This is a genomic window from Mycolicibacterium hodleri, assembly GCF_025822245.1.
Classification (GTDB): Bacteria; Actinomycetota; Actinomycetes; order Mycobacteriales; family Mycobacteriaceae; genus Mycobacterium; species Mycobacterium hodleri.
The window spans coordinates 1-109796 of the sequence record NZ_JACKTL010000070.1 but is presented as its reverse complement, the minus strand read 5'-3'; the positions used below and the strand labels follow the sequence as shown (position 1 = coordinate 109796).

108 protein-coding genes, 2 tRNA genes and 2 pseudogenes are annotated in these 109796 nt (G+C 68.0%); 55 read left to right on the top strand and 57 right to left on the bottom strand.

Annotated features, from left to right (window positions below):
* On the top strand, positions 1–550 hold a 550-nt coding region (gene dnaG / locus H7J06_RS29530), incomplete at its 5' end, for a DNA primase (RefSeq protein ID WP_504928670.1).
* A 54-nt stretch (positions 551–604) separates the two neighbouring features.
* Positions 605–892, top strand: coding sequence for a DUF7155 family protein (locus tag H7J06_RS29525; protein ID WP_264043126.1), 288 nt, complete (start codon positions 605–607; stop codon positions 890–892).
* Here H7J06_RS29525 and H7J06_RS29520 read toward each other — a convergent pair.
* A complete protein-coding gene (locus tag H7J06_RS29520) occupies positions 889–1128 on the bottom strand; it encodes a hypothetical protein (RefSeq protein ID WP_264043124.1) in 240 nt (79 codons plus the stop codon). The two genes, H7J06_RS29525 and H7J06_RS29520, sit on opposite strands and share 4 nt — an antisense overlap.
* A 169-nt stretch (positions 1129–1297) precedes the next feature.
* Between H7J06_RS29520 and H7J06_RS29515 the strand changes: the two genes are divergently transcribed.
* A tRNA-Asn gene (locus tag H7J06_RS29515) sits at positions 1298–1370 on the top strand.
* A gap of 13 nt (positions 1371–1383) precedes the next feature.
* Here H7J06_RS29515 and H7J06_RS29510 read toward each other — a convergent pair.
* Positions 1384–3330 (bottom strand): acyl-CoA dehydrogenase family protein, encoded by a 1947-nt coding sequence (locus H7J06_RS29510; RefSeq protein ID WP_264043122.1) that lies wholly within the window; start codon positions 3328–3330, stop codon positions 1384–1386.
* Positions 3331–3433: 103 nt separating this feature from the next.
* Here H7J06_RS29510 and H7J06_RS29505 point away from each other — a divergent pair, with 103 nt between their 5' ends.
* Positions 3434–4165: a VIT1/CCC1 transporter family protein gene (locus tag H7J06_RS29505; protein WP_264043120.1), complete on the top strand. Its 732-nt coding sequence runs from the start codon at positions 3434–3436 to the stop codon at positions 4163–4165.
* A gap of 6 nt (positions 4166–4171) precedes the next feature.
* On the opposite strand, the gene H7J06_RS29500 is transcribed toward H7J06_RS29505, so the two are convergent.
* Together H7J06_RS29500 and H7J06_RS29495 are read right to left on the bottom strand one after the other, a co-directional pair.
* The gene (locus H7J06_RS29500; RefSeq protein WP_264043118.1) at positions 4172–4801 is read right to left on the bottom strand and encodes a hypothetical protein; all 630 of its coding nucleotides are present in this window, start codon (positions 4799–4801) and stop codon (positions 4172–4174) included.
* 382 nt (positions 4802–5183) lie between these two features.
* Positions 5184–5663 (bottom strand): MarR family winged helix-turn-helix transcriptional regulator, encoded by a 480-nt coding sequence (locus tag H7J06_RS29495; protein ID WP_372515432.1) that lies wholly within the window; start codon positions 5661–5663, stop codon positions 5184–5186.
* A 108-nt stretch (positions 5664–5771) separates the two neighbouring features.
* Here H7J06_RS29495 and H7J06_RS29490 point away from each other — a divergent pair, with 108 nt between their 5' ends.
* Together H7J06_RS29490 and H7J06_RS29485 are read left to right on the top strand one after the other, a co-directional pair.
* The gene (locus H7J06_RS29490; protein ID WP_372515431.1) at positions 5772–7934 is read left to right on the top strand and encodes an ATP-binding cassette domain-containing protein; all 2163 of its coding nucleotides are present in this window, start codon (positions 5772–5774) and stop codon (positions 7932–7934) included.
* On the top strand, positions 7931–8761 hold the full coding sequence (locus H7J06_RS29485) for a CbiQ family ECF transporter T component (protein WP_264043114.1): 831 nt from the start codon (positions 7931–7933) through the stop codon (positions 8759–8761). The genes H7J06_RS29490 and H7J06_RS29485 overlap by 4 nt, the downstream gene beginning before the upstream one ends.
* On the opposite strand, the gene H7J06_RS29480 is transcribed toward H7J06_RS29485, so the two are convergent.
* From H7J06_RS29480 to H7J06_RS29470, 3 genes are all read right to left on the bottom strand, one after another.
* Positions 8758–10095 (bottom strand): ABC transporter substrate-binding protein, encoded by a 1338-nt coding sequence (locus H7J06_RS29480; RefSeq protein ID WP_264043113.1) that lies wholly within the window; start codon positions 10093–10095, stop codon positions 8758–8760. The two genes, H7J06_RS29485 and H7J06_RS29480, sit on opposite strands and share 4 nt — an antisense overlap.
* Before the next feature lie 91 nt (positions 10096–10186).
* On the bottom strand, positions 10187–11002 hold the full coding sequence (locus H7J06_RS29475) for a carbohydrate ABC transporter permease (RefSeq protein ID WP_264043112.1): 816 nt from the start codon (positions 11000–11002) through the stop codon (positions 10187–10189).
* Positions 10989–11861, bottom strand: coding sequence for a carbohydrate ABC transporter permease (locus H7J06_RS29470; RefSeq protein WP_264043110.1), 873 nt, complete (start codon positions 11859–11861; stop codon positions 10989–10991). Before H7J06_RS29470 ends, H7J06_RS29475 begins: the two co-directional genes overlap by 14 nt.
* Before the next feature lie 30 nt (positions 11862–11891).
* Here H7J06_RS29470 and H7J06_RS29465 point away from each other — a divergent pair, with 30 nt between their 5' ends.
* The 5 genes from H7J06_RS29465 (at position 11892) to H7J06_RS29445 (ending at position 16523) form a co-directional block, all read left to right on the top strand.
* Positions 11892–13415, top strand: coding sequence for a TldD/PmbA family protein (locus H7J06_RS29465; RefSeq protein ID WP_264043109.1), 1524 nt, complete (start codon positions 11892–11894; stop codon positions 13413–13415).
* On the top strand, positions 13412–14782 hold the full coding sequence (locus H7J06_RS29460) for a TldD/PmbA family protein (protein WP_264043108.1): 1371 nt from the start codon (positions 13412–13414) through the stop codon (positions 14780–14782). The genes H7J06_RS29465 and H7J06_RS29460 overlap by 4 nt, the downstream gene beginning before the upstream one ends.
* A gap of 8 nt (positions 14783–14790) precedes the next feature.
* Positions 14791–15615, top strand: a complete 825-nt coding sequence (locus H7J06_RS29455) for a carboxymuconolactone decarboxylase family protein (RefSeq protein ID WP_264043107.1) — start codon at positions 14791–14793, stop codon at positions 15613–15615.
* Positions 15616–15658: 43 nt separating this feature from the next.
* The gene (locus H7J06_RS29450; protein ID WP_264043106.1) at positions 15659–16384 is read left to right on the top strand and encodes a class I SAM-dependent methyltransferase; all 726 of its coding nucleotides are present in this window, start codon (positions 15659–15661) and stop codon (positions 16382–16384) included.
* Between the two features lie 65 nt (positions 16385–16449).
* Positions 16450–16523: transfer RNA gene (locus H7J06_RS29445), tRNA-Ile, on the top strand.
* Between the two features lie 95 nt (positions 16524–16618).
* Here H7J06_RS29445 and H7J06_RS29440 read toward each other — a convergent pair.
* From H7J06_RS29440 to H7J06_RS29425, 4 genes are all read right to left on the bottom strand, one after another.
* On the bottom strand, positions 16619–17845 hold the full coding sequence (locus tag H7J06_RS29440) for an SNIPE associated domain-containing protein (protein ID WP_264043105.1): 1227 nt from the start codon (positions 17843–17845) through the stop codon (positions 16619–16621).
* Positions 17842–19059, bottom strand: a complete 1218-nt coding sequence (locus H7J06_RS29435; RefSeq protein WP_264043103.1) for a hypothetical protein — start codon at positions 19057–19059, stop codon at positions 17842–17844. Before H7J06_RS29435 ends, H7J06_RS29440 begins: the two co-directional genes overlap by 4 nt.
* Before the next feature lie 342 nt (positions 19060–19401).
* Positions 19402–19797 (bottom strand): hypothetical protein, encoded by a 396-nt coding sequence (locus H7J06_RS29430; protein WP_264043101.1) that lies wholly within the window; start codon positions 19795–19797, stop codon positions 19402–19404.
* Positions 19797–20465, bottom strand: coding sequence for a nucleotidyltransferase domain-containing protein (locus H7J06_RS29425; protein ID WP_264043098.1), 669 nt, complete (start codon positions 20463–20465; stop codon positions 19797–19799). Before H7J06_RS29425 ends, H7J06_RS29430 begins: the two co-directional genes overlap by 1 nt.
* Positions 20466–21079: 614 nt before the next feature.
* On the opposite strand from H7J06_RS29425, the gene H7J06_RS29420 reads away from it, so the two are divergent.
* The gene (locus H7J06_RS29420) at positions 21080–21955 is read left to right on the top strand and encodes a hypothetical protein (RefSeq protein WP_264043096.1); all 876 of its coding nucleotides are present in this window, start codon (positions 21080–21082) and stop codon (positions 21953–21955) included.
* Between the two features lie 347 nt (positions 21956–22302).
* On the opposite strand, the gene H7J06_RS32510 is transcribed toward H7J06_RS29420, so the two are convergent.
* From H7J06_RS32510 to H7J06_RS29405, 3 genes and pseudogenes are all read right to left on the bottom strand, one after another.
* A complete protein-coding gene (locus H7J06_RS32510; protein ID WP_264043142.1) occupies positions 22303–22530 on the bottom strand; it encodes a hypothetical protein in 228 nt (75 codons plus the stop codon).
* Positions 22531–22826: 296 nt separating this feature from the next.
* A pseudogene (locus H7J06_RS32505) lies at positions 22827–22898 on the bottom strand (hypothetical protein); the annotation flags it as partial.
* Positions 22898–23287: a hypothetical protein gene (locus H7J06_RS29405; protein ID WP_264043094.1), complete on the bottom strand. Its 390-nt coding sequence runs from the start codon at positions 23285–23287 to the stop codon at positions 22898–22900. The pseudogene H7J06_RS32505 and the gene H7J06_RS29405, both read right to left, overlap by 1 nt.
* 185 nt (positions 23288–23472) lie before the next feature.
* Here H7J06_RS29405 and H7J06_RS29400 point away from each other — a divergent pair, with 185 nt between their 5' ends.
* Entirely contained in the window at positions 23473–24600 is a 1128-nt protein-coding gene (locus tag H7J06_RS29400) for an alpha/beta hydrolase family protein (RefSeq protein ID WP_264043140.1), read from the top strand.
* 16 nt (positions 24601–24616) lie between these two features.
* On the opposite strand, the gene lysA is transcribed toward H7J06_RS29400, so the two are convergent.
* Entirely contained in the window at positions 24617–26020 is a 1404-nt protein-coding gene (gene lysA / locus H7J06_RS29395; RefSeq protein WP_443678425.1) for a diaminopimelate decarboxylase, read from the bottom strand.
* Positions 26021–26276: 256 nt separating this feature from the next.
* Between lysA and H7J06_RS29390 the strand changes: the two genes are divergently transcribed.
* Both H7J06_RS29390 and H7J06_RS29385 read left to right on the top strand, forming a co-directional pair.
* The gene (locus H7J06_RS29390; RefSeq protein ID WP_264043092.1) at positions 26277–27035 is read left to right on the top strand and encodes a type III PLP-dependent enzyme domain-containing protein; all 759 of its coding nucleotides are present in this window, start codon (positions 26277–26279) and stop codon (positions 27033–27035) included.
* Positions 27036–27325: 290 nt separating this feature from the next.
* Positions 27326–28063, top strand: coding sequence for a type III PLP-dependent enzyme domain-containing protein (locus H7J06_RS29385; RefSeq protein ID WP_264043090.1), 738 nt, complete (start codon positions 27326–27328; stop codon positions 28061–28063).
* 51 nt (positions 28064–28114) lie between these two features.
* On the opposite strand, the gene H7J06_RS29380 is transcribed toward H7J06_RS29385, so the two are convergent.
* From H7J06_RS29380 to H7J06_RS29350, 7 genes are read right to left on the bottom strand one after another with little or no spacing between them, the layout of a single operon-like run.
* Entirely contained in the window at positions 28115–28822 is a 708-nt protein-coding gene (locus H7J06_RS29380) for a response regulator (RefSeq protein WP_264043088.1), read from the bottom strand.
* The gene (locus H7J06_RS29375) at positions 28819–31350 is read right to left on the bottom strand and encodes a DUF4118 domain-containing protein (protein WP_264043086.1); all 2532 of its coding nucleotides are present in this window, start codon (positions 31348–31350) and stop codon (positions 28819–28821) included. Before H7J06_RS29375 ends, H7J06_RS29380 begins: the two co-directional genes overlap by 4 nt.
* Before the next feature lie 11 nt (positions 31351–31361).
* Positions 31362–32270 carry a potassium-transporting ATPase subunit C gene (locus H7J06_RS29370; protein WP_264043084.1) on the bottom strand — a complete coding sequence of 303 codons (909 nt, stop codon included), beginning with the start codon at positions 32268–32270 and terminating at the stop codon, positions 31362–31364.
* Positions 32271–32273: 3 nt separating this feature from the next.
* Positions 32274–34427 carry a potassium-transporting ATPase subunit KdpB gene (gene kdpB / locus H7J06_RS29365; protein ID WP_264043082.1) on the bottom strand — a complete coding sequence of 718 codons (2154 nt, stop codon included), beginning with the start codon at positions 34425–34427 and terminating at the stop codon, positions 32274–32276.
* Between the two features lies 1 nt (position 34428).
* Positions 34429–36099 carry a potassium-transporting ATPase subunit KdpA gene (gene kdpA / locus H7J06_RS29360; RefSeq protein ID WP_264043080.1) on the bottom strand — a complete coding sequence of 557 codons (1671 nt, stop codon included), beginning with the start codon at positions 36097–36099 and terminating at the stop codon, positions 34429–34431.
* Positions 36099–36188: a K(+)-transporting ATPase subunit F gene (kdpF, locus tag H7J06_RS29355; RefSeq protein ID WP_264043078.1), complete on the bottom strand. Its 90-nt coding sequence runs from the start codon at positions 36186–36188 to the stop codon at positions 36099–36101. Before kdpF ends, kdpA begins: the two co-directional genes overlap by 1 nt.
* Positions 36185–36283 carry a potassium-transporting ATPase gene (locus H7J06_RS29350; protein ID WP_264043076.1) on the bottom strand — a complete coding sequence of 33 codons (99 nt, stop codon included), beginning with the start codon at positions 36281–36283 and terminating at the stop codon, positions 36185–36187. The genes kdpF and H7J06_RS29350 overlap by 4 nt, the downstream gene beginning before the upstream one ends.
* A gap of 565 nt (positions 36284–36848) precedes the next feature.
* Between H7J06_RS29350 and H7J06_RS29345 the strand changes: the two genes are divergently transcribed.
* The gene (locus tag H7J06_RS29345) at positions 36849–37259 is read left to right on the top strand and encodes a cupin domain-containing protein (RefSeq protein WP_264043074.1); all 411 of its coding nucleotides are present in this window, start codon (positions 36849–36851) and stop codon (positions 37257–37259) included.
* Between the two features lie 3 nt (positions 37260–37262).
* On the opposite strand, the gene H7J06_RS29340 is transcribed toward H7J06_RS29345, so the two are convergent.
* The gene (locus H7J06_RS29340; RefSeq protein ID WP_264043072.1) at positions 37263–38060 is read right to left on the bottom strand and encodes an RsiV family protein; all 798 of its coding nucleotides are present in this window, start codon (positions 38058–38060) and stop codon (positions 37263–37265) included.
* Positions 38061–38202: 142 nt separating this feature from the next.
* Here H7J06_RS29340 and H7J06_RS29335 point away from each other — a divergent pair, with 142 nt between their 5' ends.
* Complete coding sequence (locus H7J06_RS29335) at positions 38203–39060, top strand: NAD(P)-dependent oxidoreductase (RefSeq protein WP_264043070.1); 858 nt, start codon at positions 38203–38205, stop codon at positions 39058–39060.
* Here the strand turns inward: H7J06_RS29335 and H7J06_RS29330 are convergent.
* Both H7J06_RS29330 and H7J06_RS29325 read right to left on the bottom strand, forming a co-directional pair.
* A complete protein-coding gene (locus H7J06_RS29330; protein ID WP_264043068.1) occupies positions 39054–40043 on the bottom strand; it encodes an NAD-dependent epimerase/dehydratase family protein in 990 nt (329 codons plus the stop codon). The genes H7J06_RS29335 and H7J06_RS29330 overlap by 7 nt on opposite strands.
* 73 nt (positions 40044–40116) lie before the next feature.
* Entirely contained in the window at positions 40117–40581 is a 465-nt protein-coding gene (locus H7J06_RS29325; RefSeq protein WP_264043066.1) for a nuclear transport factor 2 family protein, read from the bottom strand.
* Positions 40582–40723: 142 nt separating this feature from the next.
* Between H7J06_RS29325 and H7J06_RS29320 the strand changes: the two genes are divergently transcribed.
* Positions 40724–41107, top strand: coding sequence for a DUF2511 domain-containing protein (locus tag H7J06_RS29320; protein WP_264043064.1), 384 nt, complete (start codon positions 40724–40726; stop codon positions 41105–41107).
* Positions 41108–41124: 17 nt separating this feature from the next.
* On the opposite strand, the pseudogene H7J06_RS29315 reads toward H7J06_RS29320, so the two are convergent.
* A pseudogene (locus H7J06_RS29315) lies at positions 41125–41235 on the bottom strand (30S ribosomal protein S14); the annotation flags it as partial.
* Positions 41235–41399, bottom strand: coding sequence for a 50S ribosomal protein L33 (gene rpmG, locus H7J06_RS29310; RefSeq protein WP_264043063.1), 165 nt, complete (start codon positions 41397–41399; stop codon positions 41235–41237). The pseudogene H7J06_RS29315 and the gene rpmG, both read right to left, overlap by 1 nt.
* A 170-nt stretch (positions 41400–41569) precedes the next feature.
* Between rpmG and H7J06_RS29305 the strand changes: the two genes are divergently transcribed.
* From H7J06_RS29305 to H7J06_RS29295, 3 genes are read left to right on the top strand one after another with little or no spacing between them, the layout of a single operon-like run.
* Positions 41570–42538 carry a metal ABC transporter solute-binding protein, Zn/Mn family gene (locus H7J06_RS29305; protein ID WP_264043061.1) on the top strand — a complete coding sequence of 323 codons (969 nt, stop codon included), beginning with the start codon at positions 41570–41572 and terminating at the stop codon, positions 42536–42538.
* Complete coding sequence (locus H7J06_RS29300) at positions 42525–43313, top strand: metal ABC transporter ATP-binding protein (protein WP_264043059.1); 789 nt, start codon at positions 42525–42527, stop codon at positions 43311–43313. Before H7J06_RS29305 ends, H7J06_RS29300 begins: the two co-directional genes overlap by 14 nt.
* Positions 43310–44179 (top strand): metal ABC transporter permease, encoded by an 870-nt coding sequence (locus tag H7J06_RS29295; RefSeq protein WP_264043057.1) that lies wholly within the window; start codon positions 43310–43312, stop codon positions 44177–44179. Before H7J06_RS29300 ends, H7J06_RS29295 begins: the two co-directional genes overlap by 4 nt.
* Positions 44180–44186: 7 nt before the next feature.
* On the opposite strand, the gene H7J06_RS29290 is transcribed toward H7J06_RS29295, so the two are convergent.
* From H7J06_RS29290 to dosR, 6 genes are all read right to left on the bottom strand, one after another.
* Positions 44187–45188 carry an Acg family FMN-binding oxidoreductase gene (locus H7J06_RS29290; RefSeq protein WP_372515430.1) on the bottom strand — a complete coding sequence of 334 codons (1002 nt, stop codon included), beginning with the start codon at positions 45186–45188 and terminating at the stop codon, positions 44187–44189.
* Positions 45189–45236: 48 nt separating this feature from the next.
* Positions 45237–45593: a ferredoxin gene (fdxA, locus tag H7J06_RS29285; protein ID WP_264043055.1), complete on the bottom strand. Its 357-nt coding sequence runs from the start codon at positions 45591–45593 to the stop codon at positions 45237–45239.
* An 83-nt stretch (positions 45594–45676) separates the two neighbouring features.
* Positions 45677–46390, bottom strand: a complete 714-nt coding sequence (locus tag H7J06_RS29280) for a VIT1/CCC1 transporter family protein (RefSeq protein ID WP_264043053.1) — start codon at positions 46388–46390, stop codon at positions 45677–45679.
* A 131-nt stretch (positions 46391–46521) separates the two neighbouring features.
* Positions 46522–47385 (bottom strand): universal stress protein, encoded by an 864-nt coding sequence (locus H7J06_RS29275; protein WP_264043051.1) that lies wholly within the window; start codon positions 47383–47385, stop codon positions 46522–46524.
* 34 nt (positions 47386–47419) lie between these two features.
* Positions 47420–48226: an adenine nucleotide alpha hydrolase family protein gene (locus tag H7J06_RS29270; protein ID WP_264043050.1), complete on the bottom strand. Its 807-nt coding sequence runs from the start codon at positions 48224–48226 to the stop codon at positions 47420–47422.
* A gap of 131 nt (positions 48227–48357) precedes the next feature.
* Positions 48358–49005: a hypoxia response regulator transcription factor DosR/DevR gene (gene dosR, locus H7J06_RS29265; protein ID WP_264043136.1), complete on the bottom strand. Its 648-nt coding sequence runs from the start codon at positions 49003–49005 to the stop codon at positions 48358–48360.
* 341 nt (positions 49006–49346) lie between these two features.
* On the opposite strand from dosR, the gene H7J06_RS29260 reads away from it, so the two are divergent.
* Positions 49347–49622 (top strand): dsRBD fold-containing protein, encoded by a 276-nt coding sequence (locus H7J06_RS29260; protein WP_264043048.1) that lies wholly within the window; start codon positions 49347–49349, stop codon positions 49620–49622.
* A gap of 25 nt (positions 49623–49647) precedes the next feature.
* Here the strand turns inward: H7J06_RS29260 and H7J06_RS29255 are convergent, their stop codons facing one another.
* Entirely contained in the window at positions 49648–50652 is a 1005-nt protein-coding gene (locus tag H7J06_RS29255) for a zinc-binding alcohol dehydrogenase family protein (RefSeq protein WP_264043134.1), read from the bottom strand.
* A gap of 247 nt (positions 50653–50899) precedes the next feature.
* Here H7J06_RS29255 and H7J06_RS29250 point away from each other — a divergent pair, with 247 nt between their 5' ends.
* Positions 50900–51331, top strand: a complete 432-nt coding sequence (locus H7J06_RS29250) for a pyridoxamine 5'-phosphate oxidase family protein (RefSeq protein ID WP_264043046.1) — start codon at positions 50900–50902, stop codon at positions 51329–51331.
* Here H7J06_RS29250 and H7J06_RS29245 read toward each other — a convergent pair.
* Positions 51328–52977 carry a GAF domain-containing sensor histidine kinase gene (locus H7J06_RS29245; RefSeq protein WP_264043132.1) on the bottom strand — a complete coding sequence of 550 codons (1650 nt, stop codon included), beginning with the start codon at positions 52975–52977 and terminating at the stop codon, positions 51328–51330. The genes H7J06_RS29250 and H7J06_RS29245 overlap by 4 nt on opposite strands.
* A gap of 248 nt (positions 52978–53225) precedes the next feature.
* On the opposite strand from H7J06_RS29245, the gene H7J06_RS29240 reads away from it, so the two are divergent.
* The 7 genes from H7J06_RS29240 to H7J06_RS29210 all read left to right on the top strand — a co-directional run bounded on the left by H7J06_RS29240 (position 53226) and on the right by H7J06_RS29210 (position 65885).
* Complete coding sequence (locus H7J06_RS29240; RefSeq protein WP_264043045.1) at positions 53226–54155, top strand: universal stress protein; 930 nt, start codon at positions 53226–53228, stop codon at positions 54153–54155.
* The gene (locus H7J06_RS29235; protein ID WP_264043043.1) at positions 54152–55144 is read left to right on the top strand and encodes an Acg family FMN-binding oxidoreductase; all 993 of its coding nucleotides are present in this window, start codon (positions 54152–54154) and stop codon (positions 55142–55144) included. The genes H7J06_RS29240 and H7J06_RS29235 overlap by 4 nt, the downstream gene beginning before the upstream one ends.
* A 145-nt stretch (positions 55145–55289) precedes the next feature.
* Positions 55290–56549 carry a cation:proton antiporter gene (locus H7J06_RS29230; RefSeq protein ID WP_264043041.1) on the top strand — a complete coding sequence of 420 codons (1260 nt, stop codon included), beginning with the start codon at positions 55290–55292 and terminating at the stop codon, positions 56547–56549.
* A 225-nt stretch (positions 56550–56774) separates the two neighbouring features.
* The gene (locus tag H7J06_RS29225) at positions 56775–58538 is read left to right on the top strand and encodes an NAD(P)/FAD-dependent oxidoreductase (protein ID WP_264043039.1); all 1764 of its coding nucleotides are present in this window, start codon (positions 56775–56777) and stop codon (positions 58536–58538) included.
* 122 nt (positions 58539–58660) lie between these two features.
* On the top strand, positions 58661–64177 hold the full coding sequence (locus tag H7J06_RS29220; RefSeq protein WP_264043038.1) for a type I polyketide synthase: 5517 nt from the start codon (positions 58661–58663) through the stop codon (positions 64175–64177).
* A complete protein-coding gene (locus H7J06_RS29215) occupies positions 64177–65028 on the top strand; it encodes an ABC transporter ATP-binding protein (protein ID WP_264043036.1) in 852 nt (283 codons plus the stop codon). Before H7J06_RS29220 ends, H7J06_RS29215 begins: the two co-directional genes overlap by 1 nt.
* Positions 65028–65885: an ABC transporter permease gene (locus H7J06_RS29210; RefSeq protein WP_264043034.1), complete on the top strand. Its 858-nt coding sequence runs from the start codon at positions 65028–65030 to the stop codon at positions 65883–65885. Before H7J06_RS29215 ends, H7J06_RS29210 begins: the two co-directional genes overlap by 1 nt.
* Positions 65886–65967: 82 nt before the next feature.
* Here the strand turns inward: H7J06_RS29210 and H7J06_RS29205 are convergent, their stop codons facing one another.
* The 3 genes from H7J06_RS29205 to H7J06_RS29195 all read right to left on the bottom strand — a co-directional run bounded on the left by H7J06_RS29205 (position 65968) and on the right by H7J06_RS29195 (position 67923).
* The gene (locus H7J06_RS29205) at positions 65968–66474 is read right to left on the bottom strand and encodes a hypothetical protein (RefSeq protein WP_264043033.1); all 507 of its coding nucleotides are present in this window, start codon (positions 66472–66474) and stop codon (positions 65968–65970) included.
* A gap of 188 nt (positions 66475–66662) precedes the next feature.
* Positions 66663–67502: a L,D-transpeptidase gene (locus H7J06_RS29200; protein ID WP_264043031.1), complete on the bottom strand. Its 840-nt coding sequence runs from the start codon at positions 67500–67502 to the stop codon at positions 66663–66665.
* A gap of 160 nt (positions 67503–67662) precedes the next feature.
* Positions 67663–67923 (bottom strand): hypothetical protein, encoded by a 261-nt coding sequence (locus H7J06_RS29195; protein WP_264043029.1) that lies wholly within the window; start codon positions 67921–67923, stop codon positions 67663–67665.
* Between the two features lie 155 nt (positions 67924–68078).
* On the opposite strand from H7J06_RS29195, the gene H7J06_RS29190 reads away from it, so the two are divergent.
* The 6 genes from H7J06_RS29190 to H7J06_RS29165 all read left to right on the top strand — a co-directional run bounded on the left by H7J06_RS29190 (position 68079) and on the right by H7J06_RS29165 (position 73545).
* Entirely contained in the window at positions 68079–69092 is a 1014-nt protein-coding gene (locus H7J06_RS29190) for an iron-containing redox enzyme family protein (protein WP_264043027.1), read from the top strand.
* On the top strand, positions 69089–69364 hold the full coding sequence (locus H7J06_RS29185) for a hypothetical protein (protein WP_264043025.1): 276 nt from the start codon (positions 69089–69091) through the stop codon (positions 69362–69364). Before H7J06_RS29190 ends, H7J06_RS29185 begins: the two co-directional genes overlap by 4 nt.
* 90 nt (positions 69365–69454) lie before the next feature.
* Positions 69455–70636: a YihY/virulence factor BrkB family protein gene (locus H7J06_RS29180; protein WP_264043023.1), complete on the top strand. Its 1182-nt coding sequence runs from the start codon at positions 69455–69457 to the stop codon at positions 70634–70636.
* A gap of 160 nt (positions 70637–70796) precedes the next feature.
* Positions 70797–71687: an SDR family oxidoreductase gene (locus H7J06_RS29175; RefSeq protein ID WP_264043021.1), complete on the top strand. Its 891-nt coding sequence runs from the start codon at positions 70797–70799 to the stop codon at positions 71685–71687.
* Positions 71684–72649, top strand: coding sequence for a tripartite tricarboxylate transporter substrate binding protein (locus H7J06_RS29170; protein ID WP_264043019.1), 966 nt, complete (start codon positions 71684–71686; stop codon positions 72647–72649). The genes H7J06_RS29175 and H7J06_RS29170 overlap by 4 nt, the downstream gene beginning before the upstream one ends.
* Complete coding sequence (locus tag H7J06_RS29165) at positions 72646–73545, top strand: DMT family transporter (RefSeq protein WP_264043017.1); 900 nt, start codon at positions 72646–72648, stop codon at positions 73543–73545. The genes H7J06_RS29170 and H7J06_RS29165 overlap by 4 nt, the downstream gene beginning before the upstream one ends.
* 12 nt (positions 73546–73557) lie before the next feature.
* Here the strand turns inward: H7J06_RS29165 and H7J06_RS29160 are convergent, their stop codons facing one another.
* Positions 73558–73857: a thiamine-binding protein gene (locus H7J06_RS29160; protein WP_264043015.1), complete on the bottom strand. Its 300-nt coding sequence runs from the start codon at positions 73855–73857 to the stop codon at positions 73558–73560.
* A gap of 29 nt (positions 73858–73886) precedes the next feature.
* Complete coding sequence (locus H7J06_RS29155) at positions 73887–74582, bottom strand: SDR family oxidoreductase (protein ID WP_264043013.1); 696 nt, start codon at positions 74580–74582, stop codon at positions 73887–73889.
* A 124-nt stretch (positions 74583–74706) separates the two neighbouring features.
* On the opposite strand from H7J06_RS29155, the gene H7J06_RS29150 reads away from it, so the two are divergent.
* Positions 74707–75303, top strand: a complete 597-nt coding sequence (locus H7J06_RS29150) for a TetR/AcrR family transcriptional regulator (protein WP_264043011.1) — start codon at positions 74707–74709, stop codon at positions 75301–75303.
* A gap of 6 nt (positions 75304–75309) precedes the next feature.
* Here H7J06_RS29150 and H7J06_RS29145 read toward each other — a convergent pair whose 3' ends face one another.
* The gene (locus H7J06_RS29145) at positions 75310–75624 is read right to left on the bottom strand and encodes a hypothetical protein (protein WP_264043009.1); all 315 of its coding nucleotides are present in this window, start codon (positions 75622–75624) and stop codon (positions 75310–75312) included.
* A gap of 244 nt (positions 75625–75868) precedes the next feature.
* On the opposite strand from H7J06_RS29145, the gene H7J06_RS29140 reads away from it, so the two are divergent.
* Entirely contained in the window at positions 75869–77002 is a 1134-nt protein-coding gene (locus H7J06_RS29140) for a cellulase family glycosylhydrolase (RefSeq protein ID WP_264043007.1), read from the top strand.
* A gap of 10 nt (positions 77003–77012) precedes the next feature.
* Here H7J06_RS29140 and H7J06_RS29135 read toward each other — a convergent pair whose 3' ends face one another.
* The 5 genes from H7J06_RS29135 to H7J06_RS29115 all read right to left on the bottom strand — a co-directional run bounded on the left by H7J06_RS29135 (position 77013) and on the right by H7J06_RS29115 (position 81378).
* Positions 77013–77774, bottom strand: a complete 762-nt coding sequence (locus tag H7J06_RS29135; RefSeq protein ID WP_264043005.1) for a TSUP family transporter — start codon at positions 77772–77774, stop codon at positions 77013–77015.
* Between the two features lie 154 nt (positions 77775–77928).
* Positions 77929–78618 (bottom strand): TVP38/TMEM64 family protein, encoded by a 690-nt coding sequence (locus H7J06_RS29130; protein WP_264043003.1) that lies wholly within the window; start codon positions 78616–78618, stop codon positions 77929–77931.
* 9 nt (positions 78619–78627) lie between these two features.
* Positions 78628–80061: an SDR family NAD(P)-dependent oxidoreductase gene (locus tag H7J06_RS29125; RefSeq protein ID WP_264043001.1), complete on the bottom strand. Its 1434-nt coding sequence runs from the start codon at positions 80059–80061 to the stop codon at positions 78628–78630.
* Positions 80062–80109: 48 nt separating this feature from the next.
* On the bottom strand, positions 80110–80478 hold the full coding sequence (locus H7J06_RS29120; protein WP_264042999.1) for a DUF1801 domain-containing protein: 369 nt from the start codon (positions 80476–80478) through the stop codon (positions 80110–80112).
* Positions 80479–81378, bottom strand: a complete 900-nt coding sequence (locus H7J06_RS29115; protein WP_264042997.1) for a fructose bisphosphate aldolase — start codon at positions 81376–81378, stop codon at positions 80479–80481.
* Positions 81379–81445: 67 nt separating this feature from the next.
* On the opposite strand from H7J06_RS29115, the gene H7J06_RS29110 reads away from it, so the two are divergent.
* The 11 genes from H7J06_RS29110 (at position 81446) to H7J06_RS29060 (ending at position 93082) form a co-directional block, all read left to right on the top strand.
* Positions 81446–82066 (top strand): FMN-binding negative transcriptional regulator, encoded by a 621-nt coding sequence (locus H7J06_RS29110; RefSeq protein WP_264042995.1) that lies wholly within the window; start codon positions 81446–81448, stop codon positions 82064–82066.
* 115 nt (positions 82067–82181) lie between these two features.
* Positions 82182–83354 carry an SIS domain-containing protein gene (locus H7J06_RS29105; RefSeq protein ID WP_264043130.1) on the top strand — a complete coding sequence of 391 codons (1173 nt, stop codon included), beginning with the start codon at positions 82182–82184 and terminating at the stop codon, positions 83352–83354.
* Complete coding sequence (locus tag H7J06_RS29100) at positions 83351–84241, top strand: carbohydrate kinase family protein (RefSeq protein WP_264042993.1); 891 nt, start codon at positions 83351–83353, stop codon at positions 84239–84241. Before H7J06_RS29105 ends, H7J06_RS29100 begins: the two co-directional genes overlap by 4 nt.
* A complete protein-coding gene (locus H7J06_RS29095; protein WP_264042991.1) occupies positions 84238–84933 on the top strand; it encodes an aspartate/glutamate racemase family protein in 696 nt (231 codons plus the stop codon). The genes H7J06_RS29100 and H7J06_RS29095 overlap by 4 nt, the downstream gene beginning before the upstream one ends.
* Positions 84930–86438 (top strand): amidohydrolase family protein, encoded by a 1509-nt coding sequence (locus H7J06_RS29090; RefSeq protein WP_264042989.1) that lies wholly within the window; start codon positions 84930–84932, stop codon positions 86436–86438. Before H7J06_RS29095 ends, H7J06_RS29090 begins: the two co-directional genes overlap by 4 nt.
* Positions 86435–87310 carry a polysaccharide deacetylase family protein gene (locus tag H7J06_RS29085; protein ID WP_264042987.1) on the top strand — a complete coding sequence of 292 codons (876 nt, stop codon included), beginning with the start codon at positions 86435–86437 and terminating at the stop codon, positions 87308–87310. The genes H7J06_RS29090 and H7J06_RS29085 overlap by 4 nt, the downstream gene beginning before the upstream one ends.
* A 16-nt stretch (positions 87311–87326) precedes the next feature.
* The gene (locus H7J06_RS29080; RefSeq protein WP_264042985.1) at positions 87327–88874 is read left to right on the top strand and encodes an ATP-binding cassette domain-containing protein; all 1548 of its coding nucleotides are present in this window, start codon (positions 87327–87329) and stop codon (positions 88872–88874) included.
* Positions 88871–89767, top strand: a complete 897-nt coding sequence (locus H7J06_RS29075; RefSeq protein WP_264042983.1) for an ABC transporter permease — start codon at positions 88871–88873, stop codon at positions 89765–89767. The genes H7J06_RS29080 and H7J06_RS29075 overlap by 4 nt, the downstream gene beginning before the upstream one ends.
* 5 nt (positions 89768–89772) lie before the next feature.
* Entirely contained in the window at positions 89773–90765 is a 993-nt protein-coding gene (locus H7J06_RS29070; protein ID WP_264042981.1) for an ABC transporter permease, read from the top strand.
* A 14-nt stretch (positions 90766–90779) separates the two neighbouring features.
* A complete protein-coding gene (locus H7J06_RS29065) occupies positions 90780–92390 on the top strand; it encodes an ABC transporter substrate-binding protein (protein WP_264042979.1) in 1611 nt (536 codons plus the stop codon).
* Between the two features lie 29 nt (positions 92391–92419).
* Complete coding sequence (locus H7J06_RS29060) at positions 92420–93082, top strand: GntR family transcriptional regulator (protein WP_264042977.1); 663 nt, start codon at positions 92420–92422, stop codon at positions 93080–93082.
* On the opposite strand, the gene H7J06_RS29055 is transcribed toward H7J06_RS29060, so the two are convergent.
* Complete coding sequence (locus H7J06_RS29055) at positions 93079–94089, bottom strand: NADP-dependent oxidoreductase (RefSeq protein WP_264042975.1); 1011 nt, start codon at positions 94087–94089, stop codon at positions 93079–93081. The two genes, H7J06_RS29060 and H7J06_RS29055, sit on opposite strands and share 4 nt — an antisense overlap.
* A complete protein-coding gene (locus tag H7J06_RS29050) occupies positions 94086–95279 on the bottom strand; it encodes an alpha/beta hydrolase family protein (protein ID WP_264042973.1) in 1194 nt (397 codons plus the stop codon). Before H7J06_RS29050 ends, H7J06_RS29055 begins: the two co-directional genes overlap by 4 nt.
* Before the next feature lie 89 nt (positions 95280–95368).
* Between H7J06_RS29050 and H7J06_RS29045 the strand changes: the two genes are divergently transcribed.
* On the top strand, positions 95369–95974 hold the full coding sequence (locus H7J06_RS29045) for a TetR/AcrR family transcriptional regulator (RefSeq protein WP_264042971.1): 606 nt from the start codon (positions 95369–95371) through the stop codon (positions 95972–95974).
* 18 nt (positions 95975–95992) lie between these two features.
* On the opposite strand, the gene H7J06_RS29040 is transcribed toward H7J06_RS29045, so the two are convergent.
* Genes H7J06_RS29040 through H7J06_RS29030 form a run of 3 tightly spaced genes read right to left on the bottom strand, consistent with a single transcriptional unit; the run spans position 95993 to position 98712 of the window.
* Positions 95993–97549 carry a radical SAM protein gene (locus tag H7J06_RS29040; RefSeq protein ID WP_264043128.1) on the bottom strand — a complete coding sequence of 519 codons (1557 nt, stop codon included), beginning with the start codon at positions 97547–97549 and terminating at the stop codon, positions 95993–95995.
* A 9-nt stretch (positions 97550–97558) separates the two neighbouring features.
* On the bottom strand, positions 97559–97930 hold the full coding sequence (locus H7J06_RS29035) for a hypothetical protein (protein WP_264042969.1): 372 nt from the start codon (positions 97928–97930) through the stop codon (positions 97559–97561).
* Positions 97927–98712, bottom strand: a complete 786-nt coding sequence (locus H7J06_RS29030) for a prolipoprotein diacylglyceryl transferase (RefSeq protein ID WP_264042967.1) — start codon at positions 98710–98712, stop codon at positions 97927–97929. Before H7J06_RS29030 ends, H7J06_RS29035 begins: the two co-directional genes overlap by 4 nt.
* An 85-nt stretch (positions 98713–98797) precedes the next feature.
* Between H7J06_RS29030 and H7J06_RS29025 the strand changes: the two genes are divergently transcribed.
* From H7J06_RS29025 to H7J06_RS29010, 4 genes are read left to right on the top strand one after another with little or no spacing between them, the layout of a single operon-like run.
* Positions 98798–100321 (top strand): ABC transporter substrate-binding protein, encoded by a 1524-nt coding sequence (locus tag H7J06_RS29025; protein ID WP_264042965.1) that lies wholly within the window; start codon positions 98798–98800, stop codon positions 100319–100321.
* Positions 100318–101274 (top strand): ABC transporter permease, encoded by a 957-nt coding sequence (locus H7J06_RS29020; protein ID WP_264042963.1) that lies wholly within the window; start codon positions 100318–100320, stop codon positions 101272–101274. The genes H7J06_RS29025 and H7J06_RS29020 overlap by 4 nt, the downstream gene beginning before the upstream one ends.
* Positions 101271–102161 (top strand): ABC transporter permease, encoded by an 891-nt coding sequence (locus H7J06_RS29015; protein WP_264042961.1) that lies wholly within the window; start codon positions 101271–101273, stop codon positions 102159–102161. The genes H7J06_RS29020 and H7J06_RS29015 overlap by 4 nt, the downstream gene beginning before the upstream one ends.
* Positions 102158–103768 carry an ABC transporter ATP-binding protein gene (locus H7J06_RS29010; protein ID WP_264042960.1) on the top strand — a complete coding sequence of 537 codons (1611 nt, stop codon included), beginning with the start codon at positions 102158–102160 and terminating at the stop codon, positions 103766–103768. Before H7J06_RS29015 ends, H7J06_RS29010 begins: the two co-directional genes overlap by 4 nt.
* A gap of 47 nt (positions 103769–103815) precedes the next feature.
* On the opposite strand, the gene H7J06_RS29005 is transcribed toward H7J06_RS29010, so the two are convergent.
* Together H7J06_RS29005 and H7J06_RS29000 are read right to left on the bottom strand one after the other, a co-directional pair.
* Positions 103816–104259, bottom strand: a complete 444-nt coding sequence (locus H7J06_RS29005) for a hypothetical protein (protein WP_264042959.1) — start codon at positions 104257–104259, stop codon at positions 103816–103818.
* A gap of 12 nt (positions 104260–104271) precedes the next feature.
* Positions 104272–104652 (bottom strand): hypothetical protein, encoded by a 381-nt coding sequence (locus H7J06_RS29000; RefSeq protein ID WP_264042958.1) that lies wholly within the window; start codon positions 104650–104652, stop codon positions 104272–104274.
* Positions 104653–104695: 43 nt separating this feature from the next.
* Here H7J06_RS29000 and H7J06_RS28995 point away from each other — a divergent pair, with 43 nt between their 5' ends.
* Positions 104696–105571, top strand: coding sequence for a hypothetical protein (locus H7J06_RS28995; RefSeq protein WP_264042957.1), 876 nt, complete (start codon positions 104696–104698; stop codon positions 105569–105571).
* A 115-nt stretch (positions 105572–105686) separates the two neighbouring features.
* Here H7J06_RS28995 and H7J06_RS28990 read toward each other — a convergent pair whose 3' ends face one another.
* The 4 genes from H7J06_RS28990 to H7J06_RS28975 form a co-directional block, all read right to left on the bottom strand.
* Positions 105687–106160, bottom strand: coding sequence for a DUF5078 domain-containing protein (locus H7J06_RS28990; RefSeq protein ID WP_264042955.1), 474 nt, complete (start codon positions 106158–106160; stop codon positions 105687–105689).
* Positions 106161–106171: 11 nt separating this feature from the next.
* A complete protein-coding gene (locus H7J06_RS28985; RefSeq protein ID WP_264042953.1) occupies positions 106172–109090 on the bottom strand; it encodes an MMPL/RND family transporter in 2919 nt (972 codons plus the stop codon).
* Complete coding sequence (locus tag H7J06_RS28980) at positions 109087–109515, bottom strand: MmpS family transport accessory protein (protein WP_264042951.1); 429 nt, start codon at positions 109513–109515, stop codon at positions 109087–109089. Before H7J06_RS28980 ends, H7J06_RS28985 begins: the two co-directional genes overlap by 4 nt.
* A gap of 39 nt (positions 109516–109554) precedes the next feature.
* A partial coding sequence (locus tag H7J06_RS28975; protein ID WP_264042949.1) for a hypothetical protein occupies positions 109555–109796 on the bottom strand: 242 nt, incomplete at its 5' end.

Below are 109796 nucleotides of genomic sequence, written 5' to 3'. Positions count from 1 at the left end.
CGTCCGCCGCAGCGCCGCCGCGGCCCCGGCCGACGCCGTCGTCGCCGTCGCCCGGCCCGATCCGAAGGATCCGACGCTGTGGCCGCAGCGCGAGGCGCTCAAGGCGGCACTGCAGTACCCGGCGATCGCCGGGCCGGTCTTCGACACCTTGACCGTGGAGAGCTTCACCCATCCCGGCTATGCGGCGGTGCGGGCCGCGGTAACGGCAGCCGGCGGCATGTCGGCCGGCGGCTCGGGTGGGCAGTGGATCGACTCGGTCCGCGAGCAGGCGGCCTCCCCGCACGTGGCGAACCTGATCAACGAATTGGGCGTCGAGGCGTTCCGGGTGGAGGACGACGACCGCCTGGCCCGCTACATCGGCGGCGTGCTGGCCCGGCTGCAGGAAGTGTGGGTCGGGCGGCAGATCGCCGAGATGAAGTCCAAGCTGCAGCGCATGTCGCCGGTCGACAACGACGAGGAGTACAACGCGTTGTTCGGCGACCTGGTCGCGATGGAGACCTACCGGCGCAGTCTGCTCGAGCGGGCCAGCGGCGACGACCTTACTGCGTGAACCGGCTAGCCGCGCTAAGGTGAGCTCGCCGTTAGTTCAATGGGAAGGCACGTCATGACCGTCAGCGCACGCCGAATCGTCTCCGCCGGAGCCCTGGCGGTCGCCGCCGTCGCCGCGCCGCTCGCGATCGCATTCACCAGCGGCGCAGGTCAGGCCGTCGCCGCGCCGTGTTTGGCCACCGTCACCACCAACGGCTCCGATCCGGTGTGCGTGGGCTACTCGAACGGAAACCCGACCAACATCGGCACGCCGAACTTCGGCACATTTGGTCCCAACGGCGGTCTGGGCGTCTCGACCGGCAACCTGGCCCCGGGCCAGACCTGGCGTCAGCCGATCGCCTAGCGGTCCTTCCCGGGCTGCCACACCGCCGTATCGGCGTCGATCGGCGTCAGCGTCCCGATCGACGCGTCCGGTGACACGCGGTCGGCGATCTTCCGCCGACCCGCATCCAGCACGGCCTTCGTCGCGGGACTACCGGTGACGGCGCGGAACGTGCCCGCGATCTGTTCGTAGCGGCGCCGGCCCGCCTTGGCGCCCAGAACGTATCCAACAGCCATGACGGCGGCGACGCGGATCACGGGGTCCCTCTCTCGCGGTAGTGCATTGGTTCCATCCTGCCTCGTGCGGCCGAGTCGTGACGGAACGAGGCCGGCCGCCCCCGCTCACCTGCCCGATATCGGACTTCCGGAGTCCATGCGCTAGAGTCAACGCTCGGTCAGCGTGCACGTCCCGCAGACCGAGTGCTATTCCCCTGTAGCTCAATTGGCAGAGCAGCCGACTGTTAATCGGCAGGTTCGTGGTTCGAGTCCACGCGGGGGAGCTTTACCTCTCGATTACTCCGCGTTCTGCTCCTCGTGCTCGTCGGCGTCGGGGATGTGCTCCGGGTGCAGCATCTCCGCGTAGCGCAGCTGCTCGGGGATCCCGAAACCCTCGACCAGCAGCGCCGCGTGGGGCCGCAGCTTGCGGCACCGGTCGTTGATGCCCCGGGTGACCGCCTTGGAACGCTCGGTGGACAGGAAGCGGTGCTCGATGAACCACGACTTGTCGTCCTCGATGACCGAGAGTGCGTAGAGGTCGCAGACGATCCCCAGGATCTCGCGAGCCGTCTCGTCCTCGCAGGTGTCGATGCCGGCGACGAACGCCTCCAGGATGATCCGGTCGACGTGAGCCTTGGCGGCGTGCAGCACGTGGTCCTGGACGGAGTTGAAGGCGTCGAACGGCGACATCTCCTTGGACTTGCCCTGCAGCCGCCGCGCCACGGACGCGAGCATGTACTCCTCGCGGTCCTCGAACATCTTCACCTGGGTGCCGCGGTTGAACAGCGAGCCCTCTTCCTCGTTGTCCTGGCGGGTGTCGACGATCGTCTGCATGATGGTCTGCGCCGCGGTGCGCTTGAGCACCCGCTCGCCGGCGAAGTTCGCCGCGAACCGCACCCACTGCGCCGGGCTCATGCTCTTGACGTCGTCGGCGTAGGCGGTCAGGAGTTCCTTGGCGACCAGCTGGGTCAGCACGTGGTTGTCACCCTCGAACGTGGTGAACACGTCGGTGTCGGCCTTCAGCGCGATCAGTCGGTTCTCGGCCAGATAGCCTGCGCCGCCGCATGCTTCGCGTGCCTCCTGGATGGCGCGGGTCGCGTGCCAGGTGTTGGCGGCCTTCAGGCCTGCGGCACGGGACTCCAGCTCGCGCTGCTCCTCGGCGTCGGGGTCGTCGGAGGTCTGCAGTTCGTGGCACTTGGCCACCAGTTCGTTCTGGGCGAACTGCAGGGCGTAGGACTTGGCGATCAGCGGGAACAGTCGGCGCTGATGCACCAGGTAATCCATGATCAGCACCTCCTCCTCGGCGCCGGGTGCCTCGAACTGCCTGCGCTCCAAGGCATATCGCGTTGCGATGTCCAGAGCCACCCGCGCCGCGGCACCCGCGCTGCCGCCGACGGTGACCCGGCCGCGGATCAGCGTGCCGAGCATCGTGAAGAAGCGTCGACCCGGGTTTTCGATCGGGGAGGTGTACGTGCCGTCCTCGGCGACGTCGGCGTACTTGTTGAGGAGGTTCTCCCGCGGGATCCGCACCTTGTCGAACTGGATGCGGCCGTTGTCGACGCCGGGCAGACCGCCCTTGTACTGACAGTCCGACGTCGTCACGCCCGGCAGGTCGTTGCCCTCGTCGTCGCGGATCGGCACGACGAAGCAGTGCACGCCGTGGCCTTCGCCCTTGGTGATCAGCTGCGCGAACACCGCGGCGACCCGAGCGGTGTTCGCGGCGCCGCCGATGTAGTCCTTGCGCGAGGACGGGGTGGGGGAGTCGATGACGAACTCCTGGGTTTCGGGATCGTAGGTTCCCGTGGTCTCGAGCGCCTGCACGTCGCTGCCGTGCCCGGTCTCGGTCATGGCGAAGCAGCCCAGCAGCTCCAGGTCGATGAGCTTGCGGACGTACGCGTCGTGGTGGCGTTTGGTGCCGAGGTTCTCGATCGCGCCGCCGAACAGGCCCCACTGCACGCCGGCCTTCACCATCAGGGACAGGTCGGACATCGCCAGCATCTCGATCTGCGTCACCGCGGCGCCGACGTCGCCGTTGCCGCCGTGCTCCTTCTTGAAGCCGTCCTCCGCGGCGCCGTTGGCGGCCATGATGCGCATCTGCTCGGTGACCTTGGTGCGGGCGATCACCGTGTTGGGTGTGTAGTGCGGCTTGAAGACCTCGGAGGACAGTTCGTGACGCATCCGGTTCTTCATGTCGCGCCAACGACCGTCAAGGGCATTACGAAGGTGATCCGCAGTGGTGGTCATGGTGGCCACGTTATCCTCCGAAACCCGCCGCGAAACTGTGATGTGGCAAACCCAGGGCATCCTCATTGAAACCCGCATCCGCGGCTGGCGTTGAATCGTCGTCATGACCGATCCGGACGCCGTGCCCTCACTCGCCGGGATGCCTCATCAGATCGACCACCGGCACCCCGACGTGACCGGCGGGTGGCTGCGGGCCGCCACGTTCGGGGCGATGGACGGCCTGGTCAGCAACACCGCTCTGATCGCGGGCGTCGCCGCGAGTGCGAGCACGAACGCCGTGGTGCTCGCCGGGGTGGCCGGCCTGCTCGCCGGTTCGTTCTCGATGGCGTTGGGCGAGTTCACCTCGGTGACGACGGCCAACGAGCAAGTCGAGTCCGAGGTCAAGGTGGAGCGCCGCAGCTTCCGCTTGTATCCGGATGAGGAACGGGCCGAGCTCGTCGGGACGCTGACCGAGATGGGCATGAGCGTCGAGACCGCGACCAAGGCCGCCGAGGAACTTCACCGGGACGAGACCCGGGCGTTGAACTTCCACCTCGTCCAAGAGCTGGGCGTCGACCCGAACGAGAAGCCGTCACCGTGGGTGGCGGCGGGTTCGTCCTTCGCCATGTTCGCGATCGGCGCCGTCGTCCCGCTCATCCCGTTCCTGCTGGGGTATTCGTCGCTGTGGCTCGGGTTGGCGTGCGGTGGGCTCGGACTGCTGGTCGTCGGTGGGGCCGCGGCACGCGTCACCAAGAAGGCGCCCTGGCGGGGATCGCTGCGGCAGCTGGCCTTCGGCGGCATCGCGATCGCGGTGACCTACGTGGTCGGCCATTTGATAGGTGCGGCGGTCGGGTAGCGACACTCAGTCCACGTCGACGCCGTAGCCGCCGCGAAGGTCCTTGCGGGCAGCCTCGATCGTGCGCTCGCACAGCGAAAGCAGGGCGTCGACGTCGAGGTCGGACTCCTCGCCGAGTCGCCTCAGCCATGTCGCTTCTTCGCCCTTGAGTTCGGTCCACCGCTGCTGGTCGTCGCACGTCACGAGCAGTTGCTGTTTGCACGTGTCCAGTTGCGCCAGTGAGTAACCGTTGTCGCGGAACTGCCGATCCCATTCGTCGAGCAGCAGTTCGGTGAGTTGGCGGACGGGCTCGGCGGCGTAGATGAGCACCTCGGACACCCCGTCGTCGAGACCCAGCCGGCCCCGGAACTCGTACAGTTCTTCGATTGCCTCCGACCGCCGTTGCTCGACGGTCTGGTCGGTGCCGGCAAGTGGCTCGGCTCCGCGCCTGACGCGCATCGTCGCCGCGAGAAGCGTCTTGAGGGCGACCTTCTTCTCTTGGCCCGCCCGCTGTTCGAAGTCAAGCCGCAGCGCGTGCTCCCTGTCGTCGCGCTTGCTTCTGACGTCGATGCGCTTGGTCCAGATGGCAACCGTTGCAGTGGAAACCACCGAGACGACGGGCACCAGGGCGGTCGCGACGAAAGTCAACCAGGTCATGGTGGCTTAGTCTGCCCCGAACGGCGCGGTGCTGACGCGGTTCCGGTGCAGCCGCCACTACATGCCCACCCAGCGACCTTCCCAATGTTGGGAAAGCACTAGAGCATGGGTCGCGGCAACGCTATCGTGGGCCTTACTTAGCTGGCCCAGACCCCGCCGGCGGCGTGATGCAGTTTGCGGGGTCTGCGTCATGGCTGAACGGAGTGAGCGTTGGCAAACAATGGCAAGGGGTCGCTCGGCGATCGCGGTCCGATGTGGCAGATCACGGCGGCGGCCGCCGCGCTCGATGCGGCGAAGCGGTTACACGTTCACGCCACGGTGTGGGGGGCCGAGGAGGACTTGAAGGATGCCGTCCACTCGGCCTGCGGCCTGTCGCTGAGGGTCAAGGCCTCGACGTGGTTGTCGGAGAACCGCTTTCAACGTTCCGGGTGGCGTCGGCGAGGATTGCACGCATTACCCGGACGGCGTCGGTGAGGGACTGGCGATCGGCGGGATCGAGACCCTCGAGGTAGGGGTCGACGACGGCGCTGCGGTCGGCGCGCACGCGGGACAAGACCTCCCGCCCCTTGGCGGTGATGCTGATCAGTACGGCGCGGGCGTCGGCCGGATCGGTGACGCGCGATACCAGGGACGCCTCCTCGAGCCGACGGACCTGTGTGGTCATCGTGGGCTGTGAGCAGTGGTCGAACGCGGCCAGGTCGGAGATGCGGGCGGCGCCTTGATCCTCGATCGTCGAGAGCAGCCGGGCCTGAGCGTAGGGAAGTTCCATCTTGACGCGCTGGGTCGCGAGCCTGTTGAGACGGGCGACCACCGACAGCAAATCCGTGGACAGCGTGGTGTCCGTAACGGAGCGCGATGCCATGGCGGCCATTTTACATAGAACTCCTATGTACACCACCGGAGTGCCGATCGTGTCGCGCCTCACACACCGCTGAGACGGCTCTTGGGCCACAGCTGGCAGAATCGTGAAATGGCCAAGACCGGCAGTGCGACCGGCGGCGGCGTACCTCGTAGAGCTGGCTCGATGAAGCCCGACGAGCTTGCGCACGCCGCGATCATGGCCGCCCTCTGCGCTGCCACCGCCATCATCGCCGTCGTCGTCCCGTTCGCCGCGGGCCTATCGGTGCTGGGCACGGTCCCCATGGGACTGCTCGCGTACCGGTATCGGTTCCGGGTGCTGGTGGCCGCAATGGTGGCCGGCGGCACCATCGCCTTCCTGATTGCGGGGTTCGGCGGCTTGATGACTGTGGTCAACTGCGCCTACGTCGGCGGCTTGGTCGGGATCGTCAAGCGTCGCGGACGCGGGCTGGCGACGATCACCACGGCGGCGCTGATTGCCGGCGCGGCGTTCGGTGTCCTTGGCGTCGGTTTCCTGATGGTCTTCTATCGCATCCGCGAGCTGATCTTCGCGTCGATCACCGCCAACGTGAACGGCACCGCGAACATCGTGGAATGGCTCTCCCAGTTCAGGATCCTGTCCTTCCTCGGACACGTCGCCGACCGTCTCGGCGACGCGAACGGGCTGTACGCCGTGCTCGTCTCGGCGTCGCGTTGGGAAGCCTTCGGCTTTCTCGACGGGGTCGCGCCGCACATGAGGGAGTACTTTCCCACGCTGCTGAGCTACTGGCCCCTCTTGATCGTCGGGTCCAGCATTCTCAGCATCGGGTCGGTCACCCTGATCGGCTGGTGGGCCCTGTCGCGGGTGCTGTCCCGGCTGTCCGGGGTCCCCGACGTGCACAAGCTCGACTACGTCGACTCCACGGAACCCGTCGGCCCGGTGCCCGCCCACTTCCGCGACGTCCGGTTCCGGTACCAGGGGGCGGCCCAGGACGCGCTCGGTCCGGTGACGCTGACGGTCGACCAGGGCGAGCACGTCGCCGTCACCGGGCCCAACGGATCGGGCAAGACGACGTTGATGCTGGTGCTCTCGGGCCGGGAGCCGACCGCCGGCAGCGTCGACCGGCCAGGAGCCGTCGGTCTCGGCAAGGCCGGTGGCACTGCCGTGGTGATGCAGCATCCCGAGAGCCAGGTCCTCGGCAGCCGGGTCGCCGACGACATCGTGTTCGGGCTCCCCCCGGGAACCGCGACCGACGTCGACCGGCTGCTCGCCGAGGTGGGCCTCGACGGACTGGCCGAACGCGACACGGGCAATCTCTCCGGCGGCGAACTGCAGCGGCTCGCGGTGGCCGCCGCCCTGGCCCGGCAGCCGTCGCTGCTGATCGCCGACGAGGTCACCAGCATGGTCGACCAGCAGGGCCGCGAAGGACTCATCGAGGTGCTGTCGGGACTGACCAAGAACCGTCGAATGTCGTTGGTGCACATCACGCACTACAACGACGAGGCCGCGTCGGCCGACCGGGTGATCGACCTCACCGGCAACGGCGGCAGCGCCGACAACGTCGAGATGGTCGACACCGCGCCGGCGCCCGCCGCCACCAATGCGCAGGCTCGCCGCGGCGGATCGCCGCTGCTCGAACTCAAGGGCGTCGGCCACGAATACGGGCTGGGCACGCCGTGGGCGTCGACCGCGCTGCAGAACGTCGACCTCGTGGTCAACGAGGGTGACGGCGTGCTGATCCACGGCCTGAACGGATCCGGCAAGTCGACCCTGGCCTGGATCATGGCGGGGCTGCTGACGCCCACCACCGGCTCCTGCCTGTTGGACGGCAAACCCGTCTCCGAACAGGTTGGGGCGGTGGCCATCTCATTCCAGGCGGCCAGGCTGCAACTGATGCGCGGACGCGTGGACATGGAGATCGCCTCGGCCGCCGGCCTGGACTACTTCGACCACTCGCAGATCGTCGCCGCGCTGGCGATGGTCGGTCTCGACCCGGCGATCGGACTGCGGCGCATCGACCAGCTCAGCGGCGGGCAGATGCGTCGGGTGGTGCTGGCCGGTCTGCTGGCCCGCAAGCCGCGCGTACTGATCCTCGACGAGCCGCTGGCCGGCCTCGACGCCGCCAGCCAGCGGGGGCTGCTGGGCCTGCTGTCGTCACTACGTCGCGACGCCGGGCTGACCGTCGTCGTCATCTCCCACGACTTCTCCGGGCTCGAGGAACTGTGCCCGCGGACGTTGCACCTGGCCGCCGGCGGCGTGATGGCGGCCCCCACCACGGCCGGGGGCGTCGGATGACCGCCCCGCAGCGTCAGCCACGGCCCGTCGTGCTTCTGCGACCTGTGCCTGGCCGCACCGCGATTCACGAATTGTGGGCCGGCACCAAGCTTCTCGTCGTCGCGCTCATCGGCGTGCTGCTCACCCTGTATCCGGGGTGGGTGCCGATCGTCCTGGTCGGAGTGTTCGTCCTGTTCACCGCGAGGATCGCCCACATTCCGCGGGGTGTGCTGCCGTCGGTGCCGCGGTGGCTGTGGTTCCTGCTGTTCCTCGGTGCTCTGACGGCGTCGTTCGCCGGCGGCAGTCCGCACCTCGCCGTCGCGTCGGTGGACGTCGGGCTCGGCGGACTGTTCAAGTTTCTTCAGGTCACGTTGCTCTCGATCGTGCTTCTGGGTCTCGGCGGGCTGGTGTCGTGGACCACCAACGTCGCCGAGATCGCCCCCGCGGTGTCCAAGATCGGGCGGCCGCTGCGCGTGCTACGCCTGCCGATCGACGACTACGCCGTGGCGCTCGCGCTGGCGCTGCGGGCCTTTCCGATGCTGATCGACGAATTCCGCGTGCTGTTCGCCGCCCGCAAGCTGAGGCCACGCGATCCCGCCACCACGGCCAAGGAACGCCATCGCCGGTTGAACCGGGAGATCGTCGACCTCTTGGCGGCGGCGGTCACCGTGGCGTTGCGCCGCGCCGACGAGATGGGCGACGCGATCACCGCGCGCGGCGGTGCCGGGCAGATCTCCGCGTTGCCGTCCCGACCGACGTGGGCCGACGCCGTGGCCGGTGCGGCCGTGCTGGTGCTGTGTGCCGTCTCGGTTGTCGTGGAGGTCTTCACGCCGTTGGCGACGAGCTAGCGGTCGGCGGCGGCGTTGGCGGCGGCCTGGGCGGCCGCGAGGCTTCCCGGCACGTCGCGACGGCCCAGGAACATCTCGTCGAAGTACGGCGTCAGCGACTGATAGCCGGCGGCGAATCCCGGGCCGCCGGGCGCCGGGATGCGCGGCCCGTCGAGCACCGTGAAGAACGGCGTCACGTCGACGCCGCGGGCGGCCCAGTGCTCGTCATACGCCGGCTGGGCCGCGGTGACGGCCGGGATCGCCGCGCCACCGCTACCGAGGAACTCGTTGCCGCGGGTGCTGCCCATCCACTCGAGGACCTGGCGCACCGCGTCCGGATGGGGAGTCGCGGCGTTGCCTGCGGCGGCGATGCCGTTGGTGACGCTGACGCGCCCCTTCGGACCCGTCGGCAGCATGGTCACGCCCCAGCGAAACGGGGCCTGGTCGGCGATCGCGGCCAGGTTGTAGGTGCCCGACTGGAACAGTGCCATTCGGCCCTGAAGGAACTGGTTGCGAGAGAAGTCCCCGTTGCCGTTGGTCTCCGACGCCGGGGGAGCGACGTGGTCCCGGTTGATCAGACCGACCAGGTACTCGAACGCCCCGATGGACGCCGGATCGTCGAAGGCGAAGCGGTCGCCGTCCTGGAACCTCCCGCCCGCGGAGCCGACGTAGTTCAGGTAGATGCCCTGCAGGTCGTTGGCGGCGTTGTATCCCCATTGCCGGATGCGGTCGGGATCGAATTCTGGAGTGCCGGCGCGATTTCCGTTGGCGTCGACGGTCAGCCGGGCCAGCAGCGGCCGCAGGGTGTCCTCGGCGGCGTCGGGCGACCACCGGAGGTCTCGTAGGTCGGCGGGGTCGACGCCGGCCCGGTCGAGCAGGTCGGCGTTGTAGTAGACGGCGATGCCGGCATCGGTGAGTTGGGGTACGCCCCACAGCACTCCGTTGCGGGTGAACTGCCGAACCACCGAGGGGTCCCACGCCCGGGCCGCGTCGGTGCCGAGGGTCGCCCCGACGGGGAGCAGCCTGCCGGTGTCGGCGTAGTTCGCGAAGTAGGCGTTGGAGAGCCAGAAGACGTCGTCGGCGCCGCCACCGGCCACGTCGGTGCGCAGCGTGTCGAAGTACGACGAGTACGCCACCACGTCGAGACGCACCTCGACGTCGGGATGTTGCCGGCTGAACTCGTCGAACGACTGACGGTAGGCCGCGGCGACCTGCTGGTCCCACAGCCGCACCGTCACCACGGTCTTGCCGGCCCGCTCGCCGGACCCGCCGAGGAGCACCGCGGCGCCAAGCAACACCGCAAGGACGAGGGCCAGCGCGCCGACGAACAGCGTCGAGAACTTGGGCTTCGTCATCGTGCCCCCGCGCCCCTCGTCGAGTGTGCTGTGGGATCGCGATATCCGGCCGCGGAGCGATCTGTACGCACTCTCGATGGCGGTTGTAGCGTCACTTGAGACCCGTCACCACGATGGAGCCGACGATCTGGCGGCCGAATGCCACGAACAACACGATCAGCGGGACGATGGCCACCGTCGTCGCGGCCATCACCAGCGTCCACTGGGCGTCGTAGCGGGATTGCAGGCCCGCGGTCGCCACGGTCAGCACCTGCCATGTCGGCCCGCTCGTGATGACCAGCGGCCACATGAAGTTGTTCCACTGCGACACCGCGGTGATCAGCGCGAGGGTCACCAGAATCGGCCGGCTCGCGGGCAGCACCACGTGCACGATGACGTCGAGGGTGGTGGCGCCGTCCATCCTGGCGGCGCGGATCAGGTCGGTGGGAATCGTCCGGAAGTACTCCCGCAACAGGAAGATCGCGTACGGCGAGCCGAACATGAACGGCAACACCAAGGCCCAGAACGTGTTTCGCAGGCCAATCTCGGCCATCATCAGGTACAGCGGCACCACGGTCACGGTGGCGGGCACCATCAGCGTCGCCACGTAGACCCAGAACAACGCGTCGCGGCCGGGGAACTCCATCCGCGCGAAGGCGTAGGCGGCGAACACGGAGAAGGTCAGTTGGCCGAGGAGGACGACGGCGGTCGTCAGCGCCGTCACCACGATCGCCCGGCCGAAGCCGGCGTCGGCCAGCCCGAGGTAGTTCGCCAACGTGGGGGGCGAGGGCACCGACAACGGCGACTGGGTGTTGAACTGGCGGGCCGAGGTGAACGACGTCAGCAGGCCGAGCCCGAACGGGAGCAGGGTGACCACCGCCAGGATGGCGAGCGCCGCGTAGATCGCCGCGTTCCTAGACCAGGTCATAGCTGATCCTGCGGCGGAAGTAGACGTGCTGCACGAGCGTCACGCCGAGCAGCAGCACGAACAGCACCACCGCCATCACCGCCGCCCGGCCGACGGCCGCCGCGCCGAACGCCTCGGCGTAGATGCGGTGTGCGACCAGATCGGTGCGGCCCTGCGGTCCGCCGCCGGTCAAGGCGTACACGGTGTCGAAAACCTGCGCCGCGCTGACGATTCCGGTGACGAGCACGAAGAACAGCGTCGGCCGCAACATCGGCAGGGTGACGTAGCGGAACCGCTGCCAGGAGGTGGCCCCGTCGGTGCGTGCGGCGTTGTGAATGTCGCGGGGAATGGCGAGAATGCCGGCGAGGAAGAACAGCGTCACGTACCCGACGTTGGTCCACACCGTGACGGCCGAGACGACGGGCAGCGCCAGCGTGGGATCGGTCAACCACTCGACGGGACGACCGAGGACGGTGCCGACCGCGCCGTCGGTGGGGGCGAGGATCCACTTCCACAGCACCGCGATCGCCAGCGGGGAGCAGATCCACGGCAGCACGTAGAGGGTGCGGAAGAAACCACTGCCCGGGAGGTTCCTGGCCAACAGGGTCGCCGCGAACAGCCCGAGCACCGTCTGCAGCGGAACCACCAGCAGGATGAAGGCCGCGGTGGCGAGCATCGAGGTGCCGAACGTCGCGTCGGTGAGCACCGACCGCCAATTGCCCAGGCCCACATAGCGGATGGGGCCCAGCAGGTCCCAGCTGTGCAGGCTCAACCACAGGACGACGAAGATCGGCAGCAGCAGGAAGGTCACCACGCCGAACAGGCTGGGTGCGAGCAGCGCGTAACCCGTGACGGCGTTGCGAAACCGCTGGCGACCCACGGCGTCATTATGTGCCACTACGGTGGAGACGTGACAGCGCGCAGACGTGTCGATGCCGACTTCCTCGAGCTGCCGCGTCGCCAGCTCGCCGACGCAGCACTGTCGGCGGCGACGGCGGCCGGCGCAAGCTACGCAGACCTGCGGATTCACCGCATCACCACCGAGATCGTGCAGCTGCGCGACGGGGAGCTGGAGACCTCGGTCATCAGTCGGCAGGTCGGGCTCGCGGTCCGGGTCATCGTCGACGGCACGTGGGGCTTCGCCTCGCACGCTGAGCTGGATCCGACCGTCGCGGCCGAGACCGCACGTCGGGCGGTCCGCGTCGCCGCCACCCTGGCCCCCCTGAACGCCGAACGCATCGAGCTGGCCCCGGAGCCGGTGTACTCCGACGTGACGTGGGTGTCGGACTACCTCGTCGACCCGTTCGACGTTCCGGCCGCCGACAAGATCGCGGTGCTCGACGAGTACTCGGGCCGCTTGCTCGCCGCCGACGGCGTCGACCACGTGTCCGCCACCCTGCACGCCGTCAAGGAGCAGACGTTCTACGCCGACACGTTCGGCTCGTCGACCACCCAGCAGCGGGTCCGGGTGCAGCCGACCTTCGACGCGGTGGCGGTCGACGCCGCGGCGGGCTCGTTCGAGACCATGCGCACGTTGGCGCCACCGACCGCGCGGGGCTGGGAGTACGTCGCGGGCGACGACGTCTGGGACTGGTCGGGTGAGCTCGCCGAGCTGCCGTCGCTGCTGGCCGAGAAGACCAAGGCGCCCTCGGTGGTGGCCGGGCCGACGGATCTGGTGATCGACCCGACCAACCTGTGGCTCACCATCCACGAGTCGATCGGCCACGCCACCGAGTACGACAGGGCCATCGGCTACGAGGCCGCGTACGCCGGCACGTCCTTTGCCACCCCCGACAAGCTGGGCGTCATGCGCTACGGCTCCCCGGTGATGAACGTGACGGCCGATCGGACCGTCGACTTCGGTTTGGCGACCACGGGTTTCGACGACGAGGGGGTGCGCGCCCAGAAGTGGGACCTGGTGCGCGACGGGGTGTTCGTCGGCTACCAACTCGACCGGGTGTTCGCACCTCGCCTTGGCGAAGCCAGGTCCAACGGCTGCTCGTACGCCGACTCGCCGCATCACGTGCCGATTCAGCGGATGGCCAACGTGTCGTTGCAACCGGCGCAGGAGGACACGACCACCGAGGACCTGATCGCCAAGGTCGAGGACGGCGTGTACGTCGTCGGTGACAAGTCGTGGTCGATCGACATGCAGCGCTACAACTTTCAGTTCACCGGCCAACGGTTCTTCCGAATCCGCGACGGACGCCTCGACGGCCAGCTCCGCGACGTCGCGTACCAGGCCGTCACCACGGACTTCTGGGGGGCCATGGAGGCGGTCGGCGGCCCGTCGACGTGGCGGCTCGGCGGGGCGTTCAACTGCGGCAAGGCCCAACCCGGCCAGGTGGCCGCCGTCAGCCACGGGTGCCCGTCGGCGCTGTTTCGGGGGATCAACGTGTTGAACACGCGAGAAGAATCAGGACGGCAGGAATGATCAGCGCATCCGACGTGGCCGGTCTCGTCCTCGCCGAGGCCAGCCGTCGTGGCGGAGCCGACGAGACGATCGTCGTCGTCACCGACCGGGCGACGGCCTCGCTGCGGTGGGCGGGCAACTCCATGACCACCAACGGTGAAACGCGCAGCCGCGACACCACGGTCATTTCCGTTGTGCGGCAAGGCAATGGCGCCCACGTGGGGTCGGTGAAGTCCAGTGAGGTCGACGCGTCGGCGATCCCCGGTCTGGTCGCCGCCTCGCAGGACGCCGCACGCTCGGCGCCGGAGGCCCGCGACGGTGCGCCAATCCTGTCCGGGGAGGACGTGCCCGACGACTGGGACGCACCGGTGCCCGAGACCGCCACCGACGTCTTCGCCGGCGTGGCCAAGAGTCTGGCCAAGGGGTTCCGCGGGGCCGACCAGCTGTACGGCTTCGCGCGCCACGAGCTGGACACGACGTTCGTCGCGACGTCGACGGGCTTGCGGCGACGCTTCACCCAGCCGACCGGCTCGGTGGAAGTCAACGCCAAGCGCAGCGGGTCCAGCGCGTGGGTCGGCGTGGGTACGCCCGACTTCGTCGATGTGCCAACGGATTCCATGCTCGAGGAGCTGTCGACCCGGCTGGGCTGGGCCAACCGCACCGTGGAGCTGCCCGCGGGTCGCTACGAGACCTTGATGCCGCCGTCGACGGTGGCGGACATGATGATCTACCTCTCCTGGACCATGGACGGTCGTGGTGCGCAGGAGGGTCGCACCGCCCTGTCGGCGCCGGGCGGGACCCGGGTGGGGGAGAAGCTGGGCGAGCTGGGGCTGACGCTGTACTCCGATCCGGCGGCGGCAGGTCTGGAGTGTGCGCCGTTCGTGGCGGCGACCAGTTCCTCTGAGCGGATGTCGGTCTTCGACAACGGGCTCGACGTGGAACGGGTCGACTGGATCAGGGACGGGACGATCAACGCGCTGGCCTACCCGCGGGCGGCGGCCGCGGAGTTCGGCGTCCCGGTGGCGATCCCCGCGGACAACCTACTGATGACGGGCGGGTGGGCAAGCCTGTCGGACATGATCCGCCGCACCGAGCGTGGACTCTTGCTGACCACGCTGTGGTACATCCGCGAGGTCGACCCCACGGTGCTGCTGCTGACGGGTCTGACCCGCGACGGCGTGTACCTCGTCGAAGACGGCCAGGTGACCGGCGCGGTGAACAACTTCCGCTTCAACGAGAGCCCGCTGGACTTGCTGCGCCGGGCCACCGAGGCCGGCGTCAGCGAAGTCACCCTGCCCCGCGAATGGGGGGACTGGGCGACCCGGGCGAAGATGCCGTCGCTGCGCATTCCCGACTTCCACATGTCCTCGGTGAGTCAGGCGCAATAATCACCGGCATGGACGACGACCGGCTGTACGGACTGCTGACCAGGCTGATGGCGCTCTCACCGGAGGCCGTGGCCGGCCGCAACGCGCTGGTGCGGGCGGTGTGTGCGGGCGCCACGTCGTTGCCGCCGCTCCCGGCGGAGCGTGAGGCCGACGACGAGCCACTGCTCGCCGCGTTCGCCGAGCAGTTTGCCGTCGACGTGTCGGTGATCAGTGCCGAGCAACGCTCGGCTTACCTGTCGTCGTTGGGCGACAAGGCCTTTCAGGTGGTCGCGCTGATCTTCGTCGCCGACTTCGTGCCGCGTGTGCGGGCAGGCCTGGCCGCGCTGGGCTTCGCGCCCGTAGTCGAGCCGGTGGTGTGGGACCGCGACTCCGATCCGCTGGACCTGCTGCTCAACCAGTTCGTCCCCACCGTGGGCGCCCTGCGCGCGCTGGACCCCGTCACCTCCGAGGTGGTGCGGCTACGCGGCGCCGTCGCGCACGACTGCCGGCTCTGCAAGTCGCTTCGTGAAGGCGCGGCGCTCGACGCGGGCGGGACGGAGTCGCTGTACTCCGACATCGAGCAGTACGAGTCGTCCAGTCTGCTGACCGCGCGGCACAAGGCTGCGCTTCGCTACATGGACGCGTTGATCTGGACGCCGTCGTCGATCGAGGCCGACGTGGCGGCCGGGGTGCGGGAACACTTCTCCGACGCCGAGGCCTTGGAGCTGACGCTCGACGTCATGCGCAACGCGGCCAACAAGATCGCCGTCGCGCTCGGGGCGGACGCGGCGCGCGTCGAGGAGGGCACCGAGCGGTACCTCCTCGGCATGGACGGTCAACCGGTCTACAGCTGACGGTTCGGGTTTGCTCGCGGCGCAATGGGACATACTGGCCGACATGAGCATGAACTCCTCCGGCCTGCCCAGGGCGGTCGTGCCGAGCACCTTCGACGTCGAGGCGCCCTCCTACGACCGACTGGTCGGCGCGAACCCGGGATATCACGAGCACCTGAGGATGTCCGCGCGTCGGATGCGAATTCCCAACGGGGGCAGGGGGCTTCGGCTGCTCGACGCCGGTTGTGGAACCGGTGCGTCGACCGCAGCGTTGCTCGACGCCGCCCCGGAGGCCGAGATCGTCGCCGTCGACGCGTCGGCGGGCATGCTGGCCCAGGCCGCGGCGAAGTCGTGGCCGGCGACGGTGACCTTCGTGCACACCCCCATCGAGGACTTGGCCGCCGCCGGCGTGGACGGGCCGTTCGACGGGATCCTCGCGGCCTACCTGCTGCGCAACCTGGCCGATTCGGACGCCCAACTGCGGCGATTCCGCACCCTGCTGCGGCCGGGGGCGACGCTGGCGCTGCACGAGTACTCGGTGGCCGACTCGAAGCTGGCGACCGCGGTCTGGAACGCGGTGTGCACGGGCATCATCATTCCGATGGGTTGGTATCGCACCAGGGACGCCACGCTGTATCGCCACCTGCGGCGCAGCGTCGCGACCTTCGACGGGGCGGCGGCGCTGCGGAAGCGCCTGATTGCCGCCGGTTTCGCCTCTGCCGTCAGCGAGACGGTGCCCGGATGGCAGCGCGACATCGTCCACACCTTCCTGGCCGACGCGCCCCGCTGAACCCCGCTCCCGCATTCTCGGCCGGAAAGGGCCGTGCAATCATGGGTGCCGCGCGCGAGCGCGAGGGGGCGATAGCTCAGTTGGTTAGAGCCGCGGACTCATAATCCGTTGGTCCTGGGTTCAAGTCCCAGTCGCCCTACGTCAGAGGCTGTTTTTCAAGATCGAAAATCTCGAGTCGACGTTTATTCGTCGTTTATGGCCCGGTCGAGCAGGTCGGCGACCTCGATATGGCTCCTACCTCGGGCCATGTACCTGTCCTGTGTCATGGACACGTTCGTGTGGAGCATTGCCCTGCATCAAACGCTCTAGAGAGTGTCTCGCGCCGGTCCCTGCCGTACCGCCCGCTTCTGACGCCCGCATCGCCTCGCTTGCGCGGTATTGTTCGGCTTCTGCTTCGTCGGCGAACTCGAGCAGGTTGCCGGCAATCTCGGCCAAGGCGATTTTGACCTCACCTGGCGTGGCATAGAAGTACTCGCGTCTCAGATTTATCCGGTTGACGCGCTGTGGTGCAAACGTATGGTGCAACCGAGTTTCGACGCCCACTGCGTCATCGGAGAAGAATAGGGCATGGACATCAAAGCCGAATGGGACGGAGGCGTCGCCCAATTCACGCACCCGGTCCATCGGCTCGAGTCGGCGTGTCATTCCGATCTTGACGATGCCAGGTCCAAAGGAACCGACGTTGCTGATGATGTAGACGTACCCGGCGCGAATGTTGGCGGTGCGGTAGTCGTTGTCTGCGATCCGACCGTCTATTTCGTCGATCTTGGCCTGCAACCCGTACCGTTCGTCGTCGCGTCCGGTTCCGGCCAGGGCCTCGAGGACGGCCGCGTAGTGGGCGCGTTCCTTCTCGAGGCGTTCCCTCTCGGCTCGCAGTTCCTTCTCTGCACGCTGTTCTTCGCGGAGTCGGGCGCGCTCCTCCCGGGCGGTCTCGCGTTCCTCTTGAACCTTCATTTGGTAATCGGCAGTCAAGGCGAGTTCTCGGAGACGCAGAGCGTGATACTTTTCGCTGATGTGCATCTCCATCATCGATGCGTAGCGTGCTATCGATGATGCGGCGCCCGTCAGGCGCTTTTCAGCCGCCGCCAGATTGCCCGCTTTCACGTACCTAACGCAGTTCTCAGCCTCTGCGTTGTAGGCGCGCAACATGAGCTTGGCGAGGTCCGCAGTCATCTTGCGGCCCTTGGCAAGTGAGTTGTCGAACGTGAACCTCGTAGACACCTCGATGGCTCGACCCTCGGCAATGTGCTGCCGGATGCTCGCCTTGATCGAATCGAGCGCTTCTTGATACGCCACGGCATTCTCGAGCGGGTGGCGGTAGGTGTATACACCTACGTCATGTAAAGCCTCGACGTCTCGCTCGAGCATCTCGATTCGTTCGAGTGCCTCGTCGTATTTGTCCCGAAGTTCGCGGTTTTCACGGACGAGATCGACGGGTTCGGGTCGTATCGGGTCAGTCATCGAATGCCACGCGCTGTGCTGATTGGCTTCAGTGCGAAGGCATTCTTTGAGACCGCGGCGTGCATTAGTTCCAGCGTTTGCGACGGGTCGACGTTGCGCAGGTCGTATCGGATGAATTCGTGACGGTCGGCAGCGGCGGCTACGAATGGGAAGGTGTCGGCGAGACCCGTTGCTGGGTTGCTGGTTTCAGCCTGTACCGTCAGCGAGATTGTCTTGATCCGACCCTCTCGGTCCCCTTCGAAGACCTCATGGAAGGTCCTTATCGCCACGGCGGCAACGGCGCCGTTGTAACGGTCTTTCTGTTCCTTCTGGGTGCACGCTGTTTCCCGAATCTCGTCAGACGCTGGCACATATTTGAAAGCCTTGATCTTCGGTACCGCCGACGGAGGCGGAACGATGACGGCCGCCGTGAGCTCCCCAAGCTCGGGATCAAACTCGTACTCGAAGTCCACCTGGAAGATCTCGGGATAGGCGGAGTTGCTGAGTATCAGCCCTACGTACTGAACGAGGGCGTCAGCGTCGCCGGACTGGAAGGCTTTTTTGAACGTGTCCAGGCCCGCGTTGGTCTGAGCTACCTGACGTTCGCGCTCATCGCATTCGCGCCGGTATTTGGCCAAGGCCGTAGTAAGCATTTCGCCACGATGCTTCTCTGCGGCAGCATGCTGCTTGAGCAGCTCTGCATTTTTCGCGGGCAGCACACGCTGGACATAGTGAGACCACGCTTGGTGTTCCGCTTGCCACGCGGCATGTGCGGCAGACGTTGCTTCCGCGTGTGCCTTCTTACCGAAGACTTTCGCCATGCCCGTTGGCGGAGGCGGCGGAACGAACGCTGGCTCGGCGGGGGGCTTCTCGAGCCGAGGCTGGGGAGTCGGCTTCTTCAGGTCCTCGCGGGGGAACGGTGGATGGCTCGCGGTCTGTTTCAATGCATCGATGTCCACGTAGTCATCGACGGCGAGAGTGGCAGCGAGAATGGAATCAACCTCTTCGAACGCTTCGAGGGCCTGTGCCGTCAGGGACTCAGCATATTCACGTTGCGCCCGTTGGTGGGCTTTCAAGGCCTCTGTTCGCGCCACGTTCTGCGCGTGAGTTGCTGCGCGGTCCGCGGCGGCGACGGCGCGCTCGTACTCCCGCTGAGCTCGGTCTGCCTCACGAACGGCGCGGTCGTGCGCTTGCAGAGCCGCGGCGTGCTCTCTCCGCTGACGCTGCTCCGCCATCCGTTGTTGGTGCTGCAATTCTGCAAAGAATCCCCGCCGTCTCCCCACGATTCCGGATGCTACCTACGGAGAATCTCGATCACGGCAAACTCAGAAAAGTGATTCGACCGTACTCGGCAGGCGATTCCCCCAACCGTGGTCTCAAGTGGCGAGCCGGCACGCTGACTTGTGTGCTCGCCGCGGGTCGCATTGCTCGTCAGCGGCGCGTAACCGGCTTCTGTGGCGAAGGCGTCCCAAGCTCTGTGGCCGCGCGGGTGAGTGGAAAGAGCAAGTTGGATCAATCATCGGCAGTCGGCCACCGCACGTTCCGAGTGGGCGGCAGGAGGGCCGGTGTTCCCCGTGTCAGGTTGCGGGGCCTGCTGCGGCGACGGCCCTTTTGGCGGCCTCGACGAGATGTGATGCTGCGCGGTTCATCTTCTTGCGTTCGGCCGCCGACAGCGACTGGTGCGTGTAGGCCGCCTTGTTCTTCAAGCCGAGCAACGCGATCAAATGCTTTTCGGATCCCTTGTCCGCCTTACTGAGAAGGCTGGCGGCTTCATTATGGCTCCCGCTGGACGAGTGGATCCCGAGCCGGACGCAACAGAGGACATCGGAGGCGGCAATGCCGGCGTCAACGAACAAATCGCCTGCCGCGTTGGGCTTGTCTTCTTCCAAAGACTCCGCTGCATCCAAGAACTCGATAGCCTTGGACAGCCGCCCCGCCGTGACAGCTGAATTGCACTCACGCGTGGCAGCCATCAAACAACCCTTTCTCTCGAACCCTTACTAATCGGCCGGAGCTGCGTGCTGAGCCACGCCCGTGTACCGGCCACCGTCAAGCCTTCTCGCGCCACGTCAGAGAGCAGTGGCTCTCCGGCCGCGGCTGCCTCGCCAATCTCATTCTCGGTGTACTCGACCACGCGGCCGTCGTTACCCGTCCACGCGGTGACCAAGCGTCCAAGTTCCGTTACCCGTTGATCCCACGTGTCCGGATCCTCGTTTTCACTTTGGTCTTCGGGGTCGGAGGCGCGTACCAAGAGAAGGTCGATGTCGCTGTCCAGGGTCATCCGGCCTGTCGCGGCTGATCCGAACACCGCCGCGTACTTCAGGGCATCGCCCCACCCCTCTAGATGCCGTTCGAGACGGTTCAAGAATGTCGTCGTGATCCGCGACAACGCAATGATTGGCTCGGCCGCGAGATGCTCGGTGTTGAGTTGATAGGTGTTGGTCCTTCCGACCTGATCGTGGAGGACGACACCCTGGGCGGTGAGTCGGGTGAGGACCTTGCGGATGCCTTCGCCTGATGCGGTGGTGAGGATGCGCTGGATCTGGGCGATCGTGAAGGCCACGTCGCTGTTTGCCAGCACGGCCAGGACGTCGCCGTCCAACGTCGGCGTCACGGTGGCGAACGGCCGGTTCAATTGCATCGCCGAAACCTCCCTCGGTTCCAACTAAAGTTGGAGTATCGCAACTATAGTTGCATTGGCTGTCAGCGCGCGCCAACCGGTCGTCGCGTCTCGCGCACCCTGTCGCAGGCGCGAGCCAGCACGACCCGCTACCAGTAGGAACGGCCCCCGGAGATCCTCTCCGGCGCCGTTTCATGCTGTTCGGGTACATGGCGGACTCATGGCAGTCGTCTTCTCTATCCCGTTGGGCCATGCACGATCGGCTGTCGGTCGTCAGATGCAGAATGTGTGCCATGACAGGGTGCATCGAGTTCCGCGACGACGACAGCGGCTACCTGGCGTGGCTCGCTGCAAATCAACAGGGCCACGTGATCAACATTGCGCGCAGTCACAACACGAGCCAAGCGCGCTTGCACGCGGCCAGCTGCCGGACTATCGGCAATCGCACTCCCATGGGGAGCAGTTGGACCGGACCTTACGTGAAGGTCTGCGCCGAGTTTCGAGCCGACGTCGAGCAGTGGGCGGTCGAGACGGTGGGACAGTCGATCGACCCGTGCGGTACATGCTGCCCCAGTGGCGTTGGGGCCCGGTCAGCTGCAACCAGACCCGCCGAGTCGCCGCTTAGGGCTCAGGTCATGACGGCACGCTACGAGATTCACGGACCGACCGAGAGCACTCCTGTGGTCGAGGCATGGGCTGACGACTACATCCGTTTCGAGCTGGGGCCGCAGTGGCAGAAGGACCTACGAAACGAGATTAGGGCCCGATGCAGTGAGCTCAACCCGTCATCTGAGCAGGTCCTGCACGCGACCTTCTTCGGGGCTAAGGCTTCCAATGCCGACGTCGAGAACCTCATGCTCTACAACATCGGCTCGTTCAAAGGCGCCGGGCGCAACGGAATCCGCTTCGAACACGGCCAGGGGGTGCCATCCGCTCGGTCTGGTGGCACCTATCCAATCTCCTACCGCTATGCGCTTGCTCAGTGCTCGGGCACTTTCGATCACTGGCGGTCGACCCGAACGCTCGCCTCGTTCGACTGGATCGATCTCGGCGAGTTCGCAGGCGAGAAGAAGCTGTCACAGGTCTGGCTCGCCCTGTCGCGCGGGCAAATTGATTTGGCCGATCGGGCATGTCCACAGGATGCTCCGTTCGCCGTCGAGATTGACTTGAGGCCGCCGGTCGGCCGCGAACCGATTATGGGAAACCTGGTGAAGGGTGTCTTCGACGGCGTGATTAGTGCGTTCCAGGCGCACACTGACACGTCGGTTTTGCCTGACGCGGCAGCACGAGTCGCTTCCCTGATTTCGGCGGAGCCAGCCGAGATCGAGAACCACTTGCTCGATCAACGCCGTGCCGTTCTCGGAGTCTCGCCCCGCCTCGTATCGCCCTACCGCGACGGCGTCAAGTGGGACCCCGCCGACCATCGATGTGTCGCCGGCGAATTGCTTGCCACAGAGCCTGTGGGTCCGCGTTGGGCGATAAGAGGCAGAGTCGTCGAAGTCGATCGCTAACAATGGGAATGTTCAGTTTTCGCGGCTTCGACGGCAACCCCTGATACGCCAGCCAGCACGACAGACGCTCTCAGGCGGTCGACGCTTATTCGGCGGATATGTCCAAGATTCGGCAGGAATCGCTCGGAATCGCTAGTGCTGAAATTGCGTCCAAATCTGTTGTGTAGCAATGGGTAACGAGGACCATCCGGACCATCCGGACCGTCCAAGGACCGCAGATCGTAAATCCGTTGGTCCTGGGTTCAAGTCCCAGTCGCCCTACCAGGACTCCGTGCCTAGCCGGTCGCAGTTGAGGAAGGATCACGGGGTCTCCGCCGAGCAGTAGACCGTGTCGCGGACTTCAACCGTCACCCCCGCCGGCCGGCTCTCTCGGCGAACACATCCAGCGCGGCGAGCACTTCGGGTGCGCGCCACGCACGGTTGCGTGCCCGGTCGGTGAACTCGACCAGGATCCCGGCTTCAGTCGGCCGACCGAGATAGCGGCGTGGGTGGTCCGTCGGAATACCCAGTTCTTCGCGGACGAGCACGGCGTTGACGACCGGGCGCCGGGTGAGCAGGTCGGCGACCTTCCACACCGACGAGTCGGCGCGCGCGGTGATCGTCTCGGTCCAGCTCGCCCGAAGCTCCCGCAGTTCGGCGACCAGTTGCCGGCCGTTGGCGGTCGCCCGAGCGCTCGCTTCGGCGAACCGCTCGACGATGGGCGTGGCGTCCCCTCGCGGTATGCGGTGAGCGCGACGACGTATCCGTCGGTGTCGGCGAGTAGCCCCGCGGAGACTGGCACCGTGACGTTTCGTGTGAGGCCCTTGTTGCGCAACATGGCCCGCACCAGGGCGCGGCCGGTGCGACCGTTGCCGTCGGTGAACGGGTGGATGGTCTCGAATTGTGCGTGGGCCACGGCAATCTGGGCGAGTAGGGGGACGTCGTCGCGCGCGACGAAGGTCATCAGGTCGTCGACGGCGGGGGGCACGCGAGTGTGACCGGGCGGACGAATTGTGCCGACAGTGGACTGTTGCCACCGCCGATCCAGACCTGCTCGGTTCGCCATTGACCCGGGGTGTGGCGCTGCTGACCTCCCATCAGGGCGGCGTGCATCGCCTCAATGGCTGCGGCGTCGACGGTGTCCGACGGCGCGATCGCCGCGGTAATGGCAGCGGTGTTGGCGACGACGAGTTCGGCGTTCGTCTTTCCCTTCGCGCCGGGTAGTTTCGCTTCGGCGATCGACTGGGGGATCGCCACCTGGTAGGGACCGCCTCGGCGGGATCGTGAGTACTGGCTCTCGGAACTCGGCGTCCAGCGCAACGTCTCGTAGGTGAGCGGGCCAACCGTCGCCATGGTGTCAGTGATGGCGACACTTAGCTGCGTAGTGTCGCCATCGAAGCGAACAGGCGGCGGTTGCGCGGGGTGAAGGGTTCGTGACCCTCCTGCGTGAGGGCGTCTGGTTGACTCTGGCCATGCGTTCGAGGCGATGTGTGACGGGGCTGTCGGTGCTGCTGGTGGTGGCGTTCTCGGTTCTGCCGATGGCCCCGGCTCGCGCCGACGTGCCGACCTGGTCGGGGCTCGACGCGCGCGCGTTCGCCGGCCCGATACCTCCGCAGGGGACAACCATCGAGTCGGTGCCCTTGGAGCCCGCGCTGTCACTCAGCGGCGCCGGCCCGGCCTACCGCGTCCTGTACTCCACGGTCGACCAGCACGGCCAACCCGCGGTCAGCACCGGCGCGGTGTTCCTGCCGCCCGGCCCGGCACCCGAGGGCGGGTTCCCGGTCGTCGCATGGGCGCACGGCACCGTCGGCCTCGGCGACGACTGCACCCCGTCGGCGCTGCCGCGTACCCCGCGCGACGACGAGTATCTCTCGCACTGGCTGGGCGAAGGCTACGCCGTCGTCGCCAGCGACTACGCCGGCTTGGGAACGCCGGGCCTGATGAGCTACCTCAACAGCGTGACCACCGCCCACGGCGTCGTGGACTCCGTGATCGCCGCCCACGACATGGGACTGCCGCTGTCGCCGCGATGGGCCATCGTCGGGCAGTCCCAAGGCGGCGGCGCCGCCGTCAGCAGCGCGCGCTGGGCCACCGAATTCAGCCGGGGCACCGGGCTGGACTACCGGGGCGTGGTGGCGACCGGCACCCCCGCCAACATCGACAAGCTCGTCTACCAGACCGGCCCGGACTTCCAGGTGCCCGAGTTGGGGCCGATCGCCAACGCCTACACCGCCTACATCCTTGCCGCGCTACGCGAGGCGCGGCCCGACCTCGGCGTCGACGGCGTGCTCAGTCCTGCCGGACGCGACGCTGCCGACCGTGCCGAAACCGTCTGCGCCCTACCACTTTCCGAGGAACTCTCCGATCTGACGCCGGCCGCCTTCTTCACCGCACCGCTGAACTCGATACCCGGTATGGCCGATGCGCTGGATGCGTTCATGGGGACGCCGTCCACCGGCTTCGACCGCCCCATCTTCCTCGGCGTAGGCCTCCTCGACCGTGACGTGCCACCAGAGTCGACCCTGGCGTTCTATCACCAGCTCGTCGCCAACAATCAGAACGTCACCCTGCACGTCTACCCCGACGAAGACCACAGCGGCACCGTCCTCGCATCGATGGTCGACTCGACGCCGTTCCTGCGCGACGTCTTCGCCTCCGGCGAATGAGTGCGCGCCGCGTCACCTATTCGCCGTGGAGCAACGCCGCGCATCCGCTGTAATCCCGCGAACGTGTCGGTGCACGACCGACGTCAGGTGCTCCACGGTCGCGGGACAACAGGTCGGCCACGGTCTCGCGTCGCACGAGTTCACGCACGTGACCATCGGCGACGGAGACGACAGGTGGCCGGCCTACGGAGTTGTAGGTCGAGGCCATGCTGTGGTTGTAGGCCCCGGTGCAGGCGAACGCCAAGAGGTCACCCGGACGCAGGTCGGCCGGCAACAGCACGTCGCGCGCCAACTCGTCGCCGGCCTCGCAATGGCGGCCCACGACCGTCACCGGCGCGACAGGACTGGTCGAATGCCGATTTGCCAGCGCGACAGTGTGATTCGCGCCGTACAGCGCCACCCGCGGGTTGTCGCTCATCCCACCGTCGACCGCGACGAACGTCCGGCCACCGGGCCGACTCTTCAGCGTCTGGACGCGGTACACGGTGACCCCGGCGCGGGCACTGATCGCCCGGCCCGGCTCGACCACGAGGTTCGGGCGCGGGAAGTCTTCGGCCGCACAGGCCTCGGCCAGCGCCCGGGCAACCGTCACCGACAGGGCCCGCAGGTCGAGCTCGGGCTCACCCGCCAGGTATGGCACCCCGTGGCCGCCGCCAATGTTCAGCTCGCCCAACGTCATACCGTGGCGGGCGCGGATCTCTGCCATCGCCGGCACCAGCCGGTGGATGGCTCGGCCGTAGAGCGTCGGGTCGGCGATCTGCGACCCCAGGTGACAGTGCAGACCCACCAAGGTCACCAGTCGGTGCTGCGAAATCCGGTCGACCGCGTCGCCGAACTCCCCGTCGTCCAAGGTGAAACCGAACTTTTGGTCGGCCACCCCGGTGTTGACCGCGCGGTGGCCGTGGACGTCGATGTCGGGTGTCACCCGCAACAGCACGCGTTGTGGCCGGCGCACGACGCCCGCGAGGTGGGAGATCTCGGTCAGGGAGTCGACGACGACCGTGCCCACCCCTGCGGTCACGGCGTCGCTCAGCTCGTCGACTGTCTTTGCGTTGCCGTGCATCACGATCCGTGCCGGGTCGGTCCCGGCGGCCAGCGCAATCGCCAATTCCCCGGCCGAACACACGTCGAGGCCCAAGCCTTCCTCGGCCGCCCACCGCGCCACCGTCGTGGTCAAGAGCGACTTTCCGGCATACACCACGCGAAATCCTCGCAATGCCGACTGGTAGTGCCGGATTCGGCCGCGGAAGTCGGCCTCGTCGATGACGTAGGACGGGGTGCCGAATTCGTCGGCGATGGACGTCAGCGGTATGCCGCCGACGCAGAGCCGTCCGGCGGAATCCACCGCACTGCTTGACGGCCACACCGCCCGATCAGGGTGGGCGAGACGCATCGGGGGCAGGTGATCGAGAAGTGTCATTGCTCGAGGATGCCTGCGACGCAACCCATTGGACCCGACCTTGACGATCCTCATATGGCCGCAGGTCGATTCCTAACGCCCGACCACCGAGACGCGCCGTCGACGGTTTGGCGCACCGCGAGGTGCGGCGCGTCAACACCTCGTCAAAGTTCATTACCCGTGCGTATGGAGATCGTCAGGGAATGGTTTTGCCGCGCTGGTCGGGCGTAGTAGTTGACTGACGCCGCAGAACGCGGCCCAGCCAGGAGCGTGTCCTGTGACCATCTTCGCGTTGTTTCATCCCGCACTCGACGACGTCGCGTCACCAGCAGGTGGCTTTCTGGCGGACCGAACCACGAAACCCGTCACCGCGCAGGACGTACTTCGCCGCTACCGACAGTATCGCGCTGTGTTTCCGCGAACGGGCATCACCGTTGCCGCGCAGGCACTTCGCCTACCGGCGGTTGCCGAGGCGGTGAAGAAGCGGGGACACTCGGTCGACGCACGCTCCTGTGAAGAACTGGTGCTCGCCCTGGCCACAGGAATCCCGGCACAGCGCATCGTGATGCACGACGACGGGATCACCGCCGCACCGATCCGGCGTGCGGTCAACGCCGGCGTCGGACGCCTCGTCCTGACGTGTTGCCGACAGGTGGGCGTTCTGGAGGCGTGCGTCGGTCGACCCCCGCGGGTGATGCTCGACGTCACCACCGATTGCGTCGACGACGCCGTCGATGCGGTACTAGCCCGGCCCCGAATCGATCTCATCGGCTTTCAGGCCCGGCTGAGGCGTGACGCGTGCCGCTCCGCGTATGCCGAGACGGCCGTCGAGATGATCTCCCGGATGGCGCACGTTCGCCGCGAGCGCGGAGTCATCCTCACCCGGATCAGTATGTCCGGCGGTGCGATCCTGTCCGACAGGACGACTGCGCCATGCGTTCTGCGTGAATTGGCTGCGGAGCTCGACGACGCGTTCGACGACGCCTGCGCCCGGTACCACTTTCCGCGCCCCGCGTTGACGCTCGCGCCGCGATAGCGCACCGCAACCAACCTTCGCCGATCTGAGGACCTCCATGTCAAACCTGTTCGAGCTCTTGCAGATGATGGCCCTGCCAGCCTCCGTCCTCCTGGTATGCCGCTACCTCAACCGTCGTGCCGATGGAGCAGCCCGGACACGTCGGCGTCCGTCCGCAGGACGACCGAACGTCGAGGTCGTGAATGCCGGCACACCGGGGCGGATCAACATCCCGTAAGGATTCGTGCGGGTGACGTCAGAGGTACGTATGGACTCGATACGACGGGCCACATTCGGCGTAGACCTGAATCATGACACTTGCGCTTGACACTGCGGACGACACACCCCGAATACACACCTCCATTCAGCTCGTGCGGCACGTCATCTCCGGCGCTGGTTACGGAGTTCCCACCGCCGCGTTGAGCGACCGCAGCCTGGCCGCATGGGTGCGCACCCATGGCGTCACGGTGACCGCGCAGGGTGACGACGAACTGGACCTGTTGCAGTACAGCGGCATTCGTCCCACACAGGTCGTCTTTCGATGCGGCCCGGACGTTGGCCCCATTCGCAGAGCAGTGAACCTCGGGGTCTTTCGGTTCATCGTGCGTACGCCCCCGCAGATCGCACGACTGGGCGAGTGTGCCCAGCGGACGAAGTACATCTACCTCGACGAACAGTCGCCCTTGGTGATCGCCGATCGCCGATTGAAGGTGATCGGCTTGCACGCTGACGTCGACGACTCCGCCGGCACGGTGGAGTGGGCGGCCGCAGCGGAACGACTGCTGTGCCGTTCGGCGCTCATGAAGACGTGCGGGTCGCCGATCAAGCGAATGATGCTCAGCGGCGGATCGACCGATGTCTGGTTGAACGACCAGGCGCCGCAACTGGAGTCGATCGTCCACGCCGTCGACGATGCCCTGCGCGAGGGGTGCCAGCGGTGGCAACTCGAGCGACCCGCCGTCACCTTGGCCCCGTTGATCGCGACGGTGAGCCCGGCCACGCGGGACGCGCGCCGCATGCGTCGGCACGGACTGATGGTGGCCGGCTGATCAGCACAGTCGGGGGGAGTAGGACCCAAATGGGTGGTTCTGCACACAATCTCACTGTTGGAAGCGGTAGCCCATTCCGGCTTCGGTGAGCAGGTGCTTGGGATGCGAGGGATCGTCTTCGAGTTTGCGTCTCAGCTGGGCGAGATAGACACGCAGATAGTGCGTTTGGTTGCCGTGACTCGGACCCCACACCTCGTTGAGGAGCTCCTCCTGGCCCACCAGCTTGCCCGGGTTTCGGACCAAGAACTCGAGCATGCCCCATTCGGTGGGCGTCAGGTGCACGTTGTTCCCCTGCTTGGTAACCCTCTTGGCAGTCAGATCCACGCTGAAGGCAGCGGTGTGGACGACCGGCTCTACGCCATCGGAGGCCGCCGCCGCGCCGCGGCGGACCGCAGCGCGCAACCGGGCCAGGAATTCGTCCATGCTGAACGGCTTGGTCACGTAGTCGTCGGCCCCGGCGTCGAGCGCCTCCACCTTCTGAGTGGGGTCCATACGCGCGGAAAGGACGATGACGGGCGCGGTCATCCAGCCTCGCAGGCCCGCCAGCACGTCGATACCGGACATGTCCGGCAGTCCGAGGTCGAGGATCACGACGTCGGGGCGCCGGTCGGCGGCCGCGCGCAGGGCAGCGGCACCGGTCGCGGCGGTCACGACGTCGTAGCCCCGGACGGAGAGGTTGATGCGCAGGGCGCGTAGGATTTGGGGCTCGTCGTCGATCACCAGGACCGTCGTCTTGGCCGTGGCTGCCGTCGGCGTCACCGCTCGTTCTCCGTCGGCGCGGCGAGGTCGATGATGACGGTCAGCCCACCACCGGGGGTGTCGGTGGCCTGCACCGTGCCACCCATCGCCTCGACGAAACCACGCGCCACCGAGAGCCCGAGACCGACACCGGTGGTGTTGTCGAAGTCGCCGAGCCGCTGAAACGGCTCGAACACCTGATCTTCGGTGCCGCGGGCAATTCCGGGTCCCTCGTCGGCGACGTTGAGCAGCACACGGTCACCGACACGTGCGGCATTGATCCGGACGACACTGTCGGGCGCGTACCGCAGGGCGTTGTCGATGAGATTGCCAAGCACCCGCTCGAGCAGTCCACTGTCGGCCATCACGACGGCGTCGCCCACCTCGACCTTCACCCGGGACATCGCGGAGCGGGCGAATCCGGTGGCACCCTTGTCGATCCCGACCAGCGCACGCTGCACCGCCTCCTCCAGGTAGACGCGGCTCAGCCGGGGCGACACGACCCCTGCGGCCAGTCGGGAAGAGTCCAGCAGGTTGCCAACCAGTGCGGTGAGTTGGTCGATCGACTCCTCCACGGTGGCCAGCAGTTCGGCCGTGTCCTCCGGGGAGAAGCCGACGTCCTCGGCACGCAGGCTCGACACGGCGGCCTTGGCACCGGCCAGCGGGGTCCGCAAGTCGTGGCTGACCGCCGACAGCAGTGAGCGGCGCAGTTCGTCGGCCTGGGCGATCGCGTGCACCTTTCCGGCTTCCTCCGTGAGCTCGCGTTGCTTGATGAGGCCCACGGCCTGTCTGGCGACGACGCCGAGCACGCGGCGGTCGCGCGCGGCCAATTGCCGTCCTGCCAGCAGCATCCAGAATTCGTCGTCGCCAACCTCGATCGCGGTGTCGGCGGAATCCACGGTTACGCAGGGACTCTCGCCAACACAGGCGACGATGCCGGATCCGCTGCGCAGGACGCTGACCGCGCGCTGCTGATAGGTCTCGCGGACCCGCTCGAGAAGCGTCTCCAGGTCGGCGCCCCGAAGCACCGCGCCGGCGAACAGGCTGAGCAGTTCGGCCTCCTGGGACGCGCTTCGGGCTTCGCGGGTGCGGTTGGCGGCCCGGTCGACCAAGACGGCGACGGCGATTGCCATGGCCAGCAGGACGACCTCGGTGACGGCGCTGTCCGGCTCGGCGATGGTGAAGCTGAAGCGGGGCGCGGTGAGGAAGTAGTTCAGCAGCAGTCCGGAGAGCAACGCGGACAACATCGCCGGGGCGACGCCGCCGAGGAGCGCGACGACCAGCACGCCGACGAAGAACAGGGCGGTCTCACCGGCGATGCCGAGGTAGGGGTCGATGAAGACGTAGGTGAGCGCGCAGATCACGGAGGGCACGACGATCGCCGCCAGCCAGGACAGCATCCGTCGTTGCCGCGGTGCCAGGGACTGCAGCGAGATGCCCTGGGCGGCTTGCGCATGGGTCACCATGTGCACGTCGATCTTGCCGGAGTGCTGGACCGTTCGCGCAGCGATGCCCTCGTCGAAGATGCGAGCCCAGCGGGATCGCCGTGAGGTGCCGAGGACCAGTTGGGTGGCGTTGTTCTCGCGGGCGAAGTCGAGCAGCGCGGCGGTGACGTCGGTTCCGGTCACCGCGTGCATGGTGGCGCCGAGGCTGGTGGCGAGCTCGCGCACCTTGCCCATTTGCGGAGCCGAGACACCTGCCAGACCGTCACCGCGGACGACGTGCACGACCATCAGTTCGGCGCTGGAGCGGGAGGCGATGCGGGAGGCGCGGCGCACCAGGGTCTCGGATTCGCTGTCTCCGGTGACGGCCACGACGACGCGTTCCCTGGCCTCCCAGGTATCGGTGATCTCGTTCTCGGCGCGGTACTTCGCCAGCGCCGCGTCGACCTGGTCTGCCAGCCACAGCAGTGCCAGCTCCCGGAGTGCGGTGAGGTTGCCTCGGCGGAAGTAGTTGGACAACGCCGCGTCGACCTTCTCCGGCGCGTAGACGTTGCCGTGAGACATCCTCCGCCGCAACGCCTCCGGTGAGATGTCCACCAGCTCGATCTGATCCGCGCCGCGCACGACGTCGTCCGGTACGGTCTCCTGCTGTTCGATTCCGGTGATCTGGGCGACCACGTCGTTGAGGCTCGCAAGGTGCTGGACGTTGACCGTGGTGACGACGCTGATGCCGGCGGCCAACAACTCCTCGATGTCCTGCCAGCGCTTGGCATTTCTGCTGCCGGGGGTGTTGGTGTGGGCGAGCTCGTCGACCAGAACCACCTCGGGTCGTCGTTCCAGGACCGCTTCCACGTCGAGCTCGGCGAACCTGCTACCGCGGTAGTCGACGAAGCGCGGCGGAATCAGGTCGATTCCAGCCATCATCTCCGCGGTCTTCTTGCGGCCATGGGTCTCCACGACCGCGGCCACGACGTCCGTGCCGCGGTCGAGGCGGCGGCGGGCTTCCCCGAGCATCGCGAAGGTCTTCCCGACGCCCGGGGCCGCCCCCAGATAGATCCGCAACTCGCCGCGCTTGGCCTTGTACCGAGGGTTCGCCACGCCGGTCATGTCCGGACGGCTCAGCTCTTCGCCGCGAACTTCTGATCCAGCTCCAGGTTGAGCTCCAGAACGTTCACCCGTGGCTCGCCCATGAATCCCAGATCGCGGCCATAGGTGTTGGCCGCCACCACGTTGCGCACGTAGTCCTCAGTGGTGCCGCGGGCCTTGGCGACCCTGCTGACTTGAAGGTCGGCATAGGCCGGGGAGATGTTCGGGTCGAGGCCGCTGCCGCTGGCCGTCACCGCGTCGGCGGGCACGGCGGGCTCGGCCGACGCCGCACCGCGAATCGGCACGATCTGGCCGATGGTGTAGTCCTCGCCGAACTTCGCGCATTCGACCTTGACGCCTTCGTAGGTGGCCAGGAACGGTGCCTTGGTGGCGTTGCACGGCTCGTTGACGCTGACCGCCCGGGTGGGGTTGACGACGTTGCCCTGGGCATCGCGGGGCCCGATCACCGACAGCACCGCCCCGACTCCGTCACCGGTGCAGAACGGGCGCGCGGCGCTGACTCCGTCCAACTCGGCCACCGCCTTGCTCCGCGAGCACACCAGGGTGAGCAGGCTCGCCTTGTAACCGTTGGCGTCCGCGGACAGCGACGGGTCCGCGGGGGTGTCGACGATGCTCTCGGGTCCCAGGTTGCTGGCGCTGGTGGCCATGGGGTCGTACCCGTCACCGGCCGCCGAGGGCCTGCTCTGGAAGTACTTGGGGATGGGATTGCCGTCGGCATCGGTGAACATCTGGCCGATCAGCGAGCTGCCAACCGGTTTCCCGGCTTCGGTGATGATCGAGCCCTGGGCCTTGTCGTTGAGGCCGGGCAGCATGGCCACGGCCCAGACGACGAGTGGGTAGGCGATGCCGGTGATCGCGGTGAGCACCAGAAGTGCGCGGATCGCGGCGAGGTGTTGGCGAAGAATGCTCTGAATTTTCATGTCTTAGGACATCCCGGGGAGGAATTGGATCAACAGGTCGATGAGCTTGATCCCGACGAAGGGGGCGACGATGCCACCAACGCCGTAAATCAAGAGGTTGCGGCTCAACAGCTTTGACGCGCTGCTCGGGGTGTAGCGCACCCCGCGCAGTGACAGCGGGATCAGCGCGATGATGACGATGGCGTTGAAGATGACCGCCGAGAGAATCGCCGATTGCGGGCTGTGCAGCCGCATCACGTTGAGCAGGTCCAGGCCGGGGAACAGCACCACGAACATGGCCGGGATGATCGCAAAGTACTTGGCGATGTCGTTGGCGATCGAGAACGTGGTCAGGGCCCCACGGGTAATCAGCAGCTGCTTGCCGATCTCGACGATCTCGATGAGCTTGGTCGGGTCGGAGTCGAGGTCGACCATGTTGCCGGCCTCCTTGGCAGCCGACGTGCCGGTGTTCATCGCGACGCCGACGTCGGCTTGCGCCAGGGCGGGGGCGTCGTTGGTGCCGTCGCCGGTCATCGCGACGAGCTTGCCGCCCTCCTGCTCGCGCTTGATCAGCGCCAGCTTGTCCTCGGGGGTGGCTTCGGCCAGGAAGTCGTCGACACCGGCCTCGTCGGCAATTGCCTTGGCGGTCAACGGGTTGTCACCGGTGATCATCACCGTGCGGATGCCCATCTTGCGCATCTCGTCGAACCGTTCCCGCATGCCTTGCTTGACGACGTCCTTGAGGTGGACGACGCCGAGAACGGTGGCCGTGCCGTTTCGGACCTCGCCGACCGCCAGCGGTGTGCCACCGGCGGCAGAGATCTCGTCCACGACGGCGCCGAGTGCATCTGGCACCGACCCGCCGTGACTGCGAATCCATTCGGCTACGGAATTGGTTGCGCCCTTGCGTAATTGGTGGCCGTCGGTGAGGTTGACGCCGGACATCCGCGTCATGGCGGTGAACTCGACCCATTCGGCGCCGTCGAGCTCACCGGGGGTACGGGCTCGCAGGCCGAACTCCTGTTTGGCGAACACGACGATCGAGCGCCCCTCCGGGGTCTCGTCGGCCAGGCTGGAGAGCTGCGCGGCGTCGGCGAGCTGCTCTGCGGTGACGTCGGGCAGTGGAACGAACTCCGACGCCTGCCGGTTGCCGAGGGTGATGGTGCCGGTCTTGTCCAGCAACAGCACGTTGACGTCGCCGGCGGCCTCGACGGCACGCCCGGACATGGCGAGCACGTTGCGCTGCACCAGACGGTCCATGCCGGCGATGCCGATGGCGGACAGCAGGGCGCCGATGGTGGTCGGGATGAGACACACCAGCAGGGCGACCATGACGATGCCGCTGATGCCGTCGCCGTTGAGTGCCAACGAGTCCGGGACACCAGGGTTGTTCGCCTTGGAGAAGATCGCGAGTGGCTGCAGGGTGGCGACGGCGAAGACGAAGATCAGCGTCAGCGCTGCAAGCAAGATGTTCAGCGCGATCTCGTTGGGCGTCTTCTGCCGGTTGGCGCCCTCGACGAGCGCGATCATCCGGTCGATGAAGCTCTCGCCGGGCTTCTGGGTGATCCTCACGACGATCCGGTCGGACAGCACCGTGGTACCGCCGGTCACGGCGGACCGGTCACCGCCGGATTCGCGGATGACGGGCGCGGATTCACCGGTGATGGCGGATTCGTCGACTGAGGCAATGCCTTCCACGACGTCACCGTCGCCCGGGATGGTCTGGCCGGCTTCCACCACCACGACGTCGCCCTGGGCGAGCTGGGGCGCGGCGACCTCCTCCTCGGTGCCCGCTACGCCCGGCGCCCATCCGTTCAGACGACGCGCCACCATGTCGGTCTTGGCCTTGCGAAGAGTGTCGGCCTGGGCCTTGCCGCGCCCTTCGGCGACGGCTTCGGCGAGGTTGGCGAAGATCACCGTCAGCCAGAGCCAGACGACGATCAGCCACGCGAACCACGACGGTTCGACGATCGCCAGGATCGTGCTCCAGACGGCGCCGACCTCGACGATGAACATCACCGGGTTGCGCCACAGGGTGCGCGGATCGAGCTTGCGCACTGCGTCGGGCAGTGACTTCAGCAGCATCTTGGGGTCGAGCAGCCCGCCCTTGACCTGGCCTTTGGCAGGCTGTGGTCCGGCGTGCTGGATCGGGGTGGAATCAATTGTTGGAGTGGACATGTCAGTGAATTCCTTCGGCGAGTGGCCCGAGCGCTAGAGCGGGTAGGAAGGTGAGTGCGACGAGGATGACGGTGACACCGACCACCATGCCGACGAACTGCGGTCGGTGGGTGGGCAGGGTGCCGACCGATTCGGGCGTGCTGCCCTGTTTGGCCAACGAACCGGCCAGGGCGAGCACCAGGATGATCGGCAGGAACCGGCCCAGCACCATCGCCAGCCCGAGCGCGGTGTTGTACCACGTGGTGTTGACACTGATGCCCGCGAAGGCGGAGCCGTTGTTGTTGGCCGCAGACGTGAACGCGTACAACACCTCTGACAAGCCGTGCGGTCCGGTGTTGAGCATCGAGGCCCGCTGATCGGGGCCCGCCATCGCGATCGCCGTGCCGGTCAGCACGATCAACGGAGTCACCAGGAAGTAGGCTGCCGCGAGCTTGATCTCGCGCGGCGTGATCTTCTTGCCGAGGTATTCCGGCGTCCGCCCGACCATGAGGCCCGCGACGAATACCGTGATGACGGCGAGGATCAGCATGCCGTAGAGACCGGAACCCGTACCGCCGGGGGCGACCTCGCCGAGTTGCATGTTGAACAGCGTCATCATGCCGCCGAGGCTGGTGTACGAGTCGTGAAAGGAGTCCACGGCGCCCGTCGAGGTGAGGGTGGTGGCGCTGCCGAAGATGGCCGAGTCGAACACCCCGAAGCGCTGCTCGACGCCTTCGGACGCCGCACCGACCGCGGTCGGGACGGTGCCGTGGTGCTGCATCTGGAAGACCAGCATCAGGCTGGTGCTGAGCAGGGCGATGACGCCCATGACGGCGACGATCGCGTAGCCCTGCTTCTTGCTGTCGACCATGCGGCCGAACATGCGTGGCATCGAGAACGAGATGACCAGCAGCAGGAAGATCTCGATCCAGTTGGTCCACGTCGTCGGGTTCTCGAAGGGGTGTGCCGAGTTGGCGTTGTAGAAGCCACCGCCATTGGTGCCGAGCTCCTTGATGGCCTCTTGGCTGGCGACCGGGCCACCGGGGATGGTCTGTCGAGCACCGTTCAGCGTCGTGACGATCTGGTCGTGTAGGTGGAAGTTTTGGATCACTCCGCCCACGATGAGGATCAGCGCGGCAACGAACGCGACGGGCAGCAGGATGCGGATGGTGCCACGCACCAGGTCGACCCAGAAGTTGCCGAGGTCGCCGGTGCGGGTGCGGGCGAATCCGCGCACCAGCGCCACGGCGACGGCCATGCCGACGGCGGCGGAGACGAAGTTCTGCACGGTGAGTCCGGCCATCTGGACGAGGTGGCCCTGGGTGCTCTCACCGGAGTAGGCCTGCCAGTTGGTGTTGGTGACGAAGCTGATGGCGGTGTTCCAGGCCAGCGCCGGGGTCATCTCGGTGGCGGGGTCGTTGGGGTGCAGAGGCAGCTTGCCCTGTACGAGCTGGAAGACGAACAGCGCCAAGACGCTGATCGCCGAGAAGGCCAGCACGCTGCGGGCGTAGGCTGCCCAGGTCTGTTCGGCCTTCGGATCGGCGCCGATGAGTCGATAGATCAGGCGCTCGGCACGAGAGTCCTTGTCCGAGTTGTACACCCGGTACATGTAGTCGCCGAGGGGGACGTGGACTGCGGCGAGGGCCAAGACCAGTAGAGCGAGGAATGTGAGCCCCGCGGTGGTGGTGCTCACTAGAACCTCTCCGGAAAGAGCAGGGCCGCGACCATGAATATCGCGAGACCCGCCACCAGCGCCAGGCCGATCAAGTTCTGGTAACTCACAGTCCCTCGACCACCTTCTGCACCAGGCCGAGCAGCGCGAAGATCGCCACCGTCAGCACGACGTACAGCAAGACCGACATTTCATCTCCATTCACTGAGCGAGCCGGCAGGCACCGGTGACTCGCGGTGGCCGTCGCGATGCTTCTCGCGACGCGGCACTGCTTCGAAAGCTAGACCTCGAAAATGCGTCGATCGCGGCCCTTTACGGTTCCTTTACGGGCCCGGAAGGGTCCTTGACGCAATCCATGCGCCGCCGACGAGGCGGCGCCGGGGTCGGCAGGTCAGCGCGGGGGCGGTCACGGTGACGTCCCGCGACACGGGCCTCAGACGTCCCGATCCGTCGCGTCGTGAGAGGCGCGATCGTCGTTCGTCAGGATTGCCGGCCACGTCGTATGGATCCCGTATGGACGCGACGACGGTGTGCGACCGGGGCGTAGACACGTGATCGTGTGCGGGAAGGTCACCGCCGTGTCGGGGAGAAGATCTTGGCAGCAGCGGGTTTCGCGAAGCCATGACGGTTCAACGGTGACGACGCCCGCGGGGTAGCGCATGCGGACATCGCCACGTAATCCATTGAAAACCATTCGGAAACAGTGGATTCCTAAGGTTCTGCTCGAAGTCCCGCGACCGACGCGGGACGATTCGGGAGGAGCCGGACAGTTGAAGGTACCGAGCAACCAGATAGAACTCACCGTCGCCGACTCGAGCCGCATGCCGTGGTCGACCTTCGTGGTCCCGCAGATCGGCGCCGAAATACCCTCGAAGGAACTGTTTTCCGATCCCGACACGGGAATGCAGGTGTTCATGCTGCGGTATGCCGCGGGCTTCACCAACGTGTGGCACACCCATCCGCATGCTCACGGCATGTACGTCCTCGACGGAGTGCTGAACACGCACGAGGGCGAGTACGGGCCCGGTAGCTTCGTGTGGTTTCCCGAGGGTGGCTGGATGGAGCACGGCGCCACCGCCGACAACGACGTCACGTTCCTCTTCATCACGAACAAACCGTTTGCGATCTGCTACGAATCCGACCCCGCGCATCCGTACCCGATCGAGTCCGCCGGCGACTAAGCGCTACGCGATCATCGGGTCGATCGCCGACCGGGGCACCAGCACCTGCAACGGCCCGGCCGAGTCGGGCAACAACACGCCCTGGTCGAAGAAGAAGATCACGCCGTCGTTGACCACCGCGAAGTTCTGGTAGTTGGCCGGGTTGTACAGCGCGGTCGACGAAATCGGCAGCGGTGCGGGCGCCGGTGGCGGTGTGGTGGTGGTCGTGGGGGTCACCGGCTGTCCCGCGGCCGGCGTCGGCGGCGCGACGGGCGGCGGCGGTGCCAGCTGCTTCTGCAGTTCGGACTGGACGATCGGGGCGACGGTCGGCAGCGGATCGTCGACCCGCCACAGCGGCGTGTTCAGCTTGTCGTCCGGTGCGGCGGTGTAGGTGATCGTCTTGCGATAGGTCTGGTCCCAGTTGAACGCCTTGAAGGTGGTCTTCGGATTCGCGTCACCGAGGCTTTGGCTCACCTTGAACACCACGGCCTGCGAGCCACGCGGAGGAACGGCCGAGGTGTACTCCGTCGGCGTGACCGTCAACTGATACGGCGCACTGCGGGGTGCCCCCGACTTCGCCGCGTTGAGGAACGCGTCGCGCGTCTGGGAGACCCAGTCGGCGACCGACTTCTGGTCGGGGTAGTCCTGCGGAATGCTGATGGTCACGCCGTACGCCGGGTCGGCGAGCTGGATGACGCACGAGGTGCCGGTGTTGGCACCCTTGAGGTCGGCGCAGTAGTCCTTGGGTGCAGCCGCCGCGACGCCGGCCGAGCCGAAGATGGTGGCGACCGTGGCGAGTGTGGCCACGCTGAGAGAGCGCATGGGTGATCCTCCTGGCAAACGCGGCACCGCGCCGCGAACGCCAGGTTAACGGGCGCCGTCCCCGTGAAGCGGACCGGGCGAAGGTAGCGCCGCATACCCGCAGCCCACGGTGAAATGTCGGCGCCGGGCGGTGGCGGGCAGAATGGCGGTCATGCGAGTGACGGTTCTGGGTACGGGCGCCATGGGCGCGGGGATGGCGCAGTCGATGCTGCGCGAGGACATCGAGGTGACGGTCTGGAATCGCACCGCCGAGCGGTCGGAACCGCTGGCCGACGACGGCGCCGTGGTGGCCTTGGATCCGACCGCGGCCGTCGCCGACGCCGACGTCGTGGTGGCGATGCTGTTCGACGCGGCGGCCACGCTCGAGTTGATGGCCACGGTGCTGCCGGCCATGAGGGAGGGCGCGGTCTTCGTGCAGTGCGCGACCGTCGGCCTCGACGGCGCCGCACGAACCGCAGAGGTTGCCGCCGAGCACGGCGTCGCGTTCCTGGACTGCCCGGTGCTCGGCACCAAGGCGCCCGCGGAACAGGGCAAACTGGTGATGTTGGCCTCCGGTGACCCCGCACTGCGGGAACGGGTGCAGCCGGCGTTCGAGGCGATGGCGGCCAAGACGATCTGGGTGGGGGACGAGCTCGGTCTCGGGTCGAAGCTCAAGCTGGTCTGCAACGCGTGGATCGGCGCATTGGCCGCGGCCGTCGGTCAGTCGCTCGCCCTCGCGAAGGGCCTCGGCGTGGATCAGCAGCTGATGCTGGAGGCGTTCGACGGATCCGCGGCGGGCTCGCCCTACCTGCAGATGAAGGGCAAGGCGATCATCGACTCGTCGTTCGCACCACAGTTCAGCGTCGACGGCGTCCGCAAGGACACCGGACTGATCAGGGACGCGATCGCGGCGACGGGACTGTCGACGGTGCTGGTCGACGGCGTCCTCGCCGCCTTCGACGCGGCCAGTGCGGCCGGGCACGGCGACGACGACATGGCGGCGGTCTACTTCGGTTACTGACCGTCGCGCCTGCGTGTCCGCGACAACAGCCCGTGCTCGGTGAGCCATGCCTGCGTGCGCGCCATTCCGACGGAGAGTGACACCCCTGGCTGGTAGCCGAGTTGGCTGTGCGCCTTGGCAATCGAATAGGTGCCGGTCCGGCAGAGGTACCGCACGGTGACGGCGTTGAGTTCGGTGTCCAGTCTCAAGAGCCGCGCCGAGGTGCTTGCCGCTCGGGCCGCGGCCAGCGCAGCGGCAGTGGGCACGACGATCGGCCCGCGCTTGCCCAGCATTCGGTAGTAGTGGCCGAAGAACTCCCGGCACGAGACGGCCGCCGCACCGCCGATGGTGTAGACCTGCCCGGCTGCCACGGGCGACTCGGCGGCCAGCAGCACGCCGTCGAGAAGGTCGTCGACGTACACCGGGCTGAACACGCCGCGACCCATCGCCGGTAGCAGGAACCGGTTCTTCTTGATCAACTCGACGGGCAGAACGGTCCACGGGCGAGAGCCCGGTCCGGAGACGTCACCGGGACGCACCACCGTCACCGCGATTTCGCCGGCGGCGTGGGCCTGGAGGGCGACCTGCTCACTTGCCACCCGGGTGTCGACGTAGGGATTGCCGTCCGGACGTACCGGGTGGGCCTCGGTCACGCCGTCGGGGAAGCCGAGGTCGGAGAACACCCGGACCGACGAAATGTGCACGAAGCGAGACACTCCCGCGAGCACGGCCGCGTCGAGAACGTGTCGGGTGCCCCGGACGTTGACCCGCCACGCCTCGGCGAGGGTCGGCACGTTCGAGACCAGGGCGGCGGTGTGCACGACCAGGTCGGCGCCGTCGAAGGACCGCTGCCACTCGCCGGGACTGCTCACGTCCCCGGCCACCACCTGGCGTTCGGCGGCCGCCTGCAGGTCGACGCCGGTGACGGTGTCACCGCGTTCCCGCAGCCGTGCCGCGATGCTCCGCCCGATGAATCCGTTGGCGCCGGTGACGACGACGTGCATCGACTGCTCCTAGGTGATCGCGGCCGTTCCGATGCCGAGGCTCAACGGTCTCACGACCGGTGCCGGACGGGGTTCACCACCACGGCGCTGGTGGCTCCGCGGGCCGGCGCTCGATCCAGGTCCACTCGAGTTCTCGACGGCTGAACTTCCATCCCTCGTCGGTCAGGCGGTAGTCGTCGTGGTACTGAATGGGCGCGAGGATCACCTCGAGGCTGTCGTCGGCCTTTCGAAGAAGGTGCCGCGCAGTGCAATACGTCAGTCCCGTGGCGTGATCGCCGTCGACGGCGATCACGTGATTGTGGACGGCGTGAAAGGTCCGCTCGAACATCTGGTTTCCGCTGGGCCCGTACTTCACCTGGTCACGGCCGCGGAGCGTCACCGTCTCGGCCGTCCCCGGCGTCGACAGGACGAACTCGGCATCGAGCGTGAAGAGTGATCCGAACCGTTCGAGGTCGGCCGTGTCCGAGGCGAGCGCGTACTCGTCGACCAGCGCGCGCAGCGCGACGCGCGCGGAGTCGACCGAATCCAGCTGGGGCATAAGGGTTCCTGTTCCTGTCGGCGGTGAAACGGGCAACCCTCGTTCGGGTGACGCCGTCATCTCACGACGCTACAGCTTGAGATGACAATGTCAACTCGCGCTGACGGGCCCACGCCGACTCGTCGCTCGCTACCATCGCGGGATGGGGACGCGGGCCGGCGTGGCCGCCGCCGGAATCGCTCTGATCGTGGCGGGATGCGCCGACGATCCGCCGCCGCCGCGGAGCGTCGAGGTGTCGCGGGCGCAATGGCAGAGCGGGGCCGGCAACGGGCGGTGGCCCTTCACCGTCGACCGGGGCGTGCTGACGTGCCACCCGCCGGATTGGGTGACGTTCACCGCGGACGGTACGGAGTACGCGCTCACCGACGACGCCAGGTGGCTCGGCCACTATCAGGACGTCAAGGCGGTCCTGCGTCCCGGCTACGTCCAGATAAACGACGACCGCCAGCCGGTCCCCGTCGACGTCACATCCACGATGGTCGACCGGGGACGCGACCTGTGTCCGCCACGGTCGTCCGCGCCCTGATCGAACCGCAGCGCGACAGCGGTTTCCGGGGATCGAATGATCCGCTTCAGCTCGGCGCGGCGTTCGGCAAACCGGGCCACCGTGGCTCGGCGCCGTTCGTTCTTGACGATCTTGGACCGCTTGGCCATCAGCGCTCCTCGCGGAAGTCGACGTGTCTGCGGATCACCGGGTCGTACTTCCGCATGACCAGACGATCTGGATCGTTGCGTCGGTTCTTTCGGGTGACGTACGTGTATCCCGTGCCGGCCGTCGAACGAAGTTTGACGACCGGTCGGATGTCGTTGCCGGACAACGGAAATGCCTCCTTCTCACGCGGTGCATCATGCCCGCTTATTGAAAATGATTGTCAATAGGGCGAACTGTAGCGCGGCTCGATTGCGCATGGCAACCGGCCACCCCCGGGTCGCCGTGGGGACGGGGGCGACTGACGTCCTGTTAATGGAAACGATTATCGTTCCCGTCATGACTCCCTCGTTGCCCCGTCCGATCCCGCTCTCGGCTGCCATCGCCCTGACCCTGAGCGGTGCCCTCGCCGCCTGCAGCTCCGGGCAGACTGCCCCTTCCGACTCGTCCAGCGCCGACGCGGCGGCCGCCAGCACCACCGCCAGCGCGGCCTGCCCGACCGCCCCCGTGGACGTGGTCGTCAGCGTCGACCAGTGGGGTGACATCGTGTCTGAACTCGGCGGCGCCTGCGCCAATGTCAAGACGATCCTGGCCAGCTCCTCGGTCGACCCGCACGACTACGAACCGTCACCCGCAGACGCGGCTTCCTTCGCCGGCGCCAAGATGGTCGTCGTCAACGGTGCGGACTACGACGCCTGGGCCTCGAAGTTGGCCGCGTCGTCGGCCGCGACGGCTCCGGTGGTCAGTGCCTCCGAGGTCACCAAGACGGCCGACGGCGGCAACCCGCACCTCTGGTACAGCCCGTCGGCGGTGACCGCCGTCGCCGACGCGGTGACCGCCGAGCTGAGCAAGCTCGACCCGCAGGCGGCGGATTACTTCGGCGATCGTCGTGCCGCGCTCACCACGACGCTGAAGCCGTACGACGACCTGATCGGCAAGATCAAGGTCGGCGCGTCGGGCAAGAGCTACGCCGCCACCGAGGGGATCTTCGACTATCAGGCCGAAGCCATGGGCTTGGTCGACAAGACCCCGGAGGGCTACCAGCGGGCGTCGGCCAACGAATCCGACCCGTCACCGGCCGACATCGCGGCGTTCACCTCCGTTCTGGCGGCCAAACAGGTCGACGTCCTGATCTACAACACGCAGACCGAGGGCTCGATCCCCGAGCAGATTCGCACCGCGGCCGAGCAGGCCGGTGTACCCGTCGTCGACGTCACCGAGACCGTGCCGCCCGGGCAGACCTCGTTCGAGTCGTGGCAGGACGGACAACTCACCGCCCTGGCAAAGGCCCTGGGTGTCTCGGTCTAGCCTCGAGGACGACTCCGTGGCGCTGGCGTTCACCGACGTGAGCGCGGTCCGGGGGCGGCGACTGATCTGGTCCGAGGCGACATTCGAGGTGCCCGCCGGCGGCATCGTGGCGTTGATCGGGGCCAACGGCGCGGGCAAGACCACCCTGCTGCACATGATCCTGGGTCTCGTCCCGGCTGCCTCCGGCGACGTGCGCGTCTTCGGTCGCAAGCCGGGTGCGGACAACGATGGCATCGGATTCGTTCCGCAGGACTATGCCGCCACCGTGGGGGAGGCGATCCGCGCCCGCGACGTGGTGATGCTCGGGTTGACCGGTCGCCGTTGGGCTTTCGGGCGGGCGACGTCCGCTCAGCGCCAGAGGGTTCGAGAGACGCTGGCCGCGGTGGACGCCACCGACTTCGCCGATCGGCGGCTCGCGCAGCTGTCGGGCGGGCAGCGCCAACGCATCGCCGTCGCCGAGGCGTTGGTCTCAAGACCGCGAATGTTGATCCTGGACGAACCGCTGGCGTCGCTGGACTTGCGCAGTCAGCGGGAGATCGTCGCGCTGCTGGCCCGCTTGCACGGCGAGTTGGGCGTCACCATTCTGGTTGTCGCACACGATCTCAACCCGCTGTTGCCGTTGCTCGACAGTGCGATCTACCTGCTCGACGGGCATCCGCACTTCGCCTCGATGACCGACGTCGTGGACGACGCCCTGCTGACCCACCTGTATGGCACCCCGGTCACGGTGGTCCACACCCCGCAAGGCGAGATGTACATGAGGAGCGTGCTGTGACGACCCGCGTGCTGGCCGTGGGCTACCAGCCGAACTGGTTGACGATCCTCGAATCGCCGTTCATGCACAACGCGCTGATCGGCGGAACGGTCGTCGCACTGGCCTCCGGGCTGATGGGATACTTCATCGTGGTGCGCCGCAACGCCTTTGCCTCCCATGCGCTTGCCCACATGGGACTGCCCGGCGCGACGGGCGCAGTTCTGCTCGGGGTTCCTCCGGTCCTCGGCCTCGGAGTGTTCTGCGTCGGCGGGGCACTCGTCATCGGTGCGCTGGGCAAGCGGGCCGCCGATCGCGACGTCGTGACCGGAACGACGTTGGCGTTCGCGACGGGTCTCGGCTTGTTCTTCAACTCCCTGGCCACAAAGAGTTCCAGCACGATGACCAACGTGCTGTTCGGCAACCTGTTGGCCATCACGCACGAACAACTCGTCGGCTTCTCGACGCTCTTCCTGGTGTTGACGCTCTGCGTCGCGGTGATCTATCGGCCGCTGATGTACAGCTCGGTCAACCCAGCCGTCGCCGAGGCGAAGGGCGTTCCCGTACGCGCTCTTTCGGTCGTGTTCATGGTGTTGCTCGCGCTGGCCGCGACGATGGCCGTGCAAGCGGTGGGGACGCTGCTGTTGTTCGCGCTGTTGGTCACACCCGCGGCCACGGGCATCATGCTGACCCCTCGTCCGTCCCTGGCCATGGCGATCTCGGCGGTGACGAGCGTGTTCTCGGTGTGGGTGGGCCTCGGTGCTTCGGCCATGTTCAACGTCCCGCCCAGCTTCCTCGTCGTCACCGTCGCCTGCGGGATCTGGTTCACGGTGTGGCTCGTCGACCGTCGCCGCGGTCGCGTCGCGGCCGTGCTCGACGACGGCCCGTGAGCCGCCTCTACCGCGAGATCTCGGCGACCGATGGCTGCCACGACAGCACGCTGCTCAACGGGCGCCGGGGGGTGGGCGGTGGCACGTCGTCCAGTGCCGGGACCAACCCGACCCGGATCAAGACTTGGGGCAGTGGGTGTCCGGTGAGCGCACCAACCATCTCGCGGGCGGCGGGGACCTCGGTCAGATGGGTCAGGGGGCACGTCGACAGACCGGCCATCGTGGCTTCCAGGAGGGTCGCGGACAGCGCTTCCCCGCACGCGAGGACGTCACGGCGGGTGTCGCCGAGCGCGGACAGGACGAGGATCTTCGAGCGGTCCTCGGTGACCTGCGCCCGGCGCTGGCCGTGATGGGTGACCGGAAAGGCACGGCCGACGTCGACGCGATCACTTTCGGCCGCCGACACCAGCGAGCTGTGGGGGATTCCGTCGTCGGTGGCGAATGGTCCTGTCCACCAATCCAGTTCGGCGTGGTAGGGAGAGTCGTAGAGGCGCAGCGCCTCGGTCAGCGCTGACGCTTCGGCGAGCCGGCCACGGGAATCCTCCGACAGGACGGCCAGGTGTGCGCGATCGCCGTCGACGGCCGCCTGCAGCAGCGGTTCGACGGCGCCCCAGTGTTCCGGCGCTGCGAAGGGTAGGCGATCGGTCCGCCTCGCGAGGATCGCGTCGGCGCGGCGGCGGTGACCGTCGGTGACGTACTCCATCGGAACGAAGTCCACCGTCGCCAGATGGGCGCTGTCGTTGGGGTTCGGGTAGTAGTCGACGTTGGCGACCCACCCGGCCGCCGCCATCGCGACCCCGAGATGGTCGAGCACCGCCCCGCAACTGATCAGTGCCTGCCGACCCGAGGAATCGGTGTCCACCAGGCGGTCACGGTCCAGGAAGAGGTGCAGAACCCCCGCTCCCCTCCCGACGAACCGCCAGGGCTGGCTGTTGTGAAATGACGGAGCGCGGCACGCGAGGTGCACGGCGTCGGCGATGACACCGCTGGGCGCCATGGGTTTCGACACGATGATCCCTTCAGTCGTGTGGGGAGACTGGCCAACTGACGTCGCCGATCACGCCGAAGGTGGGTTCGCCTTCCGCGGCATGTTCGCGACGAGCGGAGTGTCGACTCCGACCCGCCCGAGGGTCGCCGCACCGTCGGGGGAGCCCAACGGTGCGTCGCGGCCGGGCAGTACCTGACTGAAGAACGCGGCGTTGTCGGCGAGGTGCTGTTGCTGATCGTCAGGCAGGTCGGTCTCGTAGTAGATCGCATCGACGCGGCAAATCAGCTTGCAGGCACCACAATCCACGCACTCGTCCGGATTGACGTAGAGCGACCGGTCGCCTTCGTAGATGCAGTCCACGGGGCATTCCTGCACGCAGGACTTGTCCATGACGTCGACACAACCGCTTCCGATCACATAGGTCATGGTGGAAGAGCCTAGGAACCGCACTAGCCGCCGACGAGGGCCCAACGGCCAGTGGTCGTGGGACGAAAGTCCCTGCCGACGGATTACGCGACGGCCGCGCCGACGAGGTGTCCGATGACGAAGGTGATGCCCAAGGCCAGCCCTCCGCCGACGACGTTGCGGGTCACCGCACGCTGCCTGGGGGCCTTGCCGAGCGTGGCCGACGCCGCCCCGGTGACGACGAGTGCCACGAGCACCGCCACGACGGTGACGGGTATGCGCAACGAATGCGGTGGTAGCAGGATCGCGATCAACGGGAGGAGCGCGCCGACGGTGAAGGACACCGCCGAGGAGAGGGCGGCCTGCCAGGGATTGGTCAGGTCGGTGGGGTCGATGCCCAGTTCCACATCGACGTGAGCGGCGAAGGCGTCGTGGTCGGTGAGTTCTTCGGCGACGGTGCGGGCCGTCGCGCTCGACAAGCCCTTGGCCTCGTACAGCGCCGCGAGCTCGTCCAGTTCGGCAGCCGGGTCGTCGCGCAGCTCCCTGCGTTCTTGGCCGAGTAGGGCGCGCTCGGTGTCACGCTGGGTGCTCACGGACACGTACTCGCCCAACGCCATCGAGACGGCCCCGGCGACGAGTCCGGCGACCCCCGCGGTCAAGATCGGGCCGGGTGACGCCGACGCCGCGGCGACCCCGACCACGATGCCCGCGGTGGAGACGATGCCGTCGTTGGCGCCGAGGACGCCCGCGCGCAGCCAGTTCAGCTTCGAGGACACCGAACCCACATGAGGCTCGGCAGGATGCGGACTCGTCGACACGGGGCAACGCTAGCGGTCCAACCGCACATCCGCCAGCGAACCTAGGCTAGCCAAAGTGGACCCACGCATCGGCCGTAATCAGCTCGCGCACAGCCGCGTTCAGTCGTCACGCTGGTGACGGGCCGGACACGTCAGTGCGTGGCGTGCTGGTCGCAAACCAGGACTGCGCAGTCGCTGTCGCGCAATGCGGCGTAACTCGCGGTTCCGATCATCTCGGCGACACCGTGCGCTCGGCGGCGGCCGATGAGGAGGAGCTGGATCGAATCGTGGTGGTGGGAGAAGTAGTTCAGCAGGGTCCCGCGGACGGCGACGGGGACGACCTCGAGCTCCGGGTGCTGCCGTCGCGCACAGGCAAGGCGACGGTTCACCTGAGCCCGAATCCTCCGATTTTGTTCGGCGACGGCGCGAACGTCGTGCACGTCGGTCACGTCTGCCTGCCAGACGGAGATGACGACCAGGGGTGCGTGGCGCAACAGCGCTTCGTCGATGCCGAGGCGCAGCAACGCGTCTCCGTCGGACGAGCCGTCGAGCTCGACGACGACCGACTCGTGCAAACCCGACGACGGACGAGATTGGCGGACGATGGCCAAGGGACAGTGCGCGCCGTCGGCGAGTCCGAGCGCCGTCGAGCCGAGACGACCCGACGCCGCACCCGCGGCCCCCACGGAGCCGATGCAGAGCATGGTGGCGCCGCGGCCAGCCTCGAGCAACCGGTGGACCGGCCGCCCCCGCAGGACTTCGAGGTCGATCCGGACGCGTGTGGTCGGCGACCCCGCCGAGGCGAGGCCGAGCCGCACCGCAGCGTCGGCCGCCGCGAGTGCTCGCCCCGCCGCCGTACCGTCTCGTGCCGTCGTGTCGTCGACCACCGATACCAGGCGCAGCGGAACGCCTCTGGCGACTGCCTCGTCCGCCCCCCACGACGCGGTGGCAAGGGCCGAGCGAGATCCGTCGACGCCGACCACCACCGAGGGTGTCGGGATATTGAGCTCTCGCATGTGCGTACTCCCAGTTCGGTTGTGACGTAGTCGATTACGTCCGGGTAGCCCGCTCGACGTCGGACGCCACGAAGAGCATGGAGTGGTCGGGGCATCCCTGGATCGGGTGGTAGCTGCTGCTTGCCAAGCCGCTGAGGTGCGCGGTGTCGGCCTTGGGCAGGACGGCCAGTTGCGTTGGCCGCCGGTCGTCGGTGCAACCGGGGCGGCGTCCCATTCCGTCCGCGACGATCTCGACGGTAACGTCGGGAAAACGACGGACCCAGCTGTCGAGCCGATGGTCGACCTGACGCACGACGGCGTTGCGGAGCCGGCCCTCGCGCATGGCCTGCGCGACGACGGCGTCGTTGCCGGGGTCGTCGTCGAGGACCACCGAGACGACGCCGGAATGCCCTGCGCCGGTGAAGTCCTCCGGGCGGATGACGGCCACCGAGCAGCTCGCACGTTCGACGATCGCGACGACGTCGGCCTCCAGCGGACTGCCGGCGCGATGACTCGTGCCCAGACAGATCATCGCCGCGCCGCGTGATTCCTCCACCAGGACGTCGCGTGTTTCGCCGTAACGTATTACTTCGTCGACGCACGTTGCCGGCGCCTGGTTCTCGACCGAAGCCCTGGCGCAGCGCAAGGATTCCTCCGCCTGAGGCCGCTCGTGGTCGTCCCGGATCACGGCCACCAGCCGCACCGCAACGCCGCGGCCGGAGGCCTCGATCGCCGCCCACGATGCCGCGGCACGCGCGCCCATGGAGCGGTTGACGCCGACGACGACGTCTCCTTCTGGAAGATCCATGTGACGGGTGCCGAAGTCCATGTCCCACGGTCGCTCGGGCGGCGCGGCCGTCATAGAGTCGTTGGACTCCTCTTCACGGTCACCCTTGGCGCCGAGCCGTTCCGCTGGCGCCGTCGGTGCCTCGTCGCGGTGCTGACTTCCGCCCCGTTCGTCTTGGTGTCCTTCGGCCCTCGGCCGTCGGGGGATCAGTCCTCGGTACGGGCGGGGCGGCCGTGCTTGGAGGCGAAGACGGCTGCCTGGGTGCGTCGTTCCATGCCGAGCTTGGCCAGCAGACGCGAGACGTAGTTCTTGACCGTCTTCTCGGCGAGGAACATCCGGGCGGCAATCTGTCGGTTGGTCAGACCCTCGCCGAGCAAGTCCAGCAGGATGCGTTCCTGGGGGGTCAGCCCCTGCAGCGGGTCGGCGTGGTCGGTGGCCCCACGCAACTTGGCCATCAGGGCCGCCGCGGCCCGGTTGTCGAGCAAGGAGCGGCCCGCACCGACGTCCTTGATCGCCCTGGCGAGCTCCATCCCCTTGATGTCCTTGACGACGTACCCACTGGCCCCGGCCAGAATGGCGTCGAGCATCGCCTCGTCGGAGGTGAACGACGTCAGCATCAGGCATCGCAGCTCCGGCATCCGCGAGAGCAGATCGCGACACAGCTCGATGCCGTTGCCGTCGGGCAGCCGAACGTCGAGGACGGCAACGTCGGGGCGAAGGGCGGGAATGCGCGCCATGGCGTCGGCCACCGTGCCCGCCTCACCGATCACGTCGAGGTCGGGATCGGCACCGAGCAGATCCATCAGGCCGCGGCGGACGACCTCGTGATCGTCGACGAGGAACACCGTGACCATCGCTGCGCCCTGCCCGCTGGGGGTCACCGCACCGACCGCGGAATCGTCGACCTGCTGGCCATTGTGCCTGGAGTACGTCATGGTGTGGCGGACTCCGCACGGGGCGGTGTCGGGCAGTCGTGATCGCCGAACGGCGGCGAAGCCTCGGGCATCTGGACTCCAAGCGGTTGCGGGATGGTCATCCCACGATATTCATGCGCCGGGCGACCGGACAGAGGCGTAAGTCCTCTCCCGACGAACGTTGCACCGTGCTCGCCCATCCCGAGGACCTAGGGCCCTGGCGCCAACCGGGTGTCGGGAACGAGAGTCGACACCACGAGTCCCGAACCCAGGAGCGCCCCATGAGCCACCACGAGCACGACGAGACCACCTACCCCGTGACGATCACCGTTCGTCACCACGACGACCACACCAAGGCCAAGGCGCACCTGCACTGGCGCTACGTCGATCTGGTCGGGGTGGGAGACGCGGAGATCGATCCCGACGACGACTACCCCAAGCGGGTCGGCGAGGAACTCGCCGTCGCACGGGCATTGACGCACCTGACCCGACAGTTGTTCGTCACCTCCGCCGGCGACATCTCGTCGGTCACCGGTGAAGACGTGTCGGTGCGCTGAACGACCCTGCGAGCGGAGACGTGACTCAGATCGGGTTGCGCAACACCGCGGCACCGTCGAAGCGGCCCGCCTCCAGGTCGGCGAGAGCTCGTTGAGCACCTGCGAGGGGATACTCGTGGGTTCTCACCTGCAGGCGATGCTCGCCGGCGAATCGAAGGAAGGCTTCCCCGTCGGCGCGGGTATTCGCGGTGACGCTGCGGATCTCGCGTTCGTAGAACAGTTCTCGCTCGTAGTTGAGCACGGGAACGTCGCTGAGGTGGATGCCCGCGATGGCAAGAATGCCGCCGCGGTCCAGGGCGCGCAGGGCTGGCGGCACCAGATCCCCGACGGGCGCGAAGAGGATGGCACTGTCCAACGGCTCAGGCGGTGCGTCGCGGGCCCCGGTGACCGACGCCACGCCGAGTTCGAGCGCCAAGCCTCGTGCCTGCTCGCCGCGCGTCATCACGTGCACCGTGGCGCCCATGGTCAGCGCGATCTGCGCGGTCAGGTGAGCGCTTCCCCCGAAGCCGTAGATACCGAGCCGGCCGCCCTCGGGAAGGTCGGCGCGTTGCAGGGCGCGGTAGCCGATGATTCCCGCACACATCAGCGGTGCGAGTTCGACGTCGTCGTAGCCCGCAGGCAGGCGATAGGCGTAATCGGATGGCACCGTGCAATATTCGGCATACCCCCCGTCGTCGTCCCACCCGGTGTAACGCGAGTAGGGACAGAGGTTCTCCGCACCGCGCAGGCAGTAACGACACCTGCCGCACGTCGAACGAAGCCACGCGACGCCGACCCGGTCGCCGACTGCATGATCGGTGACACCGGCTCCCAGGTCGACGACCGTCGCCACGACCTCGTGCCCGGGAACCACCCGCTGGCGGTGGACCGGCAGGTCACCCTCCGAGACGTGAAGGTCCGTGCGGCACACACCGCACGCGTCGACGTGGACGAGGATCTCTCCATGCGCCGGCCGTGGGATTGGCTTGCGTTCGTAGCGAAGGGGATTCGACCGAATCGGGCCGGGCGTCGCGACCACCCAGGCGTTCATGGTGTCGTCGGGCGTCATGGTGACCTGCGATTCACGGTGGGATGGAGGGCGCCGTGGACTCAAGGATAGAACGCCGACACGCATCGTGGTCGCCGTTCACGACATGGTGCGATGACGCGGGTTTCGCGTGCTCGATCTGGGACGTTTGCCTCTATCGGACGGCGTCGGGTGCTGCCTAACCTCGCGACATGAACACGAGACGTGGGTGGCTCCCGACGGCCATGGTGGAAGTTGCGGAGGCGCAGTCATGACCAGCTTGGGGGCGGGACCGGTCGCGGCGATGAACGAACCCGAGAGCTGGGCGCGGTTGGCGGGCAGCACACTCGGGCGGCTCGCCATCAGCGTCGACGGTCAACCGGACGTCTTCCCGGTGAACTTCGTCGTGCAGCATCGGTCGATCTTCATTCGGACGGCGGAAGGCACCAAGCTGGCCGGCGCGGCGGTCAATCGACGAGTGGCCTTCGAAGTCGACGAGCACGACACGGTCCAAGGATGGAGCGTGGTGGTCAAGGGCCACGCGCGGATCATGACGTCGAGCGACGAGCTTGCCGCCGCCGAGCGTGCCCAGGTGCTGCCGTGGATCACCACTCCGAAGGAGCAGTTCATCCGAATCACGCCCTCCGACATCACCGGTCGCACCTTCCGCTTCGGCGGCGACTCGAACGGCGGTTCGGGCTAGATCCTGTCCAGCGGGACGAACCAGTGCACGCGAGTGCCACCATCGGGACCGGCGTCGATCTGACAACCGCCGCCCAGAAGTTCGGCTCGGCGCCGCATGTTGGTCAGCCCGCTCCGTCTTGGGTTGGCCGCATCGATGCCGCAGCCGTCGTCGGTGACGTCGACGGTGAGCTCGTCGGCGACCTCGACGGATACCGCGAGGTGCTGGGCGCCGGAATGTCGGACCGCATTGCTGACGGCCTCGTGGACGACCGACGTCGCATGCTCGGCGACCTCGCCGTCCACCACGCTCAGCGGGCCCGACATGCGCACGGTGGTCTCGATGTCACGATCCTCGGTGAGGGCTGCGACGGCGTCCTGAATTCTCTCGCGGAGGCCGGCCTCCGGCTCGGGCGACTGCAGGGCGAAGATCCTGCTCCGAATCTCGTCGATGGTGCCCTGCAGCTCGTCGACCGTCCGACTCAGCCGTCGCGTGATCTCCGGGGACCGGGAACGAGCGATCGTGCCCTGCAGGTCCATTCCGGCCGCGAACAGCCGCTGGATGACGTGGTCGTGCAGGTCGTGGGCGATGCGCTCGCGGTCGGAGATGACCGACAGCTGCCGCGCCTGTTCCCGGCTCTCGGCCAGGACCAGGGCGACGGCGGCATGGTCGGCGAAGTCGCTCACCAGGTCGAGAAGACTGTCGTCGAAGGGAGCGTCGCGCTGGTTGCGCGCCACCACCAGGACGCCGAGTGTCTGGTTGCGACGAGCACGCAGCGGCATCACGATCGCCGGCCGCTGGCCGACGTCGGTGAACGCCTGGATGGGATGCCGGAGCGACGCGGTGATCAGCGGAGTACCCGATCGGAAGACGCCGCCGGTGGTCGAGCCCTCCACGGGCACCTGCTGACCCATGACCTCGTCGGCCGACAATCCCACCGCGGCCGACACCACCAAGGTCTCGACCTCCTCGGCGGGCAGATCGGCGTCGCTGGGCACCAGCACGATCGCCTGCTCGGATCCGGTCAGTGCACACACCTGCTCGGCGATCATCGTCAGCGGCCGGGCCACCGGGCCGGCTTCGGAGACCAGCGCCGTCGTGATCGATCGACTGGCCTCCATCCACTCGCCGGTCATGCGTACCCGGTCGAACAGCCGGGCGTTGTCGACGGCGACCGCGGCGGCCGACGCCAGTGCCCGCGCGGCGACTTCGTCGGAATCGGTGAACACCGGGTTGGCAGTCGGTTCGGTCAGGTACAGGCTGCCGAAGTTCTTCTGGCGGATCGTTATTGGCACCCCGAGGAACGCGCCCATCGGCGGATGGTGCTCGGGAAAGCCCACCGCGGCGGGGTGTGTGCCCAGATCGTCGAGGCGCAGGGGCTCGGGGTAGTCGAGTAGCACACCGAGGACACCCTTGCCGACCGGTAGGTGGCCGATCCGCTCCGCGGTCGCCGGCTCGATCCCCGAGTGCACGAAGGACAACAACCGGCCGTCGTCGGCTCGAACGCCCAACGCGCCGTAGCGAGCTCCCGTCAGCTCCATCGCGGCGGTCACGATGCGGTGCAGGGTCGCGTCGAGCTCGAGATCGGAGGCCAGGCCGACGATCACCCGCAGCAGACGTTCCAGCTGGTCACGGGAGGCCACGATCTCGTCGAGTTGGGCGTGCATGCTGGCCACCCGCCCGGGCCGGCTTAGCTCGGAAAAAGTGAAATCGCCGTCGTCGTGGACCATGAGCCAACTCACCCGCCGAGTTCTAGGGACTCAGATCGTAACGTGCCTCTCGCCACCGCCGTTAGGGGAGCCCCGCGGGCCGGACGGAGCTTCGTCGGGGCAATCGCCCCCTGATTCAGGGCACTTCGACTCTGCCGACGCTCTCCGGTTGCTGGTCCAATGCACACCAACGGCAAAGGAGCAACATGGCAACGAGCGAGACCCGCGCCCCGGTCGTGGTCGGGGTGGACGGGTCCGTGGGCGCGACCGACGCCGCACGCTGGGCAGCGGCGCTCGCGGATGGACTGCACGCACCGCTACACATCGTCACCGCCACACCGTATGTGGGGCACGCGCCGTCCGAGGTCGCCATGGCGGCGCGGTCGGCAGCCATGGCCGACCACCACGACTGGGCCGACCGGTACCTCGAGGCCGCGCGGGCAGCCGTCCACGCCGATCGCCCCGATCTGACGGTGACGACCGCATCCTCCACCGAGTCGGCTGAAGATGCGCTCGCCACGGCGACTCGGTCCGCGCGGCTCCTGGTGCTGGGCTGCGACGACGTAAGCGCACTGGGGGCGCTGCTCGTCGGTTCCACCGCGTTGGCGACACTGGCCCGCGCGCACTGTCCGGTCGTGGCGTGGCGAGGTGGGTCCGTCGCACCGTCCCACCGGCCGATTCTGGTGGGCGTCGACGGGTCGGGACGCGACGGCGGTGCGTTGGGGCTGGCATTCGAACTCGCCGATCGGCTCGACGCTCCGCTGTGGGTCGTGCACTCCTGGGCACTCAAGGGATTCGCCCAAGTGCACCGACCGAGCGTGGTCGACTGGGACGCCAACACCAAGGGGCAGTGGGCGCGGCTCGACGAACTCGTCGAACCGTGGCACGAGCGACATCCCGCCGTACACGTCACGCGGATAGGGGAGTCCGCCAAGGCAAGTCACGCCCTGGCGCTGCACGCCGCCTGCGCCCAAATGGTCGTCGTGGGACGTCGCCGCCACGATTCCCTGGGACCCGGAGCTCTGGGGTCGACGGGGGCCAACCTGCTGCACCACTGTGCAGTCCCAGTCATCCTGTGTCCCTTCGACACTGGCGTTCGGGCCGACGGCCGTCCAACGGAGGTTGTGGTGGAATGAACACGCACTTTCCCGGGCGCGAGACGCTGGGCAGCGCGCTCGCGTTGGCCACCAGGGCACCGTCCGTGCACAACGTCCAGCCATGGCGGTGGAAGATCGGCCCGGCGAGCCTTCACCTGTACCTCGACGCCGACAGGCAGCTGGTTCACACCGACCCCGACGGACGGGACTCCATGGTGAGCTGCGGCGCCACTCTCAACCACTGCGTCGTCGCGCTCGCCGCCCTCGGCTGGCACAGCAAGGTCCGTCGCCTTCCCAATCCCGCAGAGCCGACGCACCTCGCGTCGATCGAGTTGCAGCCCTACGTCGCCGGAGACGTGGACATCGCTCTGGCGGCGGCCATCCCGAGGCGTCGCACCGACCGTCGGCATTTCAGCGGGTGGCCGGTGGCCCATGCCGACGTTGCGCTGATGGGCATGAGAGTGGCCCGAACGGGCATCGTGATGCGACGGATGAGTCCGTCGACGGAGCTGCGGGCCGCCCTCGCGCACGCCGTCTGGCACCACGCCACCGACGCCGAGTATCTCGGCGAACTGACGATGTGGAGCGGCCGCCACCGGTCCGTCGCCGGGGTGCCCGCACGCAACACTCCCGAGTCCGACCCGGATTCCCCGGTGCCCGGCCGTCTGTTCGCGGGCCCCGGGTTGGCCCAACCCCCCGACGCCGCCGCGGCCGACGACCACGGCGAGTTGTTGGCCTTCGGCACGGTCGACGACGACGACCTGGCTCGACTGCGGGCCGGCGAGGCCACCAGTTTGGCGATCCTCACCGCAACCTCACTGGGCATGGCGAGTTGCCCCGTCACCGAGGTGCTGGAGGTCGGCGAGACGCGTGACGCGATCCGGGCCGACGCATTCGACGGTGAGGAGTTTCCGCAAATGCTGGTGCGCGTGGGTTGGCCGCCGGTCAACGCCGACCCGTTGCCCGCCACGCCGCGGCGCCCCCTAAGCGAGGTGGTGTGCCGGCTCGACGGCACGTCGTGGTGGTGACGCCCGTGCCCCGCATGCCGGTCATCGTGGCCCGGTCGCGGTGACCCCGCGACCCATCCGAAGGGTGTCCGTCGTCGAATAGCAGGATGATCGGTGAGGCCCAGCACCGTCGACGTATCCGTGCCTTCGACACGTAGGACATGACATGCCCGCAGCCACCGCGATCCACTTCTTCCTCGAACTGGCGGTCATCCTCGCGACCTGCCGGGTGGTGGGGGTAATCGCCAAGCGGGTCGGGCAGCCGCAGGTCGTGGGGGAGATGATCGCGGGCGTCGTCCTCGGGCCGTCGCTGCTGGGCGAGCTCGCTCCCGGGGTGCAGCAGGCGTTGTTTCCGCCGGGGCCCGCCAACGTGGTGCTCTACACCGTGGCCCAAATCGGCCTGGTCCTCTACATGTTCCTCATCGGGCTCAACTTCGACGTCGACCTGATCAAGCACCGGGCCGGCACCGCGGTGGCGGTGTCGACGGCGGGCATCATGGCACCGCTGGTTCTCGGTGCGCTCGTCGCCGTGCCGTTGCTGGCGGACGGGGACTACTTCGAAGACGGCGTCACTCCGGTGATGGCCATGCTGTTCCTCGGCGCCGCGATCGCGATCACCGCCTTCCCCATGCTGGCCCGCATCATCTTCGAAAAGGGCTTGTCGGGAACGTCCCTGGGTACCTTGGCCCTGGCCTGCGGCGCCACCGACGACGCGGTGTCCTGGTGCATCCTCGCCGTCGTGCTCGCCATGAATCGGGACCATCCCGCGATGGCCGTGGTCGCGATCGGCGGCGGCGTGCTCTACACCGTGGTGGTCATGACGATCGGACGACGGGCACTGCGCGTGCTCGGTCCGATGGCCGAACGCCACGGCACCGTCACCCCGCCCATGCTGAGCGTCGTGCTGATCCTGCTGATGGCCTGCGCGTGGTTCACCGACGTCATCGGGATCTATGCCATCTTCGGTGCCTTCATCCTGGGCGTCGCGATGCCGTCGGGCTTCTTCGAACGTCATCTGACCTCGCGCCTCGAGCCGCTCGTCACCACGTTCCTGCTGCCCATGTTCTTCGTCTACTCCGGGCTCAACACCCACATCGGCCTGGTGAACACGCCGACGCTGTGGGCGGTGACGCTGGGGCTCGTGCTCGTCGCGATCGCCGGCAAGGGCATTGCCTGCACGCTGGCGGCACGCATGAAGAAGGTGCCGCTGCGCGAAGCCGTCGCGCTGGGATCGCTGATGAACGCGCGCGGCTTGATCGGGCTGATCCTGCTGAACATCGGGCTCGAGGCCGGCATCGTCACCCCCACGCTGTTCACCATCCTGGTGCTGGTCGCGATCGTCACCACGCTGATGGCCTCGCCGATCTTCGAATACGTCTACGGCCGCCACCGCGTCGTACCGCAGTCGGCAGCGGTGACGCCGTGACGGCCGTTGTGACGAAATGCTGACGGTGGCCGGGATCGGGCAAGGTTCCTCGCGACAGCCGGGGGCGGGCGGGGACGCCTCCACGCAGCAAGATCAACGTCCGGCCCGCCGATCCCCGACGGTCGGCCGCAAACGGAGCGGGCGTCCGTTCGGGCCAGCCGGGGCCCCACCGTCGGATAACGTCGGCCGCACTGGGAATCCTCGTCGACCGAGGAAGGGGAACGCATGGACGTGTCACAACTGAACGCCGAGACCCGGGCCGCCCTGGCGCGGCGCATCAGGACACAGTTGGCGGAGTCGGACACCGCCGCCGAGCGCGGCACGGCCGATCACGACGTCGCCGTCATCGGGGGTGGCATCGCGGCGCTGACTCTGGCCTTGGAGATCCGCCGCGCCCGCCCGGCGACGCGCATCGTGATCATCGAACCGACGTCGCGCCCGGTCCCCGAGATCACCCACACCGTCGGGGAGTCGACCGTCGAGGTGTCCGCGCTCTACCTCGGGGAGCGTCTTGGTCTCGCGGATCACTTGCAGAGCTCGCAGATCCGGAAGATGGGTCTGCGCATGTTCTTCTCCCACGACGGAAACACCGACATCACCCAGCGGATGGAACTCGGGAGTTCGAGCTTCGTGCCGCAACCCACCTATCAAATCGACCGTGGTCGGCTGGAGAACGAACTCACCGACCGGTGCGCCGCGGCGGGCGTCGAGTTCTGCCAGGGCCGGGTCCGCTCGGTCGAGTTTGGCACCGACGGTCGTCCGCACGAGATCGCGACGCAGAACGGCGACGCCGTCGCCGGCACCACGGCTCGCTGGGTGGTCGACGCGTCGGGACGGACCCGGAAGCTGCCCCGCCAGCTGGATCTGAAGCTCCCCAATGAGCACCACTGCAACGCCGTGTGGTTCCGGGTGGCGGCCGAGATCGACCTCGCGAACTGGAGCGACGACCCGCTGTGGCAGTCACGCCTAATCGAAGGCAACCGGTCGATGTCCACCAATCACCTGATGGGCGAAGGCTATTGGGTCTGGCTGATCAGACTTGCCTCGGGTGCCACCAGCGTCGGCATCGTCGCCGACCCCGCGTTCCACGCCTTCGAGGGCATCAACGGCCTGGACAAGGCCAAGTCGTGGCTGCGCGAGCACGAGCCCCAGTGCGCGTCGGAACTGGCCAAGTACGACGACCTCATCATGGACTTCCGAGTCATGAAGAAGTACAGCCACGGCGTGAGCAAGATCTTCGACGGCCGCGAGCGCTGGGCGGTCACCGGTGACGCCGGGATCTTCCTGGACCCGCTGTACTCGTCGGGACTGGACCTCGTCGCCATCGGCAACGGGCTCATCACCGACATGGTCACCCGCGACCTCGACGGCGAGGACGTCGCGGCCCGATCGGCGATCGACGACTCGCTGTTCCGGTCGCTGACCGAGATGTGGCTGGCCATCTACCGGGACCAGTACACGCTGATGGGGACGCCGAACGTGATGACCGCCAAGGTCATCTGGGACATCGCGTTCTACTGGGGGTTCGTGGGCTTCCTCTACGGCAACGGACGATTCGTCACCGTCGCCGACGACCCCGAGGTGGTGCCGTACCTGGAGGGCCTCATCGAACTGAGCAACCGCGTTCAGCGGTTCTTCCGGGAGTGGGCGTCGGTGGAGGGCAACGCGTCCTCGGCGCAGTTCGTGGATCTCTACGCGCCGCTGAACTTCATGGTCACCCTGCACACGGCGATGATGGGGACTGCCCCCAGGTTCGCCGAACGGTTCGACGCCAACGCCCGGCTGCTGCGCCAGGTGGCGGGGCAGTTGATCGAGACGGTGCTGGCGGAGAAGGCCAAGGTCTTCTCCGACGACGGCGTCATGCGGCAGGTGCAGGCGTGGCAGCGCGATCCGCTTCTTCGAGAGCTCCGGTCGGTCTACCGCAGCGAGCAGGCCGTCAACCCGATCAGTTCCGAATGGATTCTCACCAGCTCTCTCGAACTGACCTGACGCCGCCCCATCCGACGCAGCCGTCAATACGAAGAAATGACGAGCCCTGCACCGCGCGAGCGGCAGGGCGATTCGTAGTTCGACAGAGGTTCAACACAGAGGGTGGGGGGCAAGGACACGACATGCTGACGGAAAGAAGCGGTCACGAACCCTTGGCGATCGTCGGAATCGGATGCCGCCTGCCCGGTGACGTCACCTCCCCGGAGAGCTACTGGGAGTTGCTGTGCAGCGGAACCGACGCCACGCGCGTGGTGCCCGAGTCGCGCTGGGACGCCGCACGCTTCCACGACCCCCACCCGGGCAAGGTCGGCAAGATGGTCACCCGCCGAGGCGGATACCTCGACGACGTGGACCAGTTCGATCCGCAGTTCTTCGGCATCTCGCCGCGAGAGGCCCATCTGCTCGACCCGCAGCAACGCCTCCTGCTGCAGGCCACCTGGGAGGCGCTCGAAGACGGGGGGATCCCCGCAGACTCCTTGGCCGGCGCCCAGGTCGGTGTGTTCATCGGCGGCTTCACCCTGGACTACCAACTCCTGCAGAACCAGGGCCGCACCAGCCGCTACCGATTCAAGACCCACTCGTCCACCGGAATGATGATGACGATGTTGGCGAATCGAATTTCGTTCGCCTTCGACTTCCGCGGGCCGAGCATGACGGTCGACACCGCCTGTTCCAGTTCGCTGGTCGCGGTGCACCTGGCGGCGCAGAGCATCTGGAACGGCGAGTGCGACATCGCCCTCGCCGGCGGCGTGAACGTCATGCTGGGACCCAACACCGCGATCGCGGAATCCAAGAGCGGGTTCCTCAGCCCCGACGGGCGGAGCAAGGCCTTCGACGAATCCGCCGACGGCTACGCACGGGGTGAGGGTGGCGCGGTCGTCGTCGTCAAACCCCTTGCGCAGGCGGTGCGCGACGGCGACGAGATCTACGCCCAGATCCTCGGCACGGCGGTGTCGCAGGACGGCCACACCGACGGCATCACCGTGCCCCGCAAGGAGGCCCAGGAAGCCGCCATCGTCGACGCCCTCCGCAAGGCGGGCGTCGAACCCGCCGAGATCGGCTACGTCGAGGCGCACGGCACCGGCACGCCCGTCGGAGACCCCGTCGAGATGCGGGCCCTGGCCAGTGCGCTGGCCTCGGGGCGGCCGGCGGGCCAGCCCCTGCTCATCGGGTCGGTGAAGACCAACATCGGACACCTCGAGGCGGGTGCGGGCGTGGCCGGGCTGATCAAGACGGCGTTGGTGCTCAAGCACGGATTCGTGCCCGCAAACCTGCACTTCCATTCTCCCAGTGGGGGACTCGACCTCGCCGAACTGGGCATCGACGTTCCCACGACCGGTCGACCCTTCCCCGAGTGCGAGCGGCGCATCGCCGGGGTCAACTCGTTCGGATTCGGGGGCACCAACGCCCACGTCGTGCTCGCCGAGCCGCCGGTGGCCCCCGAGGCCGGCGACCAGCCGTGTGTGACCGCGCCGTCGACGATGCTTCCGATCTCCGCGCGCAGCGAGGAGGCCCTGGTGGCGACGGCCCGCCAGCTGGCCGACCACGTGGGCAGCCATCCCGAGGTCACGCTGGGCGATCTCGCGTACACCCTCGGGCAACGTCGGGCCCACCTGAACCATCGCCACACGCTGATCGCCGACGACATCGCCGACGCGCGGGCCCAGCTGCAGGCGCTCGCCGACGGCGGACAGATCTCCGCGGGACGGACGAACCAGGTCGCGCCGAAGCTCGCCTTCGTCTGTACCGGCATGGGCCCCCAGTGGTGGGGGATGTGCCGCGGGCTGCTCGACGTGTTCGACGTCTTCACCGAAAGCGTCGAGCGCACCGACCGCGAGTTGTCCCGGTACACCGACTGGTCACTGCTCGAGGAGCTCCGGCGCGACGAGGCGAGTACGCGGATGGGCGAGACGGAGTTCGCGCAACCCGCCAACTTCGCCATCCAGGTCGCACTGGCCGCGCAGCTCGAGCACTTCGGAATTCGTCCCGACGCGGTGATCGGGCACAGTGCCGGCGAGGTGGCCGCCCATCATCTGGCCGGTCTGCTGAGCTTCTCCGACGCCGTCCGGGTGATCTACCACCGCAGCCGACTTCAACAGCGAACCAGCGGAATGGGGCGCATGCTCGCCGTCGGCCTCGACGCCGAATCGCTCGTGGCCACGGTCGACCAGAAGACACTCGACGAGTTCACCCGACGGGTGTCGATCGCCGCGATCAACAGCCCGTCGGCGGTGACGATCGCCGGCGACGCCGACGTACTCGACGACGTCGCCCGCCAGCTGGATGCCGCCCAGGTGTTCAATCGCCAACTCGCCGTGAAGGTTCCGTACCACACCCACTACATGGACCTGGTGAAGGACGAACTCCTCGACGCCTTCGAGGGACTGTCCTCGAGCCAGTCCACGATTCCCCTCTACTCGACGGTCACCGGCGAACTGCTGGACGAATACACCGCCGGCGCCGCCTACTGGTGGCAGAACACCCGTGCCACGGTGCTCTTCGAACCCGCTTTGCGCAGGCTGCTCGACGACGGATACACCCACTTCGTGGAGCTGGGCCCGCACCCGGTGCTCGCGGCGTCGATCTTCGAGACCGCCGGAACCGAGAAGGCCCTCGTCCTCGCCACCCAGCGGCGCAACGACGACGACGGTCGGACGCTGCTGAATTGCGTTGGCGCCCTGCACTGCAACGGTCACGAGGTGGCATGGGACGCGGTGAATCCCCGGGGGGCCGCGCAACGGGTGAAGCTGCCCTCCTACCCGTGGCAGAACAAGCGCTACTGGAACGAGACGCCGGAGGCGTCGGAGGACCTGCACTTCGCCCCGGTCCATCCGCTGCTTGGACAACCGGTGAGCGGCGTACGCCCCTCGTGGGAAGCCGAGTTGAGCGCGTCCCACTTTCCGTTCCTCGCCGATCACCGCGTGCAGGGAAGCGTCGTCGTGCCGGGGGCGGTGTACGTCGAGATGGCGTTGGCCGTCGCGAGGGAGCACTACGGGACCGACCTCGCCGTCGACGATCTCGAGTTCCGTCGTGCGGTCATCCTCGACGAGACCTGCGATCCCATCATGCGGACCACGCTGAACGAGGACAACGGCACCCTGGAGTTCGCGGCGTTCACCGCAACGCCCGACGGCGACGTCAAGTGGACCATCACCGCCACCGCCGCACTGCGGGCCCTGCCCACTCGTCCGGCCCGCCGCGACGTCCCGGGTGACGACGAGGTGATCGCAACGTCCGGTGACGAGTTCTACGTCAGGACCGAGGGCCTCGGCTTCGGGTACGGCGAGGCGTTCCGCCCCGTCACCGAGATCGTGGGCGGTGCCGACTGGTCGGTGGCCCGACTCGCCGTGCCGGAGCCCATCGCCGACGAACTCGACGACTACCGCTTCCATCCCGCGCTCGTCGACGGTGCATTCCACACGCTGTTCGGCACCATGCTTCTGGGCCAAGACGGACCGTCCGACCCGTATCTTCCGGCTCGGATCCGGCGCAGTGCCGTCTACGCACCGCCCGAAGCGAAGATGACCGTGGACGTTCGGGTGGTCTCGGCGACCACCGAGCGCATCGAAGCCGACGTCACCGTCCGAAACCAGCTCGGCGAACCGCTCGCCGTGTTCGACGGGTTCACGGTGGAGTCGCTGAGTTCCTCGTCCCGGATGTCGCCCGAGCGCGTCGACAAGGGTCTCTACGAGATCCATTGGTGTGAGAAGACCGAGGAACCCCACGGGTCCGCGGTGGAGAATCAGTCCTGGCTCGTCCTCGTCGACGAACGCGGCGTCGGCGCCGCCGTCGCCGAGACCCTGCGCGGCCGTGGTCACCGGGTGCGGACGGTGGCCCACGGTCCCGTCACCGCCGTGGCCGAGACCGACGACGGGTACGTGGTGAATCCCGCACGCGCCGAACAACTGTCGCAGCTGCTCACCACGCACCTCGACCGCGACGCGGACCTCACCGGCGTGGTCGACTGCTGGCCAGTCGACGTCGTCGCAGACCCCGCCGACGCGGCGACCGCCGACGCGAATCTGCACGTGGGCCTGTTCACGGTGATGCGCCTGGTCACCTCACTCGCCACGCACGAGACCGTCGCACCCCGCCTCTACCTCGTCACCGCGAATGCGCAGGCGGCGCCGGGCACCGCCTCCTGCGTGGCCGACCAGGCCGCGGTGTGGGGGCTTGGACGCGTCATCGGTCACCACGAGTTCGCCGAGCGGTGGGGCGGTCTGATCGACGTGGACGACGCCGACGACGTGGGCGAAACCGCCACGCACGTCTGCGACTACGTCCTGTCGCAGGATCCGGAGGACCAGATCGCGATCCGCGGTCGCGACGTCTTCGTGCCCCGAATCCGCGTCGCCCAAGGCCTGACGAAGGCCTTTCCGACCACGCTGACCCCCGACGCGACCTACGTCGTCACCGGAGGTGTCGGTGCCCTGGGTCGCACCGTGGCGACCTACCTCGCCGAGCGCGGGGCCCGGCACATCGTGCTGTTGAGCCGAAGCGCGGTCCCCCCGCGGACCACGTGGTCGACGCTGACCGAGGACGACGGCCAGTTCGCGACGGTCGACGCGATCAGGGCCGTCGAGCGACTCGGCGCGCGGGTGAGCACCGCCAGCGTCGACGTGACCGACGTGGCGCAGGTGCAGGCGTGGTTGGCCGACCACGTTCGTGAGGGCGGCCGGCCCGTCCGCGGGATCATCCATGCCGCGGGGACGGTTCACGACCAACTGCTGATGAACATGAGCGAAGAGGACTTCGCGACGGTGTTGGCGCCCAAGATGATCGGCACCCGGGCGTTGCACGACACCTTCGCGGACCACGAACTGGAGTTCTTCGTCATGTTCGGTTCGGCGGGCTCGGCCATCGCGTCACCCGGCCAGGGCAACTACGCCGCCGCGAACGCGTACCTCGACGCGTTCGCCCACCGCCGGCAAGCTCGGGGTCTGCCCGCGCTCACCATCGGATGGGGCCCGTGGTCGGTGGGGATGGTCGAGGAATTGAAGCTGGAGAAGGTCTACGCGCACCGGGGCATCGAGCTGATCACCCCGTCGGCGGGAGCCCGGATCCTCGACCGTCTCCTCAACCAGAAGGCGCCACAGGTCATCGCGATCACCGCGGACTGGGGTCGAGCCCGCCAGGTGGGGTTCAGCGCCGGGTTGCCGAGGATGTTCGCCGAACTCGAGGCCACCGAAGTGCCGCTGCACCAGGGTGACTCGGACTCGTCCCTGCTGGAACTGCTCGCCGGCCTGACGGAATCCGAACGACTCGGCGTGGTCACCGATCAACTTCGCCGCACCGTTGCCGGCGTGTTCGACTGCGCCGTGGAGGACATCGAGCCCCACGACATCCTCGACGACGTCGGCCTGGATTCGATGATGGCGATGGACTTCCGGATCCGGATCAACACGACCTTCGCCATCGACCTCCCGGTCCTCGAGATCCTCCGCGGGGTGAGCGTGGACTCACTGGCCGTTCGCGTGCTCGCCGAGGTCGACTCACTTCACGGCGCGGACGCCGCGGTCGCCGCGGAGCCGGCCGACGACGACGTCGACGGGCTGATCGACGCGCTCTCCGAGGACGACCTCCGACGACTGCTCCTGGAGCTCGAGGGCGAGTCCGCCGAGCAGGAACCGGGCCGCTGATGATCCACGCGGACACGTCGTCAGCGGTGCGGGTGCGGGGTCTGTCCAAGTCCTACCGTCGGACATCGGCGGTTCGGGACCTCGATCTCGACGTCGACTACGGGGAGATCTTCGCGATCCTCGGTCCGAACGGCGCCGGGAAGTCGACCACGATCGAGATCCTCGAGGGCAACCGGAAGCGCGACGCCGGCGAGGTGTGGGTACTGGGGGAGGACCCTGGCACGGCGGGCCGCAGCTGGCGGGCCAAGGTCGGCATCGTCCTGCAGGAAGCCAGTGACGCCGGAATGCTCACCGTGAACGAAACCGTCCGGATGTTCACCAATTGCTATGGCACGTCCCGGGTTCCGAGTGATGTTCTCGAACTCGTCGGGCTCGACGCCGTCGCAGGCAAGAGGGTGCGAACGCTGTCCGGCGGGCAGCGCCGCCGCCTCGACGTGGCGCTGGGCATCGTCGGGATGCCCGATCTGCTGTTCCTCGACGAGCCGACGACCGGGTTCGACCCCGAGGCCAGACGTCAGTTCTGGGACCTGATCCGGCTGTTGGCGGCCGACGGCACCACCATCGTGCTGACCACCCACTATCTCGAGGAGGCGGCCGCGCTTGCCGACCGGGTCGCGGTGATCGTCGGCGGCCGGGTGGTGGCGGTGGACTCGCCCACGCGACTCACCGGGCACGTCAGCGCGGCGGCGACGGTTCGCTGGGTCGACGCCGACGGGGAGCACGTCGAGAAGACCGACCGCCCCACCGATCTCGTCAAGACCCGCAGTCAGGACGGCGCGGAACTGGACCAGCTGACGATCACCCGGCCTACGCTGGAAGACGCCTACCTGCACCTGATCGGGCAGGCCTGATGGCGGCGGTCGAACGCGACCACGTCGTGTCGCCGCGGCACCGCGCCCCGGCGGCGGAGGCGCCGTTGCCGTCGGCGCTGCGGATCGGGTTGTCCCGGGTGGTGCCCGAGCTGAAGATGTTCTACCGCAGACCCGAACAGGTGGCGTTGACGTTCTCGATGCCCGCGGTGATCTGCGTGCTGCTCGGCTCGATTTTCACGGCGAAGTTGCCCAACAGCGACACCAGCACGGGAGCGGTCATCGCGGCGAGCATGCTCGCCTACGGAATTCTGTCGACGTCGTTCATCAACTTGGGCATCAGCATTGCGGCCGACCGCGACACCGGCGGCCTGCGGCGGCTCCGGGGAACGCCGACGACCGCGACGTCGTACTTCGTCGGGAAGATCGTCTTGGTCGCGGTGGTCAGCTTCGCCGAGGCCGTCATCCTCCTGGCGGTGGGGGTGCTGGTCTTCCACCTGCACCTGCCGACGGACGCGGGCGAATGGTTCACGCTGGCATGGGTCTTCGTGCTGGGCACCACGAGTTGTTCCCTGCTGGGCATCTTCATCAGCAACTACGCCAGCAACGCGGTGTCGGCCGCGGTGATCACCAACGGGCCGTCGGTGGCCCTGCAATTCATTTCCGGTACCTACGTGCCACTCGTCGTGCTGCCGGCGTGGATGCTGACCATCGGGTCGATCTTTCCCATCAAGTGGATGGCCCAGGGATTTCGCTCGGTTCTCCTGCCGCCGGACATGGTCGTCTTCGAGCCGGCCGGCAGCTGGGAGCACTGGCGAATCTTCTTGGTGCTGACCGCATGGAGCGTCGGCGGCCTGATCGGCTGCCTTGCGGTCTTCCGGTGGTCTGACGAGGGGTGACTCGCAGGCTCACCGCGGCCCGCGCGACGGGTCGTGAACGCGTGGCCACTGGCCCACGCGTTCACGACCCGTCGACGACCGGTTAGCTTGCGCCCCTGGCGGCCGGACCGGGCAGGATCGGCTGGCCGGGAGCCGGTGCACCTGGCGCGGGCGGGAGGATCGGGTCGCCCTTGCCGCCGTAGCCGCCGGTGTCGAGTCCGCCCATGCCGCCGGCCGCCGGCACCAACGGTGCACCAGCAGCGGGCACGATGGGCGGAGCGATGGGCGGAACGATCGGCGGCGGCGCGATCGGCGGGACCACCGGCGGGGGCGCCACCGGCGGGACGACGGGCGGCGGTGCGACCGGCGGAGGTCCGGGCAAGCCCATCGGAATGCCGCCCATTCCGCCGGTCACCGGGGCGCAGGCCGCCGCTCCGCCCGCTGCGCCGGCCGCGCCGGGAGCAGCACCGCCGGCCGCCGGGGCGACGCACTCGTAGCCGCCCGTTGCGAACGGGGCGGCGATGGCTCCGGGGCTCGCAGCGATGGCGACCCCGCACAACCCAGCAACGGCACCCACCAACCCGATGTTGAATCGATCCAAGATCGTCATCGACGTCGACTCCTTCATTCTCGTACTCATTCCACATGTGATGTAAAGCGGCGAATCGCCGTGCGGCCGCCGATCGACGACTTTGTCAATTATCGGCAGCAAAGCTCGGCTGACAGCACGTCCACGCCGAGTCGTGTCCAAATGGTGACGTCTCGAGGAGGGCGGTCGAGGTCGTCCGCCACGGACCCTCACCGCGTCACCGGGCGGGGGACTTCGATGCTGTTCTCTTGGATGATCACCGGATCCCCGACGTTGACGGTGTTGAAGTACCACTCCGCGTCCTCGGGACTGAGGTTGATGCAGCCGTGGCTGACGTTCTCGTAGCCCAGTGAATTGACCGCCCAGGGAGCGGAATGCACGAAGAGGCCGCGGCTGGTGATCCGGACGGCGAAGTCGACGTCCATCTGATAACCGTCGGGAGCGTCGACGGGGATGCCGACGCTGCTCGAGTCCATGTACACCGAACGGTCCTTGCCCAGAACGGTATACGTGCCCACCGGGGTCGGGTAGTCGGGTCTGCCCATCGAGGCAGGCAACACCCCGGGTTCGCCCCAATGCGGGCGGTGGTGCGGGGTGGGAACCGCCGACGGCGGGCCCGCGTCGACGCCGTCGATGCGGACGGTGAACGTGTGCGCAGACAGGTCCGCGACGCCGATTACCGATGCCCCCGTGGCGAATTCGGTCTTGAATCGACCCATGGACAGGGCAATCGTGCTGTGCGCCGGCCAGAACCGATCGGGGACCCATTGCACGGAGCTGTCATCGAGCCACTCGTACTTTCCGGTCATCGCGGGCGAGGACGTCACGTGGACCGAGCGCTCGGCCGCGAGCCGGTCGGCGACCGGCGAGCTGAACGTCACCACCACCGGATGTGCAACGCCCACCACCTCGCCCCGGGCGGGAAGCACCGATGCGACGGCGGTCCCCTGGGCGGCGGTGGCCGCCGCCATGCTGGTGCCCGCGGGCCCTGCAGCAACGAGTGTGCTGGCTCCGATCATTGCCAGAACACACCGAATCCCCTGACGCATGGCTCCCGACTTTCTAAATTACATGGTTGTCAATTGATCGTACAGTCGCCATGTCACTTCGGGATATGCGTGTGCGTGAGCAATTCGATGAAGGAACCATCACGCTTCGGATACGGCCAGCAAATCCGAGAGGGAGTCGCCAGCAATCAAGATCGGAGGATCAGGGTGTTTCGAGCGGAACCTTGGTGATGCGGTAGGTCAGCTGATCGGTGCCGAGGACGTCGGCGAAACCCCATTGCGCGGCAGTCTCCTGCACGCGGGTCTCCGCCCCATCCTGCGAGGTGTGAACGGAGGTGTACTCGTCGCCCTCGTATTCGAGGTACACCACGAACACCGGGTCGGGATCGGCGACCGCGGTGGCCAATTCCTGCTCGACGATCTCGCTGATCTGGGCGTCGTCGACTTCGTCCGCTGTCGTCATGGCCGTCGCCTTCCGATCGTCGACGCCGCGCTCGTGCGGGCGCCCGCTGCCGGAACGACTCTACGCAACCCGGACCCCGAGGGCCTTCCGACGGCGCAGGTGCGGGCGTCGATCACCCCCGTTTATGCGCTCCACCACCGGGTAATCGATTCGACGTGACGACACCAGCCACGTATCTCGAACCCGACCTGCCGACCGCCGCGGGCCCGCTTTCCGGAGCCCTCATCGCGCACCTCAAGTGTCGGGCGCCGCGTCGCAGCTTCATCCCCGTCGACGCACCCGTCGGCGACTCCTCGCCGTGGGGCCGCGATCTTCAACTGGCGCTCTACGTCCTCTACGAACTGCACTACCGCGGATTCGCCGACGTCGAACCACGCTGGGAGTGGGATCCGGGCGTGCTGCACCTGCGTGCTCGGCTGGAGGACTCCTTTCTCGCGGCGCTGCAGCAGGAGGTCGGTGTCATCGACGCCTCGGCCGAGGAGGAGATGGCCGAGCTGTCGATCACCCCGGTCGACGGCAGCGGACTGTCCTACCACCTGCGCGACGACGGCACGTGGGACCAGATGCGCGAGTACTTCGTGCACCGGTCGATCTACCACCTCAAGGAGGGCGACCCACACGCGTGGGCGATTCCTCGGCTGTCGGGAGTGGCGAAGGCGGCCTTCGTGGCGGTGGAATTCGACGAATTCGGCGGTGGCCGAGCCGATCACGCTCATCAGCAGCTCTTCGGTGACCTGATGGACGCGGCTGGTCTCGATTCGCGCTACCTGCACTACCTGACCGCGGTGCCCGCCGAGGCCCTGGCGGTGGTGAACGTGATGTCCTTGTTCGGGCTGCATCGGGAATTTCGGGGTGCCGCCGTGGGTCACTTCGCCGCCACCGAGATCACGTCCTCGCCGGGGTCGGCGCGACTGGCCGACGCCCTGAAGAAGATGAAGGCGCCGGAAGCCTGTGTCCGCTTCTACCGCGAGCACGTCGAGGCCGACGCCGTGCACGAGCAGGTCGTCCGCACCGACGTGGTCGCGGACCTGGTGAAGCACGAGCCGCACCTCGAATCGGACGTCGTCTTCGGCATGCGGGCATTCGACGTGGTGGAGAGCCGGCTGGCCGATCACATGATGTCGCGGTGGACGGCTGGCGAGTCGTCGTTGCGGACACCGCTGTCGTGACGGGCATCTCCGACGAGGCGCGCATCGACGAGGTTGCCCCCGGTGACCTCGTGTCGCTCGACGTGCCCGGAGACGACGGAACGGGCGAGCGCGAGTACAAGGTGGTGTTCGTGGCCGCTCCCACCTCCGGTGCCGCGTCGACGTTCTCGGTGACCGTCGAGGCCGACGACGGGGAGACCTTCGACGTCGACCTGCCCGGCGACACCGTCGTGCGCCGGTCGATGGAGTCCAAGTGGGAGTCCGCGCAGAGCCCTACGGCCACCGAGGGTTGACCCTCACCCTCACGACGACGTCGCCAGTGGCGGCGATCTCGTCACGGTGCCCGCGGAGCTGCTCGTGAGAAGAACGAATGGGGGCCTGTGATGAGCGCGTTGTCCAAGGCGCTGTACGCGTCGACGGTGGTGGTCGGCGGTGTCCTGGTGGCGAGGGCGGCGACGGGACGACGCGGACAGGTGTCCGACCACGCCGACCCCGGCCCGACGTCGCGGCCCGACCGAGAGGTGTCGCGCCCCGAGACGCCGGCCCCCGATCCCGACGATCCACGCAAGCCAGACTCGCCGACCGACCTCACCAAGCCGTCGATCTGGTTCGCGCTGCGCAAGACGGTCCGGGAATTCTCCACCGACCAGTGCACCGATCTTGCTGCGGCGCTTACCTATTACGCCGTGCTGTCGATCTTCCCGGCCCTGGTCGTGGTGGTCTCCCTGCTCGGCGTCTTCGGGCAGGGCAAGAGCACGACGGACGCCATCCTGCAGATCGTGGGCGAGGTGGGGCCGTCGTCCGCGGTCGACGTCCTGCGCGCGCCGATCGAGCAGCTGGTGCAGTCCCCGACCGCGGGAGTCGCCCTCGCCATCGGCATCGTGGGCGCGTTGTGGTCTGCGTCGGGCTACATCGGGGCCTTCGGCAGGGCGATGAACCGGATCTATGAGATCGAGGAGGGCCGCCCGGTCTGGAAACTTCGTCCGCTGCAACTGATCCTGACCCTGGTGGGCCTCGTCGTGGTCGCCGCCGCGGCGTTCCTCCTGGCGGTCACCGGGCCGGTCGCCCAAGCCGTCGGCGACACCGTCGGCGCCGGATCGGTGGCGGTGACGGTCTGGAACGTCGCCCGGTGGCCGGCGCTGCTGGTGTTGGTCGTCCTGGCGGTCGCCATTCTGTATTACGCCACGCCCAACATCGAACAGCCAAGGTTTCGATGGGTGAGCGTCGGTGCTGCGGCGGCCATCCTGGTGTGGGTCGTGGCGTCGTTGGGCTTTGGCCTCTACGTCGCCAACTTCGGCAGTTACGACAAGACCTACGGCACGCTCGCCGGAGTCATCATCTTCCTGCTGTGGTTGTGGATCACCAACCTGGCGTTGCTGTTTGGCGCAGAGCTGGATTCCGAACTCGAACGCGGACGCCAGCTGCAGGCCGGTCTGCCCGCCGAGCGCGACTTGCAGTTGCCGGCCCGGGACACCCGCCTGGTCGAGAAGAACGAGACGAGGGAGCGCGAAGACGTCGAGCGAGGTGAGCGACTGCGGCGATCCCGCGGTCGAGCCGAGGTGTGAGCCGACGGACCCGCGCTGGCCGGGTCCGCGAATCCTCGTCCCCGGCAAAATTCGCGCAATCACGAATTGCCGCCGCGCGTCATCTACTGTTCCCACAGTAGCCACACTGGGGATCGGACATGGGGATGACGGAAGACCACGTTCTCGCAGTCGTCGCCACGTGATCCCCGAGTTCACGAGGGCCATGCGATTGGCCGGCATGCGTCCCGTTCCGCGCTGGCCGGTTCGCGCGTCGGTGGACCTGCGCGGCAAACGGATTCTGCTGACCGGGGCCTCGTCCGGGATCGGTGCGGTGGCCGCGCGGAAGTTCGCCGCCGAGGGTGCGACCGTCGTCGCCGTGGCCAGACGAGCGGCTCTGCTGGCCGAGGTGGTGGACCAGATCGTCGCCTCGGGCGGCAGCGCGATCGCGATGGCGGCCGATCTGGCGGATCTGGACCAGGTCGACGGGGTGGTGAACGCCGTTGGCCCCGTGGACGTCTTGGTCAACAACGCGGCGCGGTCCATCCGCAGGCCGCTGATCGAGTCCCTGGACCGGTGGCACGACGTCGAACGCGTCATGGCGCTCAACTACTACGCGCCGCTGAGACTCATTCGCGGGCTGGCTCCTGGGATGCTGGCCCGCGGCGACGGTCACATCGTCAACGTCGCGACGTGGCGGGTGCTGCCGGAGTCGTCACCGATGTTCGCCGTCTACAACGCATCCAAGGCCGCGTTGAGCGCGGTGAGCCGGGTGGTCGACACCGAGTGGGGTGCTGCCGGCGTGCACTCCACGACGGTGTACTTCCCGTTGGTGGCCACCCCGATGATCGCCCCCACCCGCGCGTACGACGGCGTCGTCGCGCTCTCGGCGGACGAGGCGGCCGGGTGGTTGGTGACCGCCGCCAAGACCCGGCCGATCCGCATCGCGCCCCGCAAGGCGCTCGCGCTGCGCGCCCTCGACGTCGTCGCGCCCCGGCTGCTCAACGCGGTCTTGGAACGCGAAACCGACCGCATGAACGCCAGAGCCGAGACGGCCCGGGTTGCCAATCCCACACCAGGAGAACACCGTTGACGACGAGATCCGCATTCCTCGCCCTGCTCGCCGCCTGTCTCGTCCTCGTGGGTTGTCCGGGCTCCGCGTCGGCCGACGGTTATCCCGCCGGACCGGTGACGATGACTGCGGGCGCCTCCGCGGGCAGCGGGTTCGACCTGACCATCCGCGCCGTGGTGGATTCGCTCCAGAAGGAGGGCATCGTCGACGTGCCGCTTCCCGTGCAGAACCGGCCGGGTAACAGCGGAGCCGACTTCCTGGCCACCATGGTCGACCAGTACCGCGGGGCCGACGACCAGCTCTCGGTGACGTCGCTGTCGATGATGACCAACCAGCTCAGCGGCAAGTCCAAGTACGGGTACGGCGACGTCACGATGATCGCCCGGCTGATGACCGAGTACTTCATGGTCGTCGCCCGGCCCGACGCCCCGTTCCAGAACCTCGGTGACGTCATGTCGGCCATCACGTCCGATCCGTCCCGCGTCGCGGTCGGCGCTGCCCTCGACGACCAGGCCCCGTTCGACCTGCTGGTCTCCGCGGCCGGCGGCGATCCGTCGTCGATCCACTACGTCACCCACGAGGGCGGCGGCGACCAGAGTGCCGCGCTGGCCAGCGGCGCGATCGACATCGCCATCGGCGGCGTCAGCGAGTTCATCGGGCAGGTGAAGACCAAGGAACTCAGGGGCCTGGGCGTCCTGGCCGAGAACCGGCTGCCCGGACTGGACGTGCCGACCGCCAGGGAACAGGGTCTCGACGTCACGCTGTCCAATTGGCGCGGCATCTACGGGCCGCCCGACATGCCCGCGTACGCCGTCGACTACTGGCAGCAGGCGCTCGCCAAGATGGTGGACACCACGACGTGGAAGGACACCGCGGAGCGGAGCCAGTTCACCACCACCTTCATGGTGGGCGAGGAGTTCCAGGCCTTCCTGGCCAAGACGCAGGCCGACGTGGAGGCAGCGCTCCAGGCGGCTCGCCGGTGACGGACGCCGGGATCAGAGCGGGTCGGCGACCCGAAAACCTGGTTCTCGGCGCGCTGTTGACCACGTCGGCGTTCTTCTGCGTGGCGCTGGTCGGCACGTTGGCGAAGGTGGCTGGGCAATACGCCTCGACGGGCGTGCTGTTGCTCTTCCAGAACGCGATCTGCCTGCTGTTCGTCATTCCGGTGGTGATCCGCGGTGGCTGGTCGTCGATGCGCACCGGCAAGATCGGTCTACACGTCCTGCGCGCGGTCGCCGGAACTGCCTGCTGGTACGCGCTGTTCTTCGCGATCGCGCGGATCCCGCTGGCCAACGCCACGCTGCTGACGTACAGCGCTCCGCTGTGGATGCCGTTGATCGCCTGGGCCGTGACGCGCCAGCGGGTGGCGACCGCGACGTGGGTCGGGGCGGTCGTCGGCTTCGCCGGGGTGGTGTTGGTGTTGCAGCCGCAGGGCCACCGCGTCGACGTCGGCGAATTGGCGGCCTTCGCGGGCGCGCTCTTCCTCGCGGTGGCGATGATGTCGGTGCGGTGGCTCGGCGCGACCGAGCCCATCCTGCGGGTGCTGTTCTACTTCTTCCTGCTCTCGACGGTGCTGTCGGTGCCCGTCGCGTTGCTGGACTGGCGACCCGTTGCCCCTGCCGCCTGGGCGTGGTTGATCGGGCTCGGGTTGGCGCAGCTGTTCTCGCAGACCTTGATCGTGCTGGCCTATCGTCATGCACCCGCCGAGAAGCTGGGCCCGTTCATCTACTCGGTGATCGTCTTCACCGCGGTCGCCGACTGGCTCTTCTGGAACCATCCGCCCACGTTGGTCACCTATGGCGGGATGGCCCTGGTAATCGGCGGCGGGCTCATCGCCATCCGCGCGAGACGCCAAGGGCCGCAAGCAAGCCGGGGGTGACGGCCGTCGAGGTCAGCCGTCGAGCGCTTGCTCCAACCGTTGCACCTTCGCGGTGAGCTCGCCGGTGTAGCCGGGCCGAATGTCGGCCTTCAACACCAGGCCCACGCGCGGCGAGACGGCCGCGACGGCGTCGACGGCTTGCTTGACGACGGCCATCACCTCGTCCCACTCGCCCTCGACGTTGGTGAACATCGCATTGGTCTCGTGGGGCAGTCCGGACGCGCGAACGATCCGGACGGCTTCGGCAACCGCGTCGTGGACGCCGCCGGTGTCGTCGCTGATGGACGGGGTCAGGCTGAAGGCAACGATCATGGCGTCCAGCCTGGCACACCCGCCCTCGCTCAACCCAGTGCGCGTTCGCCGATCGGCTGGCCCAGCTGCGCGCGGACGTTGCGGGTCAGCTCGTCGGCGAGCACCTCGTCGGCGCCGGCCTCCACGCCGTCGAGGACCTGGCGCACCACCTCGGCGGGGTCGGTCTTGGGGGCGTCGGTGAACGACGCCATGTCGGTGTCGACGTAGCCCACGTAGACGCCGACGACCTGCACGCCGCGCGGTGCGAGCTCCAGGCGCATCGAATCGGTGGCGCTCCACACCGCGGCCTTGGACACGCCGTAGCTGGCGCCGACGGGCAACCAGGACAACACCGAGGCGACGTTCACGATGGCGCCACCCCGTTCGGCGATTCGGTCGGCGAACGCCGACGCCAGGGCCAGCGGTCCGAACAGGTTGGTCTCCAACTCTTCTCGTAGTGTCGGAGCGCCGGGCTCGAGCACGGACGTGATCCGTGCAATGCCCGCGTTGTTGATCAGGACGCTGACGTCGGACGCCACTTCCGCCGCCGCGGCCACCGACCGTGCGTCGGTCACGTCGAGGGTCAGGGCGACGACGCGGGGATCGGAGGCGTCGACCTGCGAGGCGTCGCGAGCCGCGGCGTAGACCTTGGTCACCCCGCGGTCGAGAAGCTGGGTCACGTAGTGGCGCCCCATTCCGCGGTTGGCCCCGGTGACGAGCACGGTCTGGTTCTGCAATGCGGTCATGTGATTCTCCCACTGGACGGGTCGAGTACTGGTGTTTGGTCGTCGAAGTAAACCGAATGGTGTACTTCGAGGTCGAACGTACACTTCACCGTCGCGGAAGTAAACCTAGCGGTATACTTCTGTGATGAGCATCCACGTCGAGCGGCAGCGCGGTGGTCGGGGCGCGCGCCAACGAATCCTCGACGCCGCGGTCAAGCTGTTCTACGTCGACGGCATCAACGCCACCGGTGTGGAACGCCTAGCCGACGGGGCGTCGGTGTCCAAACGCACGCTGTATCAACACTTTCCCAGCAAGGAGGCGGTGGTCGAGGAGTACCTCCGCCACATTCGGCAGGGCTTCGGTTATCCGAAGCATCCCGATCCGACGGCAGGCAAGCGCAGTCCCAGGTCTCGCATCCTGGCCCTCTTCGAGCCGCCGCCGTCCAGCGGGGGACCGTTGCGCGGTTGCCCGTTCCACAACGCGGCCGTCGAGGCAGCCGGTGGGATGTCGGAGGTTCACGAGATCGTCGAGGAGCACAAACGGAGCTACGTCGACGGCGTCGTCACCCTGGCGCGCGCGGCTGGGGCGGCAAACCCGAAGCTGCTGGGCACCCAGCTCGCCATCCTCTTCGAGGGTGCGGCCGCGATGTCGACGTCCTTGAACGACGTTGCGCCCTGGGCGCACGCCAGGAAGGCGGCCCAGACGCTTCTCGACGAGGCGATCAGCCGAGGGTCTGCGTGACGACCGTCAGCCGTGCGGGTTGCCTGCGCACCGCACGATGAGCGCGGCCACCGACTCTGACAACCCGTGCTGCTTGGTCAGCGCGGCGACCTCTTCTTCTTGGGCGGCCTTGCTCGGGGACGTTCCACCCAGCGCGTCGTAGGCCTCCGCGCCGATCTTGGCCGCGGTGCTGGAGTCGATGGAGAGGCCGCCGACCGACATGGAGTCCGACACCATGCAGCGAAGGTATCCAGCCCGGTCGAACTCAGCCGACGCGGTAGGGGCCAGCAGAAGGGCCAGTGCGGCCGTCGTCGCCGTCAGTGCGGCGATGCGGATCGTCATCACGCGAAAAGACCTTTCCGTCCGCCCCCTGCAAGGATTGCCTATGCTACCGACGACATCCCGTGACCCGCCATCGGGAGGGTCACGAGGTTGGGACGAACGTCCCGTTCGGCCGGACGCGCCGGCACGGCCATCCGCCACCCGAGGGACGTAAACCCCTGCGCCAGGTAACGATTCCGAACCCGAACGATTGCAATTCGCTCCGCGAGGTCGGCCGGGCCGTCTCGGAACCTACGGTGGCCTGGTGCGCCGCAGAACTGCCCTGAAGCTTCCGCTGGTGCTGGCAGCAGGCGCCGCCCTCACTCGCATCCCCTCCGCCTCGGCGGATCCGGCCCGTTGGACGGCCGATCGCGCCAATGCCTGGTATCAGAGCCAAGGCTGGCTGGTGGGGGCAAACTACGTGCCGGCTACCGCGATCAACCAGATCGAGATGTTCCAGCAGGGCACCTACGACCCGCGACGCATCGATTCCGAGTTTGCCATCGCCCGCCAACTCGGGTTCAACACGATGCGGGTCTTCCTGCACGATCTGCTCTGGGCGCAGGACCGCGGGGGATTCCAACGTCGACTCGCGCAGTTCGTGGCCATCGCGGCGAGCCGGGGGATCAAACCCCTGTTCGTCCTGTTCGACTCGTGCTGGGACCCGCATCCCAAGCTGGGTCCGCAGCATGCGCCCGTGGTCGGAGTGCACAATTCGGGTTGGGTTCAGGGCCCGGGTGCCGACCGGCTGGACGACCCTCGATACGCCGCCACCCTGCAGGACTACGTCACCGGGGTGGTGGGTCAATTCCGGGGCGATTCACGCGTGTTGGCATGGGACGTGTGGAACGAACCCGACAACCCGGCCAAGGTGTACCGCAAGGTGGAACGCGGCGACAAGCTCGACAAGGTGGCGGCCCTGCTGCCGCAGGTGTTCCAGTGGGCGCGTGCGGCCAACCCCGCGCAACCGCTGACCAGCGGTGTCTGGCAGGGCAGCTGGGATGCGGGCAACCGCAGCAAGATCGCCGGCATCCAACTCGACAACTCCGACGTCGTCAGCTTTCACTCCTACGCCGCGCCCCGGGAGTTCGAGGCCCGCATCGACGAACTCGCCCCGCTGGGGCGGCCCATCCTGTGCACCGAATACCTGGCGCGCCCGCAGGGCAGCACCATCGAGGGCATTCTGCCAATTGCCAAGCGTCGCAACGTCGCCGCCTACAACTGGGGGCTGGTGGCCGGCAAGACCCAGACGTACCTGCCGTGGGACACCTGGGACAAGCCGGACCCGTCGGAACCCAAGGTGTGGTTCAGCGATCTGTTGCGGCCGGACGGCAGCGCCTACCGCGACGGCGAGGTCAAGACGATCCAACAACTGACCGGCGCCCAGCAGGCACCCTGACGTCAGCCGCTCACGCCGTCGACAAGGTGGCGGCCAACATGCCCACGCCGGCCGCGACCAGCACCGCGTCGACGAGGACGGCATATGCGCCGGGTCGAAGGCGCCGAACCAACCGGCGGGTGACGAACGGTCCGATCATCAGGGCGGCGCCGATCGTCAGCCCATGGACGACGAGGTCGGTGGTGAGGACGCCGAGCTGGTCGAAGGTGGTGAGTTTGGCCGCGTAGAGCACCAGCGCACTGGCGGCTTCCGTGCCGAGGAACGCGCCCCCGCTCAACCCGAAGCCGGTGAACACCGGCACGCTGAGGGGTCCGGTGGACAGGACCAGCCCGGTCAGGAAGCCGACGACGGCGCCCGCGACGCCCAGGTGCCACAGCCGTACGCGCCACGCCCGCGCCACCATCAGTCTGCGGACGGGAATCATCGCCAGGAAGAACGCCCCCAGCACCCCGTCGACGATCCTCGGTGAAATCGCGAACAACGTGTGCGCGCCGAGGACGGCGGCCGGGGCACCCGGGGCTGCATAAGCGAGGACGGGTCGCCAGCGGATCTGGCGCCACCAGGCCGCGACCCTGGCGACGTTTGCCAGCACGGCGGCGATCCCCATCATCGGCACCGCCATGCGGGGTCCGTAGAGCACGACCAGCAGCGGCAGCAAGATGAGGGAGGATCCGGTGCCGACGACGCCGCCGAGCGCACCGGCACCCAGAGCAACGACGAAGACGACGAGGAATGTGGACACGAGCAGGACCTTCTCGTCGACGTGGGGCACGTCGACGGAGATCCTCCAGGCTTTTGTCCGTTCAGATGACCGTGGCCCGTCGGGAGCCACGGTGGCGCCGCTCGGACCAGACGCGCGCCGTCACCGGCGCGCCGGAACCCTAGGCGCTGTCGTCCTCGACCCTAGCGGGCGCCTCCGCCGGCGGCTAGGGCTGCCTGCGTCCCCGCCACGCCCGATAGCCACGGTGGGCCGCGAAGGCGCCGACGACCGCCGTCACGCACCACACCCCGATTGCCGTGTACGCCAGCGGAGCCGACAGATCGCCGATGGACGCCCCGAGGGCGGTGTAGACGAACGCGCGCGGCGCCGAGCCGATGAAGGCCCCGACGGCCATCTGCCACAACGGAACTCCGAATGCACCAAAGGCATAGGAGGCCAACGCGTCGGAGATGCCCGGCACGAAGCGCTGGCCCACGACGGCCCACAACCCGCGCCGCTGCACCTGGGCGTCCAAGCGGTCGGCGCGCTCGGCTCCCATCAGTGAACGCGCGCCGTCGCGTCCCGCCCGGCGGCCGACGAGGTTGGCGACGCAGGCGGTGCCGACGGCGGAGAACAGCGTCACGAACGTGCCGAGGACGGGCCCGAACAGCACGCCGCTGCCGGCGGCCAGGATGGGCCCCGGCACGAAGATCGCGCCGAGCAGGGCCGAGACCGCGACGTAGGCCAGCGGTGCGGCGGGGCCGGCCGCCGTCACTACGCGCCGGACGTCGCCGACGTCGACCACCCGGGCGACGGCCACCAGATAGAACAATCCCAGCAGAAAGGCGACGAAGAGGCCGAGCCGGATGACGTGGCTGCGCCTGGTGGCGGGCACGGGAAGGTCGCCGTCGGACACGATCGTGCGTTACCAGTTGCTCGGTGAATAGTCCTTCAGGAAGCAGCCGTGCACGTCCTCGCCGGCCTCGCCCCGCACGATGGGGTCGTAGACGCGCGCCGCACCGTCGACCAGATCGAGCGGTGCGTGGAAGCCCTCGTCGGCCAGCCGCATCTTGGTCGGGTGCGGACGCTCGTCGGTGATCCACCCCGTGTCGACTGCAGTCATCAGGATGCCGTCCTGCTCCAGCATCTCGCCGGCGCTGGTGCGGGTCAGCATGTTCAGCGCCGCCTTCGCCATGTTGGTGTGTGGGTGCCCGGGGCCCTTGTACGCCCGGCTGAACTGGCCCTCCATGGCCGAGACGTTGACGACGTACTTGCGGCGGGCAGGCGACGCCGCCATCGCCGGACGCAGCCGGCTGACGAGGATGAACGGCGCGGTCTGGTTGCACAGCTGCACCTCGAGCAGCTCCATGGCGTCCACCTCGTGCACGCGTTGGGTCCAGCTGTTGACCGACGCGGTGTCGGGCAGCAGACCGCCGGCGTCGATCGCGGTGCCCGCGGCGATCCGGTCCGGGGACGCGCTACGGGCGGTCAGCGCCAACTCGGTCAGGGCCACCTGGGACAGCGCGTGCGGGGTCTGGTGGTCGGCAAGGCTGCCGGCGAGGGCTGCCGGGTGGGCGTCGCTGACGTGGTCGAACGTGATCACGTCGACCAGTTCGGGCGGGCTGACGCGTTCGGCCTCGACCAGCGCCGAGTAGGAGCCGGGTGAGCGGCGCACGGTCTGCGCGGCGTTGTTGATCAGGATGTCCAGCGGCCCCTGCTCGGCGACGGCGTCGGCCAACGCGACGACCTGGGCGGGGTCGCGGAGGTCGATGCCGACCACCCGCAGGCGATGCAGCCAGTCGGCACTGTCCGGCATGGCGGCGAAGCGGCGCACCGCGTCGTTGGGAAAGCGCGTGGTGATGGTCGTGTGGGCGCCGTCTCGCAGCAGCCGCAGCGCGATGTACATGCCGATCTTGGCGCGACCGCCGGTCAGCAGCGCACGTCGTCCGTCCAGGTCCGTGCGCGCTTCGCGCTTGGCGCGGTTGAACGCGGCGCACGGGGGACACAGCTGGTGGTAGAACGCGTCGACCTGCGTGTAGTGGTTCTTGCAGGCGTAGCACGCCCGGGACCGCAGCAGCGTGCCTGCGGTGGCACCGGCCGCGGTCGACACCAGCGGCAAACCCTGTGTTTCGTCGTCGATGCGTCCGGGGGCACCCGTCGCGGTAGCGGCGATGACCGCGCGGTCGGCCTCGGCTACGGCGTCACGCCGGGCATGTCGGCGGGCCTGCTTGACCGCCTTGAAGACACCTGCCGTCGCGCGGCGAACGGCCACGGCGTCGGGATGTTCGGGGGGCAGTGCCCTGATCTCGGACAGCACCTCCAGGCACGCCCTGAGCTTCTCCGGGTCGATCTCGGTCACGGGGGAAGAGTACTGGTCAACCGGCTCGTGGCCGATTCGGCGAGCGCCTCAGCGAGTGTTCGACTGCACCGCGGCGCGCACGAGCGCGACGAACGCCGCGTCGTCGAGGGTGTCGTGTTCGCCGATGTCGACCGCGCGCCGCACGTTGCCGTCGAGGCTGGAGTTGAACACCCCGCTCGGGTCGTCCAGCGACGCACCCTTGGCGAAGGTCACCTTTACCTTGTCCTTGTACGTCTCACCCGTACACAGCATCCCGTCGTGGTACCAGGTCGGGACGCCTCGCCACTTCCATTCCTCGACGACGTCGGGATCGGCCGTCTTGATCAGCTCCCGGACGTGGGCGAGGGTGGCGCCGCGCCAGTCGCCCAGCTCGGCGATCCGCGCGTCGATCTTCTCCGCGGGTGACTGCTCGCCCATCTACTCGGCACCCGCCGTCGAGGCGTCGTAGATGGCCTGGATGGACGCGTCGAGGGTGGCGTTGAACTCGTCGTCGGACTGCTGCGCCGACAACCCCTCGGTCAACGCACGACTGAAGCTTGCGATCAAGCCGGTGTTCCGTGCGAGAAGCTCGTCGGCCTCGTCGCGGGAGTAGCCGCCGGACAGGGCCACCACTCGCATCACCTTCGGGTGCTCGATGAGCGGCCGGTAGAGGTTGGGCACGGTGGGGATCGAGATCTTCACCATCACCTGGCGGCCCTCGGGAAGGCCGTCGAGGCGGGACCCGATCCGATCCAGCAGGATGGCCTCGGCGTCGGCCTTGTCGTCGATCGTCACCGTCACCTCGGGCTCGAGGATGGGCACCAACCCGTGCGAGAGCACCTGCTCGGCGACGTCGAACTGCTGGGCCACGATCGCCTCGATGCCCACGGCGTCCGCGGCGCCGATCACCGAGCGTTCCTTGGTGCCGAAGATGCCCTTGGCCGTGGCGCGGTCGAGCAGGTCGTCGAGGTCCGGCATCGGCTTCATCAGCTGAACCCCGTGCTCGGCGTCCGCCAGCCCCTTGTCGATCTTGAGGAACGGCACGACTCCCTTGTCGTCCCACAGATACGTCGCGGACGGAGTGCCCTCGACGTCGCGGTCCATCGTCTGTTCGAACAGGATGGCCGCGAGGATCCGGTCACTGCCGAAGGCGGGTGAGGTGATGATCCGCTCGCGCATGCGGTGGATCAGGTCGAACATCTCGGCGTCGCCGGAGTACTCGTCCTCCTCGACGCCGTAGAGCTTCAGGGCCTTCGGCGTCGAGCCGCCGCTCTGGTCCAGCGCGGCGATGAAGCCCCGGCCCGTGGTCATCCGTTCTGCCTGCGTCTGATCGGCCATCTCACCATTCCGTGTCGAGTCGTTGCGAGCCAACGTCGCGAGCATATTCCTCTGGGAGGATGGAACCGTGTACGTGCCCGCCCGCTTCTCCGCCGACGACGCCTCGGTTCACGAACTGCTGTCGCGGAACGAGGCGGCCGATCTGGTCACCTCGGGGCCGGACGGTCTCGAAGCCACGATGCTGCCGTTCCTCTACGACCGCGAACGCGCCGTCCTGCAAGGTCATTTCGCGCGCAACAACGACCATTGGCGGCACGCCGACGGCCGGGAGGCGTTGGTCATCGTCCGCGGCCCCGACTCCTACGTCTCGCCGGGCTGGTACGCCTCCAAGGCCGAACACGGCCGGGTGGTGCCGACCTGGAACTACGTCGTGGCCCACGTCCACGGCACGGTGACCATCCACGACGACACCGAGTGGCTCGACGATCTGGTTCGTCGACTCACCGACCATCACGAGGGGCGACGCCCGAGCCCCTGGTCGGTCGACGACGCGCCCCCGAAGTTCGTCGAGGGTCAGCTGCGGGCGATCGTCGGCGTCGAGGTGGCGATCACCCGCGTCGAGGCCAAGTTCAAGCTCAGCCAGAACCGACCCGAGGCAGACGTCGACGGCGTGGTCGCGGGCCTGCGATCCGTCGGCGACGAGCGTGGCGCCGACGCCGTGGCAGCTCATCGGCCCGCCCGGAACTAGGTAACACGAACGTTCTCGATCGTCACACCCAAGAAACATAAACGGTATACCGTTTGTTCATCGCGGGGTGATGGCCGCCCCGCGCCGTGACTGAAGGACGGGGCCGTTGCCTCTCATGAACACCCCGGCGAGTCCGTTGCTCGATCCGCGCTCGAGTGCGCTCGACTCGCGTCAGCGCGCGGTCGTGCAGCGGGTGTCCGACGCCGAGCGCGCCCACATCCTGGCTTTGCCCAGCAACGACCCGCTGGACGAAAAGCTCCGCTCTCGGGTTCAGGCGACCGGCCCGGAGCTCTTCGGCCAGCCACAGGCAATTCGAGAGACGTTGTCACTCAACGCTTCCGCGCTCGACTCCATTGCCGAACATCTCGTCACCGGCGTCAACCGGGTCGTCCTGGTGGGCTGCGGTGACTCGCTGGCCGTGATGGTGGCCGCTCGGCAGGTGCTGGAGACCATGGTCGGCGTGCCGTGTGAACCGGTCCAGAGCCTCGAGTTCGCGTATTACCAGGCCGACCTCGTCGACGAGCGCACGGCGGTGATCGCGCTGTCCAGTTCGGGCGAGACGACGCGCACGGTCGAGGCGCTCTTGATGGCTCAGCATCGCGGATCGTATACCGTTGCCGTCACCAACACGGCCGGTTCGACGCTGCAGACCGAAGCGAGCACCTCGCTCAAGATCGAGGCCACCCGCGTCGGATGGCCAACCCAATCGTCCACGGCCGCACTGGCACTGCTGCTCGAACTCGCCGTCCGGATCGGTGAGCGCCGGGACGCCGACGGCGCACGTGACCTGCGGGCTGCCCTCGACGGCCTGCCCGAGTTGATGGGCGGCCTGCTGGCTCGGGTCGACCCCGTCGTCGCCGACATTGCCGACGCCGAGGTCGCGGCCGGCGTGCGGAACGTGCTGTTCTCGGGCGCGGGACCGAACCTGGCCACGGCGATCGTCGGCGCGGCCAAGGTCAAGGAGTGCACGACGCTGCACGCGGTGGAGATCCAGGTCGAGGAATACCACCACTACAACTCCCAGAAGGCGGGCGAACCGCTCTTCCTCTTCGCACCGTCGGGGCCGTCGGTGCCGCGGGCGGTCGACACCGCCAGGGACGCGCTGCGCTGGGGCGGTCGGCTCTACGTCGCCACCACCGACGGCGAGCACGCCTTCGACGAGTTCGACGCCACGGTGATCACCATGCCGCCGGTGCCGGAGCCCCTCTCACCCCTGCTCTACCTGATGATCGCCCAGTTGGTCGGCTACCACCTGGGGCTGAGCTGCTACGCCGCGGCGGCGCGATGACCGAGTCGCCCACCCTGGTCTGCGTCGGCAACCTGACCGTCGACGAGGCCGTGTCCCCGACCGGTGAACGGGTCGAGTCCGTCGGCGGGGATGCTCTCTTCGCCGCGCTGGCCGCCAGGGTGGCCGGCGGGTGTCCCGTGCTCCTCGCCCCCTTGGGCACCGACGCGCCACCCGCGCTGCTGGCCGCGATCCGCGCGGCGGGCACCGATCCGGAGTCACTACCACGGCGCGATCTTCCGTTGATCCGCAACGTGATTCGCTACGACGACGCCGGCGGCAGGGTGTGGGAACTGGTCCGCGGCGAGGACCACTTCGACGCCCTCTCGGTGTCTCCAGAGGACGTCCCGGCCCACGCCCTGACCGCGGCCGGGGTACTGCTGTCCGCGATGGCCCTGCGCCCGCAACTGGAGCTGGCCGCGTGGCTGCGCACCCGGACCGCCGCCACCATCTTCTTCGACCCGCAGGAGGACTACGTCGCCGGCCACGAGGCCGCCTTGACCGACGCCGTCCGAGCGTGCGACGTGTTCCTGCCCAGCGAGATCGAGGCCACCGCGCTGGCCGGGACGGCGGACCTGCAGGTGGCCGCCGCCACCTTCCTGGACCTCGGGCCGCGGGTGGTGGTGATCAAGCGCGCCGAGGCGGGCTGCCTGGTCGCCACCAGGGAACGCCCCGAACCCGTCGCCGTCCCCGCCGACGTGGTCGCCCCGGTGGACAGCACCGGTGCCGGCGACGCCTTCTGCGGAGCCTTCGCCGTCGAGTACCTCCGCAGCGGTGACGCCCACGCCGCGGCCCGGGTCGGCGCTGCGACGGCCCGCATCGCGGTCGGCGGCCCCGGCGTCGGCGCGCTGCTCGCCGCCGTCGACGCACGCAGCGGAGTCACGCGATGACCCGGATCACCGTGATCAACCCCAACACCTCCGCCGAGCTGACGGACGCCATTGCCGTTGCGGCACGGGAGGTCTCGGGGCCCGGTGTGACGGTTCGCGGCGTCCACCCGGCCGACGGAGTGCCCAGCGTGGAGAGCCACGCCGAGGAGGCGATCGCCGCCGTCGGGGTGCTCGCACAGATCCGCGAGCACCAGGCCGACACCGACGCGTACGTCGTCGCCTGTTTCGGCGACACCGGCGTGCAGGCCGCCCGCGAAGTCGCGACGTGTCCGGTGGTCGGCATGACCGAGGCTGCACTGCAGACCGCCTGCCTGGTGGCCCACCGGTTCGTCGTCGTCACCCTGCCCGCCCGCACCGTCGCCCACAGCGACCGCGTGGTCCGGGCCCTGGGCCTCGAACACCGCTGCAGCGTCGTCGCAGTCGACGTCCCGGTCGCCGACCTGGTCGGCGGGTCGACCCATCTGCTGGAGGTGTTCACCGACGCCGCCCGCACCGCCATGGACCAGGACGGTGCCGAGGCCGTCGTGCTCGGCTGCGCCGGTCTCGCCGACCTGGTCGGTCCGCTGTCGCAGGCCCTCGGCGTCCCGGTCGTCGACGGGGTTGCGGCCGCCGTCGGCATCGCAACCGGTTTGGTCGCGATGGGTCTGAACACGTCGCGCGCCAACACCTTCGCCACCGTGGAGCTGCCATGAGCGTGCTCTTTCGTCGCGTGCTCGTCTACGACGCCGACGTCCCGGCGGGGATGACCGGGCCCGTCGACGTGCTCGTCGACGGTGACCGGATCGGCGCGATCGGCGAGGAGCTCTCGGCGCCGCACGGAGCCAGGATCGTCGAGGGCGGCGGCCGACACCTGTTGCTGCCCGGTCTGATCAACGCGCACTTCCACTCGCCGGCCAACCACCTCAAGGGCTCCGTCCGCAGTTTGCCGCTCGAGCTGTTCATGCTGTTCGAGTCGCCGTCGGACCCCGCCCTCGCGCCGACGCCGCGGGAGGCCTACCTGCGGACGATGCTCGGCGCGGTCGAGATGCTGCAGCGGGGCATCACCTGCGTGCAGGACGACGCGTTCCTGATGCCGTTTCCCGATCCGGACGTCGTCGACGCGGTGGCATCGGCTTACCGCGACAGCGGGATTCGCGCCTTCCTCGCCCTGGACCAGCCCGAGCTGACCGAGGCCGAGAAGCTGCCCTTCGTCGACGACCTGGACCCCGCCACCCGGCGTGTCTTCGGTGCGCCGGCGCCCGCTCCGGCCGCCCAACTGCTCGAGGCCTACGACCATCTGATCGGCACGTGGCACGGGGCGGCCGACGACCGGATCCGCGCCGCGGTGTCGATCTCGGCGCCACAGCGGGTCAGCCTCGACTACTTCGCCGCCCTCGACGACCTCGCCGAGCGCCACGGTCTGCCGCTGTACGCCCACATGCTGGAGACCAAGGTGCAGCGCACCCTGATGACCGAACAGGCGCGATTCGCCGGCCGGTCCCTGGTCGGGTACACCGCGGCCGCCGGTCTGCTCAGGCCGCACACCAACGTGATTCACGCCGTCTGGGTCGACGACGACGACCTCGACACCATCGCCGACGCCGGTTCGACCGTGGTGCACAACCCGGTCAGCAACCTGAGGCTCGGCAGCGGCGTGCTGCCGTGGCGGGCGATGATCGCGCGCGGGATCCCCGTCGCACTCGGCACCGACGAGGCCATCTGCGACGACTCGGTCAACGTGTGGACCGTCGCGAAGACCGCCGGCCTGATCCACAACGTCGCGGGGCTGGACAGCGACGACTGGCCCACCGCCGCCGAAGTGCTCGCCGCCCTCTGGAGCGGCGGCGCCCGGGCGACGCGTCGACCCGACGACCTGGGAGTGGTGGCCCCTGGCCGGCTCGCCGACCTCGCGCTGGTCGACCTGCACTCGATCGCGTTCACCCCACTCAACGACCTACGGGAGCAACTGGTGCACTGCGAGGACGGCCGAGGCGTCGTGCTGACCATGGTGGCGGGGCGCGTCGTCGCCGAAGACGGCCACGTCACCAGCGTGGACGAGACCGCGCTGCTCGACGAGGCGCGCGAGCTCTTCGCCGCGAAACTGCCTGCCGTTCAAGGGGCCCGGGGCGAGGCCGCCGAACTGCTGCCCGCCTACCAGCACATCGTGCGCCGCGCGGCGGTCACCGACGTCGGCTTCAGCCGCTGGTTGGTGCCATGAACCCGGCCGGATATCCCTACACCCCGCTGACCGCCCGCCCGCGCGGTACGTGGCCCAACGGCGCGAGGCTGGCCGTCGTCGTCTGCGTCGGCGTGGAGTCCTACCGGTTCGGCGACGGCCACACCGAGGACGTGCTGGCCGACGTGCCCGCCCCGGATCTGGTGAACACCGCCTGGCGGGACTACGGCAACCGGGTCGGCGCGTTCCGACTGTTCGATCTGCTTGGCCGCCTAGGCATCCCACCGACGGTACTGCTGAACACCGACGTCTACGACGAGGCGCCCGACGTGGTCGAGGCGGCCCGCAAGGTCTTTGCCGAGATCGTCGGCCACGGCCGGTCCAACTCCGACTCGCTGTCCGGCATGGCGCCTGAGGCGGAACGGACGTACCTCACCGACGTCGCCGACCGCATCCGCGCCGAGGAGGGGCAGGCGCCCGGCGGCTGGTCGAGTCCATGGCTGAGTCACACCCCGGCGACCCTGAACCTGTTGGTCGACAGCGGATACGACTATCTCCTCGACCTGCGCCTCGACGACCAGCCCGTGTGGTTGCGCACCGAATCGGGTCCGTTGCTCAGCATCCCGTACGCCGCGGAGCTCAACGACTCCTCGACGATGGTCGGCCGCAGCGTGTCGGCCCGGGACTTCGCCGACATGGTCGACGACGAATTCGCCGAGTTGCATGCCGCTGCGGCGCACACCCCGCTGGTGATGAGCGTGGTGCTGCATTCGTTCATCAGCGGGGTGCCGTTCCGGCTGCGCGCGGTCGGTCGCGCCTTGGAGCGCATCGCCGCGGCCGAGGGTGTCTGGCTGACCACACCGCGCCAGATCCACCGCGCCGTCGTCGAGTGTCCGGAGCTGTTCGGTGAGTGAGGCGGTGGTGGGTGCCGTGACCAGTCCCGTGGCGGAGGTCGAGGACTTCTCGCTGTCGCTGGTGCGCAACGGCGTCCGCAGCCAGGTGCTGCACCACGTCGACCTGCGGATCCGGCCGGGGGAGATCCTCGGCCTGGTCGGTGAATCCGGTTCGGGGAAGAGCGTTCTCGCGCTCGGCCTGCTCGGGCTGCTCCCCCCGGAGTCCCATCCGGTCACCGAGGGCCGGATCACCGTCGACGGGGTCGACCTGCTGCACGCGGGACGCGACGAGCTCAGGCGCGTCCGTCGCGAGGTGCTCGGCGCGATCTTCCAGGACCCGATGACGTCGCTGAACCCGACCATGCGGATCGGCAGACAAATCGGCGAGGCCACCGGGGACGACGCCGAGTCGGTGCGACTGCTGGAGACCGTCGGCGTGCGCGACGCCGAACTGCGGCTGCGCGTCTACCCGCACGAGCTGTCCGGCGGACTGCGCCAGCGGGTCATGGCGGCCATCGCCGTCGCCGGCCGCCCGCGCCTGATCGTGGCCGACGAACCGACCACGGCACTGGACGTCACCGTGCAGGCGCAACTGCTGGATCTGCTGCGCGAGTTGCGGGACGACTTCGGCTGCTCGGTGCTGTTGATCACCCACGACCTCGGCGTGGCCGACCAAATCGCCGACCGGCTCGCGGTGCTTCACCACGGCGAACTGGTCGAGGTCGGTGCCGCCGCCGACGTCGTGCGCCGACCGCAGCACGACTACACGCGCTCGCTGCTGGCCTCCCGGCTGACCCTGACCACGCCGCGCGACGAACGGTTCACCGACGAATCCGACGCCACCACAACCCAATCCGCCGTCTCGATCCACGCGCTGACCAAGACGTTCGGCGTGGGACGGGGCCGCCGCCGGCACGAGATCACCGCCGTCGACGGCGTCGACCTGGAGATCGGGGCCGGCGAGGCGTTGGCGATCGTGGGGGAGAGCGGTTCGGGAAAGTCGACGCTGCTGCGGATGGTCGCCGGCCTGGAACGGCCCACCTCGGGATCGGTGGAGCTGGCCGGCGACGGCGGACCACAGATGGTGTTCCAGGACGCCGGCTCGTCGCTGACGCCGTGGCTCAGCATCGGCGAAACCCTTGGCGAGCGACTGCGTCCGCTCAAGCTGTCCCGCAATGAGGTGCGCCAACGGGTCACCGACGCGCTCGCCGCGGTCGACCTGCCGCCCGAGGTCGGCAAGGCCCGCCCCGGCGAGCTGTCCGGCGGTCAGCGCCAACGAGTCGGGCTGGCCCGCGCGACGATGATTCCGCCCGCAGTGCTGCTGTGTGACGAGCCCACCAGTGCGCTGGACGCGTCACTCGCCAAGAGCGTGCTGGCCCTCATTCGGGACCTACGGGCCCGGATCGGGATGACGGTCCTGTTCGTCACCCACGACCTGGCCGTCGCGCGCCTCATGGGCGACCGCATCGCGGTGATGCAGTCGGGCCGAGTCGTCGAGTTGGGTCCCGCCGAGCAGGTGGTGTCCGAACCCCGCGACCCCTACACCCGCACCCTGCTGGCCGCAGTCCCGGAGATCGCGTCATGATCGGCGGGCAGGAGCGCAGCGACCCGGGAATCGGCCCAGCCCTGACCCCGCGGTGGCGGCTCAAGCCCGTCGCGATCGGCGGAGCGCATCTGGCCCGGCCGGTGGCGTGGAGCTTGGTCGGCCTGCTGGTCGTGGTGACGCTGGTGGCACTGTTCGCGAAGACGCTCGCGCCGTACGACCCCATCCAGCCGGTCGGTGCGCTCAACCTGCCGCCGCTGAGTCCCGGCCATGTGCTGGGTACCGACGGCATCGGCCGAGACCTGTTGTCCCGCACACTGATCGGCATCCAGGTGAGCTGGCTCAGTGCGCTGGTCGTGGTGGCCAGCGGGCTGCTGATCGGCGGCACGGTCGGCCTGATCGCCGGCGCGACCGGCGGCTGGGTCGACTCCCTGGTGCTGATGCGGATCACCGACCTGTTCCTGGCCCTGCCCGGCGCCCTGGTGGCGATCGCCATCGTCGCCGCGCTGGGTTCGGGGCTGACCAACACCCTCGTCGGCGTGGCCCTGGTGTGGTGGCCGTACTACGCCCGCATCGTGCGCGGCGAGGTCAAGGCGCTCGCCGCCCGTCCGCACGTCGAGGCCGCCCGCCTGGCCAAGGCCGGCCGGGTCCGCATCCTCACCCGGCACCTGCTGCCCGGCGTCGTCCCGACGGCGGTGATCACCGCCAGCCTCGACATCGGCAACGTCGTCCTGCTGCTCGCGGCGCTGTCCTTCCTGGGGCTCGGCCAGCAGGCGCCCGCACCGGAACTCGGCGCCGACACCGCCCGTACGCTGTCCCAGCTGCTGAGCCAGTGGTGGGTGCCCGGCATCCCCGGCCTGGCGGTCCTGCTGCTGACACTGATCGCGAACCTGGGTGGCGACGCCATCCGCAGTCTCATCCCGGTGCGGAGGTAACGGCGATGACGTCCTTTCTGGCCCGTAGGTTCTCGACGGCCGTGCTGATCCTGCTGATCCTGTCGTTCGTCATCTTCCTGCTGCAGTCGGTGTCGCCCGGCGATCCCGCCCGCGCCTACGTTGGCGCCAACGCGTCCCCGGAGATGGTCGCCGCCGAACGGCAACGCCTGGGGCTGAACGACCCGATGCTGGAACAGTTCACCCGGTTCATCGGCGGCTTGTTCACCGGTGACCTCGGTCGCTCGCTGCGCACCCGGCAGCCCGTGACGGCCGACATCGCCACCTATCTGCCCGCCACCGCCGAGCTCGTCGTGGTCGCGTTCCTCATCGCGTTGGCATTGGCCGCGCTGTACGCCCTCTCGGGTGCGCTGCGTTGGCCGGGTGCGTCGGTGGGCCGCGGCGTGCTGTTGGTGCTGGCGACGGCGCCACCGTTCCTGCTCGCGCTGGTCGGCATCATCGTGTTCTTCGGCCAACTGGGCTGGTTGCCTGCCAGGGGCGTCGGCGACTTCCAGGACCCCGGCCCGCTGGGCATGCAACTGGTCGACACCCTGCTGCACGGTCAGGCCGACGCCTTCCTCGACGCGCTGAAACATCTGATCCTCCCCGCGGTGGTGCTGGCCATCGCGCCGGCCGTCGCCATCGGACGGGTGTTCCGGTCGTCACTGCAGGGCGTGCTCGGCGTCGACTACGTCCGAACGGCCCGCTCGAAGGGGCTCAGCGAGACCCGCGTGGTCGTGCACCACGTCGTCCGCAACGCGATCGGGCCGGCGCTGTCCATGGCCGGACTGCAGCTCGGGTTCATGTTCGCCGGCGTGGTCGTCGTCGAACAAATCTTCTCCTGGCCCGGCATCGGCAACTACCTTGCCGCGTCCATCCCGGTCGCCGACTTCCCGGCGATCGCCGGCGTCACGTTGGTGCTGGGAGCGATCTACGTCTTGTCCAACGTCGTCGTCGACCTACTCCAGGCGATCGCCGACCCCCGCATAGCCGCCGAATGAGAAGGAGCACCGCCATGTCCGATCGAGTACCCGTCCGCAGGGGCGTCACGTGGCTTGTCGCCGCTTGTGCCGCAACCACTCTCGTCCTGGCCGGCTGTAGCTCCGGCACCCCCACCGGTGGTGGTGGCGGCGGTGGTGCCGCGGCCCCGACCGACGGCACCCTCACCGTCGGGCTGCTCGGCGACATCGGGCAGCCGCCCGACCCGGACATCTACTACGCCAACAACGGCACCGCCATCATGATCAACGCCTACGAGGGTCTGGTGCAGTACGCGAACAACACCGACACCGTGAAGATCGCGCCCCGCCTGGCCGAGACGTGGGAGGTCAACCCCGGCAACGACGTCTACACCTTCCATTTGCGCAAGGGCGTCACCTTCCACGACGGGACCCCCTTCACCTCCGCCGCAGTCGACGTCGCGTTCAAGCGGCGGATCGCGGTCAAGGGTGGCGCGGCGTACATGGTCGAGGCAGTCAAGAGCGTGACCACCCCGGACGACTACACCGCGGTGATCACGCTGAACAAACCGAACACCGCCTTCCTCAGCTATCTCGCCTCGCCGTTCGGCCCGAAGATGGAGTCGCCGAAGGGACTGAAGGCCAACGCGGGCTCCGACGACGCCCAGACCTACCTGTCCTCCCACGATCTGGGCACCGGTCCGTACCAACTGACCACGGCGCAGACCGGCGTCAAATACGAGATGACCCAGTACGACGGATACTGGGGGGCGAAGTCACCGTTCAAGAAGATCGAATTGCCGGTCTACACCGACGAATCGGCGCTCGAGTTGGCTTTCGACAACGGCACCGTCGACACCATCGTGGCGGCGTTGCCGTCCTCGAGCCTGGACAAGTACGCGTCCAAGGACGGCGTCGCCAACTACTTCCTGCCGACGCTGCAGGGCGCGCTGGTGACGGTGAACTCCAGCCACGAGTTCTTCAAGAACGCCGACGCGCGGGTGGCCTTCCTCAAGTCGATCGACCAGGCCACGCTGGTGAACCAGGTGCTCGGCAAGCGGTCCGAGGTGGCCACCACCATGTACGCCAAGGGCATGATCGCCAATGGTGCTGACAAGCAGGCGATCTCGTACGACGCGGGTGCGCTCAAGGCCTACGTCGCCGCACTGCCGCCCAACGCGCCCAAGACGCTGGTGATCGGCTACGCCAACGGCAACGTCAACGCCCAGTCGATGGCCAACCTGGTGGTCGCGAACCTGCAGACCACCGGAATCACCGCATCGGCGCAGGGATACGACACCTCGACGGTGTTCGGCTGGATCAACGACCCGCCCACCGGTCCCGACGCGTTCATCGACGGCAACAACGGACCCGACGGCGGTGACCCGTACATGTGGGGTCACGTGTTCTGGGACGCCTCGGGCGGTATCAACTACTTCGGGTGCCAGTCCACGGAGGTCAACGACCTGTTGAACCAGGCGCTGGGGACCGGTGACACCGCCACCTACGTCAAGGCCGGCGATCTCTACGGACAGACGGGATGCTTCCTGAACCTGTCGTACAACAAGGACTGGGTGGTGGCCCAGAAGTGGCTGACCGGGGTGCCGGAGAGCCAGAACATCGGCGCCAACGAGTTGAACTTCTCGTTGCTCGGCATCGGCGGGTGACGGCGGGCAGGAGCGAAGCCACCCGGGGCGTGACCGAGCCGGACGAACCGGCGCCGTCGCTGTCGCGGCTGGTCTACTCCACGGTCCGCGAACGGATCATCCTCGGCCAATACCCGCAGGGGAGCCGGCTTCCCGAGCAGCGCATCGGGGAGGAACTGAACGTGTCCCGGGTTCCCCTGCGGGAAGCGGTGCCCTGGCTCGAGCGCGACGGCTTCGTGCAGTCGCGACCGCGCCGGGGCGCCGTGGTGGCCCAGTGGGACGCGAAGGCCATCGACGACCTCTTCGACGTGCGGCTGGCCCTCGAGGCCGGAGCGGCCCGGTACGCGGCCCGCGAGGTCGCCAACGGCGGCGCCCTCGACACGCTGAACGAGGCCCTCGAGCACGCGCAGCAGACCGTAGCCGGCGGCGACGCCTACGCCATCGCCAGGACCAGCACCGCCTTTCACGAAGCGGTGATCGAGACCTCGCGCAACGAGCTCATGACGAGGTTGATGCAGAACATCTCCGGCCGCATCACCTGGCTGTTCTACCTCACCAGCGGGCTGCCCGCCGACGAGGCCTTCCACGACCACGTGCAGCTGCGCGACGCCATCGCCTCGGGCAACGAGCGCGTCGCCGAGTCGGTGGCGTACGCCCACATCGAGCGCGACCGGCTGCCGACCTTCGAGGCGATGCGGGGCCGGCTGGCCTAGCTGACGGTGAGCACGATCTTGCCGCGGAGGTGACCCTCGGCGGCGCGTTCGTGGGCGGCCCGGGCATCCGCGAGGGGAAACGTGCCGTCGACGGCGACGCGCACGGTCCCGTCGTCGAGCAGGCGGCCGAGTTCGGCGAGTTGCGCTCCGTCCGAACGCACCTGGGTCATCGAGACCGTGACCCCGCGCGTCGCGGCCTCGTCGTGGTCGGCGAAACCGGGGAACACCGGGAACAACGCACCGCCCCGCTTCAGCGTCGACAGGAAGCGACCGGTGGTGGGTCCGCCGACGGCGTCGACGACGAGGTCGAGGTCACCGATCACCTCCTCGGGACGAACCGCGGTGTAGTCGACGACCTCGTCGGCGCCGAGCTCGCGCAGGAACGCCTCGTGGGAGCCCGAGGCCACCGCGATCACGTGCGCGCCCCGCCACTTCGCCAGCTGCAGGGCCAGGTGCCCCACGCCGCCGGCGGCGCCGTTGACCAACACCCTGCGACCGTCGAGCGGCACCGGCCGATGTTCCTGCGGCTGAAGCGGATTGGGTGCGTCGTGGCCCACCTCGACCAGGAACTGCCACGCCGTCAGCCCCGACATCGGGGCGCCCGCGGCGTGCACGTGGTCGACGCCGGGGGGCTTGAGTGCCACGTCCGACGCGGGCGCACGGGCGTATTCGGCGTAGGCGGCGCTGTCGCCGAAGCTGGGAAAGCGAAGCATGCCGAAGACGTGGTCGCCGACGGAGAAACCGTCGACGTCCGGCGCCACGGCCGCCACCACTCCCGACACGTCCGATCCGGGAATGGCGGGCAGTGGTATGGACGGCATCAGTTCCGCGGGAAGCCGTTGGTGCTGATACCCGTCGCGCAGATACCAGTCGGGCGGATTGACGCCCACCGCGTGCACGCGGACGAGCACCTCGCCTGGTTCCGGCTCCGGTACCGGCACCGTCTCGTAGCGCAGCACCTCGGGACTGCCGAACTCGTGCAGTCGGATCGCCTTCATGGTGGTCATCGTCGCGACCTCAGGGTGTCGTCGAGCCAGTCGAACATTCGTTGATGGAACAACGTCAAGGCTCCTTCGTGGCAGTGCTCACCCGCACCTTCGGCAGACGTGAAGGCCAGGAACGTCTTCGGGCAGTCCAAGGCGTCGTAGAGCCGGGCGGGCTGACCCTGGAAGAACTGGTCGTCCTCCGCTTCGCAGACCAGCGTCGGACACGAGATCCGGCCGGCGACCTCGGTCAGGTCGTACTTGGCGGCCTCGTCGAGCAGCTCCGCTCCGGAGGCGACGCCGAACACCCAGAGGGCGTTCGAGAGCACCCACCGCAGCGACGTCGGCGCCTCGGCGCGGTGGGCGATCATGGCGTCCAGCCGAGCCGCTCGCTGGGCCGAATCACCCTCGGGCGCATCGGTCTTCGGCATGGCATCGGCCATGCTGATCACACCGTCGTAGGCGATGCACGCCGCGATCCGGGGCTCGAAGGCCGCCGCGCGAGGAGCGAGGTAGCCACCCATGCTCATGCCCATCAGGGCCACGGCGTCGGGGTCGACCCCCGGCAGGGTGAGCGCGAAGTCGACCACCGGCGTGACGACGGCCTCCCAATCGTGGCGGAACGTCAGGCCGTGGTGACGGAGTGCGCTGCCCTGGCCGGGCCCCTCGAAGATCAGGCAGTTCCACCCGTACCGTCGGGCGGCCTCCCCGACGGCGAAGAACAACTCCTCGACGGTCGAGTCGAACCCTCCGTGGGCAAGCAGCGTGGGTCCTGGTTCGTCGCCGGTCACGCCGAGGTAGTACCCGTCGAGGTGGACGCCCTCGTAGGGGATCCGAACCCTCGCCCACTGCGTCTGGACGTCGGGTGCGCTGCGGAAGGTCTCGATGGCGCGGGCCGAGGTGTCCGCGACGCGGGGGTCGTTCGTGGGATCGTCGCGCAGGAAGAACTCTGCGGTGCGGTAGTAGTTGGACGCGCGCAGGTAGGCGCTGTTGGCGCTCACCGGGTGTCCGGCCGCCGCGCAGGCGTCGGCGGTGTCGGCCATGCGATCGGCCAGTGCGCGCCATTCTCGGTACCACGACTCGCCGTCGCCCGGCGTGATGCGCTGAGCGGCGGTGAGGATCTCGCCGACGTCGGCACCGCCGTACGCGGCGTAGCCGAGCGCGCGGAGGGTTTCGAACGAGAAGGACTCGTCGGTTTCGAAGACGACGTGCATGACGACCTCCCTTTATCGCAACTCCATGTTGCGATAAAGTCACGGTGCCACGTGCCGGCAGCTAACGCAACCGTCTGGAGCGATTACACGTGAATCAGCAGGTCAATCGGGGGGTGCGGACCGGGGGTCGCAGCGCCCGGGTACGCGAGGCGGTCCTTGCCGCGACGTTCGACGAACTCGTCGAGACGGGATACGCCGCGCTGAGCATCGAGGCCGTGGCGTCGCGGGCTGGCGTGCACAAGACCACGGTCTACCGGCGCTGGCCCACCCTCGACGACCTGCTGCTGGACGCGCTCGTGACCTGGTCACGAGAGGCACTACCGGTTCCCGACACCGGCAGCATCGACACCGATTTGCTGGCTCTCGGTCGCGAACTGGCCGACGTGCTCAACGACGGCGTCGGGCGTCAGATCGCGGCGTTCGTCCTGACCAGTGGTCTACGGTCGCCCCGGCTCAGCGAGGCGACCCGGCGCTACTTCGACCACCAGGCGCTGCGCGCCGTCCCGACCGTCCGCCAGGCCGTCGACCGAGGCGAGCTCCCCGAGAAGTGCGACGCCGATGCGCTTCTCACCACGTTCCGGGCGCCGCTGTTCTACCGGATGGTCACCACGGGCGATCCCATCGACGAAGCGCTGATCGCCCACGCTGCCCGGGTCGCCCTCAACGCGGCGCGGGCCGGACTGCTGTCCACCTGATCGCGCCCCGCGGGAGCGTCAGCCGATCTCCACCATCGGCAGCGGGATCATCGAGTCCGACCTGACGGTGGCCGACAACCGTTGCCGGCCAAGCGGTTTCCACGCCTGAACCGCGCAGAATGGTGCGCACTGGTCCTGGTCGGACCGGGTGCCCACGTGCACGCAGCACTGGACCAGGCGCTCCTCGAGCATCGTGGACATGTCCATGAACGGCTTGACGGTGATCCGCACGACCCGCTCGCCCAACATCCTCCGCAACCGCCGCCGCCGGCCCGGCAACCCCGACGCGGCCAGTGTCAACAGCGTCGACGCGCCCAGATCGCAGCTCTCGCAGATGCTGCGCCACACCTCGCCCATTTGAGGATGCGACAGCGACGATTGCTCGGAGAGCAGGCCGAGCAGCGATTCTCGGACGGCCAGCCGCATCTCGCGAGGCACCTCGCTGTCGGCGATCCGGTTGGACACCAGCCCGAGATTCTCCTTGAGTCGATCGTGTCCCATCAGTGCGGTCAGCGACCGCCACTGGTCGGAGTCGTCGCGGATCATGTAACCGACCGAACAGCAGTGCGGGTGGGAGCAGGGCAGGGCGGTCAGGTCCCGCCAGCTGACCAGTCCGTCGGTCTGCGGGCCGAGGCGCTTCAGCACGCCGGTATGAGTGAGTCGGTTCATCGGATCGATGACGCCGGAGCGTCCAGACCCAAACTGGGGTTGCACGGAAACGCCACTCACGTAGGGAGTGTCGAGGGCGAGTGTCACGACGTCGCCGATCTCGCCGTCGTTGACTCCCAGCGCCGCCGTCATCACCAGGGTGGTGAAGATCTCGCGCTCGGAGAGGCGACGAACGGCGGCCGCCTTCAGCCCCCGTAGATCGCCGCCGCGGTGGTGTCGCGACGCTTCGGCGGACACGCCGTCGAACTGCAGGTAGACCTCGACTCTTTCGCGATGGCGGGTCAGCAGGTCGAGCAGTTCGTCGTCACGGGCGATGAGAAGTCCGTTGCTGTTGACCAGGATTCGCGTCACGGGACGACGGACCAGTTCGTCGAGCAATTCGGCGAGGCCGGGATGGACGGTGGGCTCCCCGCCGCTGAGCATCACGACGTCGAGCTTGCCGTTCTCGCGCGCCAGCCTCTGGTCGACGTTGGCCAGGATCTCGGCGACCGGAACGATGCCGTGCAGATCGGGGCCCGACTCGGTGAAGCACGTCGGGCAGCGCAGGTTGCATGCCTCGGTGACGTCGGCCAACAGGATGCACGTGTGCTGTGTCTGCATCTCGGGCAGGCCGCGAAGATATGCCGACGGCACCGGATCGAAGTTGCCCGCCACGTCGGGGGTGTGGGTCTTGGTCGGGGCCGTCCATTCCTCCAGGTAGGCGAGGATCTCGGGATCTTCGTCGTACATCGTCCGCACCAGACCGTGGGTGGCGCAAGCCCGTTCGAGCCAGACCTTGCCGTCACGGGCGGCCAGCCAGCCCGACAGTCGCGCGACGTCGGCGAGCGGCCGGTCGGGTTCCTCGGCATGGCAGTGCGGACAGAACGCGTTGACGTAGCGGAGGATTCGATCGTCGCGCAGCGGCATGCCCATGAATCAGATTCCTCCGGTGTACATCTCGGGGTTGAGGCCGGTGCAATAGCCGACGCTGGTGATGGAGAGCAAGGCCCAGCCGATCATCAACCCGATCCCGAGGCCCTTGGCCCACGGCCGCCGAAGCGCGACGAGCCCGGCACCGCCGCCAAGGGCGACGAGGGCGAGGATCACGGCGCCCACCCCCACGACGGCGCCGCCGTGACCCGCGGCGACGACCAGGACGACCAGCCCGACGATCAGGTTGATCGCGCCGAACAGCAGCACGCCGACGACGGCGAGACCGACGACCGTGCCAGTGGTGTTGGGGGGCGGGGGAGGAGGTGGATACCAGCCCGGCGGCGGGGGTGGCGGTTCGAATGGTGGACCGGTCATGACGCAACCCTCTGCCTTCTGGTGATCCCCGCGTAGTAACCGCGGCGGTAGCCGCGATGCAGCCGGAACCCGACGACGACCATGCTGACGAGCAGGAACCATTGCGGCCGGGTCAGATTCAGCCAGACCGTCTCGTTGGCACGGGTGAACTCGACCAGGAACCGAAACACCGAGTACGCCGCGACGTAGAGCACGAACAGCTCACCAGGATGGGTGACGCGCGAACGCAGCCACAGCAGCACACCGAATGCGGCCAGCTGGAAGGCGATTTCGTAGGCGAACGACGGATGCATGGCCTGCCCGGTCAGACAGCCCGGGCACTCCGGAGTGCCGGCCGGGGCGTGAATGCCCCACGGCAGGCTGGTCGGTCGGCCGGGAGCCTCGGTCAGCAGGCAGCCAATGCGACCCACGGCCATGCCCAGCGCGACGGCGGGGGCGAACAGATCACCGGTCTTGCCGCGGTACCCGATGATCCGCTTGGCGACGAGCACGCCGACGTACGCGCCGAGCAGGCCGCCCAGGATGCTGCGGGAGCCGAACGCCCAGGCCTCGGCGAGAGTGGGGTTGAGTCGGGGGTCGAGGTGTTCGACGAGTCCCGAGAGCCGCATCCCCACCGCCCCGCCCACCAGTGCGCCGGTCACCGCGACCAGCGACTCCTCGCCCAGCGCGCCGCGGCGCCTGGCCTCGAGGACGAACACCACGGCGGCGACGAGGACGCCCAGTCCCACGAAGACACCGTGCACCGGGACGTCGAACCAGCCGACGCGCCAGGTCACCCCCATTCGCCTACGGTAGTGCGACGCCCCCGAGGGTGTGCGACGAATGCCCGACGTGTGCGATCGCCCGGCAGTGGGTAGTCGTGGGCCCATGCGACCACTGCGGGCAGTCGTCTCCGTCGTCGTGGCCGCTCTGGTGGCGGTGTCGTGCGCACCGGCCGAGCGAGTGGACCTGGGCCAGGGCTCGGGCAATCTCATCGCCGCGATCGCCGGGGAACCCGACCAACTGGATCCCCAAAAGACCAGTGCGTACTTCTCGTTCGAGGTGCTGGAGAACGTGTTCGACACCCTCGTCGAGCCCGACGCCAACCTGGAGATGAAACCCGCCCTCGCCGAGTCGTGGACGGTGTCACCCGACCAGCTCACCTGGACGTTTCGGTTGCGCACCGGCGTCACCTTCCACGACGGCAGCCCGTTCACCGCCGCCGACGTCGTCTACTCCTACCGGCGGATCATCGACGAAAAGCTGTCCAACGTCGACAAGTTCAGCAGCGTCACCGACGTCAGCGCGCCCGACGAGCACACCGTCGTACTCCGGGTGAAGCAGCCAACGCCCAACCTGCTCACCAACATCGGCGGCTTCAAGGGCATGGCGATCGTGTCCCGCAAGAACGTCGAGAGCGGCCAGATCGCCACCCACCCCGTCGGGACGGGGCCGTTCGAGTTCGTCTCGCAGAAGAGCGGCGACTCGATCGTCCTGCGGGCCAACCCCGCCTACTGGGGCGGCCCACCCAAGATTCCCGGCGTGACGTTCCAGTTCATCGCCGAACCGTCGACCGCCCTGTCGGCGCTTCAGGCCGGCGAGATCGACTGGACGGATTCGGTACCCACCCAACGCATCTCGCAGCTCGAGGGCGACGACTCCCTGCACCTCGCGGTCACGCCGAGCAACGACTACTGGTACCTCGCGCTCAACGAGGCCAAGGCGCCGTGGAACGACCCCCGGGTGCGACAGGCCATCGCCTACGGCATCGACCGCCAGTCCATCGTGCAGGCCACCAGCTACGGGAGCGCGACGGCGAACCAGTTGGCCATCCCCAAGGGCAACCCCTGGTACACACCGTATGACAAGTACCGCTACGACGTCGACGAGGCCAAGCGGCTGCTCGACGAGTCCGGCGCCCACCCCGACCGAATGGACCTTTTGGTCACCAGCGAGTACCCCGAGACGGTGACCGCCGCCCAGGTCATCGCCGACAATCTCAGTCGCCTCGGCATCACCGTGAACATCCGGACCGTCGACTTCGCGACCTGGCTCGACGAGCAGAACTCCGGCAACTTCGACATGCTCATGCTTGGCTGGCTTGGCAACATCGACCCCGACGACTTCTACTACGCCCAACATCACACCGGCGGCGCCAACAACTCGCAGAAGTTCTCCAACCCCGACGTGGACCGGCTCTTGGACGCCGGTCGGGTCGAGATCAATCGTGAACAGCGCCAACGTGATTACGCCCAGGCGGCCACCATCATCGCCGACCAGGTCAGCTACGTCTACCTCTACAACCCGTCGGTCATCCAGGCGTGGACACCGAGGCTGTCGGGATACGAGGCCCGCCGCGACGGTGCGATTCGCTTCAAGACGGCCACCCTGACCGCGGAGGGCGCCTCGTGAGCCGACCGCTGCTGACGTTCTTGGCCCGCCGCCTGGCCTACTCGCTGGTGGTGTTGTTCGGCGTGCTGATCGTCGTCTTCGCCCTCGTCCAGCTCGTGCCGGGCGACCCCGTGCGCATCGCGTTGGGCACGCGCTACACGCCGGAGGCCTACGACGCCCTACGCGCCGCGAGCGGATTGGATCGTCCGCTCTTCCAACAGTTCTTCGGTTACGTCGGCTCGGCGTTGACCGGCAACCTCGGCGTGAGCTTCCGCAACGGCGACCCGGTGACGCAGATCCTGCTCGAGCGCCTCCCCGCGACGGCGTCCCTGGCCGCCTTCGGCATCGTGGTGGCGCTGCTGATCGCCCTGCCCGCCGGCATCTACTCCGCGCTGCGCGACGGCAGGATCGGCGACGTCATCGTGCGGGTCACCAGCCAGTTCGGCGTCTCGATACCGGACTTCTGGATGGGCATCCTGTTGATCGCCCTGTTCTCCACCACGCTGGGCTGGCTGCCGACCTCGGGATACCGTCCGCTTCTCGAGGACCCCGCCGGCTGGTTGAGCCATCTCGTGCTGCCCGGGCTGACCGTGGGATTGGTCGCCGGCGCCATCTTGACGCGCTACGTCCGCTCGGCCGTACTCGAGGTCGCCGCCATGGGATACGTCCGCACGGCGCGCTCCAAGGGGTTGTCGCCCATGGTGGTGACGTTCCGCCACACCGTGCGCAACGCCCTGGTGCCGATTCTGACCATCACCGGCATCCAGCTCGCGACGATCCTCGGTGGCGTCATCGTCGTGGAGGTGGTGTTCGCCTGGCCCGGTCTGGGCCGGCTGGTGTTCAACTCCGTTGCCGCCCGTGACTATCCGGTGATTCAGGGTGCGGTGCTTCTGATCGCGGTGCTGTTCCTCGCGGTCAACCTGGTGGTCGACCTGCTCTACGCCGTCGTCGACCCGAGGATCAGGCTGTCATGACCGAACCCCAGACCGACGACACGGAGACGGGGCGGGTGGGCTCGCTGCGGCTGCTGCTGCGCAACCCCGTCACGGTGGCGAGTACCACCGTCCTCGTCGTGGTGCTCGTCGTCGCCGTCGGTGCGAGCTGGATTGCCCCGTACGGGATCAACGACGTGGACGTGCCGAGCGCGTTGCGCGGGCCCAGCGGCGCGCACTGGTTCGGCACCGACGAACTCGGTCGCGACGTGCTGTCCCGGGTGCTCGTCGCCATCCAGGCCTCGTTGCAGGTCGCCGTCGTGAGCGTGGCCTTCGCCGTGCTGGTCGGCGTCACCGTCGGTGTGGTGGCGGGCTATCGCGGGGGCTGGCTCGACACGGTCGTCATGCGCGTGGTCGACGTCATGTTCGCGTTCCCGGTGCTGCTGCTCGCGCTGGCCATCGTGGCGGTCCTCGGCCCCGGAGTCACCACCACGATGCTCGCGATCGGGGTGGTCTATACGCCGATCTTCGCCAGGGTGGCCCGGGCCAGCACCCTCGGCGTCAGGGTCGAACCCTTCGTGCAGGTGTCGCGCACCATGGGAACCGGCCACCGGTACATCCTGGTGCGGCACGTCCTGCCGAACATCGCGGGGCCCTTGATCGTTCAGACGTCGCTGTCGTTGGCGTTCGCGATCCTCTCCGAGGCGGCGCTGTCGTTTCTGGGGCTGGGCATTCAACCACCCGAACCGTCCCTTGGCCGGATGATCTTCGACTCGCAGGGCTTCGTCACCCTGGCCTGGTGGATGGCGGTGTTCCCCGGCGCGGCGATCTTCGTCATCGTGCTGGCCTTCAACCTGGTAGGGGACGGACTGCGCGACGTGCTCGACCCCAAGCAGCGCACGATGGCCGAAGCGAGGGGCACGCAATGAGCGCGCCCGTGCTGGAGGTCGCCGATCTGCACGTCCGGATCGGCCGCCGGGAGATCGTCGGCGGCGTGTCGCTCGCGGTGGACCGCGAGCAGATCCTCGGCATCGTCGGCGAGTCCGGCTCGGGGAAGTCGATGACGGTGCTCGCCGCGACCGGCCTGCTCGACGCACCCGGTGCCGTCGTTTCAGGCTCCAGTATCCTTGCGGGACAGGGAGATTCAGTACAGCTCGTCGGGGCGGCCGCGCGGACGCTTCGTGGCGTGCACGGCGGCCGGATCGGGTTCGTCTTCCAAGACCCAGGCACGTCGCTCAACCCGTTGCTGACCCTCGAGCGGCAGATCACCGAATCGCTGGAGGCGCACCGTCACCCCACGCGTCGGGAGGCACGCGCCAGGGCGCTGGACCTGCTGGAGGCGGTCGGGCTGCCGAACCCGCAGGATCGGCTCGGCTCGTATCCGCACCAGCTCTCCGGCGGGCAGCGGCAGCGGGTGATGATCGCGATCGCCCTGGCATGTGACCCCGAACTGCTCGTCGCCGACGAACCGACCACCTCGCTCGACGTCACGACCCAGGCTCAGATCGTCGAGCTGGTGCGGGACCTACAGCGCGACTTCGGCACCGCCGTGGTGTGGATCAGCCACGACCTGGGCGTGATCGGGCAGGTCGCCGACGACGTCACCGTTCTGCACGACGGCGAGGTGGTCGAGCAGGCCACCGTCCTCGACGTGTTCGACCGTCCGCAGCAGCCCTACACGCGCCGCCTCCTGGAGGCTCGGCCGCTGATCGGGTCGCCGGGCCCGCCGCCGGTGCCGGACGACGCCGCGGTGCTGCTCGAGGTGTCGGATCTCGACGTGCGGTTCCCGGTGACCACCCCGGCCGGCCGGTCCACGGTCCACGCGGTCCAGGACCTGTCCTTTCGGATCCGCCGCGGTTCCACCCTGGGCCTGGTGGGGGAGTCCGGATCGGGCAAGTCGACCGTCGCCGCAGCGCTGACGGGGTTGGTCCGACCCGACGCCGGCCACGTCACCCTCGACGGCGTCGACGTGCTCGCGGTGAGCCGGCGCGCGGAGAAGTCCCTGCGGCGACGCATCGGCTTGGTGCTGCAGGATCCGTTTGCCTCGCTGAATCCGCGGATGCCGGTCGGGGTGTCCGTCGGTGAGCCCCTGGCGGTGCACGGCCTGGCCAACGGCAAGGCCGGCCGCCGCGAGCGGGTCGACGAGCTGCTCGACCTGGTGGGCCTGCCGTCGTCGTTCGCCACGCGGTATCCGCACGAGCTGTCCGGCGGTCAACGACAGCGGGTGAGCATCGCCCGGGCGCTGGCGCTGGAGCCCGACTTGCTGATCCTCGACGAATCCACCGCGTCCCTGGACGTCTCGGTCCAGGCTCAGGTCCTCGACCTGCTGGCCGATCTGCAGCGACGGCTGGGCCTGACCTTCTTGTTCATCGGCCACGACCTGGCCGTGATCCAGCAGGTCAGCCACGACGTGCTGGTCATGAGAGCGGGCAAGGCCGTCGAGTACCGCCCGGCCGCCGAGCTGTTCGCCGAGCCCCGCGACGAGTACACCCGCGCGCTGCTCGACGCGGTCCCGCCGACCCGCCCTCGGGTGTAACGAATCCGTCCTGGCGCCGATGTCCTTGATGGGGACTGATGCCACGGTCACTGGTCGGCGACCAGTGGTGCGGGGGAGTAGATCGTAAGGAGTCGATGCACGATGCGTGCGCCAGCGAAGACGTCACTGAAGATTTGCCACACGCGGACCGCGTGCGCCGTGCTGGCCTCCGGTGTGGTGATCTCCCTGACGGCGCTGACCGGCGGGGTGGCCCCCGCCTTTGCGAAACCGGGTGACGAACCCTCGGTGCCGACGACCACGATCGCACCGGAGCCACCCGCCGCGGCGACCCAGGCCCCCGCCGAGAAGCCCACCGAGAAGGCCCCGCCCGCCGAGGCTCCGGCGCCGGCCGTCCAACCGACCACCGAGGCGCCGGCCCCGGCCGTCGAGCCCACCCAGGAGCCGACGGCAGAGGCACCGAAGCAGACCCGGGCGCCGGAGCCCGTCGCGCCCGAACCGGCACCCGAACCCGAACCCGCCGCTACCAGCACCGCGCCCGCGCCTCAGCGTGAGGCGCCGGTGACCTCGGCGACCAAGAGCCCGACCACGTCCACGCCGGCCACTACCAACGCCCCGTCGCCGTCGTCCTCCTCGGCCACCCCGTCGCCGTCGTCGACGACTCCGTCCAGCCAGGCACCCGAGACCACCGACGGTTCGGCCGCGGCGAGAACCGAGTCCTCGACGACCACGTCGCCGTCCGGCTCCAGCACCGCCGAGTCGTCGTCGGCCACGGAATCCTCCACGTCGTCGGGGTCGTCGTCGCCGGAGTCGTCGTCCGGATCCTCCTCGTCGGAGTCGTCTTCGGAGTCCGCGTCGGCGACCAGTGGCAGCGCGCGCGAGTCCTCGTCGGACTCCTCGTCGGCCGCAGCGTTCCCGAAGGTCATCGAGAAGGTCGCACCGCAGACGCTCGATGCGCCCGAGGCCGACGTGCAGGCCGCCAAGATCGCCAAGGTGGTCGAGGAGAAGCCCGCCGAGGCTGCCCCACAGGAGATCCAGAACGTCGCGCGCATCATCGATCTGCCGAACCGCGACGTCGACCCGTTCAACCGGGACGGCGCGCGCAACGACGACCGAGTCCGCCTCGCCGGCGGCTGGGATCGCAACGTCCGCCAGTGGCGACCCGACTGGGTCGAGTACGACGAGTACTACCGCCCGGTGCTGAGCAACCCGTACCGCGATCCGATGCGGATCGTCTACGTCTACCAGAATGCTCCGCGCATCGCGTTCATCCCGCCGCTGGGCAGGATCGTGCTCGAGGTCGCGCAGTTCGCGGCCTACAGCTTCACGGCGTTGGTGACCAACCCGATCAACGAAGTCCTCAACGTCGCGGTCGGCAGCTTCTTCGGCGGCGGGTACTTCCCGGGCGTCGGACTGCCGCTGCCGCCACCCCCGCCGCCGCTGCTGAACTACGCGAACGTGCCCGTTCAGGTGCGCTATCCCGACGCCACCTACCAGCCGTTCCGGGTGTCGAAGATCGTCGACGTGGGTCCCGACCGCCAGTACGGCGAGCAGAAGGTGCTCCTCGACGGCGTGACCCCCGCGTGGGGCGAGTGGAAGCAGACCCCCTCCGGGGAGCGCAGTTTCGAGGTGCACAAGACTCAGCAGTTCCCCGGTCTGGACGACCCGCGGCCGGGACCGCTGCCCGGGGACTACCAGCTGACGCTGGCCTCGGACGAGTCGCCGTCGGGGATGAACAAGCGTGACGTCTACCTGGTCGCGGTGGCCGTGGCGTGTGGCGCGCTGAGCATCGGCGCGGTCGCGCTCGCGGTGTTCATGGGCCGCCGCCGGCGCCCGATGCACTAGGCCGCAGAACGACGAATGGCCGCCGAGTCTCGAGACTCGGCGGCCATTCTCGACTCTGCGGTGACTGCGACGACGTACGAGTAGCGGTCGCAGTACACGCAGAGTCGAGACGACGCTAGGGCGTGACTTCCCAGTTCCAGACGGACATGTCGCCCTTGGGGTAGTTCATGCAGACGTCGGTGGCCTTGGCGACGACGCCCTTGTTGTTGAAGAAGAGCTTGGCCCAGTTGCCCCAGTGCGTGGCCACGTTCTCGTAGTAGACGTTGGTCGCGGTGTCCTCGGAGTACTGGCGACGGGCGACCGGGTCCAGCGAGAAGAACCAGTGGATGCGGTCGAAGGCCTGCTGCTGGACGTCGGCGGGCCGGTTGCTCCGGTCGATCATGTACCGCTCGAAGTACACCGGGCTGGTGTCGCGCGCGGCTGCCATGTACTGCTCGGTGTCGCAGGTGGTGATGATCATCCGGTGTGGAATCGGGAAGTCGTCGGTGGCGTCGGCGGATGCCGGACCCGCCAGCGACGTCGCGGCGATGCCACACGAGGCGGCCGCCAGAACACTTCGCAGCGCGATGGTGCGCAGAGCCTTCTTCATGTCTTCTCTCCTCATGCCGTTGGGGCGGGTTCGGTCTTGGTGATCGGGCTCGGCCATGGTTCTGGTTTGGGCCTCTGTCGAACCGGGGTCGGCCACCAGAACCACTTTCCGAGCATCGCCGCGATGGCCGGTGTCATGAACGACCGGACCACCAGGGTGTCGAACAACAGGCCGAGACCAATGGTGGTGCCGACCTGGCCGATGACGGTCAGACTGCTGACCGCCATGGACATCATGGTGAACGCGAACACCAAACCGGCCGACGTCACCACGGACCCGGTACCGCCCATGGATCTGATGATGCCCGTATTCAGGCCGGCGTGTATCTCTTCCTTGAAACGAGACACCAGCAGCAGGTTGTAGTCCGCGCCGACCGCCAACAGGATGATCACGGACATCGCCATCACCATCCAGTGCAGCTCGGTGGCCAGGAAGTGCTGCCAGATGAGCACCGACAGACCAAACGAGGCGCCCAGCGACAGCACCACGGTGCCGACGATCACCGCCGAGGCCACCACCGCCCTGGTGATGAGCAACATGATGATGAAGATCAGGGCCAGCGAGGCGATGCCGGCGATCAAGAGGTCGTAGGTGTTGCCGTCGGACATGTCCTTGAACGTCGCGGCGGTTCCCGCGAGGTAGATCCTCGATCCCTCCAGCGGCGTGCCCTTGATGGCTTCCTTCGCCGCCTGCTTGATCGACTCGATGTGCGAGATGCCCTCTTCGCTCATCGGGTCGCCCTCGTGGCTGATGATGAAGCGCACCGAGTGGCCGTCGGGCGAGATGAAGTTCTTCATGCCCTTCTTGAACTCGGGGTTGTCGAAGATCTCCGGTGGCAGATAGAACGAGTCGTCGTTCTTCGACGCGTCGAACGCCTCGCCCATCGCGGACTGGTTCTCCTGCATCGCGGCCATCTGATCCGACATGCCCTTTTGGGTCTGGTACATCGTCAGCATCATGGTCTTCATCGACTTCATGGTCGCCAGCATCGGCGGCAGCGACGCCATCAGCTGCGGCATCAACCGGTCCAGGGCGTCGAGGTTGGTGACGAGCCCGCCGAGCTGGTCGCTGAGCGCGTCGATGCCGTCGAGGGTGTCGAACACCGACCGCGTCGCCCAGCACAGCGGGATGTCGTAGCAGTGCGGCTCCCAGTACAGGTAGGCGCGGATCGGTCGGAAGAAGTCGTCGAAGTTGGCGATGTTGTCGCGCAACTCGTTGGTCGTGGCGACCATGTCCTTGGTCTTCAGCGTCAGGTCGTGGGTGACGTCGTTGAGCTGCTTCATCAGGACCAGCATGTGCTCGAGGTTCTCGATCATGCCCTGCATCTCGTCGGCCTGCTTGAGCATGCTGGCGAACGAATCCTGTTGGTACTTCAGGTTCATCTGCTGCGTGGTGCCCTGCATGCTGATCTGGAACGGGATCGAGGTGTGCTCGATCGGCGTGCCAAGTGGCCGGGTGATCGCCTGGACCCGGCCGATGCCCGGGGTCTTGAAGACCGCCTTGGCGATCTTGTCGACGACCAGGAAGTCCGCCGAGTTCCGGAGGTCGTGATCGCTTTCGATCATCAACAGCTCGGGGTTCAGCCGCGCCTGCGAGAAGTGCCGGTCGGCGGCGGCGTAGCCCTCGTTGGCCGGCAGGTCGGGCGGCAGGTAGTTGCGGTCGTTGAAGTTGGTGCGGTAGCCCGGCAGGGTCAGCAGGCCGACGAGGGCCAGCGCGATCGTGGCCACCAGGATCGGACCGGGCCAGCGGACGACCATCGCGCCGATCTTGCGCCACCCGCGGGTGCGCAGCGCCCGCTTGGGTTCGAGCAGACCGAAGCGGCTGGCGATGGTGACCACCGCGGGGCCCAGCGTCAGCGCGCAGGCGACCACGATGATCATGCCGATCGCCAGCGGCACGCCGAGGGTCTGGAAGTAGGGCAGCCGGGTGAAGCTGAGGCAGAAGGTGGCGCCCGCGATGGTCAGGCCGGAGCCGAGCACGACGTGCGCCGTGCCGTTGAACATCGTGTAGTAGGCGTCTTCCTTGTCCTCGCCGAGACTTCGCGCTTCCTGATATCGGCCCAACAGGAAGATGGCGTAGTCCGTCGCCGCGGCGATCGCGAGGGTGACCAGGAGGTTGGTCGCGAACGTCGAGAGGCCGATGATGTCGTGGTAGCCGAGGAAGGCGACGATGCCGCGGGCCGCCGACAGTTCCAGCACCACCATGACCAGAGTGATCAGCACCGTGACGATGGATCGGTAGACGAGCAACAGCATGACGATGATGACGGTGAACGTCACGGCCTCGATGAGCTTGAGGCTCTTGTCGCTGGCGATGTTCTGGTCGGCCGAGAGCGCCGCGGGTCCGGTGACGTAGGCGGTGATGCCGTCCGGTGGCTTCAGGTTGCCGACGATCTTCTGCACGGCCTCCACGGAGTCGTTGGCCAGCGCTTCACCCTGGTTGCCCGCCAGGTACACCTGGACGTACATCGCCTTGCCGTCGCTGCTCTGCGAGCCCGCCGCGGACAGCGGATCGCTCCACATGTCGTTGACGTGTTCGACGTGCTTGGTGTCGGCCTCGAGGTCCTTGACCATGCCGTCGTAGAAGTCGTGCGCCGACTGCCCGAGCTTGTCCTTGCCCTCGAGGACGATCATGACCGAGCTGTTGGACTTGAATTCCTTGAACGTCGCGCCGATGTGCTGCATCGCGATCACCGAGGGGGCGTCGTTCGGGCTCATGGACACCGAGCGCAGCTTGCCGACCGCTTCGAGCTGGGGGACCAGCACGTTGCCGAGGGCGATGATGACGATCCAGCCGAGAATGATCGGCAGCGCGAAGGTGCGGATGAAGCGTGGCAGCCGGTGGCGGGTCGGGTTCACCGCGGGTCCCGACGTGGGGATGGCGTCGGTCGTCGGTTCGTGGTCGGACGAACGGTCGTGCGGCTCGGTCATGCGTTCTTCGCCAGGCAGAAGGTCTGGGCGTTCACGCCGTTCGTCGTCCTCTCGTCCTTGACCTCGTCGTCGACGGTGATCCGGCACGAGATCGAACTACCGTCGCCCTGGGCCACCACGTTGGGCAGGACGGAGGGGGCGGTGGTGCTCAGCGTCAACGACCACGGCAGGGCGGCGCCGTCGACCCGAACCGGCTTGGAGTCCAGGTCGAGATAGTTGATGTCCGCGTAGGTACCGGTGCCGAAGATCTCGTACTTCACGACCTTGGGGTTGAACGGCTCGGCGTCGTCGGCGAAGTTCTTCGGCGTGACGAGGATCGGGTTCATGCCGAAGAACGTGCGTACGCGATGAACGGTGAATCCGGCGATCACGATGACGATCACGATCACGATCGGGATCCACGCCCTGCGCAAAACCTTGGTCATAACCCCTACTCGGAATATTCCTGAGATTGAAATGAGAGATTAGCCTATATAACTGTATGGTGTGGAATCGCGACCTGTGCCTTCGGCGCCGCGCCAGCGTGACGTCCCGCACAACCGCTCTACCGTGTGATCCAGGCAATCCGGATCATGCTGTCGCGCAGCACTTTTGAGATCGACAGAGAAGGATCCGGCTATGAAGGCCTTGACGCGTTTTGGACTGTCTGCGGTGGCGGCGTGCTCGATGGTGGTGGGTGCGGTGGCGCCGGCGAATGCCGATCCGG

Excerpts from the sequence above, each read along its gene's own strand:
- H7J06_RS29525 (WP_264043126.1), top strand. The coding sequence starts at position 605 with ATGACCGTCAGCGCACGCCGAATCGTCTCCGCCGGAGCCCTGGCGGTC.
- H7J06_RS29510 (WP_264043122.1), bottom strand. The coding sequence starts at position 3,330 with ATGACCACCACTGCGGATCACCTTCGTAATGCCCTTGACGGTCGTTGG.
- H7J06_RS29505 (WP_264043120.1), top strand. The coding sequence starts at position 3,434 with ATGACCGATCCGGACGCCGTGCCCTCACTCGCCGGGATGCCTCATCAG.
- H7J06_RS29500 (WP_264043118.1), bottom strand. The coding sequence starts at position 4,801 with ATGACCTGGTTGACTTTCGTCGCGACCGCCCTGGTGCCCGTCGTCTCG.
- H7J06_RS29495 (WP_372515432.1), bottom strand. The coding sequence starts at position 5,663 with ATGGCATCGCGCTCCGTTACGGACACCACGCTGTCCACGGATTTGCTG.
- H7J06_RS29490 (WP_372515431.1), top strand. The coding sequence starts at position 5,772 with ATGGCCAAGACCGGCAGTGCGACCGGCGGCGGCGTACCTCGTAGAGCT.
- H7J06_RS29485 (WP_264043114.1), top strand. The coding sequence starts at position 7,931 with ATGACCGCCCCGCAGCGTCAGCCACGGCCCGTCGTGCTTCTGCGACCT.
- H7J06_RS29480 (WP_264043113.1), bottom strand. The coding sequence starts at position 10,095 with ATGACGAAGCCCAAGTTCTCGACGCTGTTCGTCGGCGCGCTGGCCCTC.
- H7J06_RS29475 (WP_264043112.1), bottom strand. The coding sequence starts at position 11,002 with ATGACCTGGTCTAGGAACGCGGCGATCTACGCGGCGCTCGCCATCCTG.
- H7J06_RS29460 (WP_264043108.1), top strand. The coding sequence starts at position 13,412 with ATGATCAGCGCATCCGACGTGGCCGGTCTCGTCCTCGCCGAGGCCAGC.
- H7J06_RS29455 (WP_264043107.1), top strand. The coding sequence starts at position 14,791 with ATGGACGACGACCGGCTGTACGGACTGCTGACCAGGCTGATGGCGCTC.
- H7J06_RS29450 (WP_264043106.1), top strand. The coding sequence starts at position 15,659 with ATGAGCATGAACTCCTCCGGCCTGCCCAGGGCGGTCGTGCCGAGCACC.
- H7J06_RS29440 (WP_264043105.1), bottom strand. The coding sequence starts at position 17,845 with ATGACTGACCCGATACGACCCGAACCCGTCGATCTCGTCCGTGAAAAC.
- H7J06_RS29435 (WP_264043103.1), bottom strand. The coding sequence starts at position 19,059 with ATGGCGGAGCAGCGTCAGCGGAGAGAGCACGCCGCGGCTCTGCAAGCG.
- H7J06_RS29430 (WP_264043101.1), bottom strand. The coding sequence starts at position 19,797 with ATGGCTGCCACGCGTGAGTGCAATTCAGCTGTCACGGCGGGGCGGCTG.
- H7J06_RS29425 (WP_264043098.1), bottom strand. The coding sequence starts at position 20,465 with ATGCAATTGAACCGGCCGTTCGCCACCGTGACGCCGACGTTGGACGGC.
- H7J06_RS29420 (WP_264043096.1), top strand. The coding sequence starts at position 21,080 with ATGACGGCACGCTACGAGATTCACGGACCGACCGAGAGCACTCCTGTG.
- H7J06_RS29405 (WP_264043094.1), bottom strand. The coding sequence starts at position 23,287 with ATGGCGACGGTTGGCCCGCTCACCTACGAGACGTTGCGCTGGACGCCG.
- H7J06_RS29400 (WP_264043140.1), top strand. The coding sequence starts at position 23,473 with ATGGCCCCGGCTCGCGCCGACGTGCCGACCTGGTCGGGGCTCGACGCG.
- lysA (WP_443678425.1), bottom strand. The coding sequence starts at position 26,020 with ATGACACTTCTCGATCACCTGCCCCCGATGCGTCTCGCCCACCCTGAT.
- H7J06_RS29385 (WP_264043090.1), top strand. The coding sequence starts at position 27,326 with ATGACACTTGCGCTTGACACTGCGGACGACACACCCCGAATACACACC.
- H7J06_RS29375 (WP_264043086.1), bottom strand. The coding sequence starts at position 31,350 with ATGACCGGCGTGGCGAACCCTCGGTACAAGGCCAAGCGCGGCGAGTTG.
- H7J06_RS29370 (WP_264043084.1), bottom strand. The coding sequence starts at position 32,270 with ATGAAAATTCAGAGCATTCTTCGCCAACACCTCGCCGCGATCCGCGCA.
- kdpB (WP_264043082.1), bottom strand. The coding sequence starts at position 34,427 with ATGTCCACTCCAACAATTGATTCCACCCCGATCCAGCACGCCGGACCA.
- H7J06_RS29340 (WP_264043072.1), bottom strand. The coding sequence starts at position 38,060 with ATGCGCTCTCTCAGCGTGGCCACACTCGCCACGGTCGCCACCATCTTC.
- H7J06_RS29335 (WP_264043070.1), top strand. The coding sequence starts at position 38,203 with ATGGCGGTCATGCGAGTGACGGTTCTGGGTACGGGCGCCATGGGCGCG.
- H7J06_RS29330 (WP_264043068.1), bottom strand. The coding sequence starts at position 40,043 with ATGCACGTCGTCGTCACCGGCGCCAACGGATTCATCGGGCGGAGCATC.
- H7J06_RS29325 (WP_264043066.1), bottom strand. The coding sequence starts at position 40,581 with ATGCCCCAGCTGGATTCGGTCGACTCCGCGCGCGTCGCGCTGCGCGCG.
- H7J06_RS29320 (WP_264043064.1), top strand. The coding sequence starts at position 40,724 with ATGGGGACGCGGGCCGGCGTGGCCGCCGCCGGAATCGCTCTGATCGTG.
- H7J06_RS29305 (WP_264043061.1), top strand. The coding sequence starts at position 41,570 with ATGACTCCCTCGTTGCCCCGTCCGATCCCGCTCTCGGCTGCCATCGCC.
- fdxA (WP_264043055.1), bottom strand. The coding sequence starts at position 45,593 with ATGACCTATGTGATCGGAAGCGGTTGTGTCGACGTCATGGACAAGTCC.
- H7J06_RS29275 (WP_264043051.1), bottom strand. The coding sequence starts at position 47,385 with ATGCGAGAGCTCAATATCCCGACACCCTCGGTGGTGGTCGGCGTCGAC.
- H7J06_RS29270 (WP_264043050.1), bottom strand. The coding sequence starts at position 48,226 with ATGACGGCCGCGCCGCCCGAGCGACCGTGGGACATGGACTTCGGCACC.
- dosR (WP_264043136.1), bottom strand. The coding sequence starts at position 49,005 with ATGGTCACGGTGTTCCTCGTCGACGATCACGAGGTCGTCCGCCGCGGC.
- H7J06_RS29260 (WP_264043048.1), top strand. The coding sequence starts at position 49,347 with ATGAGCCACCACGAGCACGACGAGACCACCTACCCCGTGACGATCACC.
- H7J06_RS29255 (WP_264043134.1), bottom strand. The coding sequence starts at position 50,652 with ATGAACGCCTGGGTGGTCGCGACGCCCGGCCCGATTCGGTCGAATCCC.
- H7J06_RS29250 (WP_264043046.1), top strand. The coding sequence starts at position 50,900 with ATGACCAGCTTGGGGGCGGGACCGGTCGCGGCGATGAACGAACCCGAG.
- H7J06_RS29245 (WP_264043132.1), bottom strand. The coding sequence starts at position 52,977 with ATGCACGCCCAACTCGACGAGATCGTGGCCTCCCGTGACCAGCTGGAA.
- H7J06_RS29240 (WP_264043045.1), top strand. The coding sequence starts at position 53,226 with ATGGCAACGAGCGAGACCCGCGCCCCGGTCGTGGTCGGGGTGGACGGG.
- H7J06_RS29235 (WP_264043043.1), top strand. The coding sequence starts at position 54,152 with ATGAACACGCACTTTCCCGGGCGCGAGACGCTGGGCAGCGCGCTCGCG.
- H7J06_RS29230 (WP_264043041.1), top strand. The coding sequence starts at position 55,290 with ATGCCCGCAGCCACCGCGATCCACTTCTTCCTCGAACTGGCGGTCATC.
- H7J06_RS29225 (WP_264043039.1), top strand. The coding sequence starts at position 56,775 with ATGGACGTGTCACAACTGAACGCCGAGACCCGGGCCGCCCTGGCGCGG.
- H7J06_RS29220 (WP_264043038.1), top strand. The coding sequence starts at position 58,661 with ATGCTGACGGAAAGAAGCGGTCACGAACCCTTGGCGATCGTCGGAATC.
- H7J06_RS29215 (WP_264043036.1), top strand. The coding sequence starts at position 64,177 with ATGATCCACGCGGACACGTCGTCAGCGGTGCGGGTGCGGGGTCTGTCC.
- H7J06_RS29210 (WP_264043034.1), top strand. The coding sequence starts at position 65,028 with ATGGCGGCGGTCGAACGCGACCACGTCGTGTCGCCGCGGCACCGCGCC.
- H7J06_RS29205 (WP_264043033.1), bottom strand. The coding sequence starts at position 66,474 with ATGACGATCTTGGATCGATTCAACATCGGGTTGGTGGGTGCCGTTGCT.
- H7J06_RS29200 (WP_264043031.1), bottom strand. The coding sequence starts at position 67,502 with ATGCGTCAGGGGATTCGGTGTGTTCTGGCAATGATCGGAGCCAGCACA.
- H7J06_RS29195 (WP_264043029.1), bottom strand. The coding sequence starts at position 67,923 with ATGACGACAGCGGACGAAGTCGACGACGCCCAGATCAGCGAGATCGTC.
- H7J06_RS29180 (WP_264043023.1), top strand. The coding sequence starts at position 69,455 with ATGAGCGCGTTGTCCAAGGCGCTGTACGCGTCGACGGTGGTGGTCGGC.
- H7J06_RS29160 (WP_264043015.1), bottom strand. The coding sequence starts at position 73,857 with ATGATCGTTGCCTTCAGCCTGACCCCGTCCATCAGCGACGACACCGGC.
- H7J06_RS29155 (WP_264043013.1), bottom strand. The coding sequence starts at position 74,582 with ATGACCGCATTGCAGAACCAGACCGTGCTCGTCACCGGGGCCAACCGC.
- H7J06_RS29150 (WP_264043011.1), top strand. The coding sequence starts at position 74,707 with ATGAGCATCCACGTCGAGCGGCAGCGCGGTGGTCGGGGCGCGCGCCAA.
- H7J06_RS29145 (WP_264043009.1), bottom strand. The coding sequence starts at position 75,624 with ATGACGATCCGCATCGCCGCACTGACGGCGACGACGGCCGCACTGGCC.
- H7J06_RS29120 (WP_264042999.1), bottom strand. The coding sequence starts at position 80,478 with ATGGGCGAGCAGTCACCCGCGGAGAAGATCGACGCGCGGATCGCCGAG.
- H7J06_RS29115 (WP_264042997.1), bottom strand. The coding sequence starts at position 81,378 with ATGGCCGATCAGACGCAGGCAGAACGGATGACCACGGGCCGGGGCTTC.
- H7J06_RS29105 (WP_264043130.1), top strand. The coding sequence starts at position 82,182 with ATGAACACCCCGGCGAGTCCGTTGCTCGATCCGCGCTCGAGTGCGCTC.
- H7J06_RS29100 (WP_264042993.1), top strand. The coding sequence starts at position 83,351 with ATGACCGAGTCGCCCACCCTGGTCTGCGTCGGCAACCTGACCGTCGAC.
- H7J06_RS29095 (WP_264042991.1), top strand. The coding sequence starts at position 84,238 with ATGACCCGGATCACCGTGATCAACCCCAACACCTCCGCCGAGCTGACG.
- H7J06_RS29090 (WP_264042989.1), top strand. The coding sequence starts at position 84,930 with ATGAGCGTGCTCTTTCGTCGCGTGCTCGTCTACGACGCCGACGTCCCG.
- H7J06_RS29085 (WP_264042987.1), top strand. The coding sequence starts at position 86,435 with ATGAACCCGGCCGGATATCCCTACACCCCGCTGACCGCCCGCCCGCGC.
- H7J06_RS29075 (WP_264042983.1), top strand. The coding sequence starts at position 88,871 with ATGATCGGCGGGCAGGAGCGCAGCGACCCGGGAATCGGCCCAGCCCTG.
- H7J06_RS29070 (WP_264042981.1), top strand. The coding sequence starts at position 89,773 with ATGACGTCCTTTCTGGCCCGTAGGTTCTCGACGGCCGTGCTGATCCTG.
- H7J06_RS29065 (WP_264042979.1), top strand. The coding sequence starts at position 90,780 with ATGTCCGATCGAGTACCCGTCCGCAGGGGCGTCACGTGGCTTGTCGCC.
- H7J06_RS29055 (WP_264042975.1), bottom strand. The coding sequence starts at position 94,089 with ATGACCACCATGAAGGCGATCCGACTGCACGAGTTCGGCAGTCCCGAG.
- H7J06_RS29050 (WP_264042973.1), bottom strand. The coding sequence starts at position 95,279 with ATGCACGTCGTCTTCGAAACCGACGAGTCCTTCTCGTTCGAAACCCTC.
- H7J06_RS29040 (WP_264043128.1), bottom strand. The coding sequence starts at position 97,549 with ATGCCGCTGCGCGACGATCGAATCCTCCGCTACGTCAACGCGTTCTGT.
- H7J06_RS29035 (WP_264042969.1), bottom strand. The coding sequence starts at position 97,930 with ATGACCGGTCCACCATTCGAACCGCCACCCCCGCCGCCGGGCTGGTAT.
- H7J06_RS29030 (WP_264042967.1), bottom strand. The coding sequence starts at position 98,712 with ATGGGGGTGACCTGGCGCGTCGGCTGGTTCGACGTCCCGGTGCACGGT.
- H7J06_RS29025 (WP_264042965.1), top strand. The coding sequence starts at position 98,798 with ATGCGACCACTGCGGGCAGTCGTCTCCGTCGTCGTGGCCGCTCTGGTG.
- H7J06_RS29015 (WP_264042961.1), top strand. The coding sequence starts at position 101,271 with ATGACCGAACCCCAGACCGACGACACGGAGACGGGGCGGGTGGGCTCG.
- H7J06_RS29010 (WP_264042960.1), top strand. The coding sequence starts at position 102,158 with ATGAGCGCGCCCGTGCTGGAGGTCGCCGATCTGCACGTCCGGATCGGC.
- H7J06_RS29000 (WP_264042958.1), bottom strand. The coding sequence starts at position 104,652 with ATGACCTTCGGGAACGCTGCGGCCGACGAGGAGTCCGACGAGGACTCG.
- H7J06_RS28990 (WP_264042955.1), bottom strand. The coding sequence starts at position 106,160 with ATGAAGAAGGCTCTGCGCACCATCGCGCTGCGAAGTGTTCTGGCGGCC.
- H7J06_RS28985 (WP_264042953.1), bottom strand. The coding sequence starts at position 109,090 with ATGACCGAGCCGCACGACCGTTCGTCCGACCACGAACCGACGACCGAC.
- H7J06_RS28980 (WP_264042951.1), bottom strand. The coding sequence starts at position 109,515 with ATGACCAAGGTTTTGCGCAGGGCGTGGATCCCGATCGTGATCGTGATC.